At 71.7% G+C, this 113,939-nt stretch carries 96 protein-coding genes and 1 riboswitch (1 of these 97 cut by a window edge); of the genes, 40 read left to right on the forward strand and 56 right to left on the reverse strand.

Annotation, left to right across the window (positions count from 1 at the left end; translation table 11 throughout):
• Positions 1-140: 140 nt before the first annotated feature.
• Both ACZ32T_RS18340 and ACZ32T_RS18345 read right to left on the reverse strand, forming a co-directional pair.
• Positions 141-917, reverse strand: coding sequence for an enhanced serine sensitivity protein SseB (locus tag ACZ32T_RS18340; RefSeq protein ID WP_467265890.1), 777 nt, complete (start codon positions 915-917; stop codon positions 141-143).
• A 175-nt stretch (positions 918-1,092) separates the two neighbouring features.
• Positions 1,093-1,782: an AAA family ATPase gene (locus tag ACZ32T_RS18345; RefSeq protein ID WP_467265892.1), complete on the reverse strand. Its 690-nt coding sequence runs from the start codon at positions 1,780-1,782 to the stop codon at positions 1,093-1,095.
• Positions 1,783-1,955: 173 nt separating this feature from the next.
• A riboswitch (glycine riboswitch) is annotated at positions 1,956-2,053 on the forward strand.
• A gap of 167 nt (positions 2,054-2,220) precedes the next feature.
• Here ACZ32T_RS18345 and gcvT point away from each other — a divergent pair.
• The 4 genes from gcvT (at position 2,221) to ACZ32T_RS18365 (ending at position 6,658) form a co-directional block, all read left to right on the forward strand.
• Positions 2,221-3,348, forward strand: coding sequence for a glycine cleavage system aminomethyltransferase GcvT (gcvT, locus tag ACZ32T_RS18350; RefSeq protein ID WP_467265894.1), 1,128 nt, complete (start codon positions 2,221-2,223; stop codon positions 3,346-3,348).
• Positions 3,349-3,459: 111 nt separating this feature from the next.
• Positions 3,460-3,837, forward strand: coding sequence for a glycine cleavage system protein GcvH (gene gcvH / locus ACZ32T_RS18355; RefSeq protein WP_351275341.1), 378 nt, complete (start codon positions 3,460-3,462; stop codon positions 3,835-3,837).
• A gap of 19 nt (positions 3,838-3,856) precedes the next feature.
• Positions 3,857-5,116 carry a serine hydroxymethyltransferase gene (gene glyA / locus ACZ32T_RS18360; RefSeq protein ID WP_467367783.1) on the forward strand — a complete coding sequence of 420 codons (1,260 nt, stop codon included), beginning with the start codon at positions 3,857-3,859 and terminating at the stop codon, positions 5,114-5,116.
• A gap of 156 nt (positions 5,117-5,272) precedes the next feature.
• Positions 5,273-6,658: an L-serine ammonia-lyase gene (locus ACZ32T_RS18365; protein ID WP_362931699.1), complete on the forward strand. Its 1,386-nt coding sequence runs from the start codon at positions 5,273-5,275 to the stop codon at positions 6,656-6,658.
• Here the strand turns inward: ACZ32T_RS18365 and ACZ32T_RS18370 are convergent.
• From ACZ32T_RS18370 to ACZ32T_RS18385, 4 genes are read right to left on the reverse strand one after another with little or no spacing between them, the layout of a single operon-like run.
• On the reverse strand, positions 6,645-7,616 hold the full coding sequence (locus ACZ32T_RS18370) for a class I SAM-dependent methyltransferase (protein ID WP_467265898.1): 972 nt from the start codon (positions 7,614-7,616) through the stop codon (positions 6,645-6,647). The two genes, ACZ32T_RS18365 and ACZ32T_RS18370, sit on opposite strands and share 14 nt — an antisense overlap.
• Positions 7,613-8,716, reverse strand: coding sequence for an NAD(P)-dependent alcohol dehydrogenase (locus tag ACZ32T_RS18375; protein ID WP_467265900.1), 1,104 nt, complete (start codon positions 8,714-8,716; stop codon positions 7,613-7,615). Before ACZ32T_RS18375 ends, ACZ32T_RS18370 begins: the two co-directional genes overlap by 4 nt.
• A gap of 2 nt (positions 8,717-8,718) precedes the next feature.
• Complete coding sequence (locus ACZ32T_RS18380) at positions 8,719-10,125, reverse strand: aldehyde dehydrogenase family protein (protein ID WP_467367785.1); 1,407 nt, start codon at positions 10,123-10,125, stop codon at positions 8,719-8,721.
• 8 nt (positions 10,126-10,133) lie between these two features.
• Positions 10,134-10,889, reverse strand: coding sequence for a (5-formylfuran-3-yl)methyl phosphate synthase (locus tag ACZ32T_RS18385; RefSeq protein ID WP_467265903.1), 756 nt, complete (start codon positions 10,887-10,889; stop codon positions 10,134-10,136).
• Between the two features lie 394 nt (positions 10,890-11,283).
• On the opposite strand from ACZ32T_RS18385, the gene ACZ32T_RS18390 reads away from it, so the two are divergent.
• Positions 11,284-11,817 (forward strand): EF-hand domain-containing protein, encoded by a 534-nt coding sequence (locus tag ACZ32T_RS18390; RefSeq protein ID WP_467367787.1) that lies wholly within the window; start codon positions 11,284-11,286, stop codon positions 11,815-11,817.
• Between the two features lie 112 nt (positions 11,818-11,929).
• On the opposite strand, the gene ACZ32T_RS18395 is transcribed toward ACZ32T_RS18390, so the two are convergent.
• From ACZ32T_RS18395 to ACZ32T_RS18405, 3 genes are read right to left on the reverse strand one after another with little or no spacing between them, the layout of a single operon-like run.
• Positions 11,930-12,340: a RidA family protein gene (locus tag ACZ32T_RS18395; RefSeq protein WP_467265906.1), complete on the reverse strand. Its 411-nt coding sequence runs from the start codon at positions 12,338-12,340 to the stop codon at positions 11,930-11,932.
• Complete coding sequence (locus ACZ32T_RS18400) at positions 12,337-13,464, reverse strand: mandelate racemase/muconate lactonizing enzyme family protein (RefSeq protein ID WP_467367789.1); 1,128 nt, start codon at positions 13,462-13,464, stop codon at positions 12,337-12,339. Before ACZ32T_RS18400 ends, ACZ32T_RS18395 begins: the two co-directional genes overlap by 4 nt.
• 48 nt (positions 13,465-13,512) lie before the next feature.
• Positions 13,513-14,292, reverse strand: coding sequence for a creatininase family protein (locus ACZ32T_RS18405; RefSeq protein ID WP_467265910.1), 780 nt, complete (start codon positions 14,290-14,292; stop codon positions 13,513-13,515).
• 41 nt (positions 14,293-14,333) lie between these two features.
• On the opposite strand from ACZ32T_RS18405, the gene ACZ32T_RS18410 reads away from it, so the two are divergent.
• Entirely contained in the window at positions 14,334-15,293 is a 960-nt protein-coding gene (locus ACZ32T_RS18410) for an ROK family protein (protein WP_467265911.1), read from the forward strand.
• Between the two features lie 14 nt (positions 15,294-15,307).
• Here ACZ32T_RS18410 and ACZ32T_RS18415 read toward each other — a convergent pair whose 3' ends face one another.
• The 5 genes from ACZ32T_RS18415 to ACZ32T_RS18435 all read right to left on the reverse strand — a co-directional run bounded on the left by ACZ32T_RS18415 (position 15,308) and on the right by ACZ32T_RS18435 (position 20,475).
• Complete coding sequence (locus tag ACZ32T_RS18415) at positions 15,308-16,183, reverse strand: ATP-binding cassette domain-containing protein (protein ID WP_467367791.1); 876 nt, start codon at positions 16,181-16,183, stop codon at positions 15,308-15,310.
• The gene (locus ACZ32T_RS18420; protein ID WP_467265915.1) at positions 16,180-16,998 is read right to left on the reverse strand and encodes an ATP-binding cassette domain-containing protein; all 819 of its coding nucleotides are present in this window, start codon (positions 16,996-16,998) and stop codon (positions 16,180-16,182) included. Before ACZ32T_RS18420 ends, ACZ32T_RS18415 begins: the two co-directional genes overlap by 4 nt.
• Positions 16,995-17,909, reverse strand: coding sequence for an ABC transporter permease (locus ACZ32T_RS18425; protein ID WP_467265917.1), 915 nt, complete (start codon positions 17,907-17,909; stop codon positions 16,995-16,997). The genes ACZ32T_RS18420 and ACZ32T_RS18425 overlap by 4 nt, the downstream gene beginning before the upstream one ends.
• The gene (locus tag ACZ32T_RS18430; RefSeq protein WP_467368041.1) at positions 17,906-18,826 is read right to left on the reverse strand and encodes an ABC transporter permease; all 921 of its coding nucleotides are present in this window, start codon (positions 18,824-18,826) and stop codon (positions 17,906-17,908) included. The genes ACZ32T_RS18425 and ACZ32T_RS18430 overlap by 4 nt, the downstream gene beginning before the upstream one ends.
• A 74-nt stretch (positions 18,827-18,900) precedes the next feature.
• On the reverse strand, positions 18,901-20,475 hold the full coding sequence (locus tag ACZ32T_RS18435; RefSeq protein WP_467367793.1) for an ABC transporter substrate-binding protein: 1,575 nt from the start codon (positions 20,473-20,475) through the stop codon (positions 18,901-18,903).
• A gap of 54 nt (positions 20,476-20,529) precedes the next feature.
• On the opposite strand from ACZ32T_RS18435, the gene ACZ32T_RS18440 reads away from it, so the two are divergent.
• Together ACZ32T_RS18440 and ACZ32T_RS18445 are read left to right on the forward strand one after the other, a co-directional pair.
• Positions 20,530-21,399 (forward strand): IclR family transcriptional regulator, encoded by an 870-nt coding sequence (locus tag ACZ32T_RS18440; RefSeq protein WP_467265921.1) that lies wholly within the window; start codon positions 20,530-20,532, stop codon positions 21,397-21,399.
• A gap of 38 nt (positions 21,400-21,437) precedes the next feature.
• The gene (locus ACZ32T_RS18445; protein WP_467368043.1) at positions 21,438-22,442 is read left to right on the forward strand and encodes a serine hydrolase domain-containing protein; all 1,005 of its coding nucleotides are present in this window, start codon (positions 21,438-21,440) and stop codon (positions 22,440-22,442) included.
• Between the two features lie 78 nt (positions 22,443-22,520).
• Here ACZ32T_RS18445 and ACZ32T_RS18450 read toward each other — a convergent pair whose 3' ends face one another.
• From ACZ32T_RS18450 to ACZ32T_RS18475, 6 genes are all read right to left on the reverse strand, one after another.
• On the reverse strand, positions 22,521-22,736 hold the full coding sequence (locus ACZ32T_RS18450) for an EF-hand domain-containing protein (protein WP_362931697.1): 216 nt from the start codon (positions 22,734-22,736) through the stop codon (positions 22,521-22,523).
• Between the two features lie 121 nt (positions 22,737-22,857).
• Positions 22,858-23,652, reverse strand: a complete 795-nt coding sequence (locus tag ACZ32T_RS18455) for a polysaccharide deacetylase family protein (protein ID WP_467367796.1) — start codon at positions 23,650-23,652, stop codon at positions 22,858-22,860.
• Between the two features lie 405 nt (positions 23,653-24,057).
• A complete protein-coding gene (locus ACZ32T_RS18460; protein WP_467265924.1) occupies positions 24,058-24,573 on the reverse strand; it encodes an ATP-binding protein in 516 nt (171 codons plus the stop codon).
• A 251-nt stretch (positions 24,574-24,824) separates the two neighbouring features.
• Positions 24,825-25,592 carry an enoyl-CoA hydratase/isomerase family protein gene (locus ACZ32T_RS18465; RefSeq protein WP_365932649.1) on the reverse strand — a complete coding sequence of 256 codons (768 nt, stop codon included), beginning with the start codon at positions 25,590-25,592 and terminating at the stop codon, positions 24,825-24,827.
• 79 nt (positions 25,593-25,671) lie between these two features.
• A complete protein-coding gene (locus ACZ32T_RS18470) occupies positions 25,672-26,922 on the reverse strand; it encodes a L,D-transpeptidase (protein WP_467265928.1) in 1,251 nt (416 codons plus the stop codon).
• A gap of 203 nt (positions 26,923-27,125) precedes the next feature.
• The gene (locus ACZ32T_RS18475) at positions 27,126-28,346 is read right to left on the reverse strand and encodes a L,D-transpeptidase (RefSeq protein WP_467367798.1); all 1,221 of its coding nucleotides are present in this window, start codon (positions 28,344-28,346) and stop codon (positions 27,126-27,128) included.
• Positions 28,347-28,499: 153 nt separating this feature from the next.
• Here ACZ32T_RS18475 and glgX point away from each other — a divergent pair, with 153 nt between their 5' ends.
• The gene (gene glgX, locus ACZ32T_RS18480) at positions 28,500-30,734 is read left to right on the forward strand and encodes a glycogen debranching protein GlgX (protein WP_467367800.1); all 2,235 of its coding nucleotides are present in this window, start codon (positions 28,500-28,502) and stop codon (positions 30,732-30,734) included.
• Between the two features lie 15 nt (positions 30,735-30,749).
• Here the strand turns inward: glgX and ACZ32T_RS18485 are convergent, their stop codons facing one another.
• From ACZ32T_RS18485 to ACZ32T_RS18500, 4 genes are read right to left on the reverse strand one after another with little or no spacing between them, the layout of a single operon-like run.
• Positions 30,750-31,406, reverse strand: coding sequence for a response regulator (locus tag ACZ32T_RS18485; RefSeq protein ID WP_467265934.1), 657 nt, complete (start codon positions 31,404-31,406; stop codon positions 30,750-30,752).
• Positions 31,407-31,428: 22 nt separating this feature from the next.
• Positions 31,429-32,667, reverse strand: coding sequence for a sensor histidine kinase (locus tag ACZ32T_RS18490; RefSeq protein ID WP_467265936.1), 1,239 nt, complete (start codon positions 32,665-32,667; stop codon positions 31,429-31,431).
• 56 nt (positions 32,668-32,723) lie between these two features.
• Complete coding sequence (locus ACZ32T_RS18495; protein ID WP_467266244.1) at positions 32,724-33,491, reverse strand: ABC transporter permease; 768 nt, start codon at positions 33,489-33,491, stop codon at positions 32,724-32,726.
• Between the two features lie 2 nt (positions 33,492-33,493).
• Complete coding sequence (locus ACZ32T_RS18500) at positions 33,494-34,408, reverse strand: ABC transporter ATP-binding protein (protein ID WP_467265938.1); 915 nt, start codon at positions 34,406-34,408, stop codon at positions 33,494-33,496.
• A 153-nt stretch (positions 34,409-34,561) separates the two neighbouring features.
• Between ACZ32T_RS18500 and ACZ32T_RS18505 the strand changes: the two genes are divergently transcribed.
• The 4 genes from ACZ32T_RS18505 to ACZ32T_RS18520 all read left to right on the forward strand — a co-directional run bounded on the left by ACZ32T_RS18505 (position 34,562) and on the right by ACZ32T_RS18520 (position 41,279).
• Positions 34,562-36,364, forward strand: a complete 1,803-nt coding sequence (locus tag ACZ32T_RS18505) for an ABC transporter ATP-binding protein (protein ID WP_467367803.1) — start codon at positions 34,562-34,564, stop codon at positions 36,362-36,364.
• A complete protein-coding gene (locus tag ACZ32T_RS18510) occupies positions 36,361-38,232 on the forward strand; it encodes an ABC transporter ATP-binding protein (RefSeq protein ID WP_467265942.1) in 1,872 nt (623 codons plus the stop codon). The genes ACZ32T_RS18505 and ACZ32T_RS18510 overlap by 4 nt, the downstream gene beginning before the upstream one ends.
• Before the next feature lie 160 nt (positions 38,233-38,392).
• Complete coding sequence (locus tag ACZ32T_RS18515) at positions 38,393-38,827, forward strand: hypothetical protein (protein ID WP_467367805.1); 435 nt, start codon at positions 38,393-38,395, stop codon at positions 38,825-38,827.
• Positions 38,828-39,230: 403 nt separating this feature from the next.
• A complete protein-coding gene (locus tag ACZ32T_RS18520) occupies positions 39,231-41,279 on the forward strand; it encodes a M4 family metallopeptidase (RefSeq protein WP_467265946.1) in 2,049 nt (682 codons plus the stop codon).
• 97 nt (positions 41,280-41,376) lie between these two features.
• Here ACZ32T_RS18520 and ACZ32T_RS18525 read toward each other — a convergent pair whose 3' ends face one another.
• Positions 41,377-43,188, reverse strand: coding sequence for a SpoIIE family protein phosphatase (locus ACZ32T_RS18525; RefSeq protein WP_467367807.1), 1,812 nt, complete (start codon positions 43,186-43,188; stop codon positions 41,377-41,379).
• Positions 43,189-43,376: 188 nt separating this feature from the next.
• The gene (glgP, locus tag ACZ32T_RS18530; RefSeq protein WP_467265950.1) at positions 43,377-46,055 is read right to left on the reverse strand and encodes an alpha-glucan family phosphorylase; all 2,679 of its coding nucleotides are present in this window, start codon (positions 46,053-46,055) and stop codon (positions 43,377-43,379) included.
• 708 nt (positions 46,056-46,763) lie between these two features.
• Here glgP and ACZ32T_RS18535 point away from each other — a divergent pair.
• The 4 genes from ACZ32T_RS18535 to glgB all read left to right on the forward strand — a co-directional run bounded on the left by ACZ32T_RS18535 (position 46,764) and on the right by glgB (position 54,743).
• Positions 46,764-48,860 (forward strand): alpha-1,4-glucan--maltose-1-phosphate maltosyltransferase, encoded by a 2,097-nt coding sequence (locus tag ACZ32T_RS18535; RefSeq protein ID WP_467265952.1) that lies wholly within the window; start codon positions 46,764-46,766, stop codon positions 48,858-48,860.
• On the forward strand, positions 48,857-50,563 hold the full coding sequence (gene treS, locus ACZ32T_RS18540) for a maltose alpha-D-glucosyltransferase (protein ID WP_356711476.1): 1,707 nt from the start codon (positions 48,857-48,859) through the stop codon (positions 50,561-50,563). Before ACZ32T_RS18535 ends, treS begins: the two co-directional genes overlap by 4 nt.
• 261 nt (positions 50,564-50,824) lie before the next feature.
• The gene (locus tag ACZ32T_RS18545) at positions 50,825-52,267 is read left to right on the forward strand and encodes a maltokinase N-terminal cap-like domain-containing protein (protein ID WP_467367809.1); all 1,443 of its coding nucleotides are present in this window, start codon (positions 50,825-50,827) and stop codon (positions 52,265-52,267) included.
• 49 nt (positions 52,268-52,316) lie between these two features.
• A complete protein-coding gene (glgB, locus tag ACZ32T_RS18550; protein WP_467367811.1) occupies positions 52,317-54,743 on the forward strand; it encodes a 1,4-alpha-glucan branching enzyme in 2,427 nt (808 codons plus the stop codon).
• A 105-nt stretch (positions 54,744-54,848) separates the two neighbouring features.
• On the opposite strand, the gene ACZ32T_RS18555 is transcribed toward glgB, so the two are convergent.
• The 3 genes from ACZ32T_RS18555 to ACZ32T_RS18565 all read right to left on the reverse strand — a co-directional run bounded on the left by ACZ32T_RS18555 (position 54,849) and on the right by ACZ32T_RS18565 (position 57,327).
• Complete coding sequence (locus ACZ32T_RS18555; protein ID WP_467367813.1) at positions 54,849-55,319, reverse strand: hypothetical protein; 471 nt, start codon at positions 55,317-55,319, stop codon at positions 54,849-54,851.
• Positions 55,320-55,381: 62 nt separating this feature from the next.
• On the reverse strand, positions 55,382-56,368 hold the full coding sequence (locus ACZ32T_RS18560; protein ID WP_467367815.1) for a MarR family transcriptional regulator: 987 nt from the start codon (positions 56,366-56,368) through the stop codon (positions 55,382-55,384).
• Positions 56,369-56,871: 503 nt separating this feature from the next.
• Positions 56,872-57,327, reverse strand: a complete 456-nt coding sequence (locus tag ACZ32T_RS18565) for a GNAT family N-acetyltransferase (protein ID WP_467368045.1) — start codon at positions 57,325-57,327, stop codon at positions 56,872-56,874.
• Positions 57,328-57,619: 292 nt separating this feature from the next.
• Here ACZ32T_RS18565 and ACZ32T_RS18570 point away from each other — a divergent pair, with 292 nt between their 5' ends.
• A complete protein-coding gene (locus tag ACZ32T_RS18570; protein WP_467367817.1) occupies positions 57,620-58,393 on the forward strand; it encodes an SDR family NAD(P)-dependent oxidoreductase in 774 nt (257 codons plus the stop codon).
• Positions 58,394-58,458: 65 nt separating this feature from the next.
• Here the strand turns inward: ACZ32T_RS18570 and ACZ32T_RS18575 are convergent, their stop codons facing one another.
• The 5 genes from ACZ32T_RS18575 to ACZ32T_RS18595 form a co-directional block, all read right to left on the reverse strand.
• On the reverse strand, positions 58,459-59,526 hold the full coding sequence (locus ACZ32T_RS18575) for an RICIN domain-containing protein (protein WP_467367819.1): 1,068 nt from the start codon (positions 59,524-59,526) through the stop codon (positions 58,459-58,461).
• Between the two features lie 217 nt (positions 59,527-59,743).
• Entirely contained in the window at positions 59,744-60,088 is a 345-nt protein-coding gene (gene trxA, locus ACZ32T_RS18580; protein ID WP_467367821.1) for a thioredoxin, read from the reverse strand.
• Positions 60,085-60,504 carry a MerR family transcriptional regulator gene (locus ACZ32T_RS18585; protein ID WP_467367824.1) on the reverse strand — a complete coding sequence of 140 codons (420 nt, stop codon included), beginning with the start codon at positions 60,502-60,504 and terminating at the stop codon, positions 60,085-60,087. The genes trxA and ACZ32T_RS18585 overlap by 4 nt, the downstream gene beginning before the upstream one ends.
• Before the next feature lie 137 nt (positions 60,505-60,641).
• A complete protein-coding gene (locus tag ACZ32T_RS18590; RefSeq protein WP_467367826.1) occupies positions 60,642-61,892 on the reverse strand; it encodes a hypothetical protein in 1,251 nt (416 codons plus the stop codon).
• Positions 61,893-62,057: 165 nt separating this feature from the next.
• The gene (locus tag ACZ32T_RS18595) at positions 62,058-63,422 is read right to left on the reverse strand and encodes a cation:dicarboxylate symporter family transporter (protein ID WP_467265972.1); all 1,365 of its coding nucleotides are present in this window, start codon (positions 63,420-63,422) and stop codon (positions 62,058-62,060) included.
• Positions 63,423-63,576: 154 nt separating this feature from the next.
• Here ACZ32T_RS18595 and ACZ32T_RS18600 point away from each other — a divergent pair, with 154 nt between their 5' ends.
• The 3 genes from ACZ32T_RS18600 to ACZ32T_RS18610 all read left to right on the forward strand — a co-directional run bounded on the left by ACZ32T_RS18600 (position 63,577) and on the right by ACZ32T_RS18610 (position 66,695).
• Entirely contained in the window at positions 63,577-65,235 is a 1,659-nt protein-coding gene (locus tag ACZ32T_RS18600) for a sensor histidine kinase (protein ID WP_467265974.1), read from the forward strand.
• Positions 65,232-65,906 carry a response regulator gene (locus ACZ32T_RS18605; protein ID WP_467265976.1) on the forward strand — a complete coding sequence of 225 codons (675 nt, stop codon included), beginning with the start codon at positions 65,232-65,234 and terminating at the stop codon, positions 65,904-65,906. Before ACZ32T_RS18600 ends, ACZ32T_RS18605 begins: the two co-directional genes overlap by 4 nt.
• Positions 65,907-66,071: 165 nt before the next feature.
• Positions 66,072-66,695, forward strand: a complete 624-nt coding sequence (locus tag ACZ32T_RS18610) for a helix-turn-helix domain-containing protein (RefSeq protein WP_467266249.1) — start codon at positions 66,072-66,074, stop codon at positions 66,693-66,695.
• Positions 66,696-66,762: 67 nt separating this feature from the next.
• On the opposite strand, the gene ACZ32T_RS18615 is transcribed toward ACZ32T_RS18610, so the two are convergent.
• The gene (locus ACZ32T_RS18615; protein ID WP_104789209.1) at positions 66,763-67,788 is read right to left on the reverse strand and encodes an ATP-dependent 6-phosphofructokinase; all 1,026 of its coding nucleotides are present in this window, start codon (positions 67,786-67,788) and stop codon (positions 66,763-66,765) included.
• A 240-nt stretch (positions 67,789-68,028) separates the two neighbouring features.
• On the opposite strand from ACZ32T_RS18615, the gene pta reads away from it, so the two are divergent.
• The 3 genes from pta (at position 68,029) to pyk (ending at position 72,849) form a co-directional block, all read left to right on the forward strand.
• A complete protein-coding gene (gene pta, locus ACZ32T_RS18620; protein WP_467265978.1) occupies positions 68,029-70,101 on the forward strand; it encodes a phosphate acetyltransferase in 2,073 nt (690 codons plus the stop codon).
• A gap of 40 nt (positions 70,102-70,141) precedes the next feature.
• Positions 70,142-71,347: an acetate kinase gene (locus ACZ32T_RS18625; protein WP_467367828.1), complete on the forward strand. Its 1,206-nt coding sequence runs from the start codon at positions 70,142-70,144 to the stop codon at positions 71,345-71,347.
• A gap of 74 nt (positions 71,348-71,421) precedes the next feature.
• Entirely contained in the window at positions 71,422-72,849 is a 1,428-nt protein-coding gene (gene pyk, locus ACZ32T_RS18630) for a pyruvate kinase (RefSeq protein ID WP_467265982.1), read from the forward strand.
• Positions 72,850-72,942: 93 nt separating this feature from the next.
• Here pyk and ACZ32T_RS18635 read toward each other — a convergent pair whose 3' ends face one another.
• The 4 genes from ACZ32T_RS18635 to ACZ32T_RS18650 form a co-directional block, all read right to left on the reverse strand.
• Positions 72,943-74,229: a hypothetical protein gene (locus tag ACZ32T_RS18635; protein ID WP_467367830.1), complete on the reverse strand. Its 1,287-nt coding sequence runs from the start codon at positions 74,227-74,229 to the stop codon at positions 72,943-72,945.
• Positions 74,219-74,785, reverse strand: coding sequence for a DUF6114 domain-containing protein (locus ACZ32T_RS18640; protein WP_467265986.1), 567 nt, complete (start codon positions 74,783-74,785; stop codon positions 74,219-74,221). The genes ACZ32T_RS18635 and ACZ32T_RS18640 overlap by 11 nt, the downstream gene beginning before the upstream one ends.
• Before the next feature lie 95 nt (positions 74,786-74,880).
• Positions 74,881-75,522 carry a DUF6230 family protein gene (locus ACZ32T_RS18645; RefSeq protein ID WP_104789203.1) on the reverse strand — a complete coding sequence of 214 codons (642 nt, stop codon included), beginning with the start codon at positions 75,520-75,522 and terminating at the stop codon, positions 74,881-74,883.
• A 601-nt stretch (positions 75,523-76,123) separates the two neighbouring features.
• Positions 76,124-77,101: a tetratricopeptide repeat protein gene (locus tag ACZ32T_RS18650; protein ID WP_467265988.1), complete on the reverse strand. Its 978-nt coding sequence runs from the start codon at positions 77,099-77,101 to the stop codon at positions 76,124-76,126.
• Positions 77,102-77,419: 318 nt separating this feature from the next.
• Between ACZ32T_RS18650 and ACZ32T_RS18655 the strand changes: the two genes are divergently transcribed.
• Positions 77,420-78,055 carry a TetR/AcrR family transcriptional regulator gene (locus ACZ32T_RS18655; protein ID WP_467265990.1) on the forward strand — a complete coding sequence of 212 codons (636 nt, stop codon included), beginning with the start codon at positions 77,420-77,422 and terminating at the stop codon, positions 78,053-78,055.
• Between the two features lie 7 nt (positions 78,056-78,062).
• Here the strand turns inward: ACZ32T_RS18655 and ACZ32T_RS18660 are convergent, their stop codons facing one another.
• From ACZ32T_RS18660 to ACZ32T_RS18675, 4 genes are all read right to left on the reverse strand, one after another.
• A complete protein-coding gene (locus ACZ32T_RS18660; RefSeq protein WP_467367832.1) occupies positions 78,063-79,763 on the reverse strand; it encodes an acyl-CoA mutase large subunit family protein in 1,701 nt (566 codons plus the stop codon).
• Between the two features lie 84 nt (positions 79,764-79,847).
• Positions 79,848-80,180: a DUF3817 domain-containing protein gene (locus tag ACZ32T_RS18665; RefSeq protein ID WP_356711531.1), complete on the reverse strand. Its 333-nt coding sequence runs from the start codon at positions 80,178-80,180 to the stop codon at positions 79,848-79,850.
• A 76-nt stretch (positions 80,181-80,256) separates the two neighbouring features.
• On the reverse strand, positions 80,257-80,766 hold the full coding sequence (locus ACZ32T_RS18670; RefSeq protein WP_467265994.1) for a MarR family winged helix-turn-helix transcriptional regulator: 510 nt from the start codon (positions 80,764-80,766) through the stop codon (positions 80,257-80,259).
• Between the two features lie 32 nt (positions 80,767-80,798).
• Entirely contained in the window at positions 80,799-82,154 is a 1,356-nt protein-coding gene (locus ACZ32T_RS18675; RefSeq protein ID WP_467265996.1) for an MFS transporter, read from the reverse strand.
• A 71-nt stretch (positions 82,155-82,225) separates the two neighbouring features.
• Here ACZ32T_RS18675 and ACZ32T_RS18680 point away from each other — a divergent pair, with 71 nt between their 5' ends.
• Positions 82,226-83,212, forward strand: coding sequence for an ArsR/SmtB family transcription factor (locus ACZ32T_RS18680; RefSeq protein ID WP_467367834.1), 987 nt, complete (start codon positions 82,226-82,228; stop codon positions 83,210-83,212).
• Positions 83,213-83,248: 36 nt separating this feature from the next.
• On the opposite strand, the gene ACZ32T_RS18685 is transcribed toward ACZ32T_RS18680, so the two are convergent.
• The 3 genes from ACZ32T_RS18685 to ACZ32T_RS18695 all read right to left on the reverse strand — a co-directional run bounded on the left by ACZ32T_RS18685 (position 83,249) and on the right by ACZ32T_RS18695 (position 85,427).
• Complete coding sequence (locus tag ACZ32T_RS18685) at positions 83,249-84,625, reverse strand: glycosyltransferase family protein (protein WP_467367836.1); 1,377 nt, start codon at positions 84,623-84,625, stop codon at positions 83,249-83,251.
• Positions 84,626-84,786: 161 nt separating this feature from the next.
• Entirely contained in the window at positions 84,787-85,080 is a 294-nt protein-coding gene (locus tag ACZ32T_RS18690) for an MTH1187 family thiamine-binding protein (RefSeq protein ID WP_031091528.1), read from the reverse strand.
• Positions 85,077-85,427: a DUF3817 domain-containing protein gene (locus ACZ32T_RS18695; protein WP_203182514.1), complete on the reverse strand. Its 351-nt coding sequence runs from the start codon at positions 85,425-85,427 to the stop codon at positions 85,077-85,079. The genes ACZ32T_RS18690 and ACZ32T_RS18695 overlap by 4 nt, the downstream gene beginning before the upstream one ends.
• Before the next feature lie 213 nt (positions 85,428-85,640).
• Here ACZ32T_RS18695 and ACZ32T_RS18700 point away from each other — a divergent pair, with 213 nt between their 5' ends.
• The 4 genes from ACZ32T_RS18700 to ACZ32T_RS18715 all read left to right on the forward strand — a co-directional run bounded on the left by ACZ32T_RS18700 (position 85,641) and on the right by ACZ32T_RS18715 (position 88,256).
• Positions 85,641-86,273, forward strand: a complete 633-nt coding sequence (locus ACZ32T_RS18700) for an AIM24 family protein (RefSeq protein ID WP_467266251.1) — start codon at positions 85,641-85,643, stop codon at positions 86,271-86,273.
• Positions 86,273-86,923 carry an AIM24 family protein gene (locus tag ACZ32T_RS18705; protein ID WP_467266003.1) on the forward strand — a complete coding sequence of 217 codons (651 nt, stop codon included), beginning with the start codon at positions 86,273-86,275 and terminating at the stop codon, positions 86,921-86,923. Before ACZ32T_RS18700 ends, ACZ32T_RS18705 begins: the two co-directional genes overlap by 1 nt.
• Entirely contained in the window at positions 86,920-87,684 is a 765-nt protein-coding gene (locus tag ACZ32T_RS18710) for an AIM24 family protein (protein ID WP_467367838.1), read from the forward strand. Before ACZ32T_RS18705 ends, ACZ32T_RS18710 begins: the two co-directional genes overlap by 4 nt.
• A 95-nt stretch (positions 87,685-87,779) precedes the next feature.
• Positions 87,780-88,256, forward strand: coding sequence for a MarR family winged helix-turn-helix transcriptional regulator (locus ACZ32T_RS18715; RefSeq protein ID WP_467266007.1), 477 nt, complete (start codon positions 87,780-87,782; stop codon positions 88,254-88,256).
• A gap of 8 nt (positions 88,257-88,264) precedes the next feature.
• On the opposite strand, the gene ACZ32T_RS18720 is transcribed toward ACZ32T_RS18715, so the two are convergent.
• Together ACZ32T_RS18720 and ACZ32T_RS18725 are read right to left on the reverse strand one after the other, a co-directional pair.
• A complete protein-coding gene (locus ACZ32T_RS18720) occupies positions 88,265-89,719 on the reverse strand; it encodes a sensor histidine kinase (protein ID WP_467367841.1) in 1,455 nt (484 codons plus the stop codon).
• Positions 89,716-90,375 (reverse strand): response regulator transcription factor, encoded by a 660-nt coding sequence (locus ACZ32T_RS18725; RefSeq protein WP_467266011.1) that lies wholly within the window; start codon positions 90,373-90,375, stop codon positions 89,716-89,718. Before ACZ32T_RS18725 ends, ACZ32T_RS18720 begins: the two co-directional genes overlap by 4 nt.
• Before the next feature lie 123 nt (positions 90,376-90,498).
• Here ACZ32T_RS18725 and ACZ32T_RS18730 point away from each other — a divergent pair, with 123 nt between their 5' ends.
• Positions 90,499-91,125 (forward strand): PepSY domain-containing protein, encoded by a 627-nt coding sequence (locus ACZ32T_RS18730; RefSeq protein WP_467266013.1) that lies wholly within the window; start codon positions 90,499-90,501, stop codon positions 91,123-91,125.
• A gap of 44 nt (positions 91,126-91,169) precedes the next feature.
• Here the strand turns inward: ACZ32T_RS18730 and ACZ32T_RS18735 are convergent, their stop codons facing one another.
• From ACZ32T_RS18735 to ACZ32T_RS18750, 4 genes are all read right to left on the reverse strand, one after another.
• Positions 91,170-93,443, reverse strand: coding sequence for a protein kinase domain-containing protein (locus ACZ32T_RS18735; protein WP_467367843.1), 2,274 nt, complete (start codon positions 93,441-93,443; stop codon positions 91,170-91,172).
• Complete coding sequence (locus tag ACZ32T_RS18740) at positions 93,440-95,899, reverse strand: protein kinase domain-containing protein (RefSeq protein WP_467367845.1); 2,460 nt, start codon at positions 95,897-95,899, stop codon at positions 93,440-93,442. The genes ACZ32T_RS18735 and ACZ32T_RS18740 overlap by 4 nt, the downstream gene beginning before the upstream one ends.
• Positions 95,900-96,023: 124 nt before the next feature.
• Positions 96,024-96,986 carry a methylmalonyl Co-A mutase-associated GTPase MeaB gene (gene meaB, locus ACZ32T_RS18745; protein WP_362936533.1) on the reverse strand — a complete coding sequence of 321 codons (963 nt, stop codon included), beginning with the start codon at positions 96,984-96,986 and terminating at the stop codon, positions 96,024-96,026.
• Positions 96,987-97,014: 28 nt separating this feature from the next.
• Positions 97,015-98,217: an acetyl-CoA C-acetyltransferase gene (locus ACZ32T_RS18750; RefSeq protein WP_467266019.1), complete on the reverse strand. Its 1,203-nt coding sequence runs from the start codon at positions 98,215-98,217 to the stop codon at positions 97,015-97,017.
• Positions 98,218-98,352: 135 nt separating this feature from the next.
• Between ACZ32T_RS18750 and mce the strand changes: the two genes are divergently transcribed.
• The 7 genes from mce (at position 98,353) to ACZ32T_RS18785 (ending at position 107,869) form a co-directional block, all read left to right on the forward strand.
• The gene (mce, locus tag ACZ32T_RS18755) at positions 98,353-98,781 is read left to right on the forward strand and encodes a methylmalonyl-CoA epimerase (RefSeq protein WP_467266021.1); all 429 of its coding nucleotides are present in this window, start codon (positions 98,353-98,355) and stop codon (positions 98,779-98,781) included.
• A gap of 203 nt (positions 98,782-98,984) precedes the next feature.
• On the forward strand, positions 98,985-102,776 hold the full coding sequence (scy, locus tag ACZ32T_RS18760; RefSeq protein ID WP_467367847.1) for a polarized growth protein Scy: 3,792 nt from the start codon (positions 98,985-98,987) through the stop codon (positions 102,774-102,776).
• A 175-nt stretch (positions 102,777-102,951) separates the two neighbouring features.
• Positions 102,952-103,890, forward strand: a complete 939-nt coding sequence (locus ACZ32T_RS18765) for a coiled-coil domain-containing protein (RefSeq protein WP_356711566.1) — start codon at positions 102,952-102,954, stop codon at positions 103,888-103,890.
• Positions 103,891-103,978: 88 nt separating this feature from the next.
• A complete protein-coding gene (locus tag ACZ32T_RS18770; protein ID WP_467367849.1) occupies positions 103,979-104,989 on the forward strand; it encodes an ABC transporter ATP-binding protein in 1,011 nt (336 codons plus the stop codon).
• A 5-nt stretch (positions 104,990-104,994) separates the two neighbouring features.
• On the forward strand, positions 104,995-105,774 hold the full coding sequence (locus ACZ32T_RS18775) for an ABC transporter permease (protein ID WP_467266027.1): 780 nt from the start codon (positions 104,995-104,997) through the stop codon (positions 105,772-105,774).
• Between the two features lie 113 nt (positions 105,775-105,887).
• Entirely contained in the window at positions 105,888-107,009 is a 1,122-nt protein-coding gene (locus tag ACZ32T_RS18780) for an ABC transporter ATP-binding protein (protein WP_467367851.1), read from the forward strand.
• On the forward strand, positions 107,006-107,869 hold the full coding sequence (locus tag ACZ32T_RS18785) for an ABC transporter permease (protein WP_467266031.1): 864 nt from the start codon (positions 107,006-107,008) through the stop codon (positions 107,867-107,869). The genes ACZ32T_RS18780 and ACZ32T_RS18785 overlap by 4 nt, the downstream gene beginning before the upstream one ends.
• Positions 107,870-107,884: 15 nt before the next feature.
• On the opposite strand, the gene ACZ32T_RS18790 is transcribed toward ACZ32T_RS18785, so the two are convergent.
• Positions 107,885-108,214, reverse strand: a complete 330-nt coding sequence (locus ACZ32T_RS18790; RefSeq protein WP_104789162.1) for an ATP/GTP-binding protein — start codon at positions 108,212-108,214, stop codon at positions 107,885-107,887.
• A 215-nt stretch (positions 108,215-108,429) separates the two neighbouring features.
• On the opposite strand from ACZ32T_RS18790, the gene ACZ32T_RS18795 reads away from it, so the two are divergent.
• Positions 108,430-109,461: an LLM class flavin-dependent oxidoreductase gene (locus ACZ32T_RS18795; protein ID WP_467266033.1), complete on the forward strand. Its 1,032-nt coding sequence runs from the start codon at positions 108,430-108,432 to the stop codon at positions 109,459-109,461.
• An 89-nt stretch (positions 109,462-109,550) separates the two neighbouring features.
• On the opposite strand, the gene ACZ32T_RS18800 is transcribed toward ACZ32T_RS18795, so the two are convergent.
• Positions 109,551-109,943 carry an SCO5389 family protein gene (locus tag ACZ32T_RS18800; RefSeq protein WP_104789158.1) on the reverse strand — a complete coding sequence of 131 codons (393 nt, stop codon included), beginning with the start codon at positions 109,941-109,943 and terminating at the stop codon, positions 109,551-109,553.
• A 257-nt stretch (positions 109,944-110,200) separates the two neighbouring features.
• On the opposite strand from ACZ32T_RS18800, the gene nucS reads away from it, so the two are divergent.
• A complete protein-coding gene (nucS, locus tag ACZ32T_RS18805; protein WP_203182493.1) occupies positions 110,201-110,872 on the forward strand; it encodes an endonuclease NucS in 672 nt (223 codons plus the stop codon).
• A 70-nt stretch (positions 110,873-110,942) separates the two neighbouring features.
• Here nucS and ACZ32T_RS18810 read toward each other — a convergent pair whose 3' ends face one another.
• Both ACZ32T_RS18810 and ACZ32T_RS18815 read right to left on the reverse strand, forming a co-directional pair.
• Positions 110,943-113,411, reverse strand: a complete 2,469-nt coding sequence (locus ACZ32T_RS18810; protein WP_467367853.1) for an ATP-binding protein — start codon at positions 113,409-113,411, stop codon at positions 110,943-110,945.
• A gap of 248 nt (positions 113,412-113,659) precedes the next feature.
• On the reverse strand, positions 113,660-113,939 hold the 3' portion of the coding sequence (locus ACZ32T_RS18815; protein ID WP_014154038.1) for an STAS domain-containing protein. It continues 44 nt past the right edge of the window; 280 of the gene's 324 nt are visible here — the last part of the coding sequence; the start codon falls outside the window, past its right edge — the gene reads right to left on this strand; it ends in the stop codon at positions 113,660-113,662.

Raw genomic sequence — 113,939 nt, forward strand, 5'->3', positions numbered from 1 at the left:
CTCTTCGTTCCGCTGTTCCCGCATGCCGCACTGTGCTGTGGTGCCACTCCCGGGCACACGGGGCGGCCTCGTCATCCAACCAGCTTATGCGCCGCCCCTGACACCGTCTTGACGCCACGTGGCATCGGCGGGTCCGTCTCTCAGTACGCGTCGCGCCGGTAGAACGGACGCACCTTCTCCAGCATCCAGTCCCCGACCGGGTCCTGGGCCATGTCCAGCAGCAGGAGATTGACCGGCCAGGGCACCTGGACCCGGCCGAGCGCGCGCCCCAGGGCGTCCAGCGGGGCGCTCTGCCCGGCGGCGTCCCAGACGTCGGACTCGACGCCGACGAAGAGGACGGGGCTCTCGCCCTCGATGCTGGCCAGCGCCCGGCGCGCGGTCTTCACCCCGGTGGTCCCCTGGAATTCGGCGGACACCGCGGCGAGGAAGTCGACGGGGTCCTCCTTCCAGTCCGGCTCGTACAGCCGCACCCGGCCGCCGCTCGCGGGGCCGTCCAGCGGGGTGCGCCCGGCCCGGCAGAGCTCGGCGACGGCGCCGGGCGGCAGGGGCACGCCGACGGCGCCGCCGGGGTTGACCGCTATCCCGAGCTGCGGCGGCAGTCCGCGGGCGAACTCGCGTGCGGGTGCGACGGTGAAGGAGAGATGGGTGCCGACGCACTGGAGGAACTGCGCCTCGGAGCTGAACACGGGGACGTACGCGCCGCCGTCGATGTCGACCGTCGGCAGATCGAGGTCGGTGCTGTCGCGCCCCCCGCCGTTCGGCAGGGGGACCCAGACCTGGCTGCGGCCGAGCACCTCGACGAGTCGTCCGCCCGCCCCGGGCACGCCGAGCGAGGCGCTGAGCACTTCCTCGAACTCGTTGGCCGGCCATCCCTGCGACGGGTGCGACGGGGCCTGGGCCTGAGCCGGAATGTCCACGGTGTCTGTGTCCCTCTCTCGCCATGCGGTGCGGCTGAAACTCTAGACCGGGTCGCGGCAGGAGGGCAGAGCCCCGCGGAGGCGGCGCCCCCGTCCACCGCACCGTCCAGATTCCGGACAGCGTGCCGGAGGCCCGCGAACTGTGCGTATGCGAACGGTGACGCCACCGAGTCCTCTACTCCTGCGGGAGCCGCGCCTCCGGGAACGAGATCCGGTCGATGCCCGCGGCGGCCTCACGGTCGAGCAGGACCGCCGAGGCGCACCCCGGCGGCAGCAGTCCGGTCTCCGTGTCGCGCAGCAGCCGGCCCACCGCGCGCCGGTGCCGGGCGAAGGCGTATCCGGAGACCCCGCGCCCACGCTCCCGCTGCCCCTGCCTGGCCACCCGGGGGGTGACGTCGAGCAGGACGAGGTGGAGGCCGCTGCCCCGGCGCCGGGCCTCGCGCGCCAGCCAGCTGCGCACCCACGCCTGCGTGCCGCAGTCGTGGACGACGACCGGTCCGCCCGACCGCAGCGCCCGCCACAGCCCGGCGTAGTGCGCGGCACGCACCAGGGGGCGGTAGAGGGCGTACGGGAGTAAGGCGGGCAGGGCGGCCGCCCAGCGGTCCCTGGTGTCCTGGGAGTCGACCGCGTACTCCTTCACCGCCCGCCGGATCAGCGTCGACTTCCCGCTGCCGGGCAGCCCCGAGACCACGACCACGTCACCCGCCGCGAAGTCCAGGCCACTCGGGCCCCGGCCGCCCCCGCCCCGCAGATCACGCACCACCTGAGCGGGCCCGCCCGTCAGCTCCCGGGCGGGCACGCCCGGCTGCTGGGGCATCGCACCGCGTGCCGCCCCCGCGGTTGTCGCGTAGCGCTGCAACGTCATCGCCTTCCCCCTGCCGAGTCACCCACTGACCTGCCCAAGAAGTGTAAAGAAAAGGTAATGCGGCACAACCGTTTCCGCCCGTACGTGTCGGGTCCGGCACCCGTCCGGGCCTGGACGCCCCACTCTCCCGCAATGCGTGCGATGATGACCCCGCCAACTGCATACCGGCCGTTTGAATCCGCGCGGGAGAGTCCCGGTCACCGTGTGCGCCGGGCGCCGAAGGAGCAAGTTCCTCCCTTGAATCTCTCAGGCCCCGTACCGCGTGGATGAGGCAGATCTGAAAAGCGGGCCGCTCTGCGGCTCCACCCAAGGTGCAAGCCGACGCTGACGGGGCCGACCCCGTCGGGACCCTTTCAGGGGCTGTCGGCGAACCTCTCAGGTTCCGATGACAGATGGGGAGGGAACCACCCCCTGTCGTCATGCCCTGGAGCCATGTCCATGAGCACTGCCCCGAGCGCCGCCCCCCGTCTCACCGCCCTCGATGCCCTGCATCGGTCCCTGGGCGCGACCATGACCGACTTCGCCGGCTGGGACATGCCGCTGCGGTACGCCAGCGAGCGCGACGAGCACAACGCCGTACGCGAACGGGCCGGCCTGTTCGACCTGTCGCACATGGGTGAGATCACCGTCACCGGTCCGCAGGCGGCGGCCTTCCTGAGCTACGCGCTGGTCGGCAACATCGCCACCGTGGGCGTGGGCCGGGCCCGCTACACGATGATCGTCGCGGAGGACGGCGGGATCCTGGACGACCTGATCGTCTACCGCCTGGGCGAGACCGAGTACATGGTGGTGGCCAACGCCGGCAACGCCCAGCTCGTCCTGGACACCCTCACCGGGCGCGCCGGGGACTTCGACACCGAGGTGCGGGACGACCGCGACGCCTACGCGCTGCTCGCCGTCCAGGGCCCTGACTCCCCCGCCGTACTGAAGTCGGTCACGGACGCCGACCTGGACGGACTGAAGTACTACGCCGGACTCCCCGGAACGGTCGCCGGCGTCCCCGCGCTCATCGCCCGCACCGGCTACACCGGCGAGGACGGCTTCGAGCTCTTCGTGGCCCCCGCCCACGCCGAGCAGCTCTGGAAGGCGCTGACCGAGGCGGGCGCGCCGTACGGTCTGATCCCCTGCGGGCTCTCCTGCCGCGACACGCTCCGTCTGGAGGCGGGCATGCCGCTGTACGGGCACGAGCTGACCACCGCGCTGACCCCCTTCGACGCGGGCCTGGGCAGGGTCGTGAAGTTCGAGAAGGAGGGCGACTTCGTCGGCCGCGAGGCGCTCACCGCCGCGGCGGCCCGTGCCGAGTCCGCCCCGCCCCGCAAGCTCGTCGGCCTGGTCGCCGAGGGCCGCCGGGTGCCGCGCGCGGGTTACCCCGTCGTGGCCGGCGGGCAGGTCGTGGGCGAGGTCACCTCCGGTGCGCCGTCGCCCACTCTGGGCAAGCCGATCGCCATGGCCTACGTGGACGCGGCGCACGCCGCGCCCGGCACCGAGGGTGTCGGGGTCGACATCCGGGGCAAGCACGAGCCGTACGAGGTCGTGGCGCTGCCGTTCTACAAGCGCCGTAAGTGACGCGGCGCGGCGCGCCTGTCACACACCGCGCCGCCCACGTGACGCAGTCGTGTCTCACACCGTAAGACCATCGTTCATCAGCACTCCCCCGCGTACAGGAGAATTCAGGTCATGAGCAACCCCCAGCAGCTGCGGTACAGCAAGGAGCACGAGTGGCTGTCGGCCCTCGAGGACGGCGTGGCCACGGTCGGCATCACCGAGTTCGCGGCCAACGCGCTCGGTGACGTCGTCTACGCCCAGCTCCCGGAGGTCGGCGACACGGTGACCGCGGGCGAGACCTGCGGTGAGCTGGAGTCGACCAAGTCGGTCAGCGACCTGTACTCGCCGGTGACCGGCGAGGTGACCGCGGCCAACCAGGACGTCGTGGACGACCCGTCGCTGGTGAACTCCGCTCCCTTCGAGGGCGGCTGGCTGTTCAAGGTGCGCGTCGCGGAGGAGCCGGAAGACCTTCTCTCCGCCGACGAGTACACCGCGTTCTCCGGCAACTGAGACCTTAGGGACTTAACTGATGTCGCTTCTCAACTCCTCCCTCCACGAGCTGGACCCGGACGTCGCCGCCGCCGTCGATGCCGAGCTCCACCGTCAGCAGTCCACCCTCGAGATGATCGCCTCGGAGAACTTCGCTCCGGTCGCGGTCATGGAGGCGCAGGGCTCCGTCCTCACCAACAAGTACGCCGAGGGCTACCCCGGCCGCCGCTACTACGGTGGCTGCGAGCACGTCGACGTGGTCGAGCAGATCGCGATCGACCGCATCAAGGCGCTCTTCGGTGCCGAGGCCGCGAACGTCCAGCCGCACTCCGGCGCGCAGGCCAACGCCGCCGCGATGTTCGCGCTGCTGAAGCCGGGCGACACGATCATGGGTCTCAACCTGGCCCACGGCGGTCACCTGACCCACGGCATGAAGATCAACTTCTCCGGCAAGCTCTACAACGTGGTCCCGTACCACGTCGACGACACCGGTGTCGTGGACATGGCCGAGGTCGAGCGCCTCGCCAAGGAGTCGAAGCCGAAGCTGATCGTGGCCGGCTGGTCCGCCTACCCGCGTCAGCTGGACTTCGCCGCCTTCCGCCGCATCGCGGACGAGGTCGGCGCGTACCTGATGGTCGACATGGCGCACTTCGCGGGCCTGGTCGCCGCGGGGCTGCACCCCAACCCGGTGCCGCACGCCCACGTCGTCACGACCACCACGCACAAGACCCTCGGTGGTCCGCGCGGTGGCGTCATCCTGTCGACCCAGGAGCTCGCCAAGAAGATCAACTCGGCGGTCTTCCCCGGTCAGCAGGGCGGCCCGCTGGAGCACGTGATCGCGGCCAAGGCGGTCTCCTTCAAGGTCGCGGCGACCGAGGAGTTCAAGGAGCGCCAGCAGCGCACCCTGGACGGCGCCCGCATCCTCGCCGAGCGCCTGGTACAGCCGGACGTCACCGAGGTGGGCGTCTCCGTCCTCTCCGGCGGCACGGACGTGCACCTGGTCCTGGTCGACCTGCGCAACTCCGAGCTGGACGGCCAGCAGGCCGAGGACCGGCTCCACGAGGTCGGCATCACGGTCAACCGGAACGCCGTCCCGAACGACCCGCGGCCCCCGATGGTCACCTCGGGCCTGCGGATCGGCACGCCCGCCCTGGCCACCCGTGGCTTCCAGACCGAGGACTTCACCGAGGTCGCGGAGATCATCGCGTCAGCGCTGAAGCCCGCGTACGACGCCGACGACCTCAAGGCCCGCGTGATCGCGCTGGCCGAGAAGTTCCCGCTGTACCCCGGCATCAAGTAGTCACCCGCAATTTGCACGCAGGGTGGGGGCACCGCGCACACTGAACACAGTGAGCCCGGTGCCCCCACCCCTTTGCCCCGCGCTCCCGGGCCCACCGGCCCGTCCCCGCACCACCCGGCGGACAACGACGTCCACCAACGCCTTAGGAGTACTCCCGTGGCCCTCTCGGTCTTCGACCTCTTCTCGGTCGGTATCGGCCCGTCCAGCTCCCACACGGTCGGCCCGATGCGCGCGGCCCGCATGTTCGCCCGCCGCCTCAAGAACGAGGGCCTGCTGGCCCACACCGCCTCGATACGGGCCGAGCTGTACGGCTCGCTCGGCGCGACCGGTCACGGGCACGGCACCCCGAAGGCCGTCCTGCTGGGGCTGGAGGGCGAGTCGCCCCGCACCGTCGACGTCGAGGGCGCCGACGCCCGCGTCGAGGAGATCCGCGCCTCGGGGCGCATCAATCTGCTCGGCATGCACGACATCCCCTTCGACGCCGACGAGCAGCTGGTCCTGCACCGGCGCAAGGCCCTGCCGTACCACGCCAACGGGATGACGGTCCTCGCGTACGACCGCGACGGCGCCCCGCTCCTGGAGAAGACGTACTACTCGGTGGGCGGCGGCTTCGTCGTCGACGAGGACGCGGTGGCCGGCGAGAACCCGATCGTCCCGGACGACACCGTCCTGAAGCACCCCTTCCGCACGGGCGACGAGCTGCTGAGGCTCGCCCGGGAGACCGGCCTGTCCATCTCCTCCCTGATGCTGGAGAACGAGAAGGCCTGGCGGACCGAGGACGAGATCCGCGCGGGGCTGCTGGAGATCTGGCGCGTCATGCAGGCCTGCATCGCCCGCGGCATGTCCCGCGAGGGCATCCTGCCCGGCGGCCTGAAGGTCCGCCGCCGCGCCGCGAACTCGGCCAGGCAGCTGCGGGCCGAGGGCGACCCCCAGACGCACGCGATGGAGTGGATCACCCTCTACGCGATGGCCGTCAACGAGGAGAACGCCGCCGGGGGCCGTGTGGTGACCGCCCCGACCAACGGCGCGGCGGGCATCATTCCCGCCGTACTGCACTACTGGATGAACTTCGCGGCGGGCGGCTGCACCGAGGCCGAGAAGGACGACAGCGTCGTCCGCTTCCTGCTGGCCGCCGGCGCGATCGGCATGCTCTTCAAGGAGAACGCGTCCATCTCCGGCGCCGAGGTCGGCTGCCAGGGCGAGGTCGGCTCCGCCTGCTCCATGGCCGCCGGCGCCCTCGCCGAGGTCCTGGGCGGCTCCCCCGAGCAGGTGGAGAACGCCGCCGAGATCGGCATGGAGCACAACCTGGGCCTGACCTGCGACCCGGTCGGCGGCCTCGTCCAGATCCCCTGCATCGAGCGCAACGGCATGGCGGCGGTCAAGGCGGTCACGGCGGCCAAGATGGCGCTGCGCGGCGACGGCAGCCACAAGGTCTCCCTGGACAAGGTCATCAAGACGATGAAGGAGACGGGCGCGGACATGAGCGTCAAGTACAAGGAGACGGCGCGCGGCGGGCTCGCGGTGAACATCATCGAGTGCTAGGCGGTCGGAGCTTGTCCGCGAAGACCCACCGGTTGCCCGCCAGGGCGTCGTTCTCCTCGGGCAACGGGCCGCGTCCGTGCCGGCGGGTGAAGTCGAAGGGGGTGTGGACCTCCGTGGACCAGCCCCTGCTCTCGAGATCACCGGCTGAGTCCGGCCGCGGCTCCCTGTCGAAGAGGGTGAGCAGGTCGATGCCGATCTGCTGTGCCGTCGCCGTGTAGAGCGGGCTGTCACGGTATTCCAGCAGGTCCTTCTCGAGCTTGACCTCGTACGCCAGGGCGCTCCCTTCCGGGCTCATCCGGTCCACCATGTCGATGAGGTACGTCTCGGCGGCGGCGGGCAGGTAGAACAGCAAGCCCTCGGCCAGCCACACGCTCGGTGCGGCCGTGTCGAAGCCGGCGCCGGTGAGCGCCTCGACCCAGTCGGCGCGCAGATCGACCGGGACGGGAACGCGCGCCGCCCGAGGGGTGGCCGACAGCCCGTCGAGCACCCCGTGCTTGAACTCCAGCACGCCTCCCCTGTCGATCTCGTAGACCACGCAGCCGTCAGGCCAGTCGAGCCGGTACGCCCGCGCGTCGAGCCCCGCACCGAACAGCACCACCTGGCGGGCTTCCCCGGTGTGCACCGACCGGAGGAGAAAGTCGTCGAGGACTCTCGTCCGCAGACCGAAGTAGCGCGCGAATCGCCCCCACAGCGGGTTCGCGTCCCCGTCCTGGACCTCTTCCATCCGGACCGGCCAGCCGTCGGATGCCGGTGCGGCGCGCACGAAGTGTTCCGCGTAGACGTCCTGTGCCAGGGCGTCGTGGCGGTGGGTCTCGATCGCCCGTGCCGCGGCGACCAGGAGAGCGGTCACACCCACCCCTCCGTCCACACCGGTGCTGCGACGCGTCGCGCCGTTCACGTTTCCTCCATCGGTGAGTCGGGCCACGGGGTGGTGAGGGACGGTGGATGCCTCACTCATCGGCTTCTTCCTCCTGGGATCAGTACGGGTTTGACCACGCGCCCCGCTTCGCAGTCGCGTTCGGCCTCGTTGATGTCGGCGAGCGGGTACGTACGGATCAGCTCGTCGAAGGGGAACCGCCCGGCCTGCCACAGCCCGGTCAGCCGCGGGACGAGCAGTCCCGGCACCGCGTCGCCCTCGCAGATGTGGGTGATCGTCCTGCCCTGGTCAAGCGCTCCCGGTTCGAGTGGCAGCCTGGTGCGGAGCCGTGCCACCAGGCCGAGACGCCCCGTCGGGCGCAGGGCCCGGAGCGCGTCGTTGATCAGCTGGGCGGAGGCTGTGGTGTCCAGTGCGTAGTGCGCGCCGCCGTCGGTCAGCTGACGGATACGGCCTGGGAGATCGGGCGAGGCGGCGTTCAGCGGGATCGCGCCGAAGCGTTCGGCGAGGGCCAGCCGTTCGGGGTACCGGTCTACTGCCACCGTCACCGCTCCGGAGGCGGCGGCCGCCATCACCGCGGCCAGGCCCACCGCGCCCGCGCCGAAGACCGCGAGGGTGTCGCCGGGCGCGACGCCGAAGGAGTTGAGGACCGCTCCGGCGCCCGTGAGGAACCCGCAGCCGAGCGGTCCGAGCAGTTCGACGGGCAGCGAGGGGTCGACCCGCACGGCATTGCGCGCCGGGACCATCGCGTACTCGGCGAACGAGGACTGACCGAACCACCGGGGGGCCAACTCGCCCCCGGCCGCGTCGGTGAAGCGCGCCGCGTTCTCCTTGCGCCCTCCGAAGAGGTTGAGCGAGGCGAACGAGTCGCAGTAGGCGGAGGCAGCGGCCAGGCAGTTCCGGCAGTGGCCGCAGGAGTCGAAGCTCAGCACCACATGGTCGCCGTTGTCCAGGCCGGTGTGCGGGCCGCCCGTCTCCACCACCACCCCTGCGCCTTCGTGCCCGAGCACCGCCGGCAGCGGTGAGCGGCCCGCGGAACGCCTGACCGCGAGATCGGTCCGGCACATTCCGCAGCCCGCGATCTCGACCAGGACCTCGCCGGCGGCCGGCCCACCTGCCAGGAGCACCTCCTCGATGGCGAAACGGCTCTCGTACGAACGCAGCACCGCTGCGCCGAACCTCATCCTCACGCCTCCTGCGGACGGTGCACGACGAACGGCGCGAGGTTGCCGTACAGCCCCCATGGGCCGCCCGCGACGCCGACACCGCTCTCCTTGGATCCCGCGAAGGGCTGGTCGAGGGAGAGTTCGGCGTGGTGGTTGATCCACGCCGTTCCGCACTCCAGCCGGCCGGCCACCTCCTCGGCCCGGTCGAGGTCGGTCCCCCATACCGAGCCGCCCAGCCCGTAGCCGGTGTCGTTGGCCGCCTCGACGGCCTCGTCGGTGCTCCCGTACGGCAGCACCGGCAGAACGGGCCCGAACTGCTCCTCCGTCACCACGGCGCTGGTCGCCGGGACATCGGCCAGGATCGTCGGGGCGAAGAAATAGCCCGGCCGGTCCAGCCGGTGCCCCCCGGCCACGGCCCGGGCGCCGTCCGCCAGTGCCCGCGCCGTGTAGTCCTCGACCCGGGCCAGCTGAGGGGCGTTGTTGACCGGGCCCAGCTGCGTCGCCGGATCGAGGCCGGCTCCGAGTACGACGCTCTTCGCGCGCTCCGCAAGGGCCTCCACCACCTGGTCGTAGAGCCGGGCGGGGGCGTAGACGCGCTTCACCGCCATGCAGACCTGCCCGCAGTTGCGGAACGCCGCCCAGAACAGCCGGTCCGCGATCCGCTCCACCTCCACGTCGTCCAGCAGGACGGCCGCGTCGTTGCCTCCCAGCTCCAGGGTGACGCGGGCGAGTGAGGCCGCCGCGTCCCGCGCGACAGCCCGTCCGGTGGGAACCGACCCGGTGAAGGTCACGTGGCGGATGCCCGGGTGGGCCGCGAGGCGGGCGCCGAGGGGTTCGTGACCGGTGACGATCGTCAGTACGTCCTCGGGGAGGGCGGTGGAGACGACGGATCCCAGCAGGCGGGTGGCGAGAGGTGTGAAGGGCGAGGGCTTGAGCACCATCGTGTTGCCCGCGGCGAGTGCGGGCGCGAACTTCGCGGCTGCCAGTTGCAGGGGGAAGTTCCACGGGGTGATCGCGGCGACCGGCCCGAGCGGCCGCCAGCGGATCTCGCTCCGCATCGGACGGCCGTCCGTGAGGAGCCGGGGGCGAGGGGCCGTCCGCTCGGCGAAGTAGCGCAGGCGCGCCGCCGTGCGGGCGATCTCCGCGTAGGACTCGGCCAGGGGCTTCCCCTGTTCGCGGGTGAGCAAGGGGGCGAGGTCCGTCCCGGCCGCCTCCACGGCGTCAGCTGCCGCGAGCAGTGCGGCCGAGCGGGCGGCGGGGTCGGACCGCCACCCGCGCCAGGCCTCGTGGGCCCTGCCTACGACGGCGTCCAGTTCGCCCGGCTGCTGTTGTGGGGCCTCGTCGAATGCCTCGCCGGTCGCCGGATCGAGGACGTCGAAGCGCTCGCCGGGAGTCGCGGGCCCGTGCCGGCGCTGACGCGCGGCCATCCCGGCGGTCAACTCGCCGCGCTGACGGCAGCCGTGTGCTCCCGGGCGTGCCGGTCCATCTCCGCCCGGAAGGCGGCCACCAACTCCGGCTTGATCCTTCCGGTGTTGCGGTCGCCGCCCTCGCAGACCGCCCCGCGTACCCCCACGATGTCCGTACCGATGCGGTGCAGTACGCCGAGGTCTCCCACCTTCACGCTGCCCGCGAGGGCAGCGAGCAGACCGGCTTCGTGGGCCAGTCGCACGAACTCCGCGCAGACGTCGGGCGGCAGGTGGTCGAACAGCCGTGTCCCGTCCTTCACCGCGGTGTCGAGCATGGCCGCGTCGGAGCCCGAGCGCAGGGCGATGTCGGGCAGTGCGAGCGGGTTGACGCAGCCGATCCGGTGGGCGTCGGCGTAGCCGGAGGCGACGACGAAGGCATCCGGCCGGTAGTCCTTCACCGCCCGGACGACCCCTCGCATGACGTCGACCGCCTGCTCGGGCGTCGTGCATCCGTAGAGGCCGACCTTGATGTAGGTGGCTCCGGAGACGGCCGCACCAAGTGCCGCCTGCGCCACCGTGCCGGGCTTGTACGGCACGTCTCCCACGGTGGCGGACACCGGCTTGTCCGCCGGGACGGCCTCTCTGATCTCCCTGATGACCCACGGGAAGTTCGCGCCGAGCGAGCCCTCGTCGGGCTTCTTCACATCGACGATGTCGAGATGCTCTGCCGCCTTCGCACAGTCGAGGGCCTCCTCGACGCCGTCCGGGGAGATGAGAAGCAACAAAGTGGGCTCCTTCCACCGCGTGTCCACCTGCCCGGGAAGCAGGTGTGCGGAGTCGCTCGGATTTCTTGCGGTCGGCTCATCTTCAGCGCGCCCCCTGACCGCCGGTAGGGCGCGGGGAGAGCGAACGGGGCACCGCCGTATCCAGTGCGCCGTGCACGCCGGTTCTCACCTGATCCGCCGGAACCGCACGGTCCGGTGGCCCGGTGGGCGTCATGGGACACGGTGCCCGCAGGCGGCGAAGCGGGCGGTGTATGCGTGGCAGCCGGCAGGTTCATTCTTTCTGCTGAACGACCGTTCCTCCCCGGGGATCCGGGTGCCGCAGCCCACATAGTGACAGCGCGACGGCCGTGCGACCGGCCGGCCCGTCTCCCGGTCCGACGAAAGGCGAGCACTTATGCGGAACGAAGCCATCAACCGAGTCAAACTCGTGTTCACCCTGTTCGACGCCGACGGCAACGGGGTCCTGGAGTCCGACGACTTCGAGCTGATGAGCAGCCGGGTCGCCGCAGCCGTACCCGGAGCCGACGAGGCACGGAAGCAAGCCATGCGGGCCGGGTTCACGCGGTACTGGAACACGCTGGCCGGTGAGCTCGACACCGATCACGACGGCCGGATCACCTACGACGAGTACCAGGCGTGCGTCCTCTCGCCCGAGCGCTTCGGCACGGCGGTCGACCAGTTCGCGGCCGGCTTCGCCCGCCTCGGTGACCTGGACGGCAGCGGCACTGTCATCCGGCCGGTGTTCATCGGCATGATGAGGGGGGTGGGCTTCGACCTGCCCAACATCCACGCGCTCTTCGACGCCTTCGAGCCCGATGAGGACGACCGGGTCCGGGTGGACGCCTGGGAGACCGAGATCAAGAACTTCTACGCCCCCGACAAGGGCGGCATCCCCGCGGACCTGCTGGCAGCGGCTCCGGCGGCCTGATCCGGCCGGCCCCGGCCGCGCTCCGACCGCGACGACGCCCCGGGGGACCGCTGTCGCGTGAGGTGACCCGGCTCCGGTGCTCGTGCCGGCTGACCGGCACGAGCACCGCCTGTCAGACGGGCGCCGGCACCTCCCGGCGGAGCGCGACGACGTCGATCTCCACCAGGATGTCCATGAGGTCGGAGCCCACGGTGGTGCGCACCGGGTGTGGCGCCGGGAAGAACGCGCGGTACTCGGCGTCGTATGCGGCGAAGTCGCGGCGCAGATGCTGGAGGTGGGCCGTCACCTTGACGACGTCCTGGGGCCCGAGCCCTTCGGCCTCCAGTACGGCGCCGACGTTCCGCAGCACCTGGGCGGTCTGCTCCCCGACGGTGTCCGCGACGGCGCCGGTGTCCGGGTCCTGGGGGCCGAAGCCCGAGGTGAACAGGTAGGGGCCCGCGACGATTCCCTGACTGTAGGCGCCTGCGGGCGCGGGCGCCCGGTCGGTGCGGACGGCGCGCCGGGCGGGGGTGGATCCGGTCATCGGGTCAGGTCTCCTTCGCGGGCGTTGACCTCCGCGTAGTGGCGGAGCTTCTCCTCGTCGACGGTGACGCCGAGGCCGGGTCCGGTCGGGACGTGAAGGCTGCCGTTCTCCAGCGGGATCGGCTCGATGATGTCGTCGGCGTGCAGGTAGTACATGGAGTCGATGGCACGGGAGAGGACGGGAGTGCTGGCGACCACCGCGAGATGCGCGGCCGTCGCGATGCCGAGCTCGCCGCCGCTGTGCAGGTTCATGCCGAGCCCGAAGGTCTCGCAGTGCGCCGCGAGGGCCTTGGTCTGCGCGATGCCGCCCCACTTGTAGACGTCTCCGTGGATGACGTCCACGGCGCCCAGGCGTACGGCCGGCGCGAAGTCCTCGAAGCGTACGACGCACATGTTGGTGCACAACGGTATGCGGATCTTGGCACGGACCTGGCTCATGCCCTCGATGCCGACACAGGGGTCCTCCAGGTATTCGAGGTCCAGCTCCTCCAGGGCGATGCCGGCCCGGACCGAGTCGGGGACGGACCAGGCGGCGTTGGGATCGACGCGCAGGCTGACCTCGGGCAGGGCGGAGCGCACGGCGCGCAGGATCGCGACGTCGCCCTGGACGTCCTTGGTGCCCTTGAGCTTGACGGCCTGGAAGCCTCCCTCGGCCACGACGCGAGAGGTGTGCTCGGCAAGGGCCGCGGGCAGGTCCGCGGGCCGCACTCCGGGGGCGTCGGCCCGGGTGACCAGTGCGGTGAGCGGGACCTCCTCGCGTACGGGGCCGCCGAGGAGGTCGGTGAGGGACTGGCCGGTGGCCTTGCCCATGGCGTCCCAGCAGGCGACGTCGAGAGCGGCGATCGCGGCGTAGCCGAGGTAGCCGTAGAAGAACGGCACCATGTGCTGCTTACGGTGGAACGCCTCCAGAGCGAAGGGGCTGGTGCCGATGAGGTCCTCGGCGAGGATCTTGACGATCGCGGCGACGGGCCGGCCCCACATGGTCTCGCCCCAGCCCTCGACGCCGCTGTCGGTGCGGATGCGTACGACGGTGCGGGTCTCACCGGTCTTCGTCTCGAACGAGCTGGTGAACGGGTTGAGCAGGGGCAGGTTCACGACCTGGACGTCGACATCGGTGATCTTCATGCTGTTCCTCGTTCGGTTCGGGTGATGCGGTTGAGGCGTCGGTGCGGTTCACGGGCCCGTGCGGGTGGCGGTGTCGAATGCCAGGAGGGCGCGCGCGAGACCGCGCGCACGGTCGTCCAGGAGCCTGTGGCCGTGCGTGGCGTCGGCGCCCGACGCGTCGTCGGTGGAGCCGCCGACCCGTTCCCATTCGCCGTGCCGCTCGACGGTGAGCCCCGGGTAGGGCGGCCGGTCGAAGAGCGGCGGCGGATCCACGGGGGCCCGCCCCCGCACAGGGGTGCGCACCAGGGCGGGGTGCGCGGCGAGCATGAGGGAGGTCTCGAACCAGCCCGCGTGGCCGGGTGTGACGTCCGGGCGTCCGCCGTCGTCCTCGCCGCTGGTCACGGTCCAGTACGAGCAGGCGGCGGCGGTGACCTCCGCACGCAGGGCGAAGCGTTTGACCGCGAGCTTCATGATCTCGTCGTTGCCGCCGTGCCCGTTGACGACGAGGATGCGGCGGTGGCCGGATGCGGCCAGAGAGTCGAGGATCTCGCCGAGGACGGCGCCGAGGGTGGGCGCGGAAAGGGTCAGCGCCGCGGCGAACAGATGGTGCGGGCTGTGGCCGTAGGGCAGCGTGGGCAGCCGGACGAGGGCGGGTGTCTCTGTCGGGGCCTCCTCGTCGAGAAGGGTGAGGGCCCGGTCGAGCACGGCCTCGACGAGGAGGGTGTCGGTGCCCATCGGCAGGTGCTCGGCATGCTGTTCCTGGGAGCCGATGGGAAGCACCGCGATGGCGTCGGGCGCCGACGCCCTGGTCTCCCGCCAGGTGGTTTCGGTCAGGTTCCGGTAACTCATGCGGCTGTCTCCCCGGAACACCGACGTGGCAGAGTCGGCGTATGGCGCATGAACGTTCTCCCTTGCGGTTGGTGCCGGACCCCGTGGCGGGTCCGGAGGTGCGGGCCGTCCCCGGCGCGCTGGGGGCTGTGGAGCTGCTGCCCGGGCGGGTCCGTGCGGCGCTGCTCGACCGCTCGGGGGCCGTGCTCGACCGGGCCGAGGCGGAGTTCGACGCGGCGTCCACGTCCCCCGCCGGAGTCGACGCGGCGCTCGCGCGGGTCGCGGCGGTGTTCGAGGGGCGCCGTCCGTCCGGGATCGGGGTCGCGGCGGCCGGGGTGATCGATCCGGCGGGCGGCCGGGTGATCGAGGTCAACGAGGCACCGGCGCTGCGCGGCTACCGGGTGGCCGAGCGCCTGGAGGAGCTGACCGGGGCGCCCGTACGGGTCGAGCACCGGGCGCGGGTCCAGGTCCTCGGGGACCGGTGGTTCGGCCCCGGCAGGGGGCGGCGTTCCTTCGCCTCGGTGTCCACGGGCGAGGTGCTGGGGGTGGGCATCCTGTACGGGGGTGAGGTGCTGGCCCCCGAGGGCGGCCGCAGCGGCGCGCACATGACGGTGTCGGCCAGTGGTGAGCTGTGTACGTGCGGGCGTCGCGGCTGCTGGAAGACGGTGGCCACCACGCGCTGGCTGCGGCGGCGGGCCGAGGCGCTCGGCCTCGGAGCGGCTGGTATCTCGCTGGGTGAGCTGGTCGCGTCGCGGGACGAGGCGGCGCGGGCCCTGGTGGCGGAGTACGCGGAGAATCTCGTGCTGGGTCTCGCGACGGTCCAGCAGCTCTTCGCCTGCGGGCTCTTCGTCATGCACGGGGAGGCCCGTGAGGGCGGGGAACCGTTCCGTGCCCTGGTCGAGTCCCTGCTGCGCTCGGACGCCCTGGGCGGCGGAGAGCTTCCCCGGGTGGTGGTGAGCGAGGCGGCGGTGGACGATGTCGCGCTGCTCGGCGGGGCGGGTCTCGTGCTGTCGGGCAGGTAGACGCGCGGCGGCGATCATGCGGGACCTGCGGTGGAGGCGGACGCTCCGGACGTCTTCCCGTCGCCGGGGGTCGATCGCCGGGACCTGCGGGCCTTCGTGGGGTCCGGTATCGGCACGGCGTCGAGGAGCTGCCTGGTGTACGGATGCGCGGGAGCGCTGAATACTTGTTCGGCCGTCCCCACTTCGACCAGCCGGCCCCGGCGCATCACCGCGACCCGGTCGGCCACCTGCCGGACGACGGCGAGGTTGTGGCTCACGAAGACGTAGGTGAGGCCGAGGCGTTGCTGCAGCTCGGCGAGCAGGTCGAGGACCCGGGCCTGGACGGACACGTCGAGGGCGCTGGTGGGTTCGTCGAGGACCACTAGGCGTGGTTCGAGCCCGATCGCGCGCGCTATGGAGATGCGCTGGCGCTGGCCTCCGGAGAACTCGTGGGGGTAGCGGTCGAGGATCGTGTCGTCGAGACCCACGGCTTCGAGGAGTTCGCCGACGCGCTGCCGCGTGTAGGCCCGGCCTCGCCTCCCCCGGGCCCGTGGGTCGTGGGTGACGAGCGGTTCGGCGACGATGTCGACGATCCGCAGCCGTGGGTTCATGCTGGAGTAGGGGTCCTGGAGGACGACCTGCATCTCACGTCGGACCTTGCGCAACGCGGCCGCGTCGAGACCGAAAAGGTCGGTGCCGGCGAAGCGCACGGTGCCCGAGGTCGGTTCCAGCAGGCGCAGGAGCAGCCGGGTCAGCGTGGTCTTGCCACAGCCTGACTCCCCCACCAGGGCGAGGGTTTCTCCCTCGCGGACGGTGAGGCTCACGTCGTCCACCGCGATGCTGCCGGGCCGGCCGCCGAACTCCTTCCGCAGGGCTTCGAGTTCCAGCAGAGGCGGTGCTGTGGCTGTCATCCGGCGGTCTCCAGTCGGGGCGTCGCGTCGAGCAGCTGGCGGGTGTAAGGGTCCTCGGGCCGGGCGAAGACGTCGTGGACGTCGCCGCTCTCGACGGCCTCGCCGCGGTGCATGACCACCACGCGGTCGGCGGTTTCCGCTACGACGCCGAGGTCATGGGTGATGAGGACGACGGCCATGCCGTGCCGCTGCTGGAGCCGTACGAGGAGGTCGAGGATCTGGCGCTGGACGGTGACGTCGAGCGCCGTGGTCGGTTCGTCGGCGATGAGCACGCGGGGACGCGCGACGAGCGCGGCGGCGATCATGACGCGTTGGCGCAGTCCGCCGGAGAGCTCGTGGGGGTACTGGCGGTAGCGGCGCTCGGGGTCCGGGATGCCTACCTCGTCGAGGGCGGACAGCGCGGCGGCCCTGGCCTCCGACCGGCTGTGGGCGCCGTGGTGGCGGAGTACCTCGGCGACCTGGCTACCGACGCGCTGCAGCGGGTCGAGGCTGGTCATCGGGTCCTGGAAGATCATGGACAGTTCCGCGCCCCGGATGCGGCCGAGCTCGCGTTCGCCACGGGTGAGGAGGTCCTTCCCGTCGAGGAGGATGTGGCCGCCGGCGTAGACGCAGGGCGGTTCGGGGTTGAGACGGAGTGCGGACAGCGCGGTCGCGGACTTGCCGCTGCCGGATTCGCCCACGACGGCGAGGGTCTCCCCCGGCGCGACGGCGAAGCTCACTCCGCGTACGGCGTGGACGGTCGTGGTGGCGAGGCGGAAGTCGACGCGCAGGTCGTGGATCTCGAGGACGGGCGCTGCGGAGGTGGTGGAGGTCATCGGCGGTATGCCTTCGGGTCCGCGACGTCGCGCAGGGCGTCGCCGGTGATGTTGACGGCGAGGGAGGTGAGCATGAGGGCGACGCCGGGGAAGACGGCGACCCACCAGGAGGTGCCGAGGTAGAGCTGTCCGTCGGCAAGCATGGAGCCCCAGGTCACGGTCTCCTTGGGGACGCCGAGGCCGAGGTAGCTGAGCGAGGCCTCGGCGACGACGGCGGCGGCGACATGGAGGGTGCCGATGGTGGCCAGCGGCGCCATCACGTTGGGCAGCAGATGACGGCGCATGATCGTGGTGTCGGTGACGCCGATGGCGCGGGCCTCGGTGATGAAGTCCCGGGAGCGCAGGGACAGCACCTCGGAGCGGACGACGCGGGCGTACGACACCCATCCGGTCACACCGAGGACGAGGATGACGTACCAGAGGCCGGAGCCGAGGAATCCGACGACGGCGAGCGCGAGCAGAATCGCGGGGAACGCGAGCTGGACATCGGCGACGCGCATGAGGACGCGGTCGGGCCATCCTCCGAAGTAGCCGGAGGCGAGGCCGACGACGGTGCCGATGACCCCGGCGAGGAGGGCCGCGCCCGCGCCGACGAGCAGCGAGACGCGGGTGCCGTAGATGACGCGGGAGAGCAGGTCGCGGCCGAGCTGGTCGGTGCCGAGGAGGTGGGCGCCGCTGCCGCCGTGCTGCCAGGCGGGCGGCTGGAGCCGGTCCAGCAGGTTCTGCGCGTTGGGGTCGGCGGGCGCGACGAGCGGGGCGAACAGCGCGCAGACCACGACGAGAGCGAGGAAGGCGAGGGCAGCCACGGCGAGCCGGTTGCGCAGCAGCGTGCGCAGGGCCACGGCCCGCTGCGCGGGCGCGGCGGGGGTGCGGTCACCGGCGAGCGCCGGGTTCGGGGAGACGGTCGTCATCGGGAGGTCCTCACCCTCGGGTCGAGGAGGCTGTAGGAGAGGTCGACGAGCAGGTTCACCACGACGAAGGTCGCGGCGAAGAGCAGCACGGTGGCCTGGACGAGGGGGAAGTCGCGGTTGGAGATGGCTTCGATCGTCAGCTGTCCGACTCCCGGCCAGGAGAAGACCTGTTCGGTGAGGATGGCGCCGCCGAGGAGACCGCCGACCTCCAGGCCGACGACGGTGACGACGGGCAGGGAGGCGTTGCGCAGCCCGTGGGTGAGGACGACCTTGACGGGGCCGAATCCCTTGGCGCGTGCGGTGCGGATGTGGTCGGCGCCCAGTACGTCGATGAGGGAGGAGCGCAGGAGCCTGGCGACGACGGCGACCGAGTACACCGCCAGCGTCACGGCGGGCAGGACGAGGTGGGCGAAGGTCCCGTAACCCGAGGCGGGCAGGGCGTGCAGGCCCACCGCGAAGACCAGGATGAGCAGGATGCCGACCCAGAACGGCGGGGTGGACTGGCCGAGCAGGACACCGGTCATGACGGTCCGGTCGGTGGCCCGTCCGCGGCGCATCGCGGCGACCGTCCCGGCGGGCAGAGCGACGACCAGGGTGACGACGAGCGCTCCGGCGGCCAGCAGAAGGGTCGCCGGGATGCGGTCGGCGAGGACCGCGCGCACCGGCTGGTTGTAGAAGAGGGAATCGCCGAAGTCGAGGCGCGGTATTCCCCACAGGTAGTCGAGGTACTGGGTGATCAGGGGGCGGTCGAGCCCGAGGCTGTGGCGCAGGACGCCTTCCTGGTGCGCGGTCGCGTCCGGCGGCAGCAGGACCTTGACGGGGTCTCCGGAGAGCCTCACGAGGAAGAACGCCACGGTGGCGGTGCACAGCAGGACGAGCAGCGCCGTTCCCACGCGGGCCGCGGTCATGCGCAGCATGTGGAGTGGATCGCGGCGTGGTGCGGCCGGCCGTTCGGTGTACTCGCCGGAGGCGGGGAGGGTCACGAGGTCGCTCATCGGGAGACCTCCGCGCTCGCCATGTCGAGGACGCCGGCGAAGCCCGGTGTCCAGTGCGGCCGGTCGTTGCGGGCGTAGATGTTGTCGACCTGGTAGAGGGGGACGAAGGGCGCCTCGGTCTTGATGAGCCGCTGGAGGCCGGAGAAGGCGCGCTGCCGGGTCTCCGGGTCGACCGAGAGCTCCTCGATGTCGACGAGCCGGTCGGCCTCCTCGTGGTGCCAGCGGCTCTGCCGCCGGTCACTGCGCACGTTGGACTGGATCATGCTCTCGCCGTCGAGGGTCCATACGGTGGAGGCGGCCAGATACATCGGGCCCAGCGCGCCGTGGTTGTCGGAGGTGAGGCGCTGCGCGTAGGTGCCGGGGTCGAGGAGGTCGACCGTGGTGCGCACCCCGGCGCGGTCGAGCAGACCGGCGACCGCCTCGGCGACGTTGGCGTCCACGTTGGACGCGGTGAGGGTCGTGCTGATGCCGTCCGGATGCCCGGCCTCGGCGAGCAGGGCACGGGCCTTGGCGACGGAACGGGTGAAGGGCTTGACGGCGACGTCGAATCCGTAGGCGCCGCGCGGGATCATCGCGGGGACCTCGGCCGCCTTCCCGCCGAGGACCGCCTTGATGAGAAGGGGGACGTCGATCGCGTGGTTGAGCGCCTGGCGCACGCGGCGGTCCTGGAGCGGGCCCGCGCTGAGCGTGTCGAGGGAGAGGTACGAGGTGCGGATCCCGGTGTGGCTGTCGAGGCTCACACCGGTGTAGCCGTCGAGCTGCTGGGCCGCGTCGGGGGTCAGTCCGGCGACGAGGTCGACACCGCCGCTCTGGAGGGCGGCGAGCGCGGAGGAGGCGTTCGGGGCGGGGGTGAAGACGAGTTCGTCGATCGTCGGCCTGCGCTCCCAGTGGTGTTCGTAGGCCAGCATCCGCAGTTCGTGGTCGCGCCGCCAGCTCTTGAAAGCGAAGGGTCCCGTGCCGACGGGGCGGGCGGCGAAGCCCTCGTCGCCGACCCGGGCGAGGTAGCGCGGAGGTACCACGACGCCGCCGAAGAGGGACACCTTGTCGGGCAGGATCGGATCGTGGACGGTGGTGTGGAGGTCCACGGTGAGCCGGTCGACCACGGTGACACCGTCGACGTAACGCAGCTCGACGATGGGCGACTTGGTCGCCGGGTCGAGAAGGCGTTCGATGCTGAACTTCACGGCGGCGGCGTCACAGACCTCGCCGTTGTGGAAAGTGACGCCGGGCCTCAGCCGGAAGCGCCAGACGCGGGGCGAGACGGCCTTCCAGGACAGGGCGAGCCGGGGCCTCAGGGTGTTGTCCCGGCCCCGCGCCGTGAGTGTGTCGAACATGTTGATCAGGGCGTTCATCGAGATCATGTCGCCCTGCTTCTGCGGGTCCATGGTCTTGGGGTCACCCGTCTGGGAGACCCGCAGGACGTTGCCGGCGCCGGCCGCGGGGTCGGTGCCGCAGCCGGTGAGCAGTGCCGGCGCGGCGATCGCGGGGAGCAGTGCACTGCCGTACCGCAGGAGTGTGCGGCGGGAGGGGTGGCTGCGGTCCCCGATCCACCCTTCACGTATTCGTTCCATTGAACAAGACATCCGTTCCGGCAGATGGAATGCAGTGGGGGTAAGCTAAGCGACATGGGGAAACCGGTCAATAGCCGTTCGAAGGAACAGCCGCCTGCGGGCCGGGCTGTCGAACACTCCGTCATGGGCCCGGTGGACAAGGCCATGGAGGTCCTGTCCGCGCTGGTCGAGGCCGGTGCGCCGCACCGCTTGGCCGACCTGGCCCGCCGCACGGAGCTCACCAAACCCACCGTGCACCGGCTGCTGCGCGGTCTCGCGGACTCCGGCTTCGTCGAGCCCTCGACAGGGGGGAGCTACCGGGCTGGGCCCCGGCTGCTCGGTCTCGCCGCGGCGGCACTCGACAGCGGGCCGGGGCTGCGCACGATCAGGCCGGTCCTGGCCGATCTGCGCACCCGTACCGGGCTGCTCGCGCACTACGCCGTACGCGACGGTGACTTCGCGGTCTGCCTGGAGGTGTCGGAGCCCGCCCGGGAGTACGCCCTGGAGCTGCGCCCCGGCTCACGCGCACCGCTGCCGCTCTCCGCACCGGGCCTCGCCATACTCGCCGCTCTTCCCACCACGGAGGCCGAACTGGCCCTCACCGCAGGGGAGTCGGCCGGGCATCCGCTGCCGGTGCCCGTCGCGGAGCTGCGCGACGAGATCACCGCGGCGGCGGAGCGCGGCTACGCGCTCGACGACCAGTACGAGCAGGAGGACCGCCGCGCAGTCGCCGCGGCCGTACGGGACGACGAGGGGCGGGTCGTGGGGGCCGTCGCACTCACCGGCCTCGTCTTCACGCTCGACCGTGCGGCCGTCGAGCTGTACGGCCCGATGGTGAGGGCCGCCGCGCGCGCCGTCTCCGCGGCGCCGGGCTCCGACGGGCGGGCCAGGCTCACGGTCGCCCGCGACACGGCACGGTCCGACACCCGCGGCGCGGCCCTGTGAGCGCCGGAGGGAAGCCGGATCACGGCCGGCGTGCCGCCGTGCTGACCGAAGGCCGGGCGCGGCGCCTGTATTCCGGGGCCGCGTGGTCGGTGGGCTTCTCACGGGGCCCCGTGGACCGGGGATGGCTGGGAACCAGGAGCTGGGACGGCGCGGAGTTGGACGGCACGGACCTGTGGGATCTCGCCTCCGTCACCAAACCCGTGGTGGGTCTGGTCGTCATGGCGCTGGCCGAGCGCGGCGCGCTGCCCCTCGGAGGCACGGTGGGAGAACTCCTCCCCCGCTACCGGAACACCGACAAGGCGCGGCTGACCGTGACCGAACTCCTCGCCCACACCTCGGGCCTTCCCGGGCGGGTCCCGATGTACCGCGACCACGCAAACCGGGAGTCACTGCTCACCGCCCTCGGCACCCTGCCCCTGCGGTCCCGGCCGGGCGTACGGGTGGAGTACTCCTCGCAGGGCTTCATGCTGCTCGGCCTGATCGCCGAGCACGCATGCGGACAGGGACTGGACACCTTGGTGGACGAGCTCGTGTGCGCCCCGCTGGGACTGAAGGACACCGGCTTCAACCCGGGCCCGGGTGACCGGGAGCGCGCCGTGGCCACCGAGCGGTGTCCCTGGCGCGGCAGGACGGTCGCAGGAGAGGTGCACGACGAGAACGCGGCGGTCCTCGGCGGGGTCGCCGGCCACGCGGGGCTCTTCGCGACCCTCGCCGACACGGAGCGGCTGGCCGTCTGCCTGGCGGGCGGCGCTGGTGAACTCCTGCGCCCGGAGACGTTCTCCCTGATGACCGCCCCGTACACCGATGGGCTGAACCTGCGCCGCGCTCTCGCCTGGCAGGGCCAGGACCCGGCCGGCTCCCCCGTAGGCCCGTCCTTCGGCCCGTCCTCGTACGGCCACACCGGGTTCACAGGGACGAGCTTGTGGGTCGAGCCCGGCACAGGCCGTTACGCGGTGCTGCTCACCAACCGGGTCCATCCCACGCGGGAGGGCGACGGGATCGCCGAGCTCCGGCGGGAGTTCCACTCCGTGGCGGTGGACTGAGCCCGCAAGGTACGGGGTGCCGGCAGGTCAGAGGCCCTTCGTCGACGCGAAGGGCCGGACCGTCACCTGCCGGGCGGGTCAGGCCTTGTTCTGCGAGGCCCAGAACTCGTCGAACGTGAGCTCGCCGTCGCCGTTGCCGTCGTGGGCGTTGATCACGGCCTGGGCGACCGTCTCGGTGACATAGGGGTCGCCGAGCTGCGCCATGGCGCTCTTGTACTCGGCGGCCGTTATGCGGCCGTCGCTGTTCTGGTCGAAGCGCTCGAATGCCACTCGTGCCGACTCGATGTCCGCCACTGTTCCGCCCCTTCGTTAAGCGTCGTTGACGGAGGTCAGATTATCCGGCGTCCCGGACGGCGGATCCGGCGGGCGACCTCGCCCGCCCCCGGCCCGTGGGCTCCTCGGCGGACGGGAGGATTCAGCTCAGCAGCTCCGTGGCGGTCACCGCACGCAGCCGGCGGCGGTCGATCTCGGTGAGGAGGAGGGGCAGCGCGGCGATGGTGTCCCGGTAGCCGAAGTGCAGGCTCACCACGGAGCCGTTGCGGAGTTCGCCGGCGACCTTGCGCGTGACGGCCGCGACCCCTGGCGAGGTGAAGTCGAGGGACTCCACGTCGTAGGAGAGGACGTGCGGGTAACCGGCCCGGCGCGCGAGGTCCTGGACGAGCGGGGTGGCGTACCGGGCGCGCGACGGCCTGAACCAGGTGCCGATCGAGCCGGTGAGCCGGCGCAGGCGCCGTGCGCAGCCGGTGATCTCCTCGTACGCCCGCGTCTCGTCCATCGCGTTGATGTCGAGATGGCTCTGGGTGTGGTTGCCGAGGTCATGGCCCCCGTCGAGGATCCGGCGGGCCATGCCGGGGTGCCGGTCGAGCCAGCTGCCGACGGCCAGGACGGTGAGCCGGGCGCCGGCCCGTTCCGCTGCGGCGAGGACGGCCTGGGCCAGCGCGGGGTCTCCCTGGCCGTGGAAGGTGAGGGCGACCCGGGCGCGGCCGCGGGGGCCGTGCTCGATCTGCACCGGCTGCCCGGGGAAGCGCCGCGGGGTGGCGGTCGGGCGGGCCGCGCTCCGGGGGCTCTCGCCGTTCCGCGCGGCCGCCGGGACCGGGGGCCGCACTGCGGCGTCCTGTGCGCAGCCCGTCGCGGAGGTGCCCGCCAGGAGCGCTCCGGCCGCCGTGCGCAGCGCGCCGCGCCGGGGCACCGGTGTCCTGAGACCGCTCATGGGCGTCCACCTCGCGGGTCGGTTCGGGTGCGATTTCGCCGGGACCCGAGACACAGTAAGGCGGAACTCGAGGAGATTCCGGGGCGGCCAGGTGTGGTCGCCTCCAGGAGGTGATCAATGAATCACCGAGAGAAGCGGATCGATACGGTGAGAATGCCAGGCGAGTGACCCATCACACCTGCGATTCACAAACCAAATAGATACCTTCATTGCGGAATGCCCGCTTTGAGGCTTTGGCTCCGAGGTCGCCCATCTGCCATAGTCGGGGACGCGACCTCCTCCGACCCGAGCCAGGTCCCCTGTGCGGCCGTGGACACACCCCCCATTCCACGGTCCCCCCAGAAGCCCCCGACACGCCACCACCCAGGCGGACCGGGGGCTTCTGCGTGTCCAGCGGCCGACGCGTCAGCGATCGACGGTGCGCATCTCGAACCAGGTAGTCTTCCCGCGCGGTAAGAGATCCACACCCCACCGGTCGGAAAGCTTGTCGACCAGGAAGAGTCCCCGCCCGCTGACATCCATCTCACGGACGGGCATCAGACACGGCAGCCCGCGCGAGGGGTCGCGCACCTCGATCCGCACCCAGCCGCGGCGGCGCAGCATCCGCAGGCCGAAAACCCGCGCCCCGGTATGCCGTACCGCGTTGCCCACGAGCTCGGAGACCAGTAGCACACCGTGTTCGGCGGCCTGCGGAGGAAGCTGCCACTGACGCAGCATCACGCACGAAGTGATGCGCCGGGCGGTGGCGGCGGACTCCGGACGGGAGGGCAGACGGACTTCACCCTCCGTCGGATTTCCGAACAACTCCAGTGCTTTGAACGCCTGTTCGTCTTCGACGGCAGTCGTCCATCGCGCCGCTGTCGCACCGCCGCGCTGTCGCGACTGCTCCACACCCTCCAGGCCCGCCATGCCACCCATCATGGACGCACAGAACGCTCTCCGTGACCGTTCCGGCAGAATCCCTCTACCGGAACCAGTCACTCCGCGCCGGTTCTCCGGCATATGCCAGCGGCAGAACGGCCCCCTGTCCAGCCATGCCCACCTGGGGCGGGAGCGGAAGGCCGGGTAATTGCACAAGCCGAGTGGGCGTCCCGCCTTAAGGTTCTCTTAAGGTCCAGCTAATCCGCCCGCACGGATGAACGTGCGCGCCCCTGTACGCAACTCACGCTGGGTCAGAGGAACTCGGCCTTGCCCGGGCCCTCCTCCACGAAGCTGCGCATGCCGCGCTCGCGGTCCTCGGTGGCGAACAGCCCTGCGAACCAGGTCCGCTCGATCGTGAGCCCGGTGTCGATGTCCGTCTCCAGCCCGGCGTCCACGGACTCCTTGGCGGCCCGCAGCGCCAGCGCGGGCCCCTTGGCGAGCCGTGCCGCCCAGGCGCGCGCCTGCTCGTACACCTCGGCCGCGGGCACCACGCGGTCCACGAGGCCGATCGCCAAGGCCTCCTCGGCCTTCACCTGACGGCCCGTGAAGATCAGGTCCTTGGCCTTGGACGGCCCCACCAGCCGGGCCAGGCGCTGGGTGCCGCCGGCGCCGGGGATCAGCCCCAGCAGGATCTCCGGCTGGCCGAGCTTCGCGTTCTCCGCGGCGATCCTGAAGTCGGCGCAGAGCGCGAGCTCGCAGCCCCCGCCCAGGGCGTAGCCGGTGACGGCGGCGACCACGGGCTTGGGGATGCGCGCCACGGCGGTGAAGGACTCCTGGAGGGCCCGGGAGCGTACGACCATCGCCGCATGGTCCATCGCCTGCATCTCCTTGATGTCCGCGCCCGCCGCGAACACCTTCTCGCCGCCGTAGAGGATCACCGCCCGCACGTCGTCACGCCGGCCCGCCTCCTCGGCGAGCTCGCGCAGCCGGTCCTGGACGGCGACGTCCAGAGCGTTCATCGGCGGCCGGTCCAGGCGGATCGTGCCGACGTTGTCCTGTACTTCGAGGGTTACGGTCATGGGAGGCAGGTTAACCGCCGCTAACGCGGAGGGGCCCGGTGCCGTTGGTCACAGCACCGGGCCCGCGCACGGAACGGATCTACTTGATCCACTCCGACCAGTCCATGTTCCAGCCGTTGAGGCCGTTGTCCGGCTGGATCACCTTGTCGTGGGAGTTCTTCACGATGACGACGTCCCCGATCAGGGAGTTGTCGAAGAGCCACGCGGCGGGCGTCTTGCTGTCCCAGGCGCCGCGCACGTCACGCAGACCGACACAGCCGTGACTGGTGTTGGTCGAGCCGAAGATGCTGGACGCGCCCCAGTAGTTGCCGTGGATGAAGGTGCCCGACGTCGACAGGCGCATCGCGTGCGGCACGTCCTTGATGTCGTACTCGCCGCCGAAGCCGACGGTGTCGCCGTTCATCCGGGTCACCTTGAGCTTCTCGCTGATGACCATCTGACCGTTGTACGTGGTCGTGGCAGGGGCACCCGCCGAGATCGGGATGTCCTTGATCTGCTTGCCGTCACGGACCACCTTCATGCGGTGGGAGCTCGCGTCGACCGTGGAGACCTGGCTGCGGCCGATGGTGAACTTCACGGTCTTGGCCTGCTTGCCGTAGACCCCCGGCCGCCCCTCGACACCGTCGAGGTCGAGTCGCACGGTCACCTTCGTGCCCGCCGCCCAGTACTTCTCGGGGCGGAAGTCGAGGCGGTCGTTGCCGAACCAGTGGGGCTCGACCCGCACGGCGGGCTCCGCCTTCACGCTGATCGCCTTCTCCACGGCCGCCGGGTCCGTGATCCCCCGGGTGAAGTGGATCGACACCGGCATGCCCACGCCGACGGTCGAACCGTCCTCGGGCGTGTACTGGCCGATGAAGGTGTTCTGCGGGACCAGCGTCGTGAAGCTGGTGTCCTTCGCCGACTGACGGCCCTTGTCGTCCTTGGCGACCGCGTGCACGGTGTACTTGGTGGCGGCGGCCAGGTGGCGGTCAGGCACCCAGCTGAGACCGTCCGCGGCGATCTTGCCCTCGACCGCCTTGCCCTTCGGGTCCGCGACCTTCACCGTGCTCAGCTTGCCCTCGGCCGCCGAGACCTTCAGCGCCCCGCTGGTCGCCACGTCGTCGGCGCCGTCCTTGGGCGCGATCGTCACCACCGCCTGCGAGGCGCTGGTGTCGTCGACCTTCCCGCCCGCCTTACCGCCGTCCTTGTCCGCGGCGTTCCCGTCGCCGCCGCACGCGGTCACCAGCAACAGCAGCGCACCCAGTCCCAGCGCGAGGACGCCCCGGGTCCCGCGCCCGCGCCGCCCCCCGCCCGCGTCGGTCCATGCCCCCGATATCGGCTGCCCGTTCAATGTGGTCGTCTCCCCTCGCACGGCCTGGCCCCGCCATGGCCCGCACCCCCACGCGCTGTACATGCACGCTCGGCGCTAGATAATCACACCGCGCGTAAGGAGGAGTTCCCCGGAATGTCACTGTTCGGTCCCAAGTCGCGCCGCACTGCCCGAGGGTGGTCCCGGAGGGCTCGCCTCCGGGACCTTCCCTGGTCGGGCGGGGGTCAGCGCAGGGCGGAGCCCGCCTTCCACCGGGGCCAGTCGATGTTCCAGCCGCCGAGGCCGTTGTCCGCGGCGACGGTCTTGTCGGGGGAGTTGACCACCTCGACCACATCGCCCACGAGAGTGCGCTCGAAGAACCAGCCGGCCGGGGTGTCCGAGCTGCCGCCCTTCACGTCGCGCAGTCCGATGCAGCCGTGGCTGGTGTTCTCGGAGCCGAAGATGTCCGGGGACTCCCAGTAGTTGCCGTGCAGGAAGGTCCCCGACTTCGTCAGCCGGATGGCGTGGGGCACGTCCTTGATGTCGTACTCACCGCCGAAGCCCACGGTGCTGCCGTCCATGCGGGTCACGTCGTGCAGCTCGGAGACCACCATCTTCCCGTTGTACGTGGTCGTCTTCGCGGCGCCCGCGGTAATCGGCACCGTGCTGACGACCTCGCCGTCGCGGCGTACCTCCATGGTGTGCGCACGGGCGTCCACCACGGACGTCTGGGAGCGGCCCACCCGGAAGGCCACCTTCTTCTTCTGGCTGCCGTACACCCCCGGCGCGCCCTCCACATCGCGCAGGCCCACATCGACGGTGACCTCGGTGCCCGGCTCCCAGTAGCGGGCCGGGCGGAAGTCGAGCCGGTCCTCGCCGAACCAGTGACCGACCACCTCGACGCGGGGTTCAGTGGTGATCCTGATGGCCTTCTCCACCGCGGCCCGGTTCTTGACGGGCCGGTTGAAGTCGAAGGAGACGATCATCCCGGTGCCCACGGTGGACCGGTTCTCCGGCTTGAAATAGCCGATGAACCGGTCCTTGGGGACCAGAGTGGTGAACGTGGTGCTGCGGGCCGAGCGATGGCCGTCCTCGTCGACGGCGACGGCCTCCACGCTGTACTTCCCGGCCAGCCCGAGCCGGTATCCGTCGTCCCGGGGGGCCCACGAACGGCCGTCCTCCGAGATCCGGCCCGGCACCTCCTGGTGTTCCGCGTCCTCCATCCGGGTCACCTTCACCCGCTCGATCCGTCCGTCGGGGACGGTCACTCCGAGCCGGCTGTCGGCGCCGACGTTCTCGGCGCCGTCCTTCGGGACGATCCGGATGGCGTCGCCGGGTGACCGGCCGTCCCCGAAGAGCGACGTCGCCTCGGTGCAGCCCGTCAGTACGGCCCACACGGTGAACAGTCCTGCCCATGTCAGCACGGCGGCCGAACCCGCCCGTGCTCTCTTCGCTACGTGGTTCACGCTCCCCCAACGACGTGGCCGCCCGGGGGAAACGTGAGTGCGGGCCCGCCGATGGGCAGAACAGAGGGGAGGACACCGCTCGGAAGACCGCGGCCGGGACGCCGCGCACTCCTACGGCGGGTGGCCGCTCCTACGAGCCGCAGGAGGCTAGAGGTGTCGAGCACAGCCGAGCAGGAGGAAACACCGCGTACGACGGGGAGGGTGGTGGACACCCGGTCGGCCGTGAAGGACGAAGGAGACGAACCACCCGTATGGCCGGGTGCCCCGATGCCGCTGGGAGCACGCTTCCGGGTCGGTCCGGACGGTGTGGCGGGCACCAACTTCGCCCTCTGGGCGGGTGGGGCCGAAGCCGTCGAGCTCTGCCTCTTCGACGAGCGGGGCGCCGAGACCCGTCTCCCGCTGACCGAGCTGACGCATGAGATCTGGCACGGCTTCGTTCCCGGCGTCGGCGCGGGCCGGCGCTACGGCTACCGGGTGCACGGCCGCTGGGACCCCTGGACCGGCGCCCGCTGGAACGCGGCGAAGCTGCTCCTCGATCCGTACGCCCGTGCGGTGGACGGCTCGTTCACCCTGCCGCCCGAGGTGTACGGCCATGTGAGGGACTGGCCCGAGCAGCACGTCGCCGACACCGTGCGGGACGACCGGGACTCCGCGCCGTACGTCCCCAAGGCCGTCGTCGTGCATGACGACGACGACTGGGCGGAGGACCGCAGGCCCAAGACCCCGTGGGCGGACACGGTCATCTACGAACTGCACGTACGCGGCTTCACCCGGCTCCACCCGGACATCCCGCCCGAGCTGCGCGGCACCTACGCCGGGCTCGCCCACCCCGCCGCGATCGGCCACCTCCGCCGCCTCGGTGTGACCGCCGTCGAACTCCTCCCGGTCCACCAGTTCGCCCACGAGGACCACCTGCTGCGGCGCGGACTGCACAACTACTGGGGCTACAACTCGATCGGCTACTTCGCCCCGCACGCGGACTACGCGGCGAGTGGCACGACGGGACAGCAGGTCGGCGAGTTCAAGCAGATGGTGCGCGCCCTGCACGACGCCGGGATCGAGGTGATCCTCGACGTCGTCTACAACCACACGGCGGAGGCGGGCGAGCTCGGCCCGATGCTGTCCCTGCGCGGCATCGACAACCGCGGCTACTACCGCCTCCAGCAGGACGCCCGCCGTTACGCGGACTACACCGGCTGCGGGAACACCCTGCACGTGGTGCAGCCGCAGGTCCTCCGGCTGATCACGGACTCGCTCCGCTACTGGGTGACGGAGATGGGTGTCGACGGCTTCCGCTTCGACCTGGCGGCGGCGCTCGCCCGCTCGATGCACGACGTCGACATGCTCTCCCCGTTCCTCGCGGTGATCGCCCAGGACCCGGTGCTGCGCCGGGTGAAGCTGATCGCCGAACCCTGGGACGTCGGCAACGGCGGCTACCAGGTGGGCGCGTTCCCTCCGCTGTGGACGGAGTGGAACGACCGCTACCGCGACGCCGTACGCGACTTCTGGCGCGGCGCCCTGCCCGACGTACGCGACATCGGCTACCGGCTCACCGGGTCGAGCGACCTGTACGCCTGGGGCGGCAGGCGGCCGTACGCCTCGGTCAACTTCGTCACCGCGCACGACGGTTTCACCCTGCGCGACCTGGTCAGCTACGAGAACAAGCACAACGAGGCCAACGGCGAGGGCAACCGCGACGGCACGAACGACAACCGCTCCTGGAACTGCGGCGCCGAGGGCGAGAGCGGCGGTCCGGAGGTCGACGCCCTGCGCCTGAGGCAGCTGCGCAACCTCCTGACGACGCTGCTCCTGTCGACCGGGGTGCCGATGCTGGTGGCGGGCGACGAGATGGGACGGACCCAGGGCGGGAACAACAACGCCTACTGCCAGGACAACGAGGTCAGCTGGCTGGACTGGTCGCTCCTGGAGGAGCCCCGCTGGCGGGAGCTGACCGAGCTGACCGCCCGGGTCCTGGCCCTGCGCCACCGCCATCCGGTGCTGCGCCGCCGTGCCTTCTTCGCGGGCACGCCGCAGGCCCCGGACGGCCTGCGGGACCTGGCGTGGTTCACCGCGCAGGGCGCGGAGATGACGGAGGGCGACTGGTACGCACCGGCCGCGACGCTCGGGCTCTACCTCTCCGGGCGCGACATCCCGGGCCGGGACGCCCGGGGCGAGCAGATCACCGACGACAGCTTCCTGGCGGTCCTGCACGCGGACCACCGGCCCTACGCGTTCCGGCTGCCCGGCCCGCCCTGGGCCCAGGCCTACGAACTGGTGCTGGACACCTCGCGCGAGGAGCAGGCCACGGGCCCCGGCACGCTCCACCGGGGCGGCACGGAGCTCATGGTGGCGGGAAGGTCGGTACTGCTGCTGCGGGTGGCGGAGTGAGGGGCCGGGCAGGTCTCAGCCGAGGATGCCGCGCTCGTAGGCCACGGCGACGGCCGCCGCGCGGTCCTTCGCGCCCAGCTTGGCGAAGACATGGGTGAGGTGGGTCTTCACGGTCGCCTCGCTGATGAACAGCTCGGCGGCGATCTCCCGGTTCGAGGTGCCCTTGGCGACGAGCCGCAGCACCTCGCGCTCACGCGTGGAGAGCGACTCCTGACCGGGTGCGCCCGGGGCGCGCACCCGTGAGACGAGCCGGGAGGCGACGGCCGGCGACAGCACGGTGCGGCCGTCGGCGGCGGCGCGTACGGCGGTGAACAGCTCGTCGCGGGGCGCGTCCTTGAGGAGGTAGCCGGTCGCGCCCGCCTCGATGGCGGGCAGGGTGTCGGAGTCGGTGTCGTACGTGGTGAGGACGAGCACCTTGGAGCGGGCGCCGAGCCGGGCGAGCTCGGCGATGGCGGCCACACCCCCGCCGCCCGGCATCCGCAGGTCCATCAGGACGACGTCGGGGTCCAGGCGGGTGGCCAGCTCGACGGCGGCCACTCCGTCGGCGGCCTCGCCGAGCACCTCGAAGCCGGGGGCCGGGGCGAACATGCCGCGCAGGCCGTCCCGTACGACGGGGTGGTCGTCGACGAGGAGAAGTGTGATGACGCGCTCGGTTCTCGGGGCATCGGTCATATCGGCCCCAGGTTACGCGGCGTCAGGTGCGCCGGACCAGCGGCACCCGGGCGGAGACGGCCGTGCCCCGGCCGGGTTCCGTCTCGATCTCCACCGTGCCCGCGATCCGTTCGGCGCGGGCCCGCATCCCGCCGAGGCCGAAACCGCCCGTGCCGCTGTGCGGGGGCAGGGCGAGCGGGTCGAAGCCGCAGCCGTCGTCGCGTATGTCCAGGGTGATCTCGTCACCCATGTACGAGAGGGTGACTCCGGCCCGGGTCGCCCCGGCGTGCCGGGCGGCGTTGGCCAGGGCCTCCTCGGCGATGCGGAGCAGGGTGGCGCCGACCTCGTCGTGGAGCGGTTCGACCGTGCCGGTGACCGTGAACCCGGCGCGCACCGCGGTGCGTTCCGCCCATCCGGCCACCGTCTTCTTCAGCGCACCGGGCAGGTCGTCCTCCTCCAGCGCGGCGGGTACCAGGTTGTGCACGGAGCGGCGCGCCTCGCCGAGACTGTGCCGGGCGAGGGCCGCCGCACGGTCGAGGTGTTCCCGGGCCACCGCGGGGTCGGGGGCGGAGGCGCCGGCCTGGAGCTGGGCGATGATCCCCGTCAGGCCCTGCGCGAGGGTGTCGTGGATCTCGGCGGCGAGCCGGCGCCGCTCATCGGCGACCCCTGCCTCCCGCGCCTGGAGCAGGAGTTGGGCGTGCAGGGTCGCGTTCTCGGCGAGGGCCTGTTCCAGCCGGGTGTTGGCGAGCTCCAGTTCGGTGATGGTCTGCTTCTGCCGCCGGGCCTTCTCCTCCTCCCGGTCCCCGAGGTTGCCGAAGAAGATGGCGAGGACGGAGTGGAGGGCGAAGAGCGCTCCGAAGGCGATCCAGTTGGTGAGGGAGGCCGGCGGTAGTCCGCTGCCGGACTGCGCTCCTGCCATGGTGACGGCGGTGCACATGAGCCCGGGCCGGACGAAGCGCCGCGGGACCAGCGTGGCGACGTCGAAGTAGCCGACGATGGCGTAGATGGAGAAGAAGGGGTTGCACCAGCAGAGGGCGAAGCCGAGCACGGTCCGCAGCACGTAGTAGACCTGGCCGGCCCGTTCGTGCGCGGGCAGTTGCCGGGTCCGGCCCCACCACATCTGAAGGACGAGGGCCGCGGAGGCCAGGACCGCCGCGGCGTACAGGTCCGTCGCGGTCATGCCGACGACCCCGGCGGACAGTGCGGCCATCAGGACGGCGACTCCCAGGAGGGCGTACGGACCGTACCGGTGGAACCGTTCCGCCAGCGTCCCGATGTTCATGCGTGCCTCCGTCGCCTCGTCCGGGGCCACAGTCTCACCCCGTGTCATGTCCCGGGTCACTCCCAGCGGAAGAGCCGGGTCGCCGCCCTTCCCAGTACGGCCGTCCACAGGACCATCACCAGCAGGTGTGTTCCGCCCGGCCAGTTCCCCGAGGCCGCCTGGTCCATGGCCTGGGAGGCGGCGCCGAAGGGGGTGAACTCGACGATCGCGCGGAGCAGGTCCGGCATGGTCTGGACGGGCACCCAGACCCCGGCGGTGAACATCATCAGCAGGTAGGCCACCGAACCGACGGCGGTCGCGACCTTGGACGTCCGGGACAGAGCGCAGATGGTCGCGCCCAGGGCGAGGACGCAGGCGACGGCGAGGAGGAGCGCCAGCAGGTAGCCGAACGCCTGCCCCGGCAGCCGGACGCCGAAGGCGATCCGCCCCACGGCCATGACCAGTACCGCCGAGCCCAGTGAGGCCGCGCCGTGCAGGACGATCTGCGCGGCCAGCAGGGCCGAGGGCCGCACGGGGGTGGCCGACATCCGGCGCAGGATGCCGCGTTCGCGGTAACCGGTGAGGACCGGCGGCATGGCCTGCAGGCCGGCCATGATCATGGCGAGCAGTGTGGCCACCGGCACGTACAGGTCGATGACGCTGCGGCCGCCGAGGGCGGGATCGTCCTGCCGGAAGGACGGGATGAGGCCGAGGATCGCCAGGATGGCCGTCGGGAACACCAGGATCCAGAACAGACTGCCCGGCTCGCGCAGGAAGAGCCGGGTCTCCGTCCTGAGAACGGCGGCGAGCGGGGTGGGGCGGCGGGCTCCGGCGGTCGTGGTCATGGTCATGAGGTGTGTTCCGATTCCGTGAGGTCGAGGAAGACGTCGTCCAGGCCGGCCTCGGCGATGCGCAGCTGACGCGCGGTGATGTTCAGGCGGGCCAGGAGCGTGATCACGGCGTTGGCCGTGTCGTCCGTACCGTGGATGACGACCTGGCCCCCGGAACCGGAGACGTCGACGGAGACGACACCCGGCAGCGTCTTGAGTCCGGCGTGTGCGACCGGCTCCGAGGGGGTGAAGGAGATGGTGGTCGAGCCCGCCGCTCCGCCGGTCAGCCCGCCGGGGGTGTCGAGCGCCACGACGCGGCCCTTGTCGATCACCGCGACCCGGTCGCAGAGCCGCTGGGCCTCCTCCATGAAGTGGGTGACGAGGAGCACGGTCACCCCGCTGTCCCGGATCTCCTCGATGAGCCGCCAGGTGTCCCGTCGGGCCCGGGGGTCGAGGCCGGTGGTCAGTTCGTCCAGCACGACCACGCGCGGGTTCCCGACGAGGGCCAGCGCGATGAACAGGCGCTGCTTCTGGCCACCGGACAGCTTGGCGAACCGGCGGTCGAGGTGGTCGCCGAGGCCGAGCCGTTCGGCGAGCGCCTGCCGGTCGGCGGGGCGCGGATAGAAGGCGCTGTAGAGCTCGAGCGCCTCGCGCACGGTCAGCTTGGGCTGGAGCTCGCTCTCCTGGAGCTGCGCGCCCAGCAGTCGGGTGAGGGCTTCGCGGTCCACGGCGGGATCGAGGCCGGCGACGCGGACGGTGCCCGAGTCGGGGACCCGCAGTCCCTCGACGCATTCGACGGTGGTGGTCTTGCCGGCTCCGTTGGGGCCGAGGATCCCGAAGATCTCCCCCTCGTCCACGGTGAAACTCACCCCGTCGACCGCGGGGCGGCCACCGTACGCCTTGTGCACCCCGTGCACTTCGATGATTGCCATGCCCGTAAGGATTCCGGCGGGCGGCAGGCGCCGGTATCCGCCGTCACGCTCGACAGCGCATCAGCCGATCGGTTGACCGGTCACTCCGACCAGCGGCGTGTGACCGGAAAACCACGTGAGCGATGTCAGTGGTGAACCATAGGCTCGGTCCTGATGCCCGAGAAGCCTGCAGAGCCCACGGACCGGTCCGCCGTGCGCTCCCTCCTGCGCCTGTGGCCCTATGTCAGACCGGTGCGTGTGCGCTGGATCAGCGCGGCGCTCGTCGCGGTTCTCGCGTCCTGTCTCGCGCTGGTGATCCCGCTGGTCCTGAAGTGGATGGTGGACGGTCCCGTCGCGGACCGCGACCCCGGCGGCGTATGGCTGGGGGCGCTCTGGCTGCTGCTGCTGGGAATCGTCGAGGCCGGGCTCTTCGGGCTCCGCCGGTGGCTCGTGGCCCGGCCGCTTGCCGGTGTCGAGGCGTCCATGCGTGCCGACCTCTACCGCCACCTCCAGCGGCTGCCGGTGGCGTTCCACGACCGGTGGCCCTCGGGGCAGCTGCTCTCGCGCGGGACGACGGATCTGATGCTGCTGCGGATGTTCCTGGCCTTTCCGCTGACGTTCCTGCTGGTCAACGCCACGACGATTCTGGTCGGTTTCGTCATCCTGTTCGCCCAGGAGTGGTCACTGGGGCTGGTACTGCTCGCGCCGGCCGTTCCGCTGATGGTCCTGTGCTCGCTCTTCGAGACGAAGTACGCCCTGGTGGCGCGCAAGGCCCAGGACCAGGTCGGCGATCTGACGACGGTCGTCGAGGAGAGCGTGCTGGGCATCCGGATCGTCAAGGGCTTCGGCCGCAACCGCAGCCAGGCGCTGGCCTTCCGCGCGCTCGCGCGGCGGCTGCGCACCACCGAGCTGGGCAAGGCGCGGCTGCTCGCCGGGATCTGGGCGCTCATCACGGCCATCCCGGAGCTGGCGATCGGCGCGGCGCTGGTGCTCGGCACGATCGAGGTCGCGGACGGCAGTCTGTCCGCGGGCACCCTCGTCGCGTTCCTGTCGACGGCCCTGGCGCTGCGCTGGCCGGTCGAGTCGATCGGCTTCCTGCTGGCGATGAGCCAGGAGTCGGCGACGGCCGCCGACCGCTACTTCGAGGTCATGGACGTCGCGGAGGAGCCGGAGTCCGGGGCCCCGGGCAAGGCGTCCGAGAGGGCCGGTGAGGGCATGGTCTTCGAAGGGGTGGAGTTCCGCTACCCCGACGCCGAGCCCGGTTCACCGCCGGTCCTGGCCCGCGTCGACCTCCGGATCCGGCCCGGCGAGACGATGGCCCTGGTGGGCGCCACGGGCTCCGGGAAGACGACACTGACCGCCCTCGTCCCCCGGCTGCACGAGGTCACCGCCGGCCGCATCCTGCTGGACGGCGAGGACATCGCGGCCATCGAACGGCCCCGGCTGCGTGAGCTGGTGTCGGTGGCCTTCGAGGAACCCACCCTCTTCTCGGCGACCGTCGGGGAGAACGTGCTGATGGGCGCGGAGGGCGCCGGCGAACAGGAGCTGCGCCGGGCCCTGTCGGTCGCGCAGGCCGACTTCGTGCACGAACTGCCGCAGGGCGTCGACACCCAGGTCGGCGAGCAGGGGCTGAGCCTCTCCGGGGGACAGCGTCAGCGCCTCGCCCTGGCCCGCGCCGTGGTCGGCCGGCCACGCTTCCTGGTGCTCGACGACCCGCTCTCCGCCCTGGACGTGCATACGGAGACGCTGGTGGAGGCCGCGCTGCGGCGGGTGCTGGAGGAGACGACGGCCGTGGTCGTCGCCCACCGGCCGTCCACGGTGATGCTGGCGGACCGGGTGGCCCTGCTGTCCGGGGGCCGGATCAGTGCCGTGGGCACCCATCAGGAACTCCTGCGCACCAACGCCGAGTACGCCTGGCTGATGTCCGGCGACCGGAACACCGGTGTTCTCGTCTCCGAGGAGGGCAGCACCCGATGACCAGTACGACTGCCGACGGCCCCGCCCTCGCCGACGAGGACGTCCCGGGGAGGGAGCCCGGTGCGGCCGGGGGCGACGGGGACGCGTTCGACGCCGACGCCCTGCCCGCTCCCCCGGGCGCCACCCGGGCGCTGCTGACCTCCCTGCTCGCACCGCTGCGGGCCAGGGTGCTCGTGGCCTCCCTCCTGCTGCTCGTCCAGCAGGTCGCCGTACAGGCGGGGCCACTGCTCGTCGCGTACGCCATCGACAGCGGTGTGCCCGCGTTCCGTGACCACGACTACGGCCCGCTGGCCGCCGTGGGCATCGGGTACGCGGTGTGCTCCGTCGGTGCGGGACTGCTCCAGTACGCCTTCATCCGGGCAGCCGCCCGGATCAACCAGGACGTGCTGCTCGATCTGCGCGGCCGGATCTTCCGGCACGCGCAGGCGCTGAGTGTGGACTTCCACGAGCGCTACACCTCGGGCCGGCTGATCTCCCGATCGACCACGGACGTGGAATCCCTGCGGGAGCTGCTGAGCGAGGGGCTGCAGGAACTCATCGGCGTGGTCCTGTCGTTCGTCTCGATCTCCCTGATGCTGCTCTGGCTCGACGTCGGCATCGGCGCCATCGCCGTGGCGTCCTTCGCCCCGCTGTACCTGCTGGTGCGGACCTACCGGCGCCGGGCGGCCAAGGCGTACTCGGCGCGTTCGTCGGCGATCGCCGCGGTCATCGTGAAGTTCGCCGAGACGATGAACGGGATCCGGCCGGTGCAGGCGTTCCGCAGGGAGCGCGCCAACGACGAGGACTTCGCGGTGTTCAACCGCCGTCACGAGCGGCGGAACGGCGACGCGCTGCTGGAGATGGCCCGTTACGTCGTGGGCTCCCGGCTCGTCGCCAACACGGCGGTGGCGGCGATGGTGCTCTGGGGCGCCTACCGGGTGGCGTCGGACACGCTGGCACTCGGTGTGCTGGCCGCCGCGGTGCTCTACCTGCGGCGGCTGTACGACCCGATCGACCGGCTCGCGATGTTCCTCAACTCCTACCAGTCGGCGGCGGCTTCGCTGGAGAAGATCGCGGGTCTGCTGGCGCAGACGCCCTCGGTGCCCGAGCCCGTGGCCCCGAAGGCGCTGCCGCCCCTCGCCGGTGAGCATCCGGGCCGGGAGGTCGTCTTCGAGGGGGTGCGGTTCGCCTATCGCACGGGCGGCGAGGTCCTGCCGCGCTTCGATCTGACCCTGCCGGCGGGCCAGACCGTGGCCGTGGTCGGTTCGACCGGTGCGGGCAAGTCGACGCTGGCCAAGCTGCTGGCCCGCTTCTACGACCCGACGGAGGGCCGGGTCCTCCTGGACGGCGCCGATCTGCGCGAGCTGGCGACGGCCGAGCTGCGGCGGGGCGTGGTGATGGTGACCCAGGAGGCGTTCCTGTTCTCCGGGACCATCGCGGAGAACATCGCGATCGGCCGCCCGGAAGCGACGCCGGAGGAGATCGAGCACGCGGCCAAGGCCATCGGGGCGCACGACTTCATCAGCTCCCTGCCCGACGGTTACGACACGGACGTCCGTAAGCGGGGAGGCCGGATCTCCGCAGGCCAGCGCCAGCTGGTGGCCTTCGCGCGGGCGCTGCTCGCGGACCCGGCCGTGCTGATCCTCGACGAGGCCACGAGTTCGCTGGACATCCCCGGCGAGCGGGCGGTGCAGCGGGCGATGGACACGGTGCTGCACGGCCGCACGGCGGTCGTGATCGCGCACCGCCTGTCCACCGTGGAGATCGCGGACCGGGTTCTGGTGATGGAGCACGGCCGGATCGTGGAGGACGGCTCACCGGCCGAACTCATCGGCGGCACGGGCCGGTTCGCGGGCCTGCACCGCGCGTGGCGGGAGAGCCTGGCCTGAGGACACCGGCGGCGCCGCCCCGGGTCCGGCCGCACCCCGCCGGCCCCGGGGATCGCCTGGTGCGCAACCCGGCTGACCACGTCCCGACCTCCTGGTCTACGCTCCTGGGCGCACCGGTCGGCCCGTCGCCTGTGCCCCGCACAGAGCGATGAGGTGGCTCATGCCGCGTTTCTCCCGGTCGGCCCCGGCCCTGCTCCCCGCCGTGCTCGGCCTCACCGTGACCGCTTGCGGGGTGGTGAGTCTCGTACCGGTCCCCGCCGGCGAGCCGGTCGTCCTGAGTGCGTCCGGGACAGCCGTCGTATGGACCGACTCCCGCGGCGGCACGCTGGAGCTGAGGCCGGACGGAACGATCGCCGCCGATGACGTATGCCACGACTTCGACACGGACATCCATGAGAGCGTGACCGTGTCGGGGCCGGGCACCTGGGAGTCCTCGGAGCGGGAGGGCCTGACCACCGTCTCGGTGTCGTTCGACAACGGCGCTGCCATCAACGACTACGAGGCCCGGCGGTACGGCAAGGCGCTGAAGCTCTGGACCTACATCGGCGATCCCGACAACGGGGATTTCTGCGTCCTGACCGCCCCTACGAGGTAAGGCGTCGCGGCGCACGAGCCCGTTGCGTCACCTGAGGTCTGACGGCGCACGACGGGCACCCGGCCCGGAACCGGCCATACCTCACACCGTCTCAGCCCGTGGTCCCGTCCGCTTCCGCCCGCGCGCCCAGGGGCCGGAGGCTACCGACGGAAACCCCTCTCTGCCCTGCGGTGTACGGCGGATGACGATCCCAGCAACCTCTCGCGCCACACAGACGACACACGGCGAAACGTCCGCTTAACGAACATGACCATTCCGGCAACGGACGACTTCCGGCCAATGTGTTGACGCGGTCCTGACATACCCCTGTTCCGGCTGTCACTCTTCCCCCGTTCCACGCACCGCCTGCTCTGCCCGGCCGGCTCACCCAGTCGGCCGGCTCCCCCTCGCAGAAGGAGTCCGCGTGAGACCCACGCCCAGCCGCCGTGCCACCGCGACCGGCGCTCTGATCGCAGCAGCAGCCCTCCTCGCCGTCGGAATGCAGGGCGGTGCCGCAACGGCCGCCCCCGAAGCCGCGAGCGCTGCCCCCGCGGCCGCGGTGAAGGGCGCCGACCCCGGCGCGCTCCCCGCGAAGCTCTCCCCCGCCCAGCGCGCCGAACTGCTCCGCGAGGCCAACGCCACCAAGGCGGCCACCGCCGAGGAGCTCGGTCTCGGCGCCACGGAGAAGCTCGTCGTACGCGATGTCGTCAAGGACGTCGACGGCACCACGCACACCCGCTACGAGCGCACGCTCGACGGTCTCCCCGTCCTCGGCGGCGACCTGGTCGTGGCCGAGTCGAAGTCCGGCACGACCGAGGACGTCACCAAGGCGTCCAGGGCGACCGGCGCGCAGCTGAAGGCGGCCGGCACCACCGCGGACGTCGCACCGGCCACCGCCGAGAAGCAGGCGCTCACCGCGGCCCGGGCCGACGGCTCGAAGAGCACCGAGGCGAGCAAGGCCCCGCGCAAGGTCGTGTGGGCGGCGAGCGGGACCCCGCAGCTCGCGTACGAGACCGTGGTCGGCGGCCTCCAGCACGACGGCACCCCGAACGAGCTGCACGTCATCACCGACGCCTCCTCCGGCGCTAAGCTCTTCGAGTGGCAGGCCATCGAGAACGGCACCGGCAACACGCAGTACAACGGCACGGTCACGCTGGGCACTTCGGGCTCCGGCAGCTCGTACAACCTCACCGACTCCGCGCGCGGGAACCACAAGACGTACAACCTCAACCGCGGGACGTCCGGCACCGGGACCCTGTTCTCCGGCTCCGACGACGTCTGGGGCAACGGGAGCCCGTCCAACGCCGAGACGGCAGCCGCCGACGCGCACTACGGCGCCGCGGAGACCTGGGACTTCTACAAGAACGTCATGGGCCGCAGCGGCATCAAGGGCGACGGCGTGGGCGCGTACTCGCGCGTCCACTACGGCAACAACTACGTCAACGCCTTCTGGTCGGACAGCTGCTTCTGCATGACCTACGGCGACGGCAGCGGCAACTCCAAGCCCCTGACCTCGCTCGACGTGGCCGCCCACGAGATGACGCACGGCGTCACCTCCAACACCGCCGGGCTGAACTACAGCGGTGAGTCGGGCGGTCTCAACGAAGCCACCTCGGACATCTTCGCGGCCGGTGTGGAGTTCTACTCCGACACCGCCGCGGACCCGGGCGACTACATGGTCGGCGAGAAGATCGACATCAACGGCGACGGCACGCCCCTGCGTTACATGGACAAGCCGAGCAAGGACGGCGCCTCCAAGGACTCCTGGTACTCCGGCCTCGGCGGGATCGACGTCCATTACTCCTCGGGCCCGGCCAACCACTTCTTCTACCTGCTCTCCGAGGGCAGCGGCGCCAAGACCGTCAACGGGGTGGCCTACGACTCCCCGACGTCCGACGGGCTCCCGGTGACGGGCATCGGCCGGGACAAGGCGCTGCAGATCTGGTTCAAGGCGCTCACCACGAAGTTCACCTCCACCACGAACTACGCCGCGGCCCGCACCGGCACCCTCGCCGTGGCCGGTGAGCTGTACGGCACCACGAGCGCCGAGTACACCGCGGTCGCCAACGCCTGGGCCGGCATAGCCGTCGGCTCCCGCCCCGGCGGCGGCACCGACCCCGACCCGGGCGGCACGGTCTTCCAGAACACGACCGTCAAGGCCATCGCCGACCGCAGCACCACCAACCTGCCCGTCGTCGTCAGCGGCGTCTCCGGCAAGGCGCCCAGCGACCTGTCGGTGGCGGTGAACATCAGCCACACCTACCGCGGTGACCTCGTCCTCGACCTGGTCGCCCCGGACGGCACGGCGTACCGTCTGAAGAACTCCTCGTCGAGCGACTCCGCGGACAACGTGGTGGCGACCTACACGGTCAACGCGTCGTCCGAGACGGCCAACGGCACGTGGAACCTGAGGGTCCAGGACGTCTACTCGGGCGACACGGGCACCTTCAACAGCGTCAAGCTCACCTTCTGAGCCCCGTACGGGGACGCTGACCAGGGCGTCGCCAGGGAACGCGCGCGGTAGCAGTGGAACAGCCCCGGGGAGTGCCTCCCCGGGGCTGTTCCACGTCTCAGTGCGGGGAGTTCGCGTCCCGGCCGGGGATGTTCTGTTCGGCCCAGACGATCTTGCCGGTCGCCGTGCGGCACGAACCCCAGCTGCGGCACAGCAAGTTGATGAGCTGGAGCCCCCGGCCGCCCTCGTCGCTGAGGTCGGCGTGCTGGATCTGCGGCAGGTCGGGCCCGGTGTCGGCCAGCTCCACCTGGAGCCGCTCGTCACAGAGCAGCCTGAGCCGGCCGGGTCCGCCGCCGTAGCGCAGGGCGTTGCCGACCAGTTCGCTGACCACCAGCTCGGTCACATCGGCGAGTTCGTCCAGGTCCCAGCGCGCGAGCTGCTCGGTGACCAGCTTGCGGGCGGTGGAGGCCGGGTTGCCCTCCGTCGGCAGGTCCCACTCCCGCAACCGCACGTCAGGGGTGAGCTCGTGGCCCCCCGCGACCAGCAGGACCGCCTCGTCGAACCGCCCGTCGTCCTGCCGCGGCGAGGTGAGCGGGCCGCCGGCGTCGAGCTTCTCGGGCGCCATCGCCGCCACCGAGGCCCGCAGGCCCTCCAGTTGTACGTCCACGTCGTCGGTGCGGGTCTTGATCAGCCCGTCGGTGTAGAACACGAGCCGGCCGCCGGCCGGGCCGCGCAGCCTCAGCGGGTCGTACGGGATGACTCCGGCGCCCAGCGGCGCTCCGACCGGCACGTCGGGATAGCGGGCGGTCCCGTCCGCTTCCACGAGCAGCGGCGGCGGATGCCCGGCGCTCGCGATCGTGTAGCTGGAGTCCGCCGGGTCGTAGACCGCGCACAGGCACGTGGCGACCTGGTCGTCCTCCAGGTCGCGGGTGGCCAGGTCCAGCCGGGCGAGCAGCCGGTCGGGGGCGATGTCCAGCATCATGAGCGTACGGGCGACGGTCCGCAGCCGGCCCATCGTGGCGGCGGCGGGCAGACCGTGTCCGGTGACGTCGCCGACGACCAGCGCCGTGCGCCCGCTGGGGAGCGCGACCACGTCGTACCAGTCACCGCCCACCCCGTGCGCGTCGACGGCCGGGGCGTAGTGGGCGTGCACCCGCAGCCCCGGGGTGTGGGGTGTGGCGCGCGGGAGCAGGGAGCGCTGGAGCGAGACGACGTGCTGGCGCTCGCGTCCGTAGAGCCGGGCGTTGTCTATGAAAACCGCTGCCATGGAAGCGAGTTGGCGCGCGAGTTCCAGATCCGCCCGGTTGAAGGGCGGGCTGTCACCGGCGCGTACGAAGTCGGCGGAGCCCAGCAGGACCCCGCGGGCGGTCAGCGGCACGGCCATGTAGCTGTGGACACGCTGCCGGCGCATCGCCTCCGCCGCGCTGGCCGTCGGCGCGACGCGCTCGTAGTCCTGCGGGGTCATCCGGCCGACCAGCACGGGCCGGCCGTTGCGCAGGCACTCGGTGGTCAGCAGCGTCTCGCGGCGTTCCCGGCGGTCGACGACCTCGCCCACCGGGGCGGGTTCGAGTTCGTCCAGCGCCTCGATGGCGCGCACGGCCATCGCGCGGGTGACGGGCACCGCCGCGCCGGTGACGCGCTCGCCCTCCTCGCCGCGCAGCACGGACTCCAGCAGGTCGACGGCGGCGGCGTCGGCCAGCCGCGGCACGCTGTACGCGGCCAGCTCACCGGCCGTCCGCTCCAGGTCGAGCGTCGTGCCGATCCGGGTGCTCGCCTCGTTGAGCCAGCGCATCCGGGCGGCGGTGGTGAAGCGGTCGCCCTTCGGCGGCCCTGCGGGTTCGGGCCGGCGGAGGTGCAACTGCCGTGATGTGCCGTTCTGCACGGCCAGCCGACGGGTCAGGCGTCTCGCTCGGCCTCCGCCGCCGTTCACCGTGCTGACCTCCACTCGCGCCCGGGGGGACGCCTCGCTGTCGTGTCGGTGACCTCGGGGCCACACCGGCAGGGCTGTCATGTTAGCGAGATCACGCCGAATGCACCCGTGCCGGTACCGGATGGACCGCGGGACACGCGGGTGGGCCCGGCGCGCGAACACGCCGGGCCCACCGTGAGCGGGGCCGGTCAGCGCAGGAGCACCCCGCCGCCGTCGCCCGTGGAGGCGTTCGGCACCGCGACCAGACCCAGCTCCGCCCCCGAGGCGAGCAGCCGGTGCGAGGGCAGGACGCGCACGGTGTAGCCGTAGGGGCCCGTACGGTCGAGGGCGAGCGGGCCCTCGTACAGCCAGCGGTCCTCCAGGTCGTGGCCGCCCGCCGGCTTCAGCGGATACGTCTGGGCCTCCGCGATCGCGTCCCCGGAGTCGACCCGGCCCGCGACCACCTGGACCTCCACGTCCTCCGGGTCGAGGCCGCCCAGAGCGATCCGGACCCGGAGCGCCAGGGTGGAGCCGAGCTCGGCGGAGCCGCCGACGACCGTGTCGGCCGAGGCTTCCACATGGTCGACCGCCACCTGCGGCCAGGCCGCGCGGACCTTGGCCTTCCAGGCGGCGAGCTCACGGGCGGCCGCCGGTTCCAGCACCCGGCGGGACTGCGCCGCGGGGGCGTAGAGCCTCTCGACGTACTCCCGCACCATGCGCCCCGCGAGGACCTTGGGCCCCAGGGTGACCAGGGTGCGGCGGACCATCTCGATCCACCGCTGCGGCAGGTCGTCGGCGTCGCGGTCGTAGAAGCGGGGGGCGACCCGGTCCTCGATCAGCGCGTAGAGGGCGCCCGCCTCCAGCTCGTCGCGCCGCTCCTCGTCGGTCGCGGAGCCGTCGGCGGTGGGGATCGCCCAGCCGAAGTCGGGTTCGAACCACTCGTCCCACCAGCCGTCGCGCACCGAGAGGTTGAGGCAGCCGTTGAGCGCCGCCTTCATGCCGCTGGTACCGCATGCCTCCAGGGGGCGCAGCGGGTTGTTGAGCCAGACGTCACAGCCCGGGTAGAGCTTCTGGGCCATCCCCATGCCGTAGTCGGGCAGGAAGACGATGCGGTGGCGCACCCGTGGGTCGTCCGAGAAGCGCACCAGCTCCTGGACGAGCCGCTTGCCGCCGTCGTCGGCGGGGTGTGCCTTGCCGGCGACGACGATCTGGATCGGGTGCGTCGGGTGGAGCAGCAGCTCACGGAGCCGGTCGCGGTCGTGCAGCATCAGCGTCAGCCGCTTGTACGAGGGCACCCGGCGGGCGAAGCCGATGGTCAGCACGTCCGGGTCGAGGACACCGTCGATCCAGCCCAGTTCGGCGGTGCCGGCGCCGCGGCGGCGCCAGGAGGCGTAGAGACGCTTGCGCACCTCGGTGACGAGCTGCTCGCGCAGCCCTCTGCGGAGGTCCCAGATCTCGCGGTCCGGGACCGCGGTCACGGCGTCCCAGCGCCTGGGGGTGCCCGCCGCCCCGCTGTCACCGCCGGCCTCGGTGCCGACCTCCGCCCCGGCGAGGGCGCTCTCCGCGCGCTCCGCGCCGAATGCGCCGGCGCCGAGCCGGAGGACCTCGGGCGCGACCCAGGTCGGGGCGTGCACCCCGTTGGTCACCGAGGTGATCGGCACCTCGGAGGGGTCGAATCCCGGCCACAGCCCGGAGAACATCTCCCGGCTGACGGCTCCGTGCAGGGTGGAGACCCCGTTGGCGCGCTGGGCGAGCCGCAGCCCCATCACCGCCATGTTGAAGAGGTCGGGCTCCCCTCCGGGGTAGGTCTCCATCCCGAGGCGCAGGATCCGCTCCACGGCGACCCCGGGCAGCTCGCCGTCGTCACCGAAGTGACGGGCCACGAGCTGCCGCTCGAAGCGGTCTATCCCGGCGGGTACCGGGGTGTGCGTGGTGAAGACCGTGCCGGCTCGCACGACCTCCAGGGCGGCGTCGAAGTCCAGACCGGTCTCGGAGAGTTCCCGGATCCGCTCCAGGCCGAGGAATCCGGCGTGCCCCTCGTTGGTGTGGAACACCTCGGGGGCCGCGTGCCCGGTCAGCCGGCAGTAGGTGCGCACGGCGCGCACCCCGCCGATGCCGAGCAGTATCTCCTGCAGCAGCCGGTGGTCGCTGCCGCCGCCGTAGAGCCGGTCGGTGACGTCACGCTCGCCCGGTGCGTTCTCCTCGACGTCGGAGTCGAGGAGCAGCAGGGGGACGCGCCCGACCTGGGCCTGCCAGACCGCGGCGTACAGGGACCGGCCGCCCGGCAGGGCGAGCACCACCTTGCTGGGGGTGCCGTCGGCCTCCCGCAGGAGGGTGAGCGGCAGCTCGTTGGGGTCCAGGACGGGGTAGTGCTCCTGCTGCCAGCCGTCGCGGGACAGGCTCTGGCGGAAGTAGCCGTGCCGGTAGAGCAGGCCGACCCCGATGAGCGGTACGCCGAGGTCGCTGGCGGCCTTGAGATGGTCGCCGGCCAGGATGCCGAGCCCGCCCGAGTACTGGGGCAGAGCGGCGGTGACGCCGAATTCGGGTGAGAAGTAGGCGATGGCCGCGGGGAGCTCCGCGCCCTGGGAAAGCTGGTTCTGATACCACCTCGGGCCGCCGAGGTACTCCCGGAGGCCCTCGGACACCTCGGTGAGCCGGCGCATGAAGTGCTGGTCCCCGGCCAGCTCGGCGAGGCGGGCCGCGGAGACGGCGCCGAGCAGACGGACGGGGTCGGCGTCCGCGGGGCGCCAGCCCTCCGGGTCGGCCGCCTGGAAGAGCTGTTGGGTCTCGGTGTGCCAGGACCAGCGCAGGTTGCGGGCGAGGTCGCTGAGCGGTCGCAGGGGTTCGGGGAGGACGGGACGCACGGTGAATCGACGAATGGCCTTCACGTATCCCACCTTTACAGGGGACGTACGGATCCGAGGGGACGCACGACGGTGGGCGCCCTCTCCGTCACCCTCGACGGTAGCGGTGTGCCGCCGTAGGCGACCACGGCGCGCGACCGGCTCAGTGGGTACGGCACGGGGCGGCCCACCCGCTCCGGTCCCCCGCGCCGCACCGCGTGCGCCCTCCCTCCGGCGGCTCCTGGATGTCCCCTGTCGCGGGGGCCCCTCCACCCTCTCGGACCCCTCCCGCCCCATGGGCCAGATGCGCCAGTTACGTACCCTTCTGTCACGGGCGATATGGCTGATTTCCTCACCTCACGCGGACTTGTGGCACCCCGCACCTCAGGGAAGGCTTCGGAGGTGCCCGCTCGTCGGCCGGGGGACCGGCGCGCGGCCCACAGCGCGTACTCCGGTTGCACCCAGGAGTTAACACACCGCCGGGTTGGCCGCCCGAAAACGGTGGGAAGGCTCCCCCGGTGACACCCCCGCGCTGCACAACCAGGTGCCCCGGTCGGAGCACGAATCCCCCGCGCGCCTGCCATTCGAGTGCCATTCGAGTGAACGCGGACAGGAGCGGCCATGCCCACAGCCCGCCAGCCGACGACCGAGCAGCTACAAAGGACGCAACCCCACCATCGCGGCGCGCGCGGTCAGCCCTTCACGCCCACGTCGCACGCCGTGCATGCCGAGCTCCGACCCCCAGGTGATTCCATGATCGGTCGCATTCCCGTCCTGGACGTCCGTCCGCTCGTCGACTGCGGCAGACGGCCCGCCAAAGCCGTCGCGGGCGAGACCTTCGAGGTCAGCGCCACCGTGTTCCGCGAGGGTCACGACGCCGTGGCCGCCAATGTCGTCCTGTGCGACCCGGCCGGACGGCCCGGCCCCTGGACGCCGATGCGCGAGCTCGCCCCGGGCACGGACCGGTGGGGCGCCGATGTCACCCCGGGGTCGGAGGGGCACTGGACGTACACCGTCGAGGCGTGGAGCGACCCGGTCACCACCTGGCGTTCGCACGCGCGGATCAAGATCCCGGCGGGCATCGACACCGCGCTGGTCCTGGAGGAGGGGGCCGAGCTGTATGCCCGCGCCGCCGAGGGCGTGCCCAAGAAGGACGGCCGCGAGGCGGTGCTGGCCGCGGTCGACGCGCTGCGCGACACGCAGCGCCCGGCGGCCTCCCGGCTCGCCGCCGCGCTGACCGCCGAGGTGGACGAGGCGCTCGGCCGCCACCCTCTGCGCGAACTGGTCACCGCGTCCCGGCCGCTGCCGCTGACCGTCGAGCGCCGGCGTGCCCTGTACGGCTCCTGGTACGAGATGTTCCCGCGCTCCGAGGGTGCCCGGCCGGAGCCGGTGGAGCCCCCGAAGCCCGCCCGCAAGCCACGGGCCACGAAGACGGCGAAGACGGCCGCGGCCCGCAGGAAGGCCCCGGCGGCTGTCACCGAGCAGCTCCCGGTGCCGGCCCCCCGGATGCTCAGCGGCACGTTCAGGACCGCCGCCGAGCGGCTTCCGGCCGTCGCCGCGATGGGGTTCGACGTCGTCTATCTGCCGCCGATCCACCCCATCGGCACCACCCACCGCAAGGGCCCCAACAACAGTCTCTCCCCCGGGGCCGGTGACCCGGGCGTGCCCTGGGCGATCGGATCGGCCGAGGGCGGGCACGACGCCGTCCATCCGGATCTCGGCACGATCGAGGACTTCGACCACTTCGTCGCGACGGCCCGCACGCTGCGGATGGAGATCGCGCTGGACTTCGCCCTCCAGTGCTCCCCGGACCATCCGTGGGTGACGGAGCGTCCGGAGTGGTTCCACCACCGCGCCGACGGGTCCATCGCCTACGCCGAGAACCCGCCCAAGAAGTACCAGGACATCTATCCGATCGCGTTCGACAAGGACCTGCCCGGGATCGTCGCGGAGACCGTGCGCATCCTGCGGTACTGGATGGAGCACGGCGTACGGATCTTCCGCGTCGACAACCCGCACACCAAGCCGGTGGTCTTCTGGGAGAAGGTGATCGCCGACATCAACCGCACCGACCCGGACGTGATCTTCCTGGCGGAGGCGTTCACCCGGCCCGCGATGATGCGCACGCTGGCCTCGGTCGGCTTCCAGCAGTCCTACACGTACTTCACCTGGCGTAACACGAAGCAGGAACTCACCGAGTACGTCATGGAGCTTTCGCGCGAGAGTTCCTCGTACATGCGGCCCAACTTCTTCGTGAACACGCCCGACATCCTTCCCGGATACCTGCAGGACGGCGGCCGTCCCGCCTTCGGTGCCCGGGCCGTGCTGGCCGCGACCCTCTCCCCCTCCTGGGGCGTGTACGCGGGCTTCGAGCTGTACGAGAACACCCCGGTGCATCCCGGGAGCGAGGAGTACCAGGACTCCGAGAAGTACCAACTCAGGCCCAGGGACTGGGAGTCGGCGGAACGTGAGGGCCGCTCGCTCGCTCCCCTGATCACCTCCCTCAACAGGATCCGGCGTCGCCATCCGGCGCTCCAGCAACTGCGCGACGTCCACTTCCACTCGGTCGACAACGAAGCGCTGATCGCATACAGCAAGCGCTCGGGTTCGGACATCGTTCTGGTGGTCGTCAACCTCGATCCTCACCACACCCAGGAGGCCACGGTCTCGTTGGACATGCCGCGTCTCGGCCTCGACCGGCACGAGAGCGTGCCGGTGCGCGACGAGCTCACCGGCGACACCTATCACTGGGGCAGGGCCTTCTATGTGCGTCTGGATCCGGGTGTCACACCCGCGCACATCGCGGTCCTGCGACCGTCCCCGCCGACCGGAGGGTCACCCACACCATGATCGTCAATGAGCCTGTCCACGACCTGTTCGAGGACACTCCCGCCAAGGACCGCGATCCCGACTGGTTCAAGCGCGCCGTCTTCTACGAGGTACTCGTACGGTCCTTCCAGGACTCGAACGGGGACGGCGTCGGTGACCTCAAAGGCCTCACCGCCAAGCTGGACTACCTGCAGTGGCTGGGCGTCGACTGCCTGTGGCTGCCGCCGTTCTTCAAGTCACCGCTGCGCGACGGTGGTTACGACGTATCCGACTACACGGCCGTGCTGCCCGAATTCGGCGACCTGGCCGACTTCGTGGAGTTCGTCGACGCCGCGCACCAGCGCGGCATGCGCGTGATCATCGACTTCGTCATGAACCACACGAGCGACCAGCACGACTGGTTCCAGCAGTCCCGCACCGACCCGGACGGGCCGTACGGCGACTACTACGTCTGGGCCGACGACGACAAGCAGTTCCCGGACGCACGGATCATCTTCGTCGACACGGAGACGTCCAACTGGACCTTCGACCCGGTCCGCAAGCAGTACTACTGGCACCGGTTCTTCTCGCACCAGCCCGATCTCAACTACGAGAACCCGGCGGTGCAGGAGGAGATCATCTCCGCCCTGCGCTTCTGGCTGGACCTCGGAATCGACGGCTTCCGCGTCGACGCCGTGCCCTACCTCTACCAGCGCGAGGGCACGAACTGCGAGAACCTCCCGGAGACCCACGGCTTCCTCAAGCGGGTCCGCAAGGAGATCGACGCCAACTACCCGGACACCGTGCTGCTGGCCGAGGCCAACCAGTGGCCGGAGGACGTCGTCGACTACTTCGGCGACTACACGGCCGGCGGCGACGAGTGCCACATGGCGTTCCACTTCCCGGTGATGCCCCGCATCTTCATGGCCGTACGGCGTGAGAGCCGCTACCCGGTCTCGGAAATCCTGGCGAAGACCCCGGCGATCCCGTCGGGCTGCCAGTGGGGCATCTTCCTGCGCAACCACGACGAGCTCACGCTCGAGATGGTCACGGACGAAGAGCGCGACTACATGTACGCGGAGTACGCCAAGGATCCGCGGATGCGGGCCAACATCGGCATCCGCCGGCGTCTCGCGCCGCTCCTGGACAACGACCGCAACCAGATCGAGCTGTTCACGGCGCTGCTGCTGTCGTTGCCCGGCTCCCCGATCCTCTACTACGGGGACGAGATCGGGATGGGCGACAACATCTGGCTGGGCGACCGTGACGCGGTGCGCACCCCGATGCAGTGGACGCCCGACCGCAACGCCGGTTTCTCCTCCAGCGACCCGGGGCGGCTCTACCTCCCCACGATCATGGACCCGGTCTACGGCTACCAGGTCACCAACGTCGAGGCGTCGATGGCCTCGCCGTCGTCGCTGCTGCACTGGACGCGGCGGATGATCGAGATCCGCAAGCAGAATCCCGCCTTCGGCCTCGGTTCGTACAGCGAACTGCCGTCGTCGAACCCCGCGGTGATCGCGTTCACCCGTGAGTACAAGGACGATCTCGTGCTGTGCGTCCACAACTTCTCGCGGTTCGCGCAGCCGACGGAGCTCGATCTGCGGGCCTTCGACGGGCGTCATCCGGTGGAGCTGATCGGCGGGGTGCGCTTCCCCGCCGTGGGCCAGTGGCCCTACCTGCTGACTCTGGCGGGGCACGGTTTCTACTGGTTCCGGCTGCGGAAGGACGCTCCGGTCGCCTGACCGGAGACGGTGGACGGCTGACGGCGCCTCACTTCCGGGGCGCCACCCGCGGGGCGGTTTCCGCCGCCCCGCACGGGGCACTCTCCCCGATATCGAGCACTTCCTGGCTCTTCCGGGCACTTGTGGCCCATTGATCGAGCATTGATCGAGTCCATACGGACTTTTCCTCACCCGACACGTCCCGCACAGCCGGACAGCCATTGCCGCAATCCGGGACACTCTTCGCATCCTGTGGTGTGCCCGGGGAAAGGACGCGATGCCATGTCGGAGGCTGCATCCACTCGAGTCGCCCTGGCGAAGAGCACAACATCAAGAAAGACGACAAGACGACATTCGACGAGTGACACGGGCACCACCGCCCTGCTGCCGTCGCTCGTCCCGCTGCTCAAGGAGTGGGTGCCCCGGCAGCGCTGGTTCGCGGGCAAGGGGCAGCCCGTCACCGGCTTCTCCCTCGTCGCGGCCACCGAGATACTGCCTCTGGACACCACGGGCGCGGGCCCCGGGCTGCTGCATCTGCTCGTCCGGGTCCACCAGCCGGGCGGCCGCCCGGCACCCGCCCAGGGCGACTGCTACCAACTGCTGCTCGGCGTGCGCACCACGCTGCCCCCGCGCCTGGCCGGAGCCCGCATCGGGCAGGTCACGGACGGCCCGCTGGCCGGCCGCACCCTGTACGAGGGACTGCACGACCCGCGCGTCGCCGACCTCCTGCTGGAACGATTCCGTAACCCCGGGTCACTCGGCCCCCTCCGCTTCGACCGGGCGGAGCCGATCCCGCCGGGCCTCACCCCGCGCGTCCTGGACGCCGAGCAGTCCAACTCCTCTCTCGTCTTCGGGGACGCCTTCATCCTGAAGATCTTCCGCAGGGTCTTCCCCGGCACCAACCCCGATCTCGAACTTCCGCTCGCGCTCGGCCGCGAGGGCTGCGGCCGGGTCCCCGCACCGGTGGCCTGGTTCGAGGCGACGACGAGCCCGGAGCCGCTCACGCTCGGAGTCCTGCAGCCCTTCCTGCGCGGTGCACAGGACGGCTGGCAGCTGGCGCTCGCCGCGCTGGCAGCCGGACGGGACTTCGTACCGGAGGCGCACGCGCTCGGCCGGGCCACCGCCGAGGTGCACACCGCCCTCGCCGCCGCACTGCCGACGCCGCCCCTGGCCCACGACCGGGCCAGGGACCTGGTGGCCGGGATGGTGAAGCGGCTGGAGGCCGCCGCCCAGGCGGTCCCCGCCCTCGTCCCGTACGTGCCGGGGCTGCGCACCGCCTTCGACGCGGTCGCGGCGCTCGGTGACGCGGAGTGCGGCTGGGCGGCACAGCGGATCCACGGGGACCTGCACCTCGGCCAGACCCTGCGGGGGGACGACGGCTTCTGGTCGCTGATCGACTTCGAGGGCGAGCCGGCCAGGCCGCTGCCCGAACGGCGCGCCCCACAGCCGACGGTGCGCGACGTCGCGGGAATGCTCAGGTCGTTCGACTACGCGGCCCGCTCGCACCACCCGTGGAACCCCGAGTGGGCGGCCCGCTGCCGCGCCGCGTACTGCGAGGGCTACGCCCGCGCGGCGGGTTCCGACCCACGCGCCGAGCCGGAGCTGCTGCGCGCCCACGAGACCGACAAGGCGGTGTACGAGGTGCTGTACGAGGCCCGCCACCGTCCCGACTGGCTGCCGGTCCCGATGGCGGCCATCCAGCGCCTGGCCGGCACGACCGTGTGACCTCCGCTCCCACCACCCACCCCCCGAGCCTTTCGAGGAGGCAGTCTCTGTGACCGCCCGCAAGCCGTCCCGCAAGCCGTCCGATCCCATCGAGGTCCCTCCCACGGCCAAGCCGGTGACCACCGAGGTCACCGCCCCCGCGGCGGCGCCCGCCGCGGCTCCCGTACCCGCCGAAGCACCCGCGGACGCGCCCCCGCCACCCCCGCCGCCCCCGGTGAAGCGCGCCCGGGCCAGGAAGACGACGGCAGCTGCCACCGGCACCCCGCCCCGCCCCCGGCGCGGCGGGGGCAGCAAGAACGTGCTGCCCGCCACCACCCTGGACGACGCGGACCGGGGCCGGCTCCTCGCCGGTGAGCACCACGATCCGCACGGGCTCCTCGGCGCGCACCCGACCTCGGGCGGAGTGCTCTTCCGGGCGCTCCGCCCCTTCGCCCGCTCGGTGACGGTGCTGGCCGGAGGCAAGCGGGCCGAGCTGCAGAGCGACGGCGACGGCTTCTTCTCGGGGATCCTGCCGCTGCCCGCCGTGCCGGACGGCTACCGCCTCCAGGTCGCGTACGACGACAACACGATCGAGGTGGACGACCCGTACCGCTTCCTGCCCGCCATCGGCGAACTCGATCTGCACCTCATCGGCGAGGGCCGGCACGAGGAGCTGTGGAAGGCGCTCGGCTCACAGCCGATGGAGCACCAGGGGGTGTCCGGCACCCGGTTCACCGTGTGGGCGCCGAACGCGCGGGGGGTCCGCGTCACGGGCGACTTCAACTACTGGGACGGTACGGCGTTCCCCATGCGCTCGCTCGGCTCCACCGGTGTCTGGGAGGTCTTCCTCCCGGGTGTCGGTGAGGGCGCCGTCTACAAGTACGACATCTGCCGGCCCGACGGCTCGCACACCCAGCGGGCCGACCCGATGGCCCGGCACACGGAGGTTCCCCCCGCCACCGCCTCGGTGGTCACGGCCTCGCGCCACGAGTGGCAGGACGCGGACTGGATGGCCCACCGGGGCGACCGGCCGGTCCACGAGTCCCCCTTCTCCGTCTACGAGATCCACCTCCCCTCCTGGCGGCCGGGCCTCAGCTACCGCCAGCTGGCCTCCCAGCTCCCCGCCTACGTACGAGAACTCGGTTTCACGCATGTGGAGTTGATGCCGGTCTCGGAGCACCCCTTCGGCGGCTCCTGGGGCTACCAGGTCACCGGTTTCTACGCGCCGACGTCCCGCATGGGCACCCCGGACGACTTCCGCTTCCTGGTCGACGCGCTGCACGCGGCGGGCATCGGCGTCCTCATGGACTGGGTGCCGGCGCACTTCCCGCGCGACGACTGGGCGCTCGCCGAATTCGACGGCCGCCCGCTGTACGAGCACTCCGACCCGAACCGGGCCGCGCACCCGGACTGGGGGACCCTGGAGTTCGACTACGGCCGCAAGGAGGTCCGTAACTTCCTGGTCTCCAACGCCACTTACTGGTGCGAGGAGTTCCACATCGACGGGCTGCGGGTCGACGCCGTCGCCTCCATGCTCTACCTCGACTACTCCCGCGAGGACGGCCAGTGGTCGCCGAACGAGTTCGGGGGCCGGGAGAACCTGGACGCGGTCGCCTTCCTCCAGGAGATGAACGCGACGGTCTACCGGCGCAACCCGGGCGTCGTCACGATGGCGGAGGAGTCGACCGCCTGGGACGGGGTCACCCGCGCCACGGACCACGGCGGCCTGGGCTTCGGCCTGAAGTGGAACATGGGCTGGATGCACGACTCCCTCGTGTACATGTCCAAGGAGCCCATCCACCGCAAGTACCACCACAACGAGATGACCTTCTCGATGGTGTACGCCTACAGCGAGAACTACGTGCTGCCGATCTCGCACGACGAGGTGGTGCACGGCAAGCAGGCGCTGGTCACCAAGATGCCCGGCGACTGGTGGCAGCGGCGGGCGAACCACCGCGCCTACCTCGGCTACATGTGGGCCCACCCGGGCAAGCAACTTCTCTTCATGGGACAGGAGTTCGCGCAGGGCGCGGAGTGGTCCGAGGGCCACGGCCCGGACTGGTGGCTGCTCGACGAGACGTACGAGGCATCCGGCGACCACCGGGGCGTACGCTCCCTGGTCACGGACCTCAACGCGGTCTACAACGCGCTGCCCGCGCTCTGGCAGCGGGACACCTCCCCGGAGGGCTTCAGCTGGATCGACGGCGGCGCCGCGGAGGACAACGCGTTCGCGTTCGTCCGCTACGACGCGGACGGATCCCCGCTGATCGCCGTCTCGCACTTCTCCCCGGTGGTGCGGCAGGACTACCGGATCGGCGTGCCGGACGGCCCGGAGACCTGGGTCGAGGTGCTGAACACGGACGCGGCCCGCTACGGCGGCAGCGACGTACGCAACGAGGAGCCGCTGAAGCCGGAGGCCGTACCGGCGCACGGCAGGGACACCAGCATCACGCTGACGCTCCCGCCGCTGGCGACGGTCTGGCTGCGTCCGGCCTGACCTCACGGTGACCGCTCCGGGGGCCCGCATCACGACCGCGCGGTGCGGGCCCCCGGGCACGGCGAGGCAGGATCACCGGGGTGCCCCGCGCCCACGGCGGATCACCTACTTGAGCTTGTACGAGCAGGGCTTGCCCGTCTTGCCGCCCTCGTTCTCGACGACCGTCTTACCGTCCACCGTGATCGAGCACCCTGCCGCGACCAGCATGCCGTCGGCCCCGGTCGTGTTGCCGGGCGTGACGATCACCAGTCGGCCGACCTCGCGCTCCGCGCCCCGCGGGGCGATGGTGGCCGTCTTCGTCCACGGCAGCTCCACCTCCGCGAAGTCCGAGTCGTCGAGGGTGTACATGACGTTGCTCTTGCCCGTCCCCTCGACCTTGATCGTCACCTCGTGCGAGGCGGCTTCCTCCACCCCACCTCCGCCGGCCTCCTCCGTCTTCGCCGACTCCTGAGCGGCGGGACTGCTGCCCTTGCCCGCCTCGGCCGGCTTCTCATCGCCGCCACCGCAGCCCGTCAGCAGTGCGGCCGCCAGAACGAAGGCTGTCGCGGTGAGTGTCTTGCGCATTACTTCCCCCATGATCATTTCCCTCGGGGTGGTCGACACCACCGCCGGGCCTGGATGAGCCTAGCCAGCCGGCGTCAGGGCGTCCGCATCAGGTTGCGCATGCTGCCCACCAGCGCGTGAACGTCGCGCTCGGCGGGCGGTTCGGCCGGTGTGGCACCAGACGTCCCGCCTCCCTCCTGGCCGCTGGCGCGGCAGGGGCGGCAGAGGCCGTCCGGGAGCGCGTCGGCCGGGCCGGGACGGCCGCAATCGGCACACTCGACCAGGAGCGGGCGGCGTACGGCCGACGCGTCCGGAGCAGTAGCGGGGGTGGCGGGCAGCCGAGGGGGGATCTTGTCGGTGAGGCGGCGGCGCACGAAGCCGACGGGCGAGCCGACAAGGTCCGGGAGCCCTGCGATGAGGGCATGGGTGAGGTAGTCGGCGTCCACCCCACGGGCGAACCGCTCGGCAGCAAGCCGCTCCAGTGCGGCGCAGTCCCCGGCGGAGAGGGCGAGCCGGGGTTCGGTGCGGCCGAGCCGGGCCAGAGCGAGATACGCGGCCGAGGGCGCGGTGCTGTCAGGGGCCGGGTCGGCCGGTGTCCTCTGCTGCGGCACGGCGGGGACGGCAGGCGTCTCCTGCGGCGTGGGCGTCGGCGGCACGACAGAGGCGTCCAGAGCCCCGGGCGCCTCCCCGGCCAGGTGGGAGGCCCACCACTCGTTGTCGCGGGCGGTACGGGACCAGTACGTGCGAGTCACCCACCGGCTCTGGCCGAGCGTTTCGACGCGGCAGCGTACGTGGCGGAGGTGACCGGCGACCGCGAGGGTGCGCAGAGCGGTGCCGATGGCCATCTGACCGTACAGCGGGAGGTCCTTGGCGAGGGACTTGATGTCCATGGCCGCACCGTCGGGGAGGTGGTCGACGTACCCGGCGACGTACCGCTCGCGCTCGGGGAGGAGGGCGAAGTCGGACGCCTGGGGCTGCGTTCGACCCGGCACGGAGCGCTTGCCGTAGCCGGTGCGGGCCTGGCGGTACGAGCGCGAGGGTGCGGGGGCGCACAGGGCGGAGCTAGGCTGCTGGATAGCCACGGGATCGCTCGATTCGATCTTGGGGTGAGACCCCGGCTGGTGCTTCCAACACCGTGCCGGGGTCGTTTCGTTGGGGGCACCGTAAGCACCCGCTACTCTGCGCCGCAAGCTGGTCACCATTAGTCATACTTGCTGGCCGTGACGGGTTCGGGCGGGTAGGGAGGTTTCCCCAAACCCCCTTCCTTACCCGCCGGATGAACAACATCGCTCGAATCCCGGCCCCCGGACTCCGACCCCCGAAGCCCGAAGCTCAAGCGCCGGGCCGGGAGCTTCGCGCGTACCCTCGAAAGAATGACCTGACCCCGTCCGACGCTCGAACCCCGACTCTCGGAACCCGAGCCCCGGAACCCGAGCCCCGGAACCCGAGCCCCGGGACTTGAGCTTCGGGGTGGATTACGGCCTGCCACCCCCACGCAGCGATGAGAGCACCAGTCCCCCTCGTACGTCGCCGCGACATCCACCGCCCAGCAGCGCAGGGAGACGTCACGGCCTGGCACGCCAGGTCACGCGGGCGCCGCGTAGCAGTGCACGGTCACAGTCTCGGCCGGCTCCCACTGCTGTTCCACGGTGGCCAGCAAGCTCCAGCCCAGACGTTCGTAGAGGGCCACTGCCGCGGTGTCGGACGCCACGACGTCCAGGACCGGATGCAGTCCGCGCTCCCGCGCTTCCCGCACAGCCCGTGCGACCAGCAGTGCGCCGATCCCGCCGCCCCTGGCCGCCGGAGCGACGAACAGGCGGCTGACCACCGCCGTCATCTCGGCGCCCAGCCCCGCACGCGTGCTCCACAGGTCGGGGGCCGCGTCCCCTGCCTCACCACGACACAGACCGATGTGTCCCATGATCTGCCCATCCGATTCCGCCACCCAGGCAGCGAGCAACGACGGCTCGGACAACCACCCGACAGGGTCGTCCGGCCAGTTCGTCGGGTAGCCGTCGGATGCGTGGACATCGGCGAGCACCAAGACGCACTCGGGAAGGTCCGGTTGATGACGACGCCGGATCTGAGGGCCCGGGGGCCAGTCGGACTCAAGGACACTCTTTCGATACACGGCAGCAGGAAAGCACGGTGGGGCAGCGCTTGTCCGCTCCGATGACTCCACTTCATTCGTTCTGCGCGCGAGATCCGGAAGCCGTTGGAGGCCGCGTACGGTCCGTGACCGCCCTTCGGTTCGCGCTGCTCGCCGGTGCGCGGGCCCCACCGGACCGGCCCGGGTGTGGCCCGTGGCGGGGGCGGGGCGGTTTACTCGCCGCATGAGTGACACGCATGGAATGCTGGCCGGCAGGATCGTCATGATCACAGGCGCGTCGAGCGGTATCGGAGAAGCCGCCGCTCGCCTCTTCGCCGCAGAGGGGGCCGCGGTTCTCCTGATGGCCCGTCGCGAGGACGTACTGCGACAACTGGCCCTGGAGATAACCGACTCGGGCGGCCGGGCGGCGATCAGTCCGGGCGATGTCTCGGTCGCCCAGGACGTACAGCGCGCCGTGGACGCCGCCTGCGAGCACTTCGGCTCCCTGGACGCGGCGTTCAACAACGCGGGCTTCGTCGGCGACGACCTGTCTCCGATGCATGAGCTCGACCAGGCGGTCTTCGACCGCTCGATGGCCGTCAACGTCAACGGCACCTGGAACTGCCTGCGTTCCCAGATCCCGGTGATGCTCGAAGCGGGGAGGGGCTCGATCGTCAACACCTCCAGCACGGCGGCCATGGGGGCGACCGGGGCCCCCGTGCCCTATGTCGCCGCGAAGCACGCGGTGCTCGGCATGACCAGGGCCGCGGCCGCCGAGTACGGGGAACACGGCATTCGCATCAACACGCTCGTCGTGGGCACCACCCGGACGGACATGATCGACCAGGCGGTCGCGGCCTACCCTGAGCTGGGGAAGGCCTTCGTCGCCCGCCAGATGCAGAAGCGGATGGCGGACCCCGTCGAGATCGCCCAGGCGGCCCTCTGGCTGTGCAGCGACCGCGCCTCCTTCGCCACGGGCTCGGCGCTGGCCGTGGACGGAGGATGGACGGCCGCCTGACGGCCGCCCCCGGGGCGGCCGAAGACCGCACGAGGGCCCGCACGAATCGCGCGGGCCCTCGCTGGTCAGCTGCCGCAGGTCGTGAACTCCGGCGCGGTCTTGGCGAGGTAGACACTCGCGTGGCCCTGGTCGTCGCCGGTCAGCGGCACCGTGACGGTGTCGTGCGCCTTCCAGGGGTAGCCGTTCGCGTCGAAGGTCCACTCACCGGTCACCTTCGTCGCCAGCTCCGACAGCGCCACCCAGCCGTAGTGCTGCGGCGGCACCGCGATCTCCAGGCTGTTGCCGAGCGTCTCGCTGAGGCTGTAGGTGACCTTGCCCGAGGTGGTGAGAGCGATCTTCGTCTGGACGGGGCTCGGGGCGCCCACGGTGACGCTCGACTCGAAGGAGACGCTGATCTCGCTCGACCAGCCGTGCGTGGTGGTCAGCGAGAACGTCCACGGCACCGATGCGGCGGTGCCGTTGTACCAGACCGGTGAGACGCACTGCGTGGGCAGCGGCTCGGCCGGGGCCTGGGAACCCTTCGTCCACGAGCAGGTCGCCGCGTCCTTCTGGCAGCGCTTCGACGCGTAGTCCACGGCGGCCTGGAACGCGTCAGCGGTGGCCGAGGCGGGGATGGACCACTGCTGGGCCCTGCTGCCGTTGCAGGCGTAGGTCTGGGTCCACGCGTCCTCGTTCTGGGACGCCAGGACGACGTCGACGCACTTGTTGTCACCGGCGTTGCGGATCATGAACGTGTCGTCGACACCGGTGACGGGCTGGAAGTACCAGCGCTGCGCCGCCGCCCCGTTGCACGACTGCTGCTTGAGCGGCAGGCCGGCCTGCACGCACTTGCCGGTGTCGGCGTTGGAGAGGGTGAACGACCCGTCGGCCTGCTGGTTGGTGTTCCACTCCTGGTGGTAGCCCGGAGCCGCGTTGGTGACGAGGAAGACCCCGTCCCCGGTGTTGCCGTTCTGTACGTCGAGGTTCCGGCCGCTGTTGACGGAGGTGAACGTCAGACCGGTCGGACCGGACGCGGACACCTCGTCGGCCCTGGCCGTGCCGGCCTGCGCGGTCAGACCGAGGATGACGGCCAGTGCGGCGGCCACGAGGACCGTGAACGCTCCGGGTAAGACACCGAGTGCGCGCGACTGCATACCAATTCCCCCTACGTGATCGGTGTGCTGCTTCTGCGATGGCGCTCATCACGCTAGTACCACCCGCCCGGCCGACACAGGGCACTGCCACGGCTTTGGCCGACAAACGAAGGTGCGTGGCCGGGGCGGACCGGGGCACCCGGAGGCCGGTCGACGGGAAGTCACGGACAGCCGGGCACGCCTGCAGCCCCTCGAAGTGTCCGTGACCGCCCGGCCGTCAGACCGCCGCCGGGAGCACGTCCTCCAGCTCCTGGAGCAGGCGGCGCTTCGGGCGGGCTCCCACCATCGACTTCACCGGTTCGCCGCCTTGGAAGACCATCAGGGTCGGCGTCGACAGCACCGCGTAGCGGGCGGTGACGTCCGGGTTGTGGTCCACGTCGATCTGGACGATCTTCACGCGGCCGGCCTCCTCCCGGGCGACCGCGCCGAGCACCGGGGCGAGCTGGCGGCAGGGGCCGCACCAGTCGGCGGTGAATTCGACCAGGACCGGCAGGCCCGCCTCCAGGACCTCCCTGTCGAATGTGGTGTCGGTGACCTCGGTTACGCCTTCTGCGTGGATCATCGGTTCCCGTCCTCCCAGTTCAGTTCGCATCGTGGTTCGGGGCCGCCCGGCAGCTCCGCGGACGCCTCCATTTCGGCGCGGGCCAGCTGTACGCCCACCTCCGTGCGGACCGACCGGAGCTGGCCGATGAGCGCGTCCAGCTCAGCGAGCTTGCGCCGGTAGACGGCCAGCGAGGCCGGGCAGGCGTCGCCCGCCGGATGGCCGGCGCGCAGACACTCGACGAAGGGACGGGTCTCCTCCAGGTCGAACCCGAAGTCCTGAAGGGTCCGGATCTGGCGGATCAGCCGCAGGTCGCTCTCGTCGTACGTGCGGTAGCCGTTCTCCGCGCGGCGTGCGTGCAGCAGGCCCCGTGACTCGTAGTACCGCAGCGTCCGTGTCGTCGTTCCGGCGCGTTCGGCCAGCTCCCCGATTCGCATACCGCGACGGTATTCCTTGACGTCGGCGTCAAGGCAAGCACCGAGGCGGGCGCAGGCCGGTCGCCGCCGTCGGGAACGGCGCGAGCGCCGTGGGCGTCGGCAACCAGTCGGTCATCCGCATGCGGACCGGCCGACGCTCACCGGGCGACGGTGAGGAAACAGGTGTAGGAACCCTTCACCTGTGTCTCCGTCCCGCTGCCGGCCTGCCCGTCCATGGTGACCGACACACTGACCTCAGACTTCCCCCGCATGCGGAACCCGTCCTCGTAACGGCCGCCGCGCCGCCAGTCCTTCGGCGCGTCCGCATCGACGCGCCCGCACTCCACCGTCCCGTAGCGGTCGCCGTTCCCGACGTCCCGATTACCCGGGAAGGTCCGGTCCACCTCCACCTGGCCCAGCACCCGGATGTCGTGCCGGTCCGCGCAGTCCACGGGCCGGACGATCTCCTCGGTCCCCAGTCCCGTGCCGCCGGTGGCCGCGCACCGGCCGGCCTTCAGCGTGGCGACGGACGCCAGCACCTCTCCGGCGTCCTCGACCGACGCCCCGCCGGAGGGCCCCCTGTCCTTCACCGGCTCGCCGAAGTCGGTGAGTTCGTACGCCGCCCGCAGCCGCTTCACGTCGGGGAGCATCCCCTGGTCGTGCAACGCGGCCAGCACGGGCGTGAGGTCGGCGGCGGCCGAGGCCAGCCTGCCGTCGGCGTCCAGCTTCACCGTCAGCTCGACGGACTCCGTTCCCCAGCCGTCACTGACGCCCCGCAGGTGCCGCGGGAGCAGTTCGCCCGCGATCTCGGGGAGCAGGGTCACCCGGTAGACCCGGCTGCCGTCCTCGCGGCGCTCGGGGGCCTCCCGGGGGATCGCGCGCGGAACCAGGTCCGCGAGGGTCCCGCTGTACGGCGCCGCGTCCCCGGCCGCGCGCCCGGCGACGTCAGCCGTGGCCTCGCCGAACCTGCTGACGGCTTCGGGGGTGTACTTCAGCCAGGCGGAGCCGCCGTTGCGGACGTAGACGTCGTCGTCCGCGGTGGCCAGCGCCTGCTTGCCCTCCGGAGCCGCTCCTCTCAGGAGCTCCAACGTGTCCTTCGGGAACGTGCCGGGGGCGTCGAGGCCGGTGTCCGCGCGTGACGTCCCCCGCTCGTAGTCCTGGCTCCCCCGCGCGCGCTGCACGGCGTCACCCCCCGCCGTGCCGTACGTCAGCGTCGAGACGAACGCGGCGGTGCCCGCGCCCCGGGTGGCCTCCGTCGCCGCCTGGAACTGCTCGGCGAGCGGCTGCCCGTAGACCGCCTCCCCCGCCGGGGCCTTCTCGCCGGCGCCGCATCCGGCCGTGCCGACGAGGGCCGGCAGCAGCAGTGCGACTGCCGCTCTCCAGTGTCGTGCGGTCTTCAACGTCCCCACCCCTTGTGCCTGGTCAGGACGCTCCCTGCGCCTGGACAGAAGAGTGATACTGCTCGGACCCGCCGCACCGCACCAGCACGGAATGATCACACTGTCCGCACATCCCGGCCCGGGCATACGGAAGCGGCCGGTACGGGAGGTCCCGTACCGGCCGCTCGGCGGTCCTTACGCCTTCACGAGCGAGGGCTGCTCCTCGCCGCCGTCCCTGGCGTCCGGGACGTGCGGGTCGCCGCCGTGGGCGTCGTCCGTCATCGTCTGCTCGTCGAACGGGAGGGCGCCGGAGAGGACCTCGTCCACCCGGGCCCGGTCGATCTCCTTGGTCCAGGTGCCGACCAGCACCGTGGCCACCGCGTTGCCCGCGAAGTTGGTCAGGGCGCGGGCCTCGCTCATGAAGCGGTCGATGCCGACGATCAGTCCGACACCGTCGACCAGTTCGGGGCGGTGCGACTGGAGACCGCCCGCGAGTGTGGCCAGGCCGGCGCCGGTGACGCCCGCCGCGCCCTTCGAGGCGATCACCATGAAGACCAGCAGCGAGATCTGCTCGCCGATGGTCAGCGGGTCGCCCGTCGCGTTGGCGATGAAGAGCGAGGCCATCGTGAGGTAGATCGCGGTGCCGTCGAGGTTGAAGGAGTAACCGGTCGGCACGGTGATGCCGACGACGGGCTTGCTGATGCCCATGTGCTCCATCTTCGCGATCAGCCTCGGCAGGGCCGACTCGGACGAGGAGGTGGAGAGGATCAGCAGGAACTCACGGCCCAGGTACTTCAGCAGGGAGAAGATGTTGACCCCGGCGACCAGGCGCAGGATGGCGCCCAGGATCAGGAAGACGAAGAGCGCGCAGGTGACGTAGAAGCCGACCATGATGATCGCGAGGGACTTCAGGGCGTCGACGCCGGTCTCGCCGACCACCGCCGCCATCGCACCGAACGCGCCGACCGGCGCCGCCCACATGATCATGGCGAGGATGCGGAAGACGAGGCGCTGGATGTGGCCGATGCCCCGCAGGACGGGTTCGCCGGCCGAGCCCATGGCCTGCAGCGCGAAGCCCGCGAGCAGGGCGATGAGCAGGGTCTGCAGGACCTCGCCCTCGGTGAATGCGGACACCATGGTGGTGGGGATGATGCCGAGCAGGAAGTCCACGGTGGACTCGCTGTCACCCGCCTGTGCCTCACCGGCGGCGCGCGTGGCCTCGGTGATGTGGAGGCTGGAGCCGGGCTCCAGGAGGTTGCCGACGACCAGGCCGATGGCCAGGGCGACGGTCGACATCACCAGGAAGTATCCGAGGGCCAGACCACCGACGGCGCCGACCTTGGCGGCCTTCCGTACGGAGCCGACCCCGAGCACGATGGTGCAGAAGATGATCGGCGAGATCATCATCTTGATGAGGTTGACGAATCCTGTGCCGATCGGCTTGAGCTCCACGGCGAAGTCGGGAACCACCAGGCCCACCGTGATGCCCAGCACCACGGCGGCGATCACTGCCAGGTAGAGATAGTGGGTGCGGTCCCGTCGTGCGGCTTTCTCTGCCACGGGGGTCTCCTCGGTGTGCGGCGGCTCCCCCGTCCCTGGGGGCCCCGGTGACTATTCACTTCCCTGTGACGGCCGTCACCCTTGCGTTCATATCGTTCACGGACGTTTTCGAGCCACCTTGGGCCCGTGACCCCCGCCAGGCAGACTGTGAGGCATGCGCCTGCCCCGTACCCTTCCCCGCAGCCTGGCCGGCCAGCTCTTCGCGATGCAGGCCCTGCTCGTGGCCGCGGTCGTGGCCGGGTGCGCGTTCTTCGCGTACGCCTCGGGCCGCGCGCAGGCCGAGGAGACCGCGGCCCGCCAGGTGCGGGCGGCCGCCCTCGCCATGGCCGAATCGCCGTCGGTACGAGAGGCGATCCGTACCCCCGATCCGTCCGCCGTACTCCAGCCCTACGCGGAGCGGGTCCGCGCGGACACCGGGATCGCGTTCGTCACGATCATGAATCCGGAGGGGGTCCGCTGGACCCACCCCGACCCTTCCCAGATCGGCAGGAGCTTCATCGGGCACACCGAGCGCGCGCTGCTCGGCGAGACGTTCGAGGAGACCTACGCCGGCACGCTGGGGCCCTCGATACGGGTCGTCACGCCCGTCCGGGACGGCGACAGGATCGTCGGCCTGGTCAGCGCGGGCATCACCGTCGAGCGGGTCTCCACCCAGGTGCGGGAACAGCTCGGGGCCCTGGGGACGGCCGCGGGCGCCGCCCTGGCGCTGGGCGCGCTGGGGACGTACGTGATCAACGCCCGGCTGCGGCGGCACACCCACGGGATGAACGCCGGGGAGCTGAGCCGGATGCACACGTATCACGAGGCCACGCTGCACGCGGTGCGCGAGGGGCTGCTCATGCTGGACGGGCAGCGCCGGGTCGCGCTGATCAACGACGCGGGCCGTGAGCTGCTGGGGCTGGCACCGGGCTCGGTCGGGCGCGGGGTGGACGAGCTGGCGCTGCCGGCCCCGCTGACCGGCGCGCTCCTGGCGTCCGAGCCACGGGTGGACGAGGTCCACCTGACGGCGGAGCGGGTGATCGTCGTCAACACCAGCCCGGTGGTCGGCGGCGAGCGGCGCGGGACGGTCGTGACGCTGCGGGACCACACGGAGCTGCAGGCGCTGTCGGGCGAGCTCGACTCGGAGCGCGGCTTCACCCAGGCGCTGCGCTCCCAGGCCCACGAGGCGGCGAACCGGCTGCACACCGTGGTGTCGCTGATCGAGCTGGGCCGGGTCGACGAGGCGGTGGACTTCGCGACGGCGGAGCTGGAGCTGGCGCAGGTCCTCACCGACCGGGTCGTGGGCGCGGTCGCCGAGCCGGTGCTCGCCGCCCTGCTGCTCGGCAAGGCGGCGCAGGCCAACGAGCGCGGTGTGGAGCTGGTGCTCGCCGAGGACAGCCTGATCGACGACGGGGCCCTGCCGCCCTCACTGGCGCCGCGGGATCTGGTGACGGTCCTCGGCAATCTGATCGACAACGCGGTGGACGCCGCGTCGGAGGCGGCGACGGGCGGGGCCGGCGCCCCCGTCCCCGCGCAGCGCACCGCGACGCGGGCCCTGGTCACCGTGACCGCGCGGACGGACTCCGGCGAGCTGCTGCTGCGCGTGGCGGACACGGGCGCGGGAATCGGCCCGGACGAGGCGGACGAGGTGTTCCGGCGTGGCTGGACGACTCACGGCACGGGCCGGGGCCTGGGCCTGGCGCTCGTGAGGCAGGCGGTGCACCGCAACGGCGGGACGGTGGCGCTGGACCGGGCGGAGGGCGGCGGCGCGGAGTTCACGGTGCGGCTGCCGCTCGCCGGCCGTACGGCGACGACGGAGGTGGTGGCGCCGTGATCCGGGTGCTGGTCGTGGAGGACGATCCGGTGGCCGCCGACGCCCATCAGCTGTACGTGGGGCGGGTGCCGGGCTTCGAGGTCGCCGCCGTCGCCCACTCCCGGGCGGAGGCCGTACGGGCGCTGGACCGGACGGAGGTGGACCTGCTGCTGCTCGACCTGTACCTGCCCGACGGGCACGGTCTGCAGCTGCTGCGGTCACTGCGGGCGGCGGGGCACGGCGCGGATGTCATCGCGGTGACGTCGGCGCGCGATCTGGCGGTGGTGCGGGAAGGCGTGTCGCTCGGCGTCGTGCAGTACGTGCTCAAGCCGTTCACGTATCCCACGCTCCGGGACCGGCTCGTCCGGTACGCCGAGTTCCGTGCGGCGGCCGGTGAGGCGAGCGGCCAGGAGGAGGTGGACCGGGCTCTGGGGGCGCTGCGGGTCTCGGATCCGGCCACGCTGCCCAAGGGGCTGAGCGGCCCGACGCTGGAGGCGGTGACGCGGGCCCTGCGGGAGGCGCCGCAGGGGGTGACCGCGGCGGCCGCCGGGGAGGAACTGGGGATCTCCCGGATCACCGCCCGCCGGTATCTGGAGCATCTGGTGACGGTGGGCCGCGCCGTGCGGCGGCCGAGCTACGGTCAGGTCGGCCGGCCCGAGCTGCACTACCACTGGGTGGCTGAAACCCGCTGATGGTCCTGCTCGCCCCCGAGGCGGTGCACTAGGAGGATCATACGAAGGGTGAACTGATAGGAACAGCCTGTAGCCAGGCTGTTCCCGGCTGTCTACGGTGGGGCCGTGCACCCCACCCCGCCCTTCAACGCCCCCGCCGCGCGCCGCCTGCGCGAGGCTCTGGGAATGGCTCCCGGACATGTTGCGTACGGGCTCGGCGCCCAGTACGGACTTCGGATCACCGCCGAGACCGTGATGGCCTGGGAACGCGGCACGGCGCTGCCCGGCGAACGCGAACTGATGGCGCTGGCCGGTGTGCTGTGGTGCGCGCCCGGCGAACTGCTGGCCGCCGCGAGCACCTTGCGCGAGCACCGGATCGCCCGGGACGTCTCGGTGGACGATCTGGCGCGGACCCTCGGGATGACGGCCGCCGCCTACCAGCGGACCGAGGAGTCGGGCCGCTGGCGCGGCAACGAGCGCCAGGCCCTGGCACTCTGCGTCGCGCTGGACATGTCGGCCGCGCAGTTCCTGACGGCGACCGGCCGGAACGGGGAGCTGGCGGACCTGCTGACCAGGGCGGTCACGACGCGCTGGCAGGCGTACGTACGCCCGGTGGACAAGCTCGTACCGCTGGACCGGATCCTGGTCCAGAACGTGCTGGAGCAGTTGCACACCGACTACCAGTCGCTGATGGTGTCGACGCTGAGCTGGAACACCACGGTCCGGGACCGGGCGGGGACGGCGGGCGAGGAGGGGCGGGAGTTCCTGGACCGGGTCGTCGAGGAGTTCTGGCGGACGGCCGGCATCTGAGAGCGTCCGGACGTACGCGGCAAGGGCCCCGGCCGTCCGGGGAGAACCGGCCGGGGCGGGCGGAGCGTCAGAAGACCGACTCGGCCTCGTACATCCGGTCGCTGGGGACGGTCTTCAGCCGGGTCACGGCGTCCGCCAGCGGGGCCATCACGATCTCGGTCCCGCGCAGCGCCGTCATCCGGCCGAAGTCGCCGCGGTGCACGGCCTCCACGGCGTTCCACCCGAAGCGGGTCGCGAGCACGCGGTCGTACGCGGTCGGGGTGCCGCCGCGCTGCACATGGCCGAGGATGACCGGCCGCGCCTCCTTGCCGAGCCGCCGTTCGAGCTCGGCCGCGAGCCGGTTGCCGATGCCCTGGAAGCGCTCGTGACCGAACTGGTCGATCTCCCCCTTGGCGTAGGTCATGGAGCCCTCGGCGGGGTGCGCCCCCTCGGCGACGCAGATGACGGCGAACTTCTTGCCGCGTGCGAAGCGTTCCTCGACCATCTTGACCAGGTCGTCGACCTGGAAGGGCCGCTCCGGCAGGCAGATGCCGTGGGCACCGCCGGCCATGCCGGACTCCAGCGCGATCCAGCCCGCGTGGCGGCCCATGACCTCGACGACCATGACCCGCTGGTGCGACTCGGCGGTGGTCTTGAGCCGGTCTATGGCCTCGGTGGCGACGCCGACGGCGGTGTCGAAGCCGAAGGTCCGGTCGGTGGCGGAGATGTCGTTGTCGATGGTCTTCGGGACGCCGACGACGGGCATCCCGGCGTCGGACAGCATGCGGGCCGCGGTGAGCGTGCCCTCGCCGCCGATCGGGATGAGCGCGTCGATGCCGTAACGGAGGGAGAGCTCCGCGCAGTTCTCGGCGGCCTCGCGCAGCCGGTCGCGCTCCAGCCGCGCCGAGCCGAGAATCGTGCCGCCGCGGGCCAGGATGCCGCTGACGGCGTTCAGGTCGAGGGGCCGGAAGTGGCCGTCGAGCAGCCCCTTGAAGCCGTCCTCGAAGCCGATGACCTCATCGCCGTGGCCCACCACGGCGCGGTGCACGACCGACCGGATCACAGCGTTCAGGCCTGGGCAGTCGCCGCCTGCGGTGAGAATTCCGATGCGCATCCTGCTCTGTCTCCTGCTCGCTAGTGCCATGCATTCCGGGGACCGTCGTGAAACCCCCGTACCGTGAGCCACGACGATTGTCCCACGCCGAGCCGGGCCCCCGCGCTCCCGACCGTGTCGCAAGGACCGTACGGGCCCGGCGCCGGCCCGCGCCGGGCACCCTGCCCGGCGGGCGGCTCACCTGCCCCGGTAGGTATCGTCAAAGGGACAATGCCAGCCAAACAGGACGGGAGACCACGCGTGGCGCGCAGTGTGTACGTGACCGGGATCGACCGGGGAGACGGCCGTCAGGTCGTCGATCTGGGAGTCATGGAGCTACTGACGCGTCAGGTCGACCGGGTCGGTGTCTTCCGGCCGCTCGTCCACGACGGACCCGACCGGCTGTTCGAGCTGCTGCGGGCCCGCTACCGGCTCTCGCAGAGCGCGGAGACGGTCTTCGGTCTCGACTACCAGGAGGCCTCCGCCGTCCAGGCCGAGAAGGGGACGGACGAGCTGGTCTCGCTGCTCGTCGAGCGCTTCCACCGGGTGGCCCGCGACTACGAGGTGGTGCTGGTCCTCGGCAGCGACTTCGCCGCCACCCAGCTCCCCGACGAGCTGGCACTGAACGCGAGGCTCGCCAACGAGTTCGGCGCGTCGGTGATCGCGGTGGTCGGCGGCAAGGACCAGGACGCCGAGTCCGTGCGGGCCGAGACGCGCAACGCCTACCGGGCGTACGCCGGTCTCGGCTGCGACGTCCTGGCGATGGTCGTGAACAGGGTGGCGTCCGAGGACCGTACGGACATCGCCGAGCGGCTGAAGGCGCAGCTCCCGGTCCCCTGCTCCGTACTGCCGGACGATCCCGCGCTCTCCGCGCCCACCGTCGCCCAGATCACCACCGCCCTGGGCGGAACGGTTCTGCTCGGCGACGACTCGGGCCTGGCCCGGGACGCGCTGGACTTCGTGTTCGGCGGCGCCATGCTGCCGAACCTCCTCAAGGCCCTGACCCCCGGCTGCATGGTCGTCACCCCCGGCGACCGCGCGGACCTGGTCATCGGCTCGCTCGCCGCGCACAGCGCCGGCACACCGCCCATCGCGGGCGTCCTGCTGACCCTGAACGAGCGCCCCGGCGAGGAGATACTCCGGCTGGCGGCACGCCTCGCGCCGGGCACCCCGGTCGTCGCGGTGACCGGCGGATCCTTTCCCACGGCGGGTGAACTCTTCGCCCTGGAGGGGAAGTTGAACGCTGCCACGCCCCGCAAGGCGGAGACCGCCCTGGGCCTCTTCGAGCGCCACGTGGACACCGGCGCCCTCCTGGAGCGGATCTCGGTGGCCCGCAGCGGCCGGGTCACCCCGATGATGTTCGAGCACGAGCTGCTGGAGCAGGCGCGTTCGGACCGGCGCCGGGTCGTCCTGCCCGAGGGCACCGAGGAGCGCGTCCTGCGCGCCGCGGACGTGCTGCTGCGCCGCGACGTCTGCGACCTGACCCTCCTCGGGGACACCGACGTCATCCGCAAGAAGGCCGCCGACCTGGGCATCGACCTCGCGGAGACACAGCTCGTCGATCCGCAGACCTCCGAGCTGCGCCAGAGCTTCGCCGAGCGGTACGCCGTGCTGCGCGCGCACCGCGGGGTGACGGTCGAGCTGGCGTACGACGTCGTATCGGACGTCAACTACTTCGGCACCCTGATGGTCCAGGAGGGCCTCGCCGACGGCATGGTCTCCGGCTCGGTGCACTCCACGGCCGCCACGATCCGGCCGGCGTTCGAGATCATCAAGACGAAGCCCGAGGCCTCGATCGTCTCCTCGGTCTTCTTCATGTGCCTCGCCGACAAGGTCCTGGTCTACGGCGACTGCGCGGTCAACCCCGATCCGGACGCGGAGCAGCTCGCGGACATCGCGGTGCAGTCGGCGGTCACCGCCGCCCGCTTCGGCGTGGACCCCAGGATCGCGATGCTCTCGTACTCGACGGGCACCTCGGGCACGGGCGCCGACGTCGACAAGGTGCGGGAGGCCACGGAGCGGGTACGCGCCTCACGGCCGGACCTGAGGATCGAGGGCCCGATCCAGTACGACGCGGCGGTCGAGCCGACCGTCGCCGCGACCAAGCTGCCGGCGTCGGAGGTGGCGGGCCGCGCGACCGTGCTGATCTTCCCGGACCTCAACACCGGCAACAACACCTACAAGGCGGTCCAGCGTTCGGCGGGCGCGGTCGCGGTCGGCCCGGTCCTCCAGGGGCTGCGCAAGCCGGTCAACGACCTCTCCCGCGGCGCGCTGGTCCAGGACATCGTCAACACGGTGGCCATCACCGCGATCCAGGCCCAGGGCGAGGAATGACGCGATGACCACCCACCCGACCAGCGAAGGTTCCCGCTCCATGAATGACGCGCACCGCGTACTCGTGCTGAATTCCGGCTCCTCGTCGGTGAAGTACCAGCTGCTGGACATGCGCGACCGCTCACGGCTGGCCACCGGCCTCGTCGAGCGGATCGGCGAGTCGTCCTCCCGGCTGGTGCACACACCGCAGAAGGGCGGGGAGCCCCGCGAGCGCACCGGCAGGATCGCCGGCCACGACGAGGCCCTGAAGGCGGCGGCCGACGAGCTGGCGGCCGACGGGCTGGGCCTGGACTCCCCCGAACTCGCGGCGATCGGCCACCGGGTGGTGCACGGCGGACTGAAGTTCAGCGAGCCCACCGTGATCACCGACGAGGTGCTGAAGGAGATCGAACGGCTCGTCCCCGTCGCCCCGCTGCACAACCCCGCGAACATCACCGGTATCCGTACGGCGCGGGCGCTGCGCCCGGACCTGCCGCAGGTCGCGGTCTTCGACACGGCGTTCCACACGACGATCCCGGAGCACGCGGCGCGGTACGCGATCGATGTCGAGACCGCCGACGCGCACCGGATCCGCCGCTACGGCTTCCACGGGACCTCGCACGCGTACGTCTCGCGCAGGACGGCCGAGCTGCTGGGGCGGCCGGTGGCCGACGTGAACGTGATCGTGCTCCACCTGGGGAACGGCGCCTCGGCCTCCGCGGTGGTGGGCGGCCGGTGCGTGGAGACGTCGATGGGACTGACCCCCTTGGAGGGGCTGGTCATGGGTACGCGTTCCGGGGACATCGATCCTGCCGTCACCTTCCACCTGAAGCGGGTGGCCGGGATGTCGGCGGACGAGATCGACGTCCTGCTGAACAAGAAGAGCGGCCTGGTCGGTCTCTGCGGCGACAACGACATGCGGGAGATCCGGCGCCGGGTGGACGAGGGCGACGAGCGGGCCGCGCTCGCGTTCGACGTCTACGTCCACCGGCTGAAGAAGTACGTCGGCGCCTATTCGGCGGTCCTCGGCCGGGTGGACGCCGTGGTGTTCACGGCGGGGGTCGGGGAGAACTCGGCCCCGGTGCGGGAGGCTGCCCTCGCGGGACTGGAGGGTTTCGGCCTGGCCGTGGACGCCGGCCGCAACGCCGTACGGTCCGGCGAACCGCGGCTGATCTCGCCCGAGGGCGCCCGGGTGGCGGTCGCCGTCGTGCCTACGGACGAGGAGCTGGAGATCGCCGGCCAGACCTTCGATCTGGTCCACAACTGAGCGGGGCCGCGCCCCTTTGTATCTTCCACCAGACGGAATATTCCGCAGTGAAACAAACCGATAGGATCCGCCTCATGCGCCGTTCCAAAATCGTCTGCACCCTCGGTCCCGCCGTCGACTCCCATGAGCAGCTCGTCGCTCTGATCGAGGCCGGCATGAGCGTGGCCCGTTTCAACTTCAGTCACGGATCCCACGAGGAGCACCAAGGCCGTTACGACCGCGTCCGCAAGGCGGCCGCCGAGTCCGGCCGCGCGGTCGGCGTGCTCGCCGACCTCCAGGGCCCCAAGATCCGCCTCGGGAAGTTCGCCGAGGGTCCTGTCGAGCTGGTCCGCGGGGACGAGTTCGTCATCACCTCGGAGGACGTCGCCGGCGACAAGTCCATCTGCGGCACCACCTACAAGGGGCTGCCCGGCGACGTCACCAAGGGTGACCCGATCCTGATCAACGACGGCAACGTCGAGCTGAAGGTCGTCTCGGTCGACGGCCCCCGGGTGACCACCATCGTCATCGAGGGCGGTGTCATCTCCGACCACAAGGGGATCAACCTCCCCGGTGCGGCGGTCAACGTCCCCGCGCTCTCCGAGAAGGACGTCGAGGACCTGCGGTTCGCCCTGCGGATGGGCTGCGACCTGGTCGCGCTGTCCTTCGTGCGGGACGCCGAGGACGTCAAGGACGTGCACAAGGTGATGGACGAGGAGGGCCGCCGGGTCCCCGTCATCGCCAAGGTCGAGAAGCCGCAGGCCGTCGAGCACATGGAGGGCGTCGTCGCCGCCTTCGACGGTGTGATGGTCGCCCGTGGTGACCTCGCCGTCGAGTATCCGCTCGAGAAGGTCCCGATGGTGCAGAAGCGCCTCATCGAGCTGTGCCGCCGCAACGCGAAGCCGGTGATCGTGGCGACCCAGATGATGGAGTCGATGATCACCAACTCGCGCCCGACCCGCGCCGAGGCGTCCGACGTCGCCAACGCGATCCTGGACGGCGCGGACGCGGTCATGCTGTCGGCGGAGTCGTCCGTCGGCGCGTACCCGATCGAGACGGTCAAGACGATGGCGAAGATCGTCGTCGCCGCCGAGGAGGAGCTCCTGTCCAAGGGCCTCCAGCCGCTGGTGCCGGGCAAGAAGCCGCGCACGCAGGGCGGTTCGGTCGCCCGCGCGGCCGCCGAGATCGCGGACTTCCTGGACGGCAAGGCGCTGGTGGCCTTCACCAAGTCCGGTGACACGGCCCGCCGCCTCTCCCGTTACCGCGCCGCGCAGCCGATCCTGGCCTTCACCACGGAGGAGTCGACCCGCAACCAGCTCGCGCTGAGCTGGGGCGTGGAGTCCTACGTCGTGCCGCACGTGGACAACACGGACGCCATGGTCGACCTGGTGGACGCGGAGCTGCTGAAGCTGAACCGCTACAACGACGGCGACACGATGGTCATCACGGCCGGGTCGCCTCCCGGCGTCCCCGGCACCACCAACATGGTCCGGGTGCACCACCTGAGCGGCGAGCGCGCCTGACGCGCCGCACCCCACCGACGACCGTGGCCCGCACCCCCGTTCCTGACGAGGTGCGGGCCACGGTCGTCGAGCGGCTCCCGGACGGGTCCCCGACTAGCTGTTGCCGCCGGTGAAGTAGTTCTGCAGTCCGGGGACCTTGAGCGAGCCGCCGAACTGGCCGGCCTGGGTCACCGTCGCGTCGGTGAAGAAGGCGAAGGGCACGTTCAGCGGCGGCGGGGTCTCCGGGCTGAAGGTGACGGGGATGAGGCCGAAGAGGTTGCCCTCCAGGCTCTCGGTGTACATCGTCACCTGGCCGTTGCGGATGGTGGAGGTGGAACCCTCCTCCGCCTTGACGTGCCCGGTGGTGCCGCCCGGGCCCTTCGTCAGCTGGTGCAGGTCCCGGATGTCGATGGTGTCGGCGGTGAACTTCAGCACCTTCTTGATGCTGCCGTTGTACGTCTTCACCTCGACGATGCCCGCGTAGTCGAGCCCGGTGAGCGTGAGCTTCGAGGTCTCCAGCGTCCACGGGTCGTCCGGGAGCAGCGGGAGGCCCTCCTCCAGGTCGGCCGCGGCGAGCGCCTCGGGGTCGGCGGTCGGGCAGGGGAAGCGCTCCTTGGCGCCGTCCGGGATGTCCTCGTCCTTCACCGGGTCGAGGCCCTTGACGTCGTCGTCGAGCTCCTCGACGTCCTCGCCCGCCTTCTCGGCCGCGTCACGGATGGCGTCGGTGGTCTTGTCGACCGTGTCCTCCACCGCGTCCGTGGCCTTCCCGGCGGGCTTCGTGGTGGCGCTCTCCGTCGGCTTCGGGGCCTCGGTGGTGGCGCTCGGGGACGGCTCGGCCGTCTCCTTGTCCGGTCCGTCGAAGAGGTCCTTGAGCGCGTCGCCGACACCCAGCGGGTCGAGGGGGTTCTTCGACTCCGTGGGCGTGGGGGTGGCCGAGGTGGCGGCCTTGTCCGCGGATGCCTCCGTGGACTTCTCGTCCATGTCCGCGTCCTCGGACGCGCCGGCGCTCGCACTCGCGGAAGGGGTCGGGGACGCGGTCGCGTCGTCCTTGCCCGCGTCGTCCTCGCCGGCGTCGCCCTTGCCGGCGTCGTCGGACGGCGAGGCGCTCGGGGTCGGCTCCGTCTCCGGTTCCTCCGACTCGGACGGCTCGTCGGAGCGGGTGACACAGGGCCCGGGTGCGAAGGGTATGTCCGAGTTGTCGTCGGCCATGGCCAGCTTGGGGGTGAGCCCCATGCCCACGAAGACGGCCGTCGGCATCGCGGCGAGCGCGAACGCCTTCTTGCCCGCGGGCATGTGCAGCTTCGTCAGGAGTGACTTCCTGGGCGCCGCGTGGCGGGGCCCGCTCCGCTCCGGGAGGTCGTCCGGACCGGAGTCGTTCATCTGCCTGTCGTCACCCCGCACGATGCCTCCCACCGTCGGCCTCCGCCGCCGCCTCGAAGAGCATCGGCCTCCGCGGGGCCTCAGTCGTGTCGTGGGGCGCCTGGCGGTGCTCAGGCGCCTCGGGGGCGTCGCCCCTGGACATCTGCGCCTCCGGGCCCTCGGAGGCCGGGACACTCCTCGCCTCGGCCGGAGCCCAGGAGATCGAGAGCGCTCCGCCGAGAAGGGCGAACAGGAAGCCGATGATGAAGCCGCCTATGTTGGCGACCGGTATGGAGATCAGCGCGAGCAGGATCGCGGCGACGCCTGCGAACACCCGCACGATGTGGTGGAACCACATCGTGAATCCCAGCGTGATCAGCAGGATTCCGATGATCAGCGAACCCGCACCCGCGGTGGTGGACATCGCGATCGTCATGTTGCCGAGGTGCATGTTGGCGTACGGGAAGTACGCGATGGGTAGACCACCCAGGATGGTGAACAGGCCCGCCCAGAACGGCCGGTTACCCCGCCAGGTGCGGAATCCCCGCCGGTAGACGGTGAGGTGGTGCTCGTTCTGCCCTGTGGACTCGGGGCTCATGGAAAACAGCTCCCTGGAACCGGTACTGCTGTGAGAAGAGAAGGGGTGGGCAGCCGGAGGTCCTCACGGAAGCCTCCGGCCGCCCCGGGCGAGTGCTAGAAGCACTCCTTGACGCCCTTGTGCAGCTTCAGGCTCAGGTTGCTGAGCTTGAAGGTGCCGGCGGTGGTTGCCCACGCCGTCTGCTCCACGTTGGACAGCGTGGCCGTCTCGGCACGCTGCGCGAAGCCGTTCGGGTTGACGGCCTTCTCTGTGCCGGGCTGGATACCGGGCTTGCCCACCGAACCGGCGGCGACGCCGATGTCGATGTTCTCGAAGTACGCGTCCGCGTCGAGCTGTGCGACGTCGAGGTACAGGTTGGTCGCCTCGACGGGCTTCTTCGGGTCGGTACCCGCATTCAGCTCCAGGCTGACGCTGCCGAGACCGAACGGAAGGTCAGGCGTGACCACCGACTGGCACATGTTGGTGATCGTGGCGCTGCTGAAGCCGGAGACGGCGACCGGGTGCGCCGCGTCCTTGCCCTTGAGGTCCTTGCCGACAGCGACGCTGCCGTACTGGACGAAGTCCTTACCGACGAGCTTGTCGGTGCTGACCTTGAAGCTCTGGCCGGAGACGCTGAAGGACGCGGCCAGCGCGCCCTGCGCCAGGCCGACGCCGACCGCTGCGGTCGCGACGACGCTCGGCACCATGACCAGAGCGAAACGCTTCCATCTGGTACCACCGCGAACCTGCGAACTCATAAATTTCCTCCTTCTCGGACGTACATCTCCGGTACGGGCATGGTGCCCGCCCTGGGATGGGAGAAGTGCTACGTCCTCGGGAAGGAGAGCGCCCGGACCGGAGGCGCGTACCGCATCCGAATCACCGGCGATCACCCCCGAGCGACAACCACTGGCCGCGCGTCTGCGCAACCGGTTCGGACAGGCCCTGCCCAGGGGCAGGAACCCCCCTGTCCGCGATCGGCGCCACTGCCGCCGACCACCCGGTGGGGACCCAAAGGACCCGCCTGCGCCGGCTGGCCGCCGGACTGGGGGGTATTGGACCGAGCGTGGCCGATCGTGGTGCATTCGCGGCCCGGACACAAGGGGGGTCGTTACTGACTAGTAACGACCCGATAACCAGGACACGACAGGGCGGCACCGCCCGGCCACACAGGGTGGCACCGAGGCGGCGGGCGAACAGCGGGATTACAGCCCGAAACCGGACAGACCTCTGGAGGTGATTTACTGCGAGTAACAGCAGCGTTCTTTTATCAAGTTTTGGTAAAGCGGATGTGTCCGTTGTCGTTCGTCCGTGAAAACGGCCGTGGCGCCCGGAGGGCTCCACGGCCGTGTTGTCACATCAGAACAAGACGCGCGCCAGGGCTGTCCGCGCCGCGGTGACCCGGGGGTCGTCGGGGCCGATCACCTCGAAGAGCTCCAGGAGCCGCACCCGCACGGCGTCGCGGTCGTCGCCGAAATTACGGCGGACGGTCTCGACGAGCCGGCCGAAGGCGTCCTCGACGTGCCCGCCCACCAGGTCCAGATCGGCCGCGGCCATCTGCGCCGCCGGCAGCTCCGGATTCTCCGCGGCCTCCTTGCGGACCTGCTGCGGATCCATGCCCGCGACACGGCCCAGCAGTTCGGCCTGGGCGAGGCCGAGCTTCGCCTCGGTGTTGACCGGGTCGACCGCCAGGACGCCCCTGTAGGCCTGGACCGCGCCGTCGAAGTCGTTGGCGTCCAGCGCCTGCGCGGCGGCCTCCAGCTGCGCGTCGTACGGCCCTGCGGGCACCTCCGCGGGGGCGCTCTCCTCGCCTCCCGCTCCGGCGTCCGGGTCGACGGCGATCCCGGTCAGGCCGAAACGCTCCTCGCCGACCTGGATCAGCTGGTCCAGCGTCTGGCGGATCTGGCTCTCGGGTGCCGCGCCCTGGAAGAGCGGGAGGGCCTGTCCGGCCACCACGGCGAAGACCGCCGGGATGCCCTGGATCCCGAACTGCTGCATCAGCATCTGATTGGCGTCGACATCGACCTTGGCGAGCACGAAACGGCCGTTGTACTCGACGGCGAGGCGCTCCAGGAGCGGGCCGAGCTGCTTGCACGGCTCGCACCACTCGGCCCAGAAGTCGATGACGACCGGGACTTCGGCGGAGCGCTGGAGGACGTCGGTCTCGAAACCCGCCTCGTCGACGTCGATCACCAGGGAGGCGGGGGTCACGGCACCGCCGCCCCCCTGTCGGGCGGACTCCGCGCGGGCCTGCTCCGCCTTCGCCTTGGCGTCGCCGGCCGCCTTCACAGCGGCGAGGTCGACGACGCCGCTCATGGACATGTTCCTAGGCTGCATACGTACATCCTCCCCCCTGCGCGCACTGTTCCTGAAAGCGATCCGCGAACCGGCTCCGTCCACAGCCGCGCCGGTGTGCGCGACGGGCGGACGGAAACGGTCCCGGGGCCCTGAAAAACCCCGTGTCCGGCGCCGGGTCCCCACCCGGTGCCTGTGGCTGTCGATCGGTCGTGGCGTCACGACGGACGAGCCGTCGCTTCTTACGCTACGGGTCGTAGCGTAACTGGCAGGACCCCCTCCGCGGCAAGAGCGTCCGGTGATCTGTCTCACGGGCTCCCGGGCCGGTCAGTACTACTTACCGGCCGGTATGGTCGCCGCATGCTGAGCCGCAGCCCAACCGGACCCTCCCGTTCCGGACGACCCCGCAGTGCTGAAGCCGATGCCGCGATCCTCGAGGCGACCCGTGCGTCGCTGGTCGACCTCGGCTGGTCGAAGCTGACGATGGGCGACGTGGCGACGCGGGCGGGGGTCGCCAAGACGACGCTCTACCGCCGCTGGGCCGGCAAGAACGAGCTGGTGGTGGACGCGGTCGCCGTCCTCTTCGACGAGCTGGAGCTGCCCGACCTCGGCAGCCTCGCGGCCGACGTGGAGGCCGTGGTCCTCCAGTTCGCGGCGCTGCTGGAGCGGCCGGAGACCAAGACGGCACTGATGGCGGTGGTCGCCGAGTCGACGCGGGACGAGGCGCTGCGGGACCGCATACGCGGTTCGATCGTGACCCGGCAGAAGCACCTCGTGCTCCAGGGACGGGAGCGTGCGCAGCGGCGCGGCGAACTGCCCGTCGAGCCGGACGCGGTGGTGGCGGCCCGCACCGCCGACCTGATCTTCGACGTGATCGCGGGCGCCGTGGTGCACCGCGCGCTGGTGAGCGCCGAGCCCGTCGACACCGCCTGGGCCCAGCGCTTCACCCTGCTGCTGCTCTCGGGGCTGGGAGCGGCGGCCGAGCGGGAGGAATGACCGCGCGTCAGAAGCCGGGCGGCTCCGTGTAGACGCCCCACTCGTCGCGCAGCACCCCGCAGATCTCGCCGAGGGTCGCCTCCGCCCGGACGGCCTCCAGCATCGGCGCGATCATGTTCGATCCGTCGCGTGCGGCGGCCAGCATCGCGTCCAGCGCGTCACGGACCTTCACCTCCTCGCGGCCCTCCTTGCGCCCGGCGAGCTCGCGCACCTGTTCGCGTTCGACCTCGTGGCTGACGCGCAGGATCTCCAGGTCGCCGGTGACGGACCCGTGGTGGACGTTGACGCCCACGACCCGCTTCTCGCCCTTCTCCAGGGACTGCTGGTAGCGGAAGGCGGATTCGGCGGTCTCGCCGGTGAACCAGCCGTCCTCGATGCCGCGCAGGATTCCGGAGGTCATCGGCCCGATGGGGTGCTTGCCGTCCGGGTGGGCCCGGGTGCCGCGCTCCATGATCTGCTCGAAGATCTTCTCGGCGTCGGCCTCGATGCGGTCGGTGAGCTGCTCGACGTACCACGAGCCGCCCAGCGGGTCGGCGACGTTGGCGACCCCGGTCTCCTCCATGAGCACCTGCTGGGTGCGCAGCGCGATCTCGGCGGCCTGCTCGGAGGGCAGGGCGAGCGTCTCGTCCAGGGCGTTGGTGTGCAGCGAGTTGGTACCGCCCAGGACGGCGGAGAGCGCCTCCACGGCGGTGCGTACGACGTTGTTGTACGGCTGCTGGGCGGTGAGCGAGACACCGGCGGTCTGGGTGTGGAAGCGGAGCCACTGCGCCTTGTCGGTCTTGGCGCCGTAGGTCTCCTTCATCCAGCGGGCCCAGATCCGGCGGGCCGCGCGGAACTTGGCGATCTCCTCGAAGAAGTCGAGGTGCGCGTCGAAGAAGAAGGAGAGCCCGGGGGCGAAGGTGTCGACGTCCAGGCCCCGGGAGAGACCGAGCTCCACGTAGCCGAAGCCGTCGGCCAGGGTGTACGCGAGCTCCTGTGCGGCCGTGGCCCCGGCCTCGCGGATGTGGTAGCCGGAGACCGACAACGGCTTGTAGTCGGGGATGTCGCGGGCGCAGTGCTCCATCAGGTCACCGATGAGCCGCAGATGGGGCTCGGGCTGGAAGAGCCACTCCTTCTGCGCGATGTACTCCTTGAAGATGTCGGTCTGGAGCGTGCCGTTGAGTACGGCCGGGTCGACGCCCTGGCGCTCCGCGGCGACCAGGTACATGCAGAAGGCCGGGACGGCGGGCCCGCTGATCGTCATCGAGGTGGTGACGTCGCCGAGCGGGATGTCCTGGAACAGGACCTCCATGTCGGCGGCGGAGTCGATGGCGACGCCGCAGTGGCCGACCTCGCCGAGTGCGCGGGGGTCGTCGGAGTCGCGGCCCATCAGGGTCGGCATGTCGAAGGCGACGCTGAGCCCGCCGCCGCCGTTGGCCAGGATCGACTTGTACCGCTCGTTGGTCTGCTGGGCGTTCCCGAAGCCGGCGAACTGGCGGATCGTCCAGGTCCGGCCCCGGTAGCCGGTCGGGTGGAGTCCCCGGGTGAAGGGGTACTCGCCGGGCCAGCCGATCCGCTCGAAGCCTTCGTACGTGTCGCCGGGGCGCGGCCCGTACACCGGCTCCACCGGGTCACCGGAGAGCGTGGTGAAGTCCGCGTCGCGCTTGCGGGCCTTGTCGTAACGGGCCTGCCAGCGGCGGCGGCCTTCCTCGATCGCATGAGCGTCCATGGAGACAAATTTACTAGGACGTCCTAGTAAATGTCGACGGCAAACCGCCCGGCGCTTCGCGCGGGGCGGTTCGGGTGGCGCCGATCAGGCCTTGACGGCCTGCGGGGAGCTGTCGGCGATCAGCGGCTCGACCTCCCGGACCACCGTGCGCTCGACGAAGAACGCGGCGGTCGGGATCGTCCCGGAGACGAGGACCCAGAGCAGCTTGCCGACCGGCCACTTCGCCTTGGAACCGAGGTCGAAGGCGAAGATCAGGTAGATGATGTAGAGGACACCGTGAACCTGCGAGACGACGAGTGTCACGCTCTCACCGGTGTCGAAGCCGTACTTGAAGACCATGGATACGCACAGGATCAACAGCATCACGGCGGTGACGTAGGCCATCACCCGGTAGCGGGTCAGCACACTGCGTTTCATGACATCGAGCGTAACCGGGAGGCCGGGGCGATCTTGCGGCGCCCCGGCCCTCGCGACGGCACCCGGGGCGGTGCGGCTACTTCTCCTCGAAGTCCTGCGCGGCCACCCGCAGCGGGCGCAGCATGGCGAAGATCTCGGCGCACTCCTCGTCGTCGTACGCGCCGAGCCCGAAGTCCATCGCCATCAGGTCCTGGCTCGCCGCCTCGACGACCTCACGGCCCTTGTCCGTGATGGAGGCGAGCGTTCCGCGGCCGTCGTTGGGGTTGGGGCGCTTGTCGACCAGCCCCGAGCGCACCAGCCGGTCGACGGTGTTCGTCACGGAGGTGGGGTGCACCATCAGGCGCTCGCCGATCTTGGACATCGGCAGCTCGCCGGCCTGGGAGAAGGTGAGCAGGACCAGCGCCTCGTAGCGGGCGAACGTCAGCCCGTACGGTTTCACCACCGCGTCCACCTCGGCGAGCAGGATCTGCTGCGCACGCATGATCGACGTGATCGCGCCCATCGAGGGCACCGGCCCCCAGCGCCGGTGCCAGAGTTCCTCGGCGCGGGCGATGGGATCGAAGGGGAGGCTGAGCGGCTTCGGCACGGCAACGACCTTACCCACTGGTCACATGACGGTCAGCACCGTCTCGCACTTCGGTACCGGACGCGCGTTCTACGCACCTCGACGACCAGCAGGAGTGTGCAGGCGGTACCGATCGCCCCGGAGTACGCGACCACCTGGTGCACCGGGAGGAATTCCGCCGCCAGCCCCGCGAGGGCCATGCCCAGTCCCTGGAACGTCATCAGCCCGGCGGTGAGGAGCGTCATCGCCCGGCCGCGCAGATGTTCGGGTACCGCCTCGACGAACCACTGGTCGAGCCCGATGACGTAGGCCGCCCCGGCCCCGGCCAGCACGAGGGCGGCCACGGCCAGGGCGGTCCCCGGGCGGACCGCGTACACCACGAGGGGCAGCAGCCCCAGCGCGGCGGCCGGCAGCACGATCCTGGAGCGGGAGCGGGGGCCGAGCGCGGTCGCCACGTACAGCTCGGCGCCGATGTGGCCGACGGCCATCGCGCACATCAGCAGCCCGACGACGGCCGGGCCGGCACCGATCCCGGCGGCGTACGGCGCCGCGAGGGCCTCCGGGGCGACCACGAAGAAGGCCGGCACCCAGAAGAGCAGGAGCAGGCCCCGGATCCCGCGGTCCCCCAGGACGGCGCGGGCCCCGGCGAGCGACTCCCCGAGCAGCGTGCCGCCGGCGTCCCCTCCGGTGCGGGCGGGCCGGTCCTGGGTGCCGAGGCGCAGCAGCGCCGCCGAGCAGAGGAACGTCACCACGGTGACCGTGATCGCCCCGCGCGGCGACAGGGCGGTGAGCAGCAGCCCGCCCGCACCGAAGCCGACGAGCACGGCGCTCTGCGAGACCAGGCGCAGCAGCGAACGGCCGAGGACGTAGAGGTCGCCCTCCCCGAGGATGTCGGTGAGGGCCGCCGTCCGTGTCCCGGTGAAGACGGGTGCGATCGCGGCCACCAGGCAGCGCAGCGCGAGCAGCCCCGCGACGGGCGTGCCGGGAAGCACCATCACGCCGACGCAGCCGGCGCAGACCAGGTCGCAGACGACGAGCACGCGGCGGGCGGGGTACCGGTCGGCGACCCCCGCGAAGAGCGTGCCGCCGACGATGTACGGCAGGAAGCCGAGCGCGAAGGTGAGGGCGGACAGCAGGGGGGAGCCGGTGAGGTCGTAGACCAGCACGGTGAGCGCCAGTTCACTGACGACCACGCCGAGGAGGGAGAGCAGATGGGCGGCGAAGACCGCCCGGAACTCCCGTACGGCGAAGACCGCACGGTATCCCCCGGCGGCCGCGCCGGGGTCCGCCTCCGGAGCGGGGCCCGGGTCGGGTGAGGAGGCGCGCTCCGGAGGCTGAGCCGGGGACAGCGCCTTCCCGGCGGGCTCTTCGCGGGGTGTGCCCGCAGGGGTGGTCGTGTCGCTCGGCATGGAGGCAGCTTGGGGGAACGGTCCGGCTTCTCCGTAGACTTTCGGCTCACGCCGAATCTCCGAGGGCACCCATGCCGTTCCATCTGTACTTCGACGAGCGCGATCTGCTCCGCTGCCGCTTCGCGCTGTCCCCGCTCTGGGAGACGCAGGAGGCCGTGCGCACCCTCGGCCGCCCCGGCCGGCACGGCTACCACCTGCCCTGGCTCCGGCGGGTCAGGGAGGACGCCGCCGGGCTCGACCTCGCGCCGCTGTGGCTGCTGATGCCGGAGCGCGGCCACAACCCCGACTTCATCTGTCCGCCGCCCCTCGGACCGCTCACCACCTTCGCCGAGGAGGTGGCGGCCGTACGCGCCACGGATCCGGCGACCGCCCGCGAGGACATGGCGCTCGCGCTCGCCGACACCCCGGGGGCCCTGCGCTCCCCCGCCGGCCGGCGGATGCTGGCCGACCCGGCCCGCACGGTCCAGGAACTGGCGGACCTCCTGCAGCGGGCCTGGCGGGTGATGGTCGAGCCGCACTGGCCACGGCTGCGCGCCCTGCTGGAGGCGGACATCGCCTACCACTCGCGCCGTCTCGCCGAGGTGGGTTTCGAGCGGCTGCTCGGCGAGGTGAGTCCCCGGCTGCACTGGGCGGACTCGACCCTGACGGTGGCCGGCACCAGCGGGAACCACAGCCGGGTCCTGGACGGGCAGGGTCTCGTCCTGATGCCCAGCGTCTTCGTCTGGCCGGATGTGGTCGGCGGCTACGAGCCTCCCTGGCAGCCCGCGGTGATCTACCCCGCGCGTGGCATCGGCGGACTGTGGACGGAGTCCGCCGACCGGACGCCGGACGCGCTCGCCCGGCTGCTGGGGAGGGCCCGCGCCGATGTGCTGTGCGCCCTCGGTGAACCGGCCGGGACGAGCGCGCTGGCGCACCGGCTCTCGCTCGCCCCGTCCTCCGTGTCCGCCCATCTGTCGGCGCTGCGCGCGGCGGGCCTGCTCACCTCGCGGCGCTACGGGCACCAGGTGCTGTACGAGCGCACGCCGCTGGGCATCGCGCTGGCGGCGCAGGAGCCGTAGCGTGCGGGCCGGCCGCACGGCCCGCGGTCAGCTGCGTCAGACAGGCCTTGGAGGGGTGCCCGCCGCGCCGGCGAGGGCGGGTTCCGCCTCCGCGGCCCGGGGGCGGCCCCGCACGCCGCTGTCCTGCCCACGCGCACGCCCGCGCAGCAGCGTCACGGACCGCACCGCGACCGGCGCGAGGGCGATCAGCAGCGCGAACACCGCCCAGCCACGGGCCGGCGCGTGGACGGTGGCCGCCAGGCAGCCCAGCACGCCGAGCAGCCCGGCGGCGGTGGCCAGGGGATGGTGGACGAGGAGCAGCGTGTAGCCGACGAGCCGGCCGGGCGGCACCCGGAACAGCGCCTTCCCGTACTCCCGCAGCAGCTCCGCCCGGGGGCGGTCCGGCCACCGGCCGTGGCGGTCCGCCGGGGAGGCGTGACCCTCGCGGGAGGCCGGTACGTCCGGGGCGTGGACGGAACGCCAGTACTGCCCGGTCCCCGGATTGGTGCGCCGGTGGATCTCGAAGCCGGTGGCCGTGTCCTCGGTGCCGGAGCCCTGAAAGCCGCCGGCCTGGCGCAGCGCGGCGACGCGTACGACACTGCCGGGGCCGGCGAGCACGGGCGCGCCGTAACGGTTGCCCGCGCGCTGCACCAGGGCGTGGAAGTCGTGGCCGCCGGCGATCCGCGGGCCGACGACGAACGCGGTGTCCGGGTCACGGAAGTAGCCCGTCGTCCGCTCGAGGAAGCCGGGCAGCGGGACGTGACCGGTGCCCACGGAGGCGAGGAGGTCGTACGCGTCACCGTGCTTGGCGATCCAGGCGTTGCGGTTGCCGTGCTCCGTGCCGGCCTGGTGCGGGCCCGCCTCCTGGTTCCACTCGGGCACCCCGAGGCGGGTGAAGTGGTGCACGCCCAGTTCTGCGCAGAGCATCCTGGCCTCCGCGTCGTCGCCCTCGTCGAGCAGCCAGAGGTCCAGCGGCCCCGGGTGCCGCATCCGCGCCGCGCCCTCCAGGCGGGCCCGCACCGCGGAGAGGGGCTCCCGGCCGGGTACGTACGTGGTGAGGAAGGCGACCCTGGTGCCGGGCTCGGGCGTCACCGGGACCGGGTCCCTGGCCACGGTCACGGCGTGCACGGCCAGGGCGAGGCCGACCGGTGCGAGCACGGCGACCAGGCCGAGGGCGGCCACGGTCACGAAGTCGGCGAGACCGAGCCACGGCTCACCGCCCCCGCGCGCGGCCCGGTGGGCGGGCAGGACCAGGAAGAACAGCACGAGCCCTGCGGACACGGGGGCGAGCGTCAGCGGGAGCACCGCTCGTATTCGGTGCCACCCGGTGCGCAGCAGGCCGCGATACCTCACCCGGTACGGCGTCGCGGGCTCCCCGAGGGGCCCGGCGGGCCGGCTGCCGCCCCGGTCGTGGTCACGTCTTTCCGACGGCATCGCGCCTCCAACGGTCGGATATGCCGGTGTCCCCACAGAAGGGGAGAACCGGCGAGGCGGCGACCCGGCAGGTCCGAGTGAGCGGATTTCTTCGCCCGAACGGAACGAGCCCCCGGCGCCGGAGGGCGTCGGGGGCTCGTCGCAGGCGTACGGACGGGGCGTCAGCCCGCCAGGTGCCGCTCCACCGTCTCGACCTTGGAGGTCAGACCGTCGGTGACGCCCGGCCGGATGTCGGCCTTCAGCACGAGGGAGACACGGCCCGCACGGGCCTCGACGGCGGCCACGGCGCGCTTCACCACGTCCATGACCTCGTCCCACTCCCCTTCGACGGAGGTGAACATCGCGTCCGTGCGGTTGGGCAGTCCGGACTCACGGACGACACGGACGGCGTCGGCGACGTACTCACCGACGTCCTCGCCGACGCCCAGGGGGCTGACGGAGAAGGCGACGATCATGCGCTGACCGTCCCCTCGGCGCGGGCGCGGGCGGCGATGACGCCGTCGGCCTCGTACTTCTTGAGCAGCTTCTCGCCGTAGAGGCCGCCGAAGGGCACGACCGCGAGGAGGAAGAACAGGGCGACACGCTTGAGCGGCCACTTGGCCTTGACCCAGACGTCCAGCAGGAACACCACGTAGATCGTGAAGAGAAGGCCGTGCAGCGCGCCGAGGGGCGGCATCAGGAAGTCGATGTCCGAGACCCGCATGAGCAGCGAGCCGAAGATGAGCAGCGCCGGGAAGGAGAGCGCCTCGGGAAGCGAGATGAGGCGCAGCCGGTGCAGGGCGGAAGCGGTCTTGATGTCCACGAGGGCACCTTCGGTGGGTGGGAGGGGCGTGTGGCTTGTGAAAGCAGGCACAAGCAAGCCCATTGTGGCATCGCCCCCGGCTCCCGGGGGCAGGGGGGCCGTGCCCGTGCCCCCTGGCACGTATCCGCGCATATCAGGGTCATGTCGGGGTCCGGATCGGCCGCCGGGCCCTGTCGGGCCGGGCTCCCCTGCGGCTAACGTCGCCCTGTGGCGATGTTCCGACTCCAAGGCAGCAAGACGCTCGCCGTCGACCTGACAGGCGACGCCGTCAAGGCGAAGAACGGCTCGATGGTCGCGTACGACGGCCGGATGGCGTTCAAGAAGATGTCCGGCGGCGGCGAGGGCCTCCGCGGGATGGTGACCCGCCGGCTGACCGGCGAGCAGATGGAGATGATGGAGGTGAAGGGGCAGGGCACCTGCTATTTCGCCGACCGGGCGAGCGAGATCAACCTCGTCTCGCTGCACGGCGAGACGCTGTACGTCGAGGCGAGCAACCTGCTGGCCACCGACGCCGGGCTGCGCACCGGCACCACCTTCACGGGGCTCAGGGGCGGGGCGAGCGGCAACGGCCTGTTCACCACGACCGTCGAGGGCACCGGCCAGGCGGCGATCATGTCGGACGGCTCCGCCGTCGTGCTGCGGGTGACACCCCAGTACCCGCTGACCGTCGACCCGGGCGCCTACATCGCCCACCAGGGCAGCCTCCAGCAGCACTTCCAGTCCGGGGTCAACTTCCGGACGCTCATGGGCGAGGGCTCCGGCGAGTCCTTCCAGATCCGCTTCGAGGGCGACGGCCTGGTCCACGTACAGCCCAGCGAGCGGAACACCGTCGGAGGCGACGTCTGATGCCGTTCCGTGAGATCAACTCGAAGATGGTCGAGGCCGTGGTGGGCCCCGGCCGGACGTTGTACAGCCAGCGCGGCGCGATGCTCGCCTACCGCGGCGACGTCTCGTTCACCCCGAACATCCAGGGCGGGCAGGGGGGCCTGGGGTCGATGATCGGCCGGCGGGTGGCGAACGAGGCGACTCCGCTGATGACCGTCGAGGGCAACGGCACGGTGATGTTCGGCCACGGCGGACACCACATCCAGGTGATCGACCTCGCCGGCGACACCCTGTACGTGGAGGCGGACCGGCTGCTCGCCTTCGACGGGACGCTCCGGCAGGGCACCATGTTCATGGGCTCGCAGGGCGGGGTGATGGGCATGGTGCGCGGCCAGGTGACCGGGCAGGGCCTGTTCACGACGACGCTCGAGGGGCACGGCGCGGTCGCCGTGATGGCACACGGCGGGGTGGTCGAGCTGCCGATCACGCCGGGCAGGCCGGTGCATGTCGACCCCCAGGCATACGTCGCCCACCACGGGGACGTGACGAACAAGCTGTCTACCGCGCTCGGCTGGCGCGACATGGTGGGACGCGGTTCCGGCGAGGCGTTCCAGCTGGAGCTCAGCGGCAACGGAGCGGTGTACGTCCAGGCATCGGAGGAGAAGCTGTGAGCACGCCGGTGATTCACGACCCGATGACGCTGCCGTCGGACGACAACGTCAACGCCTACACCTTCTGCGTGGAGCTCAAGGGGAGCCAGTGGTTCCTGCAGAAGGGCAAGATGATCGCCTACTACGGGCGGATCGAGTTCAACGGCATCGGGCACGGGCGCTTCGAGCGGCTGATCCGCACGAGCTTCCACTCCCCGCTGCACGCGAGCGACTGGGTGGTGGCCGAGGGCAGCGGCAAGATGCTGCTCGCCGACCGGGCCTTCGACGTGAACTCCTTCGACCTGGAGGACGGCAACCTGACGATCCGGTCCGGCAATCTGCTGGCCTACCAGCCGACCCTGGCGCTGAAGCAGTCGATCGTGCCGGGCTTCCTGACCCTGATCGGAACGGGGAAGTTCGTCGCCGCGTCCAACGGCCCGGTGGTCTTCATGGAGCCGCCGCTGCGGGTGGATCCGCAGGCGCTGGTGGGATGGGCGGACTGCCCTTCGCCGTGCCACCACTACGATCACGCCTACATGACGGGCGTGATGGGCGGGCTGCGCTCGCTGACCGGGATCGGCGGCACCTCCGGCGAGGAGCACCAGTTCGAGTTCGTCGGGGCGGGCACGGTGCTGCTCCAGTCGTCCGAGGCGCTGATGCCGGAGCAGGCGACCGGCGCCGTCCCGCACGAGCCGGGCGTGCCGGGCGGCGGCGGTCAACACGGCTCCGCACCTCGCATGCCCGGTCAGCTGGGGGACCTCCAGCGTCGCTTCGGGCTGTGAACGGTAGTCTGCGGAGTGTGACGCCCGGCAGTGCGTGCGAGGAGTCACACTCCCAGACTTCGTCCGGCTTTCAACATCTTAGGTAGAATCCATACATGGAGACCGAGACGGCCACCCGCTGGCTGACCGATGCGGAGCAGTGCGCCTGGCGCACCCACCTGGACGTCAGCAGGCTGCTGACGCATCAGCTGGAGAAGGACCTCCAGCCGTTCGGCCTGACCATGAACGACTACGAGATCCTGGTCAACCTCTCGGAGTCGGAGGACCGGCGTCTGCGGATGAGCGATCTCGCCGCCGCCACCCTGCAGTCCAAGAGCAGACTCTCCCACCAGATCACCCGCATGGAGAACGCCGGCCTGGTCCGGCGCGAGCACTGCGAGTCCGACCGGCGGGGGCTGTTCGCGGTCCTGACCGATCTGGGCGGCGAGACGATGCGGAAGGTCGCGCCGCACCATGTCGAGTCGGTGCGGCGGCACTTCATGGACCTGCTCTCCCCCGATGAGCTCGCCGCGCTGCACGCGGCGCTGACCCCGATCGCGGAGCACCTGCGCGGCCGGCGCGGCAAGCCATAGGGCGGACCTCAGCCGGCGTCGGCCGCTCCCGCCCCGGGCCGCCCCGGCAGCCGCAAGGTGAACCGCGCGCCGCCGCCCGCCCCTTCGCCCACCGTGAGTGTGCCTCCGTGCCGGGAGGCCACGTCACGGGCGATGGCCAGGCCGAGCCCGGCCCCGCCGTCGTCGCGGCTGCGGGCGTCGTCCAGGCGTACGAAACGCTCGAAGATCCGGTTGCGTTCGGCCTCGGGCACGCCCGCTCCGTCGTCCGTGACCTCCACGAGCACATCGGCCCCGTCCGTCCGTACCGAGACGGCGACCGAACGCTCCGCGTGGCGCTCGGCGTTGTCCAGCAGGTTGCCCACCACCCGGGCCAGCTGACCGCGTGATCCGCTGACTTCGAGCGTCCCGGTGTCCGCCACGGAGACCTCCGGCGCGATCCGGTCCGCCGCACGCCGGTAGACCTCCTCGCGGACCAGCGCGCCCACGTCGACCGCCGTGCGCCCCGGGCGCTCCCCCGCGTCCAGCCGGGCGAGCAGCAGCAGGTCGGCGGCCAGCCCCTGCAGCCGTACGGTGTCGGCGACGGCGCCGGGCACGTCCAGCAGCTCCGGGTGGGCCTCACCCACCTCCAGCTGGGTGCGGAGCGAGGCGATCGGGCTGCGCAGTTCGTGGGAGGCGTCGGCGACGAAGCGCCGCTGCCGGTCGACCGAGGCCTCCAGCACGGTGAGGGTCTCGTTGGTCGTACGGGCCAGCCGCGCGATCTCGTCCCGGGAGTCCGGCTCGGGCACGCGGCGCCCGAGGTCCTCGGACGCGGTGATCGCGGCCAGCTCCCGCCTGATGCCCTCCACCGGGCGCAGTGCGCGCCGGGTGACCAGCCAGGTCACCCCGGCGACGACGAGCAGCATGACGGGCAGTCCGGTCAGCATGGAGTTGCGTACGGTGTCCACGGCCTCCTGCTCGGCCGCGAGCGGGGCGCCCGCGTGGACGGTCAGGGTGACGTCCTCCCTCGTGGTCACCTCGACGGCGGCGAAGCGGTAGTCCGCCCTCTCCCCGTCGACCGTGGCGGTGCCGTTGGTGAAGTCCGGCGGGTCGGAGGAGACCTCGCTGCGGGGCGGGCCGGCCCCGTCGTCGTCATCGTCGTCGTCATCGTCGCCCGGGCCGGTGGCCGGCGCCGGGGAGACCGGTACGACCTGTGCCGTGCCCGTCCCCGAGATGGCCTCCAGATCCTTGGAGACGGCCACCACGCGCCCCTCGTCGTCGGTGACCTGGACGGGGTGGCTGTCCTCGTCGCCCGCCTCCAGCCGCGCGTACGCCGTGCCCAGCGCCAGCTCCCCCGCCACCTCCCGTGCGGTCACCTCGGCCTCCAGTCCCGCCCGGTCCGTCAGGTTGCCGCGCAGCACCAGCAGCACGGCCAGCCCCGCGACGGTCAGCGCGACGGCGACGACGAGGGTGGCGCCCAGGGCGGCCCTGGCCCGTACGGACCTCACAGCGCCTCCAGCCGGTAACCCGCGCCCCGTACGGTGCGGATCGACGCGGAGCCGAGCTTGCGGCGCAGCGTGCTGATGTAGACCTCGACGATGTTCGGGTCGCCGTCATAGGCGAAGTCCCAGACGTGCTCCAGGATGTCCGCCTTGCTCACCACCTCGCCCGCCCGCAGCACGAGCTGCTCCAGGACGGCGAACTCCTTCGCGGTGAGGGTGACTTCCTCCTCGCCCCGGTGGACGCGGCGGGCGGCGGTGTCCATCCGCAGCGTGCCGGCGGTCAGCACCGGCGAGGCGGAGCCACCGCGGCGGCGCAGCAGCGCGCGGACCCGCGCGACGAGCACGACGTACGAGAACGGCTTGGTCAGATAGTCGTCGGCGCCGGTGTCCAGGCCCTCCGCCTCGTCGTACTCCCCGTCCTTCGCGGTCAGCATCAGGATCGGCATCTCGTGCCCCGCGGCGCGCAGGGCGGCGCAGATCCGGTAGCCGTTCATCCCGGGCAGCATGATGTCGAGGACCACGAGGTCGTGGATGCCCTGGCCCGCCAGGTGCAGGCCCTCCAGGCCGTCGTGCACGACGTCGACGGCGAAGCCCTCGGCGGTGAGTCCCCTCGCGAGGGACGTCGCGAGACGCTTCTCGTCCTCCACGATCAACAGGCGCATGGGGACAGCTTCGCAAACCGAACCTGAAGACGTCTTCAGGCGGCTTCAGGCTGCGTTCAGCCTCGGCGGGCCAGTGTGGTTCCCGTCGCTCAGCAAGCACACCCCATCGGGGAGGAACCCACCATGAAGCGCAACATCGCCATCGCCACCCTCACCGCGGCCGTACTGGTCGGCGGCGGACTCGCCACGACCGCCGCCTTCGCGGACTCCGACACCGGCGGCAAGGACGACCGGACGGCCACGGCGGACCGGGCGGCAGGCGGCAGCGGGGAGCGGAAGAGCGGACGCACCACCGTCGGCGAGGCCGCCGACGCCGCGCTGAAGGCCGTCCCCGGCACCGTCACCGAGGCCGAGCTGGACGATGACGGCGACGACAGCGACCGGGCGGTCTGGGAGCTCGACGTGTACGGCTCCGACAAGGGCTGGCACGACGTGACCGTGGACGCGGCGAACGGCAAGGTGCTCTCGGACCGCGAGGACGACGACAACGACGACCGCGACCGGCACGCGCCCCGCTCGGCGGCCGTGTCCCTGGACGCCGCGGTGGAGGCGGCGCTCGGCGCGCAGCCCGGCACGGTGACGTCGGTGGACCTGGATGACGACGATGACGACGACAAGCGGGGTGCGCTGCGCTGGGACGTCGACGTCACGGGCAAGGACGGCAAGCAGCACGAGCTGCACGTCGACGGCAAGAGCGGCAAGGTCACCGTGGACCGGGACGACGACGACAACGACGGTGACGACGACTGACCCGTCCCCCGGTCACGGGCTCCGCGGTCCTGTCCGGCTCCGCCTCACGGCGCGAAGCCGGACAGGACCGTGCCGTCGGTGAAGGACAGGAAGACCACGTCACCGGCGGCGAGCACGTCGGACTCACCGTCGACCGGACCGGCGAAGAACTTCGAGTCCGTCTCCTGCCTGCCGTCCCCCGACGCGTTCACGTCGTAGGCGTGGACACTCGACCCCCTGGCGAGCAGGACGCTGTCGCCCGAGATCAGCACGTCGTCGACCTCGATGTCCAGGCCGTACTTCTCGACGCTGCTCCAGAGCCGCCGACCGTCGGCCAGCCCGTACGCGTACACATCCTGTCCGGTGGACACCACGACCGTGCCGTCGCGCGAGACCGCCGGCTTGACGCGGATCGTCACCTCCTCGGCCATCCCGCGGCGCTTCGACGGATCGGAGAGATCCAGCACCGTGAGTCCGTCCTCACCGGAGCAGAGCAACTGCTTCCCGGCCAGCACCGGGTGTCCGCAGCCGGTGTACCCGTCGGCGGCCCGGGCCTCAGGCCGGCCCGTTTCCAGGTCGAAGACGTCGATGCCGCTCCCGACCGCCGCCAGCCGGCCGCCGCCGGCGACCAGCGTGAACACGAACTCGGCATATGGTCTGCGCCACTTCTCGGCACGGTCGGCCGTCAGCTGCTGGGCGACGAGCGTGCCCCGGTCGCCGCCCTCCGGCTGCGCGACGTAGTAGAGCACTCCGTCCGCGTACAAGGGGCCCATACCGATGTGTCCCTCGGGCAGGGCCTTCCGCCACACCCGCTTGCCGTCGCCGAGCCGGAGTCCCACGAGCGCGTCGCCCATGAACGCGTAGACGGTGTCCGCCTGGACAGCGGCGATCGAATGGCCCGCGGTGCCCGGGGTCGCCGCGCCGCGTGGTTCAGGCACGGTCCAGCGCTGCTCGCCGGAAGAGGCGTCCAGCGCGGTGACGCCCCGTTCGCCCGAGCAGACGAGCACGGGGCCCGCGAGGACACAGCCGTACTCGGCGACCTTCTGCCCGTGCTTCCACGGCCGCCAGCCGGCGGGTCGGAAGGCCTCGTCCGCGCCCCGGGCCCCGAAGTCGCCCGTGCGCCCGGCGTCCGCGTCGGGGATCACCACGCCCGCCGCCTCTGCGCGGGAGGCCGCGGGCCGGGGTGTCGCGGTTCCGCCGCCCGCCGCGGGTGTCCCGCCGCCGTCGCTCCCGTCGAGGAGGCGCGGCACCAGGACGACAGCGAGGACAGCGAGGACAGCGCAGACCGTAGCGGCTGCGGCGGCGAGCACCGGCCACCGCCGGCCGCGCCTCCCGGCAGCCGTCCCGCCCGAGGGCCCCGGTCCCACCGTGGGTCCGTGGGCGGCCGCTGAGGCCGTCCACGGGACGTGTCCGGGGCCGGCCGCTTCGGCGCACGCCACGGCCGCCGCCGCGTGGGCGGTGAGCTGCTCCGCCACCCGTCCGTTCCACGGGAAGGGCTCGGGCGGGTCGTCCGGCAGCAGGAGGCGGGCCAGCTCCGCCGGCTCCGGCCGGTCATCGGCCCGGCCGCTGAGGCACTGCTCGATCACGCCGCGCAGCCCGGCCGGCACCGAGTCCAGTTCGGGTTCGCCGTGTGCGATACGGAAGATCACGGCGGCCATGTCGGAGTCGTCGAACGGGCCGCGCCCCGTCGCGGCGAAGGCGAGCACCGCGCCCAGGCAGAAGACGTCGGAGGCGGGGACCAGTGCCCGGGAGCCGTTGACATGTTCGGGCGAGATGTAACCGGGACTGCCGACCACCACCCCTGTCCGGGTCAGCTGGGTGGCCTCGAAAGCCTGGGCGATACCGAAGTCGATCACCTTCGGCCCGTCGGCACCGAGCAGGACGTTGCCCGGTTTGAGGTCGCGGTGCAGGACCCGTACCGCATGCATGTCGGCGAGTGCCAGGGCGAGGCGGGAACCGGCGGCACGGACGACGGCCTCGGGCAGCGGGCCCGTGCGGGAGACCGCCTCGGCGAGCGACGGGCCCGGGACGTACTCCGTGGCGAGCCAGGGGGACGTACCGGTCGCGTCGCCCGCGACGAGAGCCGCCGTGTGCGGACTGCGCACGGCACCGGCCGCCTCGATCTCCCGGCGGAAGCGGATGCGGAACCCGTCGTCGAGGTCGAGTCCGGCGAGCACGGTCTTGAGGGCGACCAGACCGGAGAGGGGCTCACCGGGAACCGCCGGGGCGTGGTCCGGCCGCGCCAGGTACACCTCGCCCATGCCTCCCGCGCCGAGCAGCCCCAGGAGCCTGTACGGGCCGATGCGGGTGCGGCTGCCGGGGGGCAGGGGCCCGATCATGAGGCGTCCGGACCGGGCAGCCCTACGGAGAGGACGATGCCCTGGTGGTACACGACATGGACGGCTCCGCCGGTGGGCAGGAGCTCGGGCGGCAGGTTCTCCTTGTCCATCCGCACACCCCATTCGAGTACGTCGTACTCCGGCTCGGCGACGGGCCCGGGCGAGCCCGCCAGGGCGGTCCGGCGGACGGGTCCCGGTGTGCCCCCGTCGTTCAGCGCGACGGCGTACAGATGAGTGGTGTCGGCCCAGAGGAGGGTGCCCTCGGTGATCACGGGAACCGACGCCGGGTTGGTCGGCGAGCCCGCGGTCCTCCTGTCGAGCGGGTAACGGCCCAGCACCTTGTCGCTGTCCCGCCGCATCAGGACGATCTCCGGACCGACCGGGTCGTCCTCCCAGGGAAGGCCGCCGCGCACGAGGACGCTCACATGATCGTCGACCGCCACCAGCGGCGCCTCGTTGACTTCGGCGGAGGGCACGGAGATCTGCCCGGTGACGTCCAGGGAGTCGGCGTCGAGCCGGTTCAGCGTGACGCCACCGCCGGAGTACGAGCCGCAGTACACGTGGTCGGGACGTGACAGCGCCCCCCTGCACCGGTTGTCCTCGTCGGTCATCCGGCCCAGTTCCGCTCCGTCCTTCGTCCGCAGGGCCCGCAGCCCTTCCTCGTTGCGGATGTAGAGCACACCGTCCCTGGTGGCCAGCGGCCAGAAGTCGTCCTCCTGGGCCTTGGCCAGGTCCTCGGCGACGAGCGGCTTCCGCCATACCTCCTTGCCGGTCCGCAGGTCGAAGGCGGCGACCTCCGAACCGCTGGGCCGGTCGCCGATGTCGGCGAACACCAGCCCGTCGGCGACGAGCGGGGCGCTGTCCAGCAGGAACGCCCCGCCGGAGCGGATGTCCCAGCGGGGTTTCCCCGTCAGGGCGTCCACCGCGACGAGGCGGTTGCCGGTGGCGAAGAACACCGTGTCGTCGTGGACCGCGGGGCGGGTCGACCCGCCGGGCATGAAGAACTGCCCGGTGGGACTGATGCGGGCGCCCACCGACTGCTCCTCGTCCGTCGCGTACTCCCACAGCCGCCTGCCGTCCGCCGCCGAGACCGCCTCGTACGAACCGTCCACCCGCCTGCACACCAGCACGTCCCGGCCCGCGGCGCAGCCGAGCGGGGTGCCGGCGAGCTCGCCCTTCCACGGTTTCCAGCCGGTGGGGCGGACTTCACGGCCGTAGGACACGGTGCCGGAATTCTCCGGCCCGCCCCCCGTGTCGACGCCCGCCATGATCCGGGCGGGGGCCTTTCCGCCCTCGCCGCCTCCTTCGTTCGCGCCCCCGCCGCCGCCTTTGCCGTCGTCCCGCAGCGCGAGCAGACCTCCCGTGGCCGCCCCGGCCAGGACGATCGCGGCCAGGGCCGCTCCGAGGAGACGCCGGCGGCGAGCGGGGCGGGCGGGAGCATCGCCGGGCGGAAGGCCGGGCCCCTGGGTGGGCAGCTGGTCCAGGGGTGTCCGGCTGCCCGTGGCCGCCTGGGTCGGGGTGTATCCCGGCAGCAGCGGCCCGCCCAGCGCCCGGACGGAGGCGAGCTCGCGTTCGTACTCGGCGATGTGGGACGCCACCGGGCCGGGCCAGCCCACCGAGCCCTCCGGGGCCAGCCGGGCGGCGAGTTCCGCGGGGCCGGGGCGGGCGGCGGGGTCGGCCACCAGGCAGTCCCGGAGCACCGCGCGCAGGGCGCCGGGCACTCCGTCGAGGTCCGCCTCGACGTACTTCACCCGGTAGAGCACCGCGGCCACCGGGCCGTCGCCGAACGGGTCGTGTCCCGTCGCCGCGAAGCAGAGGACGGAAGCGAGGCAGAAGACGTCGGAGGCGGGCACCACGCGTCCGCTGCCCGCCACGTGCTCCGGGGACATGAAGGCGGGGCTGCCGATCATGCGGCTGGTCGTCGTGAGCGGGGTGGCGCCCGCGCCGCGGGCGATCCCGAAGTCGATCAGGCGCGGCCCGTCGCCGGCGAGCAGGACGTTGCCGGGTTTCACGTCCCGGTGCACGACGCCCGCTTCGTGGACGGTGCCCAGGGCCCGGGCGAGCCGCGCCCCGAGCATCCGGACCTCTTCCTCCTCCAGGGCGCCCGACCGGCGCACCGCGGCCGACAGGGTCGGGCCCGCGACGTAGCCCGTGGCCAGCCAGGGCACGTCGGCGTCGGCGTCACCGTCCAGCACGGGGGCCAGGGCGGGGCCGGTCACCGACCGGGCGACCTCGATCTCGCGGCGGAAGCGCTGCCTGAAGCCGGGGTCCTGGGCCACGTCACGCCTGACCGTCTTGACCGCGACGGGAGCGGCGTCGTCGCCGGAGCCGTCGCGCAGCCCGAGGAACACCTCACCCATGCCGCCCGCGCCGAGCCTCGCCAGCACGGCGTACGGCCCGATACGTCTCGGTGCGTCCTCGCGCAACGGCTCCAGCATGCGTCCCCCGAGGTGCATGACCGGCGCGCACCGCACGCGCCCCGTGCGCGGCATCTTTTCACGCCCTGTCAGGCGGGGAGAACGGTCCTTCCGGACACGGCGGGTGCGGCTCCCGGGCGGCCCGCACGCCGCCCGGGGGCCGTCAGTTCCCGCCGGTGAGTCCCGCGACCAGCTCGTCCGCCGCCGCGTACGGGTCGAGGCCTCCGGCCACGATCCGTTCCGCGAGGGCGTCCAGCCGGCGGTCGCCGTGCAGATCGGCGATCCGCTCGCGGAGCGCGGTGACCGCGATCGTCTCGACCTCGCGGGCCGCACGCGCCGTGCGCCGCTCGGCCAGGACGCCGTGCTCCTCCATCCACGCCCGGTGCTTCTCGAGGGCCTCGACCACCTCGTCGAGCCCCTCGCCCCGGGCGGCGACCGTCTTCACGATCGGCGGCCGCCAGTCGCCGGGTCCCCGGGACTCGCCCAGGCCCAGCATGTGGTTGAGCTCGCGGGCGGTGGCGTCCGCGCCGTCCCGGTCGGCCTTGTTGACGACGTACACGTCGCCGATCTCCAGGATTCCGGCCTTGGCCGCCTGGATGCCGTCGCCCATGCCCGGGGCGAGGAGGACGACGGAGGTGTCGGCCTGGGAGGCGATCTCCACCTCCGACTGGCCCACCCCCACCGTCTCCACCAGGATCACGTCGCAGCCCGCCGCGTCCAGCACCCGGATCGCCTGCGGCGCCGACCAGGCGAGGCCGCCCAGGTGCCCCCGGGTGGCCATCGAGCGGATGTAGACGCCCGGGTCGGAGGCGTGCTCCGACATCCGGACCCGGTCCCCGAGGAGCGCGCCCCCGGAGAACGGCGACGACGGGTCGACGGCCAGGACGCCGACCCGCTTGCCGGCCTTCCGGTAGGCCGAGACCAGGGCCGAGGTCGAGGTGGACTTCCCGACCCCCGGCGATCCGGTCAGGCCGACGACGTAGGCGTGGCCGGCCAGCGGCGCCAGGGCGGCCATCACCTCACGCAGCTGCGGCGAGGCACCCTCCACCAGGGAGATGAGCCGGGCCACCGCACGCGGCCTGCCCTCACGTGCCTGCTCGACCAGGGTGGGGACGTCCACCTTCACGCTCGGCCTCCTCGCTCGCTCGTACGGACTACTTGCCCGGTACGCGGATGATCAACGCGTCGCCCTGGCCGCCGCCGCCGCACAGCGCCGCCGCCCCGGTGCCGCCGCCGCGCCGCTTCAGCTCCAGCGCCAGGTGCAGCACCACACGGGCGCCGGACATCCCGATGGGGTGGCCGAGCGCGATCGCGCCGCCGTTGACGTTGACCTTGTCGGAGGTGACGCCGAGGTCCTTCATCGACTGGACCGCGACGGCCGCGAAGGCCTCGTTGATCTCGATGAGGTCGAGGTCCTCGACGCCGATGCCCTCCTTCTTCAGGGCGTGCCGGATGGCGTTGGACGGCTGCGACTGGAGCGAGTTGTCCGGGCCCGCGACATTGCCGTGGGCTCCGATCTCGGCGATCCAGTCCAGGCCCAGGGCCTCGGCCTTCGCCTTGCTCATGACGACGACGGCGGCGGCGCCGTCGGAGATCTGCGAGGAGGTGCCCGCCGTGATCGTGCCGTCCTTGGTGAAGGCCGGGCGCAGCTTCCCCAGGGACTCGGCGGTCGTCTCGGGGCGGATGCCCTCGTCCTTGGCGAAGAGGACCGGGTCGCCCTTGCGCTGCGGGATCTCGACGGGGGTGATCTCGGCCTCGAAGATGCCGTTCTTCTGCGCGGCGGCGGCGCGCTGGTGGGACTGGGCCCCGATCTCGTCCTGGTCGGCGCGGGCCAGGCCGAGGCGGGTGTTGTGCTTCTCGGTGGACTCGCCCATCGGGATGTTCTCGTAGGCGTCGGTCAGGCCGTCGTACGCCATCGAGTCGAGCATCTCGACCGCGCCGTACTTGTATCCTTCGCGGGACTTCGGCAGCAGGTGCGGGGCGTTCGTCATGGACTCCTGGCCGCCGGCCACCACGACGTCGAACTCACCGGCGCGGATCAGCTGGTCCGCGAGGGCGATCGCGTCGAGCCCCGAGAGGCACACCTTGTTGACTGTGAGCGCGGGGACGTTCAGCGGGATGCCCGCCTTGACGGCCGCCTGGCGTGCCGGGATCTGCCCTGCCCCGGCCTGGAGCACCTGGCCCATGATCACGTACTCGACCTGGTCCCCGCCGATGCCGGCCCGGTCCAGCGCCGCCTTGATGGCGAAGCCTCCGAGGTCGGCTCCGGAGAAGCTCTTCAGCGAGCCGAGGAGACGGCCCATGGGCGTCCGGGCGCCCGCGACGATCACTGAGGTGGTTCCGGTCGTTCCTGACATGAGGCGCAGCCCCTTGGGATCGGTTGTGAACGAGGGTTTACCTGAATGTACTGAGCGGTACGGCGCCCGTCATCCGGCTGTCGGTGTGATCGCGCGCACGTTGCGTAACCATCCCCGGGGCGCTGCACTGGTTCCATGCTGACGCGAATCGACCACATCGGAATCGCCTGTTTCGACCTCGACAGGACAGTCGAGTTCTACCGCGCGACCTACGGCTTCGAGGTGTACCACTCCGAGACCAACGAGGAGCAGGGTGTGCGCGAGGCCATGCTGAAGATCAACGGCACCTCGGACGGCGGTGCTTCGTACCTCCAGCTCCTGGAACCGACCCGTGCGGACTCCGCCGTCGGCAAGTGGCTGGAAAAGAACGGTGAGGGCGTGCACCACATCGCGTTCGGGACCGCCGACGTCGACGCGGACGCGGCGGACATCGGCGGGAAGGGCGTACGGGTGCTGTACGACGAGCCCAGGACCGGGTCGATGGGCTCGCGGATCACCTTCCTGCACCCCAAGGACTGCCACGGTGTGCTGACCGAACTGGTCACCTCGGCGACCGAGCACTGACCCGGCCGGTACCCGGCCCGGTAGAGTGGGCTGCTCCGGGCCGGGACCGGGGCGGGGCCGCGCCGCGTCCTCGCCGTTGATCTGTCACCATTCCCCGGGGGACCGCTCACCGCGAGCGGTACTCGCATGGAGAATTGCGACCAGGGTCGGGGTATCCCCTGCTCGAACGAAGTTGAGAGCTCGGGGAAGGATGGGACCGCGCAGTGCGGGGCTACGAAAGCCAGCAGATCCACCGAGCTGACGACCATCTCTCGCGGTTCGAAGCCGAGATGGACCGGCTGAAGACCGACCGGGAGAAGGCCGTCCAGCACGCCGAGGACCTCGGCTACCAGGTCGAGGTCTTGCGCGCCAAGCTGCACGAGGCCCGGCGCAATCTCGCGACCCGTCCCGCACACGACAGCGCGGACATCGGCTACCAGGCCGAGCAGATGCTGCGTAACGCCCAGATCCAGGCCGACCAACTGCGCACCGACGCCGAGCGCGAGCTGCGCGAGGCGAGGGCTCAGACGCAGCGGATCCTGCAGGAGCACGCGGAGCACCAGGCCCGGCTGCAGGCGGAGTTGCACGCCGAGGCCGTGCAGCGGCGGCAGCGGCTCGACCAGGAGCTGGCGGAGCGCCGGCAGACCGTCGAGTCCCACGTCAACGAGAACGTCGCCTGGGCCGAGCAGTTGCGGGCCAGGACCGAGTCCCAGGCCCGCCGCCTCCTGGACGAGTCGCGCACGGAGGCCGAGCAGTCGCTGGCCGCCGCCCGCGCCGAGGCAGCCCGGCTCGCGGACGAGACCCGCCGGCGCGTCAACTCCGAGGCGGAGTCGGCCCGTGCCGAGGCCGAGGCCACGCTGCTGCGGGCCCGCAGGGACGCCGAGCGGCTGCTCGACGCGGCCTCCACGCAGGCCCAGGAGGCGACCACTCACGCCGAGCGGCTGCGTTCGACGGCCACCTCCGAGACCGAGCAGACCCGGCAGCAGACCGCGGAGCTGAACCGCACCGCCGAGCAGCGCATGCAGGAGGCCGAGACCCGGCTGCGCGAGGCACGGCTGGAGGCGGAGAAGGTCCTCGCCGAGGCGAAGGAGGCCGCGGCCAAGCGGCTGGCCGGCGCCGAGTCGCAGAACGAGCAGCGCACCCGTACGGCCAAGTCCGAGATCGCCCGCCTGGTCGGCGAGGCCACGAAGCAGGCCGAGACGCTCAAGGAAGAGGCCGAGCAGGCGCTAGTCGACGCCCGGGCTGAGGCCGAGCGGGTGGTCGCGGAGGCGGCCGAGAAGGCCCGCACGCTGGCCGCCGAGGACGCCGCGGCCCAGCTCGCCAAGGCCGCCCGTAGCGCCGAGGAGGTCCTGACCAAGGCCTCCGACGACGCGAAGTCGACCACCAGGGCGGCCGGCGAGGAGGCCGACCGGATCCGCCGTGAGGCCGAGGCCGAGGCGGACCGGCTGCGCGGCGAGGCCGCCGAGCAGGCCGACCAGCTCAAGGGCGCGGCCAAGGACGACACCAAGGAGTACCGGGCCAAGACCGTCGAGCTGCAGGAGGAGGCCCGCCGCCTGCGCGGCGAGGCCGAGCAGCTGCGCTCCGAGGCCGTCGCCGAGGGTGAGCGGATCCGTGGCGAGGCCCGCCGCGAGGCCGTCCAGCAGCTGGAGGAGGGTGCCCGCACCGCCGAGGAGCTGCTCACCAAGGCCAAGGCCGACGCCGAGGAGCTGCGGACCTCCGCGAGCGTCGAGAGCGAGCGCGTCAGGACCGAGGCGGCCGAGCGCGCCGCCACCCTGCGCAAGCAGGCCGAGGAAGCGCTGGAACGCAGCCGCGCCGAGGCCGAGAAGGTGCGCGCCGAGGCAGAGGAGCAGGCAGCCGCCCTGACCGCCGCCGCGGAGACCGCGGCCGCGGCCCTGCGGGAGGAGACCGAGCAGGCCATAGAGGCCCGCAAGGCCGAGGCCGCCGACGAGCTGACGCGGCTGCACACCGAGGCCGAGTCCCGGGTCACCGCCGCGGAGGAGGCGCTCGGTCAGGCGCGTACGGAGGCGGAGCGGATCCGCCGCGAGACGAGCGAGGAGTCCGAGCGGCTGCGCGCGGAGGCCGCGGAGCGGATCCGCGCGCTCCAGGAACAGGCCACGACGGAGGCCGAGAGCCTGCGTACGGAGGCCGCCGCCGACGCCGCGCAGTCCCGCGCCGAAGGCGAGTCCGTGGCCGTACGGCTGCGCACCGAGGCCGCGGCCGAGGCGGAGCGGCTGAAGACCGAGGCGCAGGAGAGCGCCGACCGGGTCCGTTCCGAGGCGGCGGCAGCCGCCGAGCGGGTCGGCGCGGAGGCGGCCGAGGCCCTGGCCGCCGCCCAGGACGAGGCGAACCGCCGCCGGCGCGCCGCCGAGGAGGCGCTCGGCTCGGCGCGTGCGGAGGCCGAGCAGGAGCGCGAGCGCGCCCGCGAGCAGAGCGAGGAGCTCCTCGCCTCCGCCCGCAAGCGGGTGGAGGAGGCCCAGGCCGAGGCCCAGCGGCTGGTCGGGGAGGCGGAGACCCGGGCCTCCGAGCTGGTCTCGGCCGCCGAGCAGACCGCCCAGCAGGTGCGGGACTCCGTGGCCGGGCTGCAGGAGCAGGCCGAGGAGGAGATCACCGGGCTGCGTTCCGCCGCCGAGCACTCGGCGGAGCGGACGAGGACCGAGGCGCAGGAGGAGGCGGACCGGGTCAGGTCCGACGCCTACGCCGAGCGCGAGCGGGCCGCCGAGGACGCCAACCGCGTCCGGCAGGTCGCGCACGAGGAGGCGGACGCCGCCAAGGCCCTGGCCGAGCGGACCGTGTCGGAGGCCATCGCCGAGTCGGAGAAGCTGCGCTCGGACACCTCGGAGTACAGCCAGCGGATGCGTACGGAGGCCTCCGACGCCCTCGCGTCGGCGGAGCAGGACGCCTCGCGTGCCCGCGGCGAGGCCCGTGAGGACGCCAACCGGATCCGGTCCGAGGCCGCGGCGCAGGCCGACCGGCTCATGGCCGAAGCGACGACCGAGAGCGAGCGGGTCCGCGCCGAGGCGACCGAGCAGTCGGAGCGATTCGTCGCAGAGGCGACCGACGAGGCGGAGCGGCTGCGCGCGGAGGCGGCGCAGACCGTCGGTTCGGCGCAGGAGCACGCGGCCCGCACCCGCGAGGAGTCGGAGCGGCTGCGTGCCGACGCCGAGTCCGCGGCGGAGCAGCTGCGCGCGGAGGCCCGCCAGGAGGCGGACCGGCTGCTCGACGAGACACGCGAGGCCGCGGCGAAGCGCCGTGCCGACGCGGCCGAACAGGCCGACCAGCTCGTGGCGAAGGCCCAGGAGGAGGCGCTGCGCGCCGCCACCGAGGCCGAGCAGCAGGCCGACAGCATGGTCGGCGCCGCGCGCAACGAGGCGGTGCGGATCACCTCGGAGGCGACGGTCGAGGGCAACACCCTGGTGGAGAGGGCCCGTACGGACGCGGACGAGCTGCTCGTCGGCGCCCGCCGGGACGCCACCGCCACCCGGGAGCGTGCGGAGGAGCTCAGGGCCCGCGTCGAGAGCGAGATCGAGGAGCTGCACGAGCGCGCCCGGCGTGAGACCTCCGAGCAGATGAAGACCGCGGGGGAGCGCGTCGACAAGCTGATGAAGGCCGCGACGGAGCAGCGCGCCGAGGCCGAGGCACAGGCCAAGGAGCTGCTGGCGGACGCGAATTCGGAGGCGAGCAAGGTCCGTATCGCCGCCGTGAAGCGTGCCGAGTCGCTGCTGAAGGAGGCCGAGACGAAGAAGGCCGAGCTGACCCGGGTGGCCGAGAAACTGCGCGCCGACGCCCAGGCCGAGGCGGAGCAGATGGTCGACGAGGGCCGCCGGGAGCTGGACCTGCTGGTCCGCAGGCGCGAGGACATCAATACGGAGATCTCCCGTGTCCAGGACGTCCTGGAGGCGTTGGAATCTTTCGAGGCTCCGGGGGGAACGGGTAAGGCGTCGGGCGGCGGTTCCGGGGGCGTCAAGGCCGGTGCCGCGGCGGGCAACCGGTCGGGCGGCAAGGCGTCGGACGGGTAGCCGCGCCCGTACTTCGCCATGAACATTCAGACCTTCGGGTCGCAAGCTCTCCGGGGGTCAGCCACTCAAAAGGGGTGTCATTCTCCATACCAAAGCGGCATCTTCACGTTGACACGCCGTTCCGGCCCCTAGGATTCCCTCTAACACCTCACCGGTCTCATTCGACAGGAACCCCATGAGCGACCCTTCCTCCCCCTTCGGCTTCGAGCTCGTGCGACGTGGATACGACCGCGGTCAGGTGGACGACCGCATTACCAAAATCGTCGCCGACCGTGACAGCGCTCTCGCACGGATCACCTCTCTGGAAAAGCGCATCGAGGAGCTCCACCTCGAAACGCAGAACGCCCAGGCCCAGGTCAACGACGCCGAGCCGTCGTACGCCGGGCTCGGTGCACGCGTGGAGAAGATCCTCCGTCTCGCCGAGGAGGAGGCGAAGGACCTGCGTGAGGAGGCCCGCCGCGCGGCCGAGCAGCACCGCGAGCTGGCCGAGTCGGCCGCCCAGCAGGTGCGCAACGACGCGGAGACGTTCGCCGCGGAGCGCAAGGCGAAGGCCGAGGACGACGGCGTCCGCATCGTCGAGAAGGCCAAGGGCGAGGCGAGCACGCTCCGCACCGACGCCCAGAAGGACGCCCAGCAGAAGCGCGAGGAGGCGGACGCCCTCTTCGAGGAGACCCGCGCCAAGGCCGCCCAGGCCGCCGCGGACTTCGAGACGAACCTCGCCAAGCGGCGCGAGCAGTCGGAGCGCGACCTCGCGTCCCGTCAGGCGAAGGCCGAGAAGCGCCTCGCCGAGATCGAGCACCGCGCCGAGCAGCTCCGCCTGGAGGCCGAGAAGCTCCGTACGGACGCCGAGCGCCGGGCCCGTCAGACGGTGGAGACGGCTCAGCGTCAGGCCGAGGACATCGTGGCCGACGCGAACGCCAAGGCCGACCGGATCCGCAGCGAGTCGGAGCGCGAGCTGGCGGCGCTCACCAACCGCCGCGACTCGATCAACGCCCAGCTGACCAACGTCCGCGAGATGCTGGCGACGCTGACGGGTGCCGCGGTCGCCGCCGCCGGCTCCCCGGCGGAGGACGAGTCCGCCACCCGTGGCGTCCCCGCCCAGCAGACCCGCTGAGTGCGGCACGTACATCAGCTGTACCCCTTGCGTGCCCGGTTCCGCCTTTGTGGTGGCGCCGGGCGCGCGGCCGTTCTAGCGTGAGCGCATGATCGAGCTCGACGGCCTCACCAAACGCTTCGGCAACAAGGTTGCCGTCGACCATCTGTCATGCCAGGTCAGACCGGGCATGGTGACGGGTTTTCTCGGCCCCAACGGGGCGGGGAAGTCCACCACCATGCGGATGATGCTCGACCTCGACAACCCGACCAGCGGCACGGTGCGGATCGACGGCCGTCCCTACCGCGACCTCCAGGAGCCGCTCAAGCACATCGGGGCCCTGCTGGACGCCAAGTCGATGCACGGCGGGCGCAGCGCGTACAACAACCTGCTGTGTCTGGCCCAGAGCAACCGCATCCCGGCGAGCAGGGTCTCGCACGTGCTGGACACGGTCGGTCTGACCGCGGTGGCGAAGAAGAAGTCCAAGGGCTTCTCCCTCGGTATGGGCCAGCGGCTGGGAATCGCCGCGGCGCTGCTGGGCGACCCCGAGATCCTGATGTTCGACGAACCCGTCAACGGTCTGGACCCGGAGGGAATTCACTGGATCAGGAATCTGATGAAGACCCTGGCGTCGGAGGGCCGGACGATCTTCGTCTCCTCACATCTGATGAGTGAGATGGCGCTGACCGCGGATCATCTGATCGTCATCGGGCAGGGCAAGCTGCTCGCGGACACCTCGATGGCCGACTTCATCCACGAGAACTCCCGCAGTTTCGTGCGGATGCGCTCCCCCGAGCAGGAGCGCCTTCGCGACCTTCTCCACGCGGAGGGCATCGTCGCGGTCGAGTCGGGCAACGGCACGCTGGAGATCGACGGGGAGGCCCCGGAGCGGCTCGGTGACCTCGCCGGCCGGGCGGGGATCGTGCTGCACGAGCTCAGCGCCCAGCGGGCCTCGCTGGAGGAGGCCTTCATGCAGATGACCGCGGGCTCCGTGGAATACCACGCCCACTCCGAACAGGGCGGTGACCGGCCGCCACCGCCGGTGGGCCCGCACTGGGGCGACCAGTGGAACCAGCAGCAGGCCGGCGGCGTCGTCGGCGACGGCACGAAGAGGGTGTGACGGCGATGGCATCGGTACCCGCGGTCCTGAATTCCGAGTGGACCAAGATCCGTACGGTCTCGTCGACCACCTGGACGCTGATCTCCGCGTTCCTCGTCACGGTCGCCATGGGCGCGGCCCTGAGCGCACTGCTGAACAGCCAGTTCGACGATCTCTCCGCCGCCGAGCAGGCCACCTTCGACCCGACCTTCGTGAGCTTCTCGGGCATGGTCCTGGGGCAGCTGGCGATGGTCGTCTTCGGCGTCCTGGTGGTGGGTACGGAGTACAGCTCCGGCATGATCCGCACCTCGCTCTCCGCCGTGCCGCAGCGCGGGTCGTTCCTCTTCAGCAAGATCGCGGTGGCCGGCGTCCTGGCCCTGGTGGTCGGTCTCGCCACCAGCTTCGTGACGTTCTTCCTCAGCCAGGCCCTCCTGGGTGACCGCTCCACCGGCATCGGCGAGGAGAACGTGCTGCGCGCGGTCTTCGGCGGCGGCATCTACATGGGCCTGATCGCGATCTTCTCGATGGGCGTGGCCACGATGCTGCGCAGCTCCATGCTGTCGCTCGGCATCCTGATGCCGTTCTTCTTCCTCGTCTCGCAGATCCTCTCGGCGGTCCCCGGTGCCAAGAGCGTGGCCCGCTACTTCCCCGACCAGGCCGGCTCCAAGATCATGCAGGTGGTCCCGGACGCCATGAACAGCGATCCGGCGCCGTACGGCCCGTGGGCCGGGCTGGGGATCATGGCGCTGTGGGTGGTGGCGGCGCTGGCCGGCGGCTACCTGGTGCTGAAGAAGCGGGACGCGTAGCACCGTACGGCTTGGCCGGAACCGCCGGCGGCTGGTTATCCTCCTAACTCTTGACGGGGGCGCGCGGCCGCGGGCCTGGGCCCCGACGACAGATAAGTCGATGGGGCTGGAGAATGATCGAGGCAGTCGGCCTGACGAAGCGCTACGGCGCCAAGACGGCCGTGCACAACCTTTCCTTCCAGGTGCGGCCAGGTGCCGTCACGGGGTTCCTCGGTCCCAACGGGTCGGGCAAGTCCACCACCATGCGCATGATGCTCGGCCTGGACCGGCCGACGTCCGGACACGTGACGATCGGCGGCCACGCCTTCCGCAGCCTTCCCAACGCCCCGCGCCAGGTCGGGGCGCTGCTCGACGCCAAGGCCGTGCACGGCGGGCGCAGCGCGCGTAACCACCTGTTGTGCCTGGCCCAGCTGGCCGGCATCCCGGCGGCCCGGGTGGACGAGGTCCTCGGCGTCGTCGGGCTCCAGGACGTCGCGAAGAAGCGGTCCAAGGGCTACTCCCTGGGGATGGGCCAGCGGCTCGGTATCGCGGCGGCGCTGCTCGGCGACCCGCAGGTGCTGCTCTTCGACGAACCGGTCAACGGTCTCGATCCCGAGGGCATCCTCTGGGTCCGCAACCTGATGAAGCAGCTGGCCTCCGAGGGCCGCACGGTCTTCGTCTCCAGCCATCTGATGAGCGAGATGGCGCTCACCGCCGACCATCTGATCGTGATCGGGCGCGGGCAGCTGCTCTCCGACATGAGCATCAAGGAGTTCATCTCCGCCAACTCGGCGGACTTCGCGCGGGTGCGGGTCCCGGACGACCGGCCCCAGGAGCGGGAGAAGCTGACGGCGTCGCTGGCGGAGGCGGGCGCCGGGGTGATGCACGAGCCGGACGGCGCCCTGCGCGTCACCGGGCTGCCGCTCCCCCGGATCAGCGAGCTGGCCCACGCGTCAAACGTCCGGCTGTGGGAGCTCTCGCCGCACCAGGCGTCGCTGGAGGAGGCGTACATGCGGATGACGCAGGGCGCCGTGGACTACCGCTCGACGGCGGACGCCAAGGAAGGTCTCCAGCCGCCGCCCCCCGCCTACGGACCGCCCGGTCACGCGCCCGTCCCTCCTCCGCCGGAGGTCCCGCAGCAGGGCTGGTACGCCCCGCCGCCCCCGGGACAGAACCCGTACGCCGCCGCACCGCCGGCCGGGCCCGCGCGGACCGCGGACCGGCCCGAGCGCAGGACCAGCGAGGACCCCCGATGACCACGACGCCGCCCCCGCAGGCGCACCAGGCCCCCCAGCAGCCCCGGCCGGGCCAGGGCGGTCCGCCCGGCCTGTACGCCTCGCCGATCCCCGTCCGCACCCCCGGCCTCGGTGACGCCATCGCCTCCGAGTGGACGAAGATCCGCTCCGTGCGCTCCACCGTGTGGACGCTCGGCGTGATGATCGTGCTCCTCGTCGGCATCGGACTGCTCACCGCGTTCACCGTGAGCATCTCGGACGCGCCTCTGGACGACACCCCCGTGCTCAGCCTCGGCTTCTTCGGCGTGCTGCTCGGCTCGATCTGCGTGATCACTCTCGGCGTGCTGACCATCGCGTCGGAGTACGGCACGGGGATGATCCGTACGACGCTCACCGCGTGCCCGAGCCGGGCGCGGATGCTGATCGCGAAGTCGATCGTCTTCTTCCTGCTCGCCTTCACCATCACCACGGTCACCACGGGGATCGTCGGCGTCCTCCAGACGGCCATGCTGGACGGCGCCACACCGGACGCCGGTTTCTGGGTGCGCTCGACGGTGGGGATCGGTCTCTACGTGGCGACGCTCGGGCTGCTCTCGCTCGCGGTCGGCACGATCATCCGGCACTCGGCGGGCGCCATCACGATCATGATCGCGGTGGTGCTGCTCCCGCTGGTGCTGGCGATCTTCATGTTCTCGCCGACACTCAGCAGCGTGCAGGAGGCGCTCTTCGAGTACTCGATCCCCAACCAGCTCGGAGCGATGTACAACACGTCGGTGACCACGTCGGGGCCCACGGACTGGGAGCCGCTGTGGATCATCCTCGGCGTGACCGCGGTGGTCATGGCCGGCGCCTTCGCGTCGCTGGACCGGCGGGACGTCTGACCCGGAGGCCGCCGCTCAGTAGCGCGGAGCGTTCCTGGACCGCTGCACCCGTGTGGTGCGGCGGTCCTTCGCGTTCCAGCAGGCCTTGTGCCAGTGCCTGCGGTCGTCGATCCCGCCGAACTCGGGCCAGGCGACGAGGTGCGGGACACCCGACGGGATCTCCTGGTCGCAGCCGGGGCAGCGGTAGCGCTTGCCCGCCGCGCTCGCGCCGCTCACCGGGCGCACCGACCACTCCTCGCCCTGCCAGCTCTCCGTGGCGCCGCCCCCTCCGTAGCGCTCCCCCGCCTCTCGTGGGCTGCCGGTGGGACTCTCGCCGCCTCGGGGGCGGTTGCGGCGCGGGGACACGGGACACCTCACGGGACGGGCACGGGGCGGATTGTTCCGTCCAGCCTAGAGCCACCGGCGGCTGACCAGCGTCGGGAGTGGCGGATGTCCACCCGAGGGGCGGGTGGGTTACCGGAAAATCGCAACAACTTCGCCCTGGACCGTGCCTTTGGCACGTGTCAGACGTTGTTGCCGGTAGAGGGACAGCCGCGTCGGCCGCTAGGAGGTAACAGGCGATGCGCGTAGGAACATTCGTACTGGCAGCTCAGTTTCCGGGCCAGGGGCAGGGTGAGGCCCTGCACCGGGCGGTCCGCTCCGCGGAAGTCGCGGAGGAGGCCGGGCTCGAATCCGTCTGGCTGGCGGAACACCACTTCGTGCCGTACGGGGTGTGCCCGTCCGCCACGACACTGGCCGCCCTGCTGCTCGGCCGCACCCGCAGGATCCGTGTGGGCACGGCGGTGAGCGTGCTGCCGAGCCAGCACCCGGTAGCGCTCGGCGAGCAGGCCGCGCTGCTGCATCTGACCAGCGGCGGGCGCTTCTCCCTCGGGGTGGGGCGCGGCGGGCCGTGGGTCGACCTGGAGGTCTTCGGCGGTGGCCTCGACGCTTACGAGAAGGGCTTCCCCGAGGCGCTGGATCTGCTGCTCGACTGGCTGGACAAGCCCCGGGTGGCGGGGGGCGGGGAGCGTTACGGCTTCCGCGAAGTGGCCGTGGTCCCCCGCGCCGACGAGCTCCTCGGGGACGGTCCGCCGGGGCCCGAGGTGATCGTCGCGTGCACGTCGCCGAAAAGCGTGAAACTCGCCGCTGAAAAGGGTTTGCCGATGCTCCTCGGGATGCACTGCGGCGACGAGGAGAAGGCCGACATGGTCACGCTCTGGCGTTCGGCGGCCCGGGAGGCCGGTCAGCCGGCGGAGGTCGCGGAGCGGGTAGCACATGTGTCCGCAGGGGTGGCCCAGATCTCCGACCGTCCGGCGGACGCCGTGGAGACGCTCGTGAAGGCGATGCCGGGCTGGCTGCGTCAGGGGCTCGACGCCCATGTGACGGTCGACGGGCGGCACCGGGTGATGCGCGACCCCGTGGCCTACACCGAGTTCCTCTGCGGCCTGCATCCGGTGGGTCCGCCCCGTTTCGCCGCCGACCGGCTCGCGGCCACGGCTGAGCGCACGGGCATCACCCGCTTCGCGCTCATGGTCGAGGGCTCGGGAGATCTCGCGGCGACGGAGACCAATGTGGAGCGGCTGGGCACGGAAGTGCTGCCGTTGCTGGTGTGAGCTGTTCACGCCGGTGGTCCTGGTGGTGCGGGAGCTGCCGCTCCGGAGCCAGTTGCACCTCCCGCGGCCCGAAGCGGCAGCAGAAGCGCTCAGCAGTCCCGCAGCTCGGGCGACTGGTTGAGCAACTGGCCTCTCACCGAGGTGAATCGGGCCAGCCGCTCGTCGACCGAGTCGTCCAGCGGGAACACCGCGACGCGGTGGCAGTTCTGGAATGCCAGACGCACTCCGAAGTGCCGCTGCAGCGCGCCGCGTATCGCATCACTCGCGAGCGCACGCAGCAGCTGACCACGTGCCTGCTCGTCCGGCGGGGGCGTCTGGTTGTCGGCGAACTCTCCGCCGTCGACCTTCAGCTGGGCCACCAGGGAGCTGATCATCTCCCATGCGTAGGGCAGGGAGGTCCGGACGCAGTCGACGAAGTCGGCTTCGTCGACCTCGCCTCGCTCGGCCTGTTCCAACAGGGCCGGTGAGACGTCGAGCGACATGGGTTCTCCTCTCGCGACCCCGGCGGAGCGCCGGGGCCTTACGGGCAGGGCAGGACGGCGACGCTGTGTACACAGACGGCGACCTCCTGCTTCCACGTTAAGCGTGCAGTCCGGGCCGCACCAGGAGATTGGGAACACAACCGGCCAATAACGAACGGTCGCAAAGAGGGGCAAGACCGATCGGGCCCGGTCGGGAGGTGCCACTGAGGAGGGCGGGAATCGCGTGGACCGTGGGTCGTCGAGTAGCGTTGCCGACCATGCGTCTCGTCATCGCCCGTTGCTCCGTCGACTACGCGGGCCGGCTCACCGCCCACCTGCCCTCCGCCCCCCGTCTGATCCTGGTGAAGGCGGACGGCAGCGTCTCGATCCACGCCGACGACCGGGCGTACAAACCTCTCAACTGGATGTCGCCGCCGTGCACCCTGAAGGAGGGCGCCGACGACAGCGCGGGCGTCTGGACCGTGGTGAACAAGGCGGGCGAGAAACTGATCATCACCATGGAGGAGATCCTCCACGACTCGTCGCATGAGCTGGGTGTCGACCCGGGGCTCATCAAGGACGGCGTGGAGGCGCATCTCCAGGAGCTGCTCGCCGACCGCATCGAGACGATCGGCGAGGGCTACACCCTGATCCGGCGTGAGTATCCGACCGCGATCGGCCCGGTCGACATCCTGTGCCGTGACGCGGACGGTGCGACGGTGGCCGTGGAGCTGAAGCGCAGGGGCGACATCGACGGTGTGGAGCAGCTGACCCGCTATCTGGAGCTGCTCAACCGTGATCCCCATCTGGCTCCGGTGCGGGGTGTGTTCGCCGCCCAGGAGATCAAGCCGCAGGCCCGGGTGCTGGCCACGGACCGTGGGATCGGGTGCCTGGTCCTCGACTACGACGCGATGCGGGGCATCGAGGACGACAAGCTGCGGCTGTTCTGACCCGGGGCTGCCGCCCGCTCACCTACCGCCGTACGGCCCGCTTGTCCGGAGCCGTACGGCGCTTTCGTGTTCAGGCCACCGTCGGGGAGGCCGAACCGCTCTCCGTCGCGGAGGCCGTGACGGTCTCCGCCGGGCCGCTCGCCGAGTTGGAGGTCTCCGGCTCCGTCGTCGGGGTGTCCGTCGGGGTCGGCTCGTCGGTGGGTGTCTCGGGCGGGGTCTCGGTGGGGGTCCCGGGCCCGGACTCGGACTCGGTGGGCTCGGGCGTCGACTTCGTCGGCTCGGGGGCTTCCTCCGACGGCGAGTCCTCACCCGTGGGGTCACCGCTCGACGGGGAGCCCGATCCCGGGGTCGTGCCCGGGCTCGAGGTGCCCGGAGAGGGGCTGCCGCTCGTGGACGGGGCGGTGGTGCCCGACGGGCTGGGGGACTCGGATCCGTCGGCCGTACCCTCGTCGGTGGCCGGGTCACCGGTCGGCTCGTCGGCGGGGAGACCGTCCTCGCTGTCGTCCTCGTTCGCCGACTGTTCGGTCGTGACGTTCTGGCCGTCCGGCTCCTCGCTCCCCGAAGTGGCTCCCAGGGTCACGACGGTGCCGAGCACGGCTGCCAGCAGCGCGCCCGCGCCCACGGCGACGAGATTGCGCCGGGCGCCCCGGAGCACTCCCATGCGCCCGGTGGGCGGGCCGGGGGGCGGCGGGTCCTGACGGCTGATCAGGGTCGCTGAGGTGTCCGTCAGCCGGGGGAAGAGGGGCATGGCCGCCGGAATGCCGCCGGGGGGCGAGGCCGACTCGTCGTGGCGCGGGGCCGGCACCTCCTCGCCCGCCGGAGTGCTCAGTATCGGTTCGCCCGAGCGGTCACCTACGAGGGCGAGTGCCCGGCGTCCGGCCACCGCGCCGGGCTTGTCGGCGAGCGCCCCGCGCATGCCGATGGATGCCTCCAGCTCGGCCCTGGCGCGGTCCAGATTGCCGGCACAGAGCGCGAGGACGCCCAACTCATGGTGGAAGTAGGCCTCTTCCGCGACCTCACCGGCGATCCTCGCGGCCTCCAGGCCGGTCCTGAGAGCCTTCTCCCAGGCGCCCCACTGCATTCCCGCCGCGAAGGCGGGAGCGGCGCTGCGGGCCAGCAGGACGGCCACGCTGGTCTGTCCCGGTGCCTCGCCGGGGACGAGGCGGGTCATCGAGGCGAGGAGGGCGTCCGCCTCGGCGACCGCCCGCTCCGGGGTGACGGAGGGGTGGCCCGCCCACCAGGCGTAGTGCTGGGCGGCGCTGCGGGCATGGGCCTCCGCGCTCTCGTCGTATCCGCTCGCCTCCAGCTGGGCCAGCACCCCGGCGGCCAGCCGGTAGCGGGGGCCGGCCGGGGAGAGCAGGCCGCTGAGGGCCAGCTCGCCCAGCGCGGCGTCGGCGTGGGTGTCGCCCACGAGGGCCGGCAGGTGCGCCTGGTGCGGTACCTCACCGCCGAGCGCGACGGCGAAGCGCAGGGTCTCGCGGGCGGCCTCGCTCAGCCGGGACGCGAGCAGGGCCGCGGGCGCGGCGCCCTCGCCGAGGCTGGGGAGCGGGAGGCTCACGTCCTCGGTCCGGCCGAAGGGGGCGTCGGCCGGGTCGTCGTCGTAGCCGTCGAACGCGTCCTGCACGGGGCGCAGATCGTCGCGCTGGCGCAGCAGGGCGCCCGCCTGGACGAAGCGCAGCGGCAGCCCCTCGGACTCGAACCAGAGGTCTCCCGCCCAGTTCGCCTCGTCGTCGGTGAGCGGGCGCTCCACGACGTGTTCCATCAGCTCGATCGAGGCGCTGCGGCCGAGACCGGTGAGGAAGACCTCTTCGAGGTTCGCGTCGGGTCCGGGCGCGGGCACCTCGGGGGTCGCGCCGAAGAGGAACGCGCACTCCGGGGTGGCGTCGAGCAGCTCCTGGAGCGCGGCGCCGCCGAGCTCCAGGTCGTCGACGACCACGACGGCGCCGATGCCGTGGACGAGCGCGAGGAGCCCTTCTCGGTCGGGCCGGTGCAGCGGGGCGCGGTGGACGGCCTCGAAGAGCCCGTACAGCAGCTCGCCGGCGGTCCTCTTGTATCCGGAGAGCCGTACGACGCCGTCCGGTGCCAGGTCCGCGCAGTCGGCCGCGACGGCGTCCAGGAGGGCCGTGCGCCCGGACCCGGCCGGCCCGGTGAGGCACACCGAGCGCCCCCGGGCGAGCAGCCGTACGAGTCGCTCGCGCTCCTCCTGGCGTTCCAGGAGGGGCGTCTGCGGGGCGGGCGGCCCCGGGGGGACCGGTGGCGCGGCGGCGCGCTCGCGCTCCACGCGCTGGGCGGCGGTGTGCCGTACGGGCGGGTCGGGCCGCTCCCCCGGCGGGCAGGGCTCGATCTCGCTGCCGTCGACCGGGTTGACGGTGAGCAGGAAGTCACCCGCGATCAGCTGCACCGTGCGCGACTGCTGAGGTGTCTGGTGCCCGAGGTCGGGCGTCAGCGGGTCGCGGGACTGCCGCCGCCGCCCGGCGTCCTCGCCGGGACGGTCGGCTCCGTGGCCGTACTCCTCGGGTCCCCGGTTGGTCGGGTCCATCGTCTAAGTCCCCCAGACGCGCAGCGCGCGGTTGCCCCCTCCGGCCTCGCACGCCCCGCTGTCGCTCCCGGTCCGGTGTCCGCCAGTGGGTCCTCGTCGATCGGCTGACGGCCGAACCCTAAACCTTCGCACAGTATCTACGATCCGGTGGGTGGCCGCGCGGCTCCCCACATCACATTCTCGTGAGGATTGTGCGCGTATCTCCGCTCCCGGGCGGCGCGGGCCGGGCGGGGGCCCCGCGGTTCCCGTCAGACGCGTGGCAGGGAGTCCGCGGCGAGCCCGCCCTCGATCGCCAGGATCCTGTGCAGCCTCGTCGCGACCAACAGGCGCTGCATCTGCGGCGGCACACCGCGCAGTACGAGCCGCCGGCCGGCCCGGCCGGCTCTGCGGTGCGCGCCCATGATGACGCCGAGTCCGGTGGCGTCCCACGAGTCCAGCTCGGTCAGGTTCAGCACGAGGTCGCCGGCTCCGTCGTCGACGGCCGAGTGCAGAACCGTACGGGCGTCCGCCGCGCTTCGGACGTCGAGG

This window comes from Streptomyces sp. NPDC023573, from assembly GCF_055559735.1.

What these genes read in the sequence shown, in the direction of transcription:
- ACZ32T_RS18345 (WP_467265892.1), bottom strand. Translation starts at nt 1,782, where the DNA reads ATGACGTTGCAGCGCTACGCGACAACCGCGGGGGCGGCACGCGGTGCG.
- gcvT (WP_467265894.1), top strand. Translation starts at nt 2,221, where the DNA reads ATGAGCACTGCCCCGAGCGCCGCCCCCCGTCTCACCGCCCTCGATGCC.
- gcvH (WP_351275341.1), top strand. Translation starts at nt 3,460, where the DNA reads ATGAGCAACCCCCAGCAGCTGCGGTACAGCAAGGAGCACGAGTGGCTG.
- glyA (WP_467367783.1), top strand. Translation starts at nt 3,857, where the DNA reads ATGTCGCTTCTCAACTCCTCCCTCCACGAGCTGGACCCGGACGTCGCC.
- ACZ32T_RS18370 (WP_467265898.1), bottom strand. Translation starts at nt 7,616, where the DNA reads ATGAGTGAGGCATCCACCGTCCCTCACCACCCCGTGGCCCGACTCACC.
- ACZ32T_RS18375 (WP_467265900.1), bottom strand. Translation starts at nt 8,716, where the DNA reads ATGAGGTTCGGCGCAGCGGTGCTGCGTTCGTACGAGAGCCGTTTCGCC.
- ACZ32T_RS18380 (WP_467367785.1), bottom strand. Translation starts at nt 10,125, where the DNA reads ATGGCCGCGCGTCAGCGCCGGCACGGGCCCGCGACTCCCGGCGAGCGC.
- ACZ32T_RS18390 (WP_467367787.1), top strand. Translation starts at nt 11,284, where the DNA reads ATGCGGAACGAAGCCATCAACCGAGTCAAACTCGTGTTCACCCTGTTC.
- ACZ32T_RS18395 (WP_467265906.1), bottom strand. Translation starts at nt 12,340, where the DNA reads ATGACCGGATCCACCCCCGCCCGGCGCGCCGTCCGCACCGACCGGGCG.
- ACZ32T_RS18400 (WP_467367789.1), bottom strand. Translation starts at nt 13,464, where the DNA reads ATGAAGATCACCGATGTCGACGTCCAGGTCGTGAACCTGCCCCTGCTC.
- ACZ32T_RS18405 (WP_467265910.1), bottom strand. Translation starts at nt 14,292, where the DNA reads ATGAGTTACCGGAACCTGACCGAAACCACCTGGCGGGAGACCAGGGCG.
- ACZ32T_RS18410 (WP_467265911.1), top strand. Translation starts at nt 14,334, where the DNA reads ATGGCGCATGAACGTTCTCCCTTGCGGTTGGTGCCGGACCCCGTGGCG.
- ACZ32T_RS18415 (WP_467367791.1), bottom strand. Translation starts at nt 16,183, where the DNA reads ATGACAGCCACAGCACCGCCTCTGCTGGAACTCGAAGCCCTGCGGAAG.
- ACZ32T_RS18420 (WP_467265915.1), bottom strand. Translation starts at nt 16,998, where the DNA reads ATGACCTCCACCACCTCCGCAGCGCCCGTCCTCGAGATCCACGACCTG.
- ACZ32T_RS18425 (WP_467265917.1), bottom strand. Translation starts at nt 17,909, where the DNA reads ATGACGACCGTCTCCCCGAACCCGGCGCTCGCCGGTGACCGCACCCCC.
- ACZ32T_RS18430 (WP_467368041.1), bottom strand. Translation starts at nt 18,826, where the DNA reads ATGCTGCGCATGACCGCGGCCCGCGTGGGAACGGCGCTGCTCGTCCTG.
- ACZ32T_RS18435 (WP_467367793.1), bottom strand. Translation starts at nt 20,475, where the DNA reads ATGGAACGAATACGTGAAGGGTGGATCGGGGACCGCAGCCACCCCTCC.
- ACZ32T_RS18440 (WP_467265921.1), top strand. Translation starts at nt 20,530, where the DNA reads ATGGGGAAACCGGTCAATAGCCGTTCGAAGGAACAGCCGCCTGCGGGC.
- ACZ32T_RS18455 (WP_467367796.1), bottom strand. Translation starts at nt 23,652, where the DNA reads ATGAGCGGTCTCAGGACACCGGTGCCCCGGCGCGGCGCGCTGCGCACG.
- ACZ32T_RS18460 (WP_467265924.1), bottom strand. Translation starts at nt 24,573, where the DNA reads ATGATGGGTGGCATGGCGGGCCTGGAGGGTGTGGAGCAGTCGCGACAG.
- ACZ32T_RS18465 (WP_365932649.1), bottom strand. Translation starts at nt 25,592, where the DNA reads ATGACCGTAACCCTCGAAGTACAGGACAACGTCGGCACGATCCGCCTG.
- ACZ32T_RS18485 (WP_467265934.1), bottom strand. Translation starts at nt 31,406, where the DNA reads ATGACCGATGCCCCGAGAACCGAGCGCGTCATCACACTTCTCCTCGTC.
- ACZ32T_RS18490 (WP_467265936.1), bottom strand. Translation starts at nt 32,667, where the DNA reads ATGAACATCGGGACGCTGGCGGAACGGTTCCACCGGTACGGTCCGTAC.
- ACZ32T_RS18495 (WP_467266244.1), bottom strand. Translation starts at nt 33,491, where the DNA reads ATGACCACGACCGCCGGAGCCCGCCGCCCCACCCCGCTCGCCGCCGTT.
- ACZ32T_RS18500 (WP_467265938.1), bottom strand. Translation starts at nt 34,408, where the DNA reads ATGGCAATCATCGAAGTGCACGGGGTGCACAAGGCGTACGGTGGCCGC.
- ACZ32T_RS18505 (WP_467367803.1), top strand. Translation starts at nt 34,562, where the DNA reads ATGCCCGAGAAGCCTGCAGAGCCCACGGACCGGTCCGCCGTGCGCTCC.
- ACZ32T_RS18510 (WP_467265942.1), top strand. Translation starts at nt 36,361, where the DNA reads ATGACCAGTACGACTGCCGACGGCCCCGCCCTCGCCGACGAGGACGTC.
- ACZ32T_RS18515 (WP_467367805.1), top strand. Translation starts at nt 38,393, where the DNA reads ATGCCGCGTTTCTCCCGGTCGGCCCCGGCCCTGCTCCCCGCCGTGCTC.
- ACZ32T_RS18535 (WP_467265952.1), top strand. Translation starts at nt 46,764, where the DNA reads ATGATCGGTCGCATTCCCGTCCTGGACGTCCGTCCGCTCGTCGACTGC.
- treS (WP_356711476.1), top strand. Translation starts at nt 48,857, where the DNA reads ATGATCGTCAATGAGCCTGTCCACGACCTGTTCGAGGACACTCCCGCC.
- ACZ32T_RS18545 (WP_467367809.1), top strand. Translation starts at nt 50,825, where the DNA reads ATGTCGGAGGCTGCATCCACTCGAGTCGCCCTGGCGAAGAGCACAACA.
- ACZ32T_RS18555 (WP_467367813.1), bottom strand. Translation starts at nt 55,319, where the DNA reads ATGGGGGAAGTAATGCGCAAGACACTCACCGCGACAGCCTTCGTTCTG.
- ACZ32T_RS18570 (WP_467367817.1), top strand. Translation starts at nt 57,620, where the DNA reads ATGAGTGACACGCATGGAATGCTGGCCGGCAGGATCGTCATGATCACA.
- ACZ32T_RS18575 (WP_467367819.1), bottom strand. Translation starts at nt 59,526, where the DNA reads ATGCAGTCGCGCGCACTCGGTGTCTTACCCGGAGCGTTCACGGTCCTC.
- trxA (WP_467367821.1), bottom strand. Translation starts at nt 60,088, where the DNA reads ATGATCCACGCAGAAGGCGTAACCGAGGTCACCGACACCACATTCGAC.
- ACZ32T_RS18585 (WP_467367824.1), bottom strand. Translation starts at nt 60,504, where the DNA reads ATGCGAATCGGGGAGCTGGCCGAACGCGCCGGAACGACGACACGGACG.
- ACZ32T_RS18600 (WP_467265974.1), top strand. Translation starts at nt 63,577, where the DNA reads ATGCGCCTGCCCCGTACCCTTCCCCGCAGCCTGGCCGGCCAGCTCTTC.
- ACZ32T_RS18610 (WP_467266249.1), top strand. Translation starts at nt 66,072, where the DNA reads ATGGCTCCCGGACATGTTGCGTACGGGCTCGGCGCCCAGTACGGACTT.
- ACZ32T_RS18615 (WP_104789209.1), bottom strand. Translation starts at nt 67,788, where the DNA reads ATGCGCATCGGAATTCTCACCGCAGGCGGCGACTGCCCAGGCCTGAAC.
- ACZ32T_RS18625 (WP_467367828.1), top strand. Translation starts at nt 70,142, where the DNA reads ATGAATGACGCGCACCGCGTACTCGTGCTGAATTCCGGCTCCTCGTCG.
- pyk (WP_467265982.1), top strand. Translation starts at nt 71,422, where the DNA reads ATGCGCCGTTCCAAAATCGTCTGCACCCTCGGTCCCGCCGTCGACTCC.
- ACZ32T_RS18640 (WP_467265986.1), bottom strand. Translation starts at nt 74,785, where the DNA reads ATGAGCCCCGAGTCCACAGGGCAGAACGAGCACCACCTCACCGTCTAC.
- ACZ32T_RS18645 (WP_104789203.1), bottom strand. Translation starts at nt 75,522, where the DNA reads ATGAGTTCGCAGGTTCGCGGTGGTACCAGATGGAAGCGTTTCGCTCTG.
- ACZ32T_RS18650 (WP_467265988.1), bottom strand. Translation starts at nt 77,101, where the DNA reads ATGCAGCCTAGGAACATGTCCATGAGCGGCGTCGTCGACCTCGCCGCT.
- ACZ32T_RS18655 (WP_467265990.1), top strand. Translation starts at nt 77,420, where the DNA reads ATGCTGAGCCGCAGCCCAACCGGACCCTCCCGTTCCGGACGACCCCGC.
- ACZ32T_RS18660 (WP_467367832.1), bottom strand. Translation starts at nt 79,763, where the DNA reads ATGGACGCTCATGCGATCGAGGAAGGCCGCCGCCGCTGGCAGGCCCGT.
- ACZ32T_RS18665 (WP_356711531.1), bottom strand. Translation starts at nt 80,180, where the DNA reads ATGAAACGCAGTGTGCTGACCCGCTACCGGGTGATGGCCTACGTCACC.
- ACZ32T_RS18675 (WP_467265996.1), bottom strand. Translation starts at nt 82,154, where the DNA reads ATGCCGAGCGACACGACCACCCCTGCGGGCACACCCCGCGAAGAGCCC.
- ACZ32T_RS18680 (WP_467367834.1), top strand. Translation starts at nt 82,226, where the DNA reads ATGCCGTTCCATCTGTACTTCGACGAGCGCGATCTGCTCCGCTGCCGC.
- ACZ32T_RS18685 (WP_467367836.1), bottom strand. Translation starts at nt 84,625, where the DNA reads ATGCCGTCGGAAAGACGTGACCACGACCGGGGCGGCAGCCGGCCCGCC.
- ACZ32T_RS18690 (WP_031091528.1), bottom strand. Translation starts at nt 85,080, where the DNA reads ATGATCGTCGCCTTCTCCGTCAGCCCCCTGGGCGTCGGCGAGGACGTC.
- ACZ32T_RS18700 (WP_467266251.1), top strand. Translation starts at nt 85,641, where the DNA reads ATGTTCCGACTCCAAGGCAGCAAGACGCTCGCCGTCGACCTGACAGGC.
- ACZ32T_RS18705 (WP_467266003.1), top strand. Translation starts at nt 86,273, where the DNA reads ATGCCGTTCCGTGAGATCAACTCGAAGATGGTCGAGGCCGTGGTGGGC.
- ACZ32T_RS18715 (WP_467266007.1), top strand. Translation starts at nt 87,780, where the DNA reads ATGGAGACCGAGACGGCCACCCGCTGGCTGACCGATGCGGAGCAGTGC.
- ACZ32T_RS18725 (WP_467266011.1), bottom strand. Translation starts at nt 90,375, where the DNA reads ATGCGCCTGTTGATCGTGGAGGACGAGAAGCGTCTCGCGACGTCCCTC.
- ACZ32T_RS18730 (WP_467266013.1), top strand. Translation starts at nt 90,499, where the DNA reads ATGAAGCGCAACATCGCCATCGCCACCCTCACCGCGGCCGTACTGGTC.
- ACZ32T_RS18735 (WP_467367843.1), bottom strand. Translation starts at nt 93,443, where the DNA reads ATGATCGGGCCCCTGCCCCCCGGCAGCCGCACCCGCATCGGCCCGTAC.
- ACZ32T_RS18740 (WP_467367845.1), bottom strand. Translation starts at nt 95,899, where the DNA reads ATGCACCTCGGGGGACGCATGCTGGAGCCGTTGCGCGAGGACGCACCG.
- ACZ32T_RS18750 (WP_467266019.1), bottom strand. Translation starts at nt 98,217, where the DNA reads ATGTCAGGAACGACCGGAACCACCTCAGTGATCGTCGCGGGCGCCCGG.
- mce (WP_467266021.1), top strand. Translation starts at nt 98,353, where the DNA reads ATGCTGACGCGAATCGACCACATCGGAATCGCCTGTTTCGACCTCGAC.
- ACZ32T_RS18765 (WP_356711566.1), top strand. Translation starts at nt 102,952, where the DNA reads ATGAGCGACCCTTCCTCCCCCTTCGGCTTCGAGCTCGTGCGACGTGGA.
- ACZ32T_RS18770 (WP_467367849.1), top strand. Translation starts at nt 103,979, where the DNA reads ATGATCGAGCTCGACGGCCTCACCAAACGCTTCGGCAACAAGGTTGCC.
- ACZ32T_RS18775 (WP_467266027.1), top strand. Translation starts at nt 104,995, where the DNA reads ATGGCATCGGTACCCGCGGTCCTGAATTCCGAGTGGACCAAGATCCGT.
- ACZ32T_RS18780 (WP_467367851.1), top strand. Translation starts at nt 105,888, where the DNA reads ATGATCGAGGCAGTCGGCCTGACGAAGCGCTACGGCGCCAAGACGGCC.
- ACZ32T_RS18785 (WP_467266031.1), top strand. Translation starts at nt 107,006, where the DNA reads ATGACCACGACGCCGCCCCCGCAGGCGCACCAGGCCCCCCAGCAGCCC.
- ACZ32T_RS18795 (WP_467266033.1), top strand. Translation starts at nt 108,430, where the DNA reads ATGCGCGTAGGAACATTCGTACTGGCAGCTCAGTTTCCGGGCCAGGGG.
- ACZ32T_RS18800 (WP_104789158.1), bottom strand. Translation starts at nt 109,943, where the DNA reads ATGTCGCTCGACGTCTCACCGGCCCTGTTGGAACAGGCCGAGCGAGGC.
- nucS (WP_203182493.1), top strand. Translation starts at nt 110,201, where the DNA reads ATGCGTCTCGTCATCGCCCGTTGCTCCGTCGACTACGCGGGCCGGCTC.
- ACZ32T_RS18810 (WP_467367853.1), bottom strand. Translation starts at nt 113,411, where the DNA reads ATGGACCCGACCAACCGGGGACCCGAGGAGTACGGCCACGGAGCCGAC.